The organism is Arsenicicoccus dermatophilus, from assembly GCF_046267915.1.
GTDB classification, from domain to species: Bacteria; Actinomycetota; Actinomycetes; order Actinomycetales; family Dermatophilaceae; genus Arsenicicoccus; species Arsenicicoccus dermatophilus_A.
In genome coordinates this window covers 1465871-1580312 of the sequence record NZ_CP176520.1, presented here as the reverse complement: position 1 = coordinate 1580312, position 114442 = coordinate 1465871, and the positions used below count along the sequence as shown (strand labels likewise).

100 protein-coding genes, 3 tRNA genes, 1 other RNA gene and 1 riboswitch (2 of these 105 cut by a window edge) are annotated in these 114442 nt (G+C 73.5%); of the genes, 43 read left to right on the top strand and 61 right to left on the bottom strand.

Translation table 11 applies throughout. The features are described 5' to 3' along the window. Window positions 1-1288: the 3' portion of a cytochrome b gene (locus tag ACK2IS_RS07715; protein ID WP_409485558.1), read on the top strand. It extends 440 nt beyond the left edge of the window; only the last 1288 of its 1728 coding nucleotides appear in the window; its start codon lies beyond the left edge, outside the window; the stop codon is at window positions 1286-1288. 310 nt (window positions 1289-1598) lie between these two features. Beyond that, window positions 1599-1748 (top strand): hypothetical protein, encoded by a 150-nt coding sequence (locus tag ACK2IS_RS07710; RefSeq protein ID WP_409485557.1) that lies wholly within the window; start codon window positions 1599-1601, stop codon window positions 1746-1748. Between the two features lie 22 nt (window positions 1749-1770). On the opposite strand, the gene ACK2IS_RS07705 is transcribed toward ACK2IS_RS07710, so the two are convergent. After that, window positions 1771-2571, bottom strand: coding sequence for an MFS transporter (locus tag ACK2IS_RS07705; protein ID WP_409485556.1), 801 nt, complete (start codon window positions 2569-2571; stop codon window positions 1771-1773). Window positions 2572-2624: 53 nt separating this feature from the next. On the opposite strand from ACK2IS_RS07705, the gene ACK2IS_RS07700 reads away from it, so the two are divergent. After that, entirely contained in the window at window positions 2625-2870 is a 246-nt protein-coding gene (locus ACK2IS_RS07700) for a class I SAM-dependent methyltransferase (protein ID WP_409485555.1), read from the top strand. Window positions 2871-3286: 416 nt separating this feature from the next. Here the strand turns inward: ACK2IS_RS07700 and ACK2IS_RS07695 are convergent, their stop codons facing one another. From ACK2IS_RS07695 to def, 9 genes are all read right to left on the bottom strand, one after another. Beyond that, entirely contained in the window at window positions 3287-4519 is a 1233-nt protein-coding gene (locus ACK2IS_RS07695; RefSeq protein ID WP_409485554.1) for an Ig-like domain-containing protein, read from the bottom strand. A 182-nt stretch (window positions 4520-4701) separates the two neighbouring features. Beyond that, window positions 4702-5106 (bottom strand): cytochrome c oxidase subunit 4, encoded by a 405-nt coding sequence (locus ACK2IS_RS07690; protein ID WP_409485553.1) that lies wholly within the window; start codon window positions 5104-5106, stop codon window positions 4702-4704. 2 nt (window positions 5107-5108) lie between these two features. Beyond that, window positions 5109-6848: a cytochrome c oxidase subunit I gene (gene ctaD, locus ACK2IS_RS07685; protein WP_409485552.1), complete on the bottom strand. Its 1740-nt coding sequence runs from the start codon at window positions 6846-6848 to the stop codon at window positions 5109-5111. Further along, on the bottom strand, window positions 6848-7735 hold the full coding sequence (coxB, locus tag ACK2IS_RS07680; protein WP_409485551.1) for a cytochrome c oxidase subunit II: 888 nt from the start codon (window positions 7733-7735) through the stop codon (window positions 6848-6850). Before coxB ends, ctaD begins: the two co-directional genes overlap by 1 nt. Window positions 7736-7883: 148 nt before the next feature. Further along, window positions 7884-8579, bottom strand: coding sequence for a leucyl/phenylalanyl-tRNA--protein transferase (gene aat, locus ACK2IS_RS07675; RefSeq protein ID WP_409485550.1), 696 nt, complete (start codon window positions 8577-8579; stop codon window positions 7884-7886). Beyond that, on the bottom strand, window positions 8576-9559 hold the full coding sequence (locus tag ACK2IS_RS07670; RefSeq protein WP_409485549.1) for a carbohydrate kinase family protein: 984 nt from the start codon (window positions 9557-9559) through the stop codon (window positions 8576-8578). The genes aat and ACK2IS_RS07670 overlap by 4 nt, the downstream gene beginning before the upstream one ends. Window positions 9560-9665: 106 nt before the next feature. After that, complete coding sequence (locus tag ACK2IS_RS07665) at window positions 9666-10046, bottom strand: HesB/IscA family protein (RefSeq protein ID WP_409485548.1); 381 nt, start codon at window positions 10044-10046, stop codon at window positions 9666-9668. 159 nt (window positions 10047-10205) lie between these two features. Continuing rightward, window positions 10206-11348, bottom strand: coding sequence for a glycerate kinase (locus ACK2IS_RS07660; protein ID WP_409485547.1), 1143 nt, complete (start codon window positions 11346-11348; stop codon window positions 10206-10208). Window positions 11349-11352: 4 nt separating this feature from the next. After that, the gene (def, locus tag ACK2IS_RS07655) at window positions 11353-11994 is read right to left on the bottom strand and encodes a peptide deformylase (RefSeq protein ID WP_409485546.1); all 642 of its coding nucleotides are present in this window, start codon (window positions 11992-11994) and stop codon (window positions 11353-11355) included. Between the two features lie 105 nt (window positions 11995-12099). Between def and ACK2IS_RS07650 the strand changes: the two genes are divergently transcribed. After that, window positions 12100-12717 carry a DUF3043 domain-containing protein gene (locus ACK2IS_RS07650; RefSeq protein ID WP_409485545.1) on the top strand — a complete coding sequence of 206 codons (618 nt, stop codon included), beginning with the start codon at window positions 12100-12102 and terminating at the stop codon, window positions 12715-12717. A gap of 14 nt (window positions 12718-12731) precedes the next feature. Next, a complete protein-coding gene (locus tag ACK2IS_RS07645) occupies window positions 12732-13583 on the top strand; it encodes a class I SAM-dependent methyltransferase (RefSeq protein ID WP_409485544.1) in 852 nt (283 codons plus the stop codon). A gap of 44 nt (window positions 13584-13627) precedes the next feature. On the opposite strand, the gene ACK2IS_RS07640 is transcribed toward ACK2IS_RS07645, so the two are convergent. The 9 genes from ACK2IS_RS07640 to cobN are packed head-to-tail and all read right to left on the bottom strand — an operon-like array spanning window position 13628 to window position 27225. Continuing rightward, a complete protein-coding gene (locus ACK2IS_RS07640) occupies window positions 13628-14971 on the bottom strand; it encodes a serine hydrolase domain-containing protein (RefSeq protein ID WP_409485543.1) in 1344 nt (447 codons plus the stop codon). Window positions 14972-14974: 3 nt separating this feature from the next. After that, window positions 14975-15190 carry a hypothetical protein gene (locus ACK2IS_RS07635; RefSeq protein ID WP_409485542.1) on the bottom strand — a complete coding sequence of 72 codons (216 nt, stop codon included), beginning with the start codon at window positions 15188-15190 and terminating at the stop codon, window positions 14975-14977. A gap of 43 nt (window positions 15191-15233) precedes the next feature. Continuing rightward, window positions 15234-16298, bottom strand: a complete 1065-nt coding sequence (cobA, locus tag ACK2IS_RS07630; RefSeq protein WP_409485541.1) for a uroporphyrinogen-III C-methyltransferase — start codon at window positions 16296-16298, stop codon at window positions 15234-15236. Then, on the bottom strand, window positions 16295-18202 hold the full coding sequence (gene cobT / locus ACK2IS_RS07625) for a nicotinate-nucleotide--dimethylbenzimidazole phosphoribosyltransferase (RefSeq protein WP_409485540.1): 1908 nt from the start codon (window positions 18200-18202) through the stop codon (window positions 16295-16297). The genes cobA and cobT overlap by 4 nt, the downstream gene beginning before the upstream one ends. Then, a complete protein-coding gene (locus tag ACK2IS_RS07620) occupies window positions 18199-19293 on the bottom strand; it encodes an aminotransferase class I/II-fold pyridoxal phosphate-dependent enzyme (protein ID WP_409485539.1) in 1095 nt (364 codons plus the stop codon). The genes cobT and ACK2IS_RS07620 overlap by 4 nt, the downstream gene beginning before the upstream one ends. Further along, window positions 19290-20675, bottom strand: coding sequence for a cobyrinate a,c-diamide synthase (locus tag ACK2IS_RS07615; protein ID WP_409485538.1), 1386 nt, complete (start codon window positions 20673-20675; stop codon window positions 19290-19292). The genes ACK2IS_RS07620 and ACK2IS_RS07615 overlap by 4 nt, the downstream gene beginning before the upstream one ends. A 7-nt stretch (window positions 20676-20682) precedes the next feature. After that, a complete protein-coding gene (cobO, locus tag ACK2IS_RS07610) occupies window positions 20683-21297 on the bottom strand; it encodes a cob(I)yrinic acid a,c-diamide adenosyltransferase (protein WP_409485537.1) in 615 nt (204 codons plus the stop codon). Next, a complete protein-coding gene (locus ACK2IS_RS07605; protein ID WP_409485536.1) occupies window positions 21297-23507 on the bottom strand; it encodes a VWA domain-containing protein in 2211 nt (736 codons plus the stop codon). Before ACK2IS_RS07605 ends, cobO begins: the two co-directional genes overlap by 1 nt. Continuing rightward, window positions 23500-27225 carry a cobaltochelatase subunit CobN gene (gene cobN / locus ACK2IS_RS07600; protein WP_409485535.1) on the bottom strand — a complete coding sequence of 1242 codons (3726 nt, stop codon included), beginning with the start codon at window positions 27223-27225 and terminating at the stop codon, window positions 23500-23502. Before cobN ends, ACK2IS_RS07605 begins: the two co-directional genes overlap by 8 nt. Before the next feature lie 50 nt (window positions 27226-27275). Continuing rightward, a riboswitch (cobalamin riboswitch) is annotated at window positions 27276-27346 on the bottom strand. A gap of 148 nt (window positions 27347-27494) precedes the next feature. Between cobN and ACK2IS_RS07595 the strand changes: the two genes are divergently transcribed. The 5 genes from ACK2IS_RS07595 to ACK2IS_RS07575 all read left to right on the top strand — a co-directional run bounded on the left by ACK2IS_RS07595 (window position 27495) and on the right by ACK2IS_RS07575 (window position 33637). Further along, on the top strand, window positions 27495-28814 hold the full coding sequence (locus ACK2IS_RS07595; protein WP_409485534.1) for a hypothetical protein: 1320 nt from the start codon (window positions 27495-27497) through the stop codon (window positions 28812-28814). Next, window positions 28811-29440 (top strand): precorrin-8X methylmutase, encoded by a 630-nt coding sequence (locus ACK2IS_RS07590; RefSeq protein WP_409485533.1) that lies wholly within the window; start codon window positions 28811-28813, stop codon window positions 29438-29440. Before ACK2IS_RS07595 ends, ACK2IS_RS07590 begins: the two co-directional genes overlap by 4 nt. Continuing rightward, window positions 29440-30945: a precorrin-3B C(17)-methyltransferase gene (gene cobJ, locus ACK2IS_RS07585; protein ID WP_409485532.1), complete on the top strand. Its 1506-nt coding sequence runs from the start codon at window positions 29440-29442 to the stop codon at window positions 30943-30945. The genes ACK2IS_RS07590 and cobJ overlap by 1 nt, the downstream gene beginning before the upstream one ends. A gap of 233 nt (window positions 30946-31178) precedes the next feature. Continuing rightward, window positions 31179-33407, top strand: coding sequence for a catalase (locus ACK2IS_RS07580; protein WP_409485531.1), 2229 nt, complete (start codon window positions 31179-31181; stop codon window positions 33405-33407). A gap of 50 nt (window positions 33408-33457) precedes the next feature. Continuing rightward, on the top strand, window positions 33458-33637 hold the full coding sequence (locus tag ACK2IS_RS07575; protein ID WP_409485530.1) for a DUF664 domain-containing protein: 180 nt from the start codon (window positions 33458-33460) through the stop codon (window positions 33635-33637). A 209-nt stretch (window positions 33638-33846) separates the two neighbouring features. Here the strand turns inward: ACK2IS_RS07575 and ACK2IS_RS07570 are convergent, their stop codons facing one another. The 10 genes from ACK2IS_RS07570 to ACK2IS_RS07525 form a co-directional block, all read right to left on the bottom strand. Further along, window positions 33847-34338, bottom strand: a complete 492-nt coding sequence (locus ACK2IS_RS07570; RefSeq protein WP_409485529.1) for a hypothetical protein — start codon at window positions 34336-34338, stop codon at window positions 33847-33849. 2 nt (window positions 34339-34340) lie between these two features. After that, window positions 34341-37712 (bottom strand): bifunctional lysylphosphatidylglycerol synthetase/lysine--tRNA ligase LysX, encoded by a 3372-nt coding sequence (lysX, locus tag ACK2IS_RS07565; RefSeq protein ID WP_409485528.1) that lies wholly within the window; start codon window positions 37710-37712, stop codon window positions 34341-34343. A gap of 74 nt (window positions 37713-37786) precedes the next feature. Continuing rightward, window positions 37787-39154: a hypothetical protein gene (locus ACK2IS_RS07560; RefSeq protein ID WP_409485527.1), complete on the bottom strand. Its 1368-nt coding sequence runs from the start codon at window positions 39152-39154 to the stop codon at window positions 37787-37789. A gap of 167 nt (window positions 39155-39321) precedes the next feature. Continuing rightward, entirely contained in the window at window positions 39322-40470 is a 1149-nt protein-coding gene (locus ACK2IS_RS07555) for a hypothetical protein (protein WP_409485526.1), read from the bottom strand. After that, window positions 40467-41024, bottom strand: a complete 558-nt coding sequence (locus ACK2IS_RS07550) for a SigE family RNA polymerase sigma factor (protein WP_409485525.1) — start codon at window positions 41022-41024, stop codon at window positions 40467-40469. The genes ACK2IS_RS07555 and ACK2IS_RS07550 overlap by 4 nt, the downstream gene beginning before the upstream one ends. A 39-nt stretch (window positions 41025-41063) precedes the next feature. Further along, window positions 41064-41630: a GNAT family N-acetyltransferase gene (locus ACK2IS_RS07545; protein ID WP_409485524.1), complete on the bottom strand. Its 567-nt coding sequence runs from the start codon at window positions 41628-41630 to the stop codon at window positions 41064-41066. Between the two features lie 4 nt (window positions 41631-41634). After that, window positions 41635-42573 carry an alpha/beta fold hydrolase gene (locus ACK2IS_RS07540; protein ID WP_409485523.1) on the bottom strand — a complete coding sequence of 313 codons (939 nt, stop codon included), beginning with the start codon at window positions 42571-42573 and terminating at the stop codon, window positions 41635-41637. A gap of 30 nt (window positions 42574-42603) precedes the next feature. Next, window positions 42604-42957 (bottom strand): hypothetical protein, encoded by a 354-nt coding sequence (locus ACK2IS_RS07535; RefSeq protein WP_409485522.1) that lies wholly within the window; start codon window positions 42955-42957, stop codon window positions 42604-42606. Window positions 42958-43139: 182 nt separating this feature from the next. Beyond that, window positions 43140-44111, bottom strand: coding sequence for a hypothetical protein (locus tag ACK2IS_RS07530; protein ID WP_409485521.1), 972 nt, complete (start codon window positions 44109-44111; stop codon window positions 43140-43142). Beyond that, window positions 44108-44845: a cobalt-precorrin-6A reductase gene (locus ACK2IS_RS07525; protein WP_409485520.1), complete on the bottom strand. Its 738-nt coding sequence runs from the start codon at window positions 44843-44845 to the stop codon at window positions 44108-44110. Before ACK2IS_RS07525 ends, ACK2IS_RS07530 begins: the two co-directional genes overlap by 4 nt. A gap of 34 nt (window positions 44846-44879) precedes the next feature. Here ACK2IS_RS07525 and ACK2IS_RS07520 point away from each other — a divergent pair, with 34 nt between their 5' ends. Both ACK2IS_RS07520 and ACK2IS_RS07515 read left to right on the top strand, forming a co-directional pair. Beyond that, window positions 44880-45998 carry a cobalt-precorrin-5B (C(1))-methyltransferase gene (locus tag ACK2IS_RS07520; protein ID WP_409485519.1) on the top strand — a complete coding sequence of 373 codons (1119 nt, stop codon included), beginning with the start codon at window positions 44880-44882 and terminating at the stop codon, window positions 45996-45998. 106 nt (window positions 45999-46104) lie between these two features. Beyond that, window positions 46105-46848, top strand: coding sequence for an SGNH/GDSL hydrolase family protein (locus tag ACK2IS_RS07515; RefSeq protein WP_409485518.1), 744 nt, complete (start codon window positions 46105-46107; stop codon window positions 46846-46848). A gap of 77 nt (window positions 46849-46925) precedes the next feature. Here ACK2IS_RS07515 and cobM read toward each other — a convergent pair whose 3' ends face one another. From cobM to ACK2IS_RS07485, 6 genes are all read right to left on the bottom strand, one after another. Continuing rightward, a complete protein-coding gene (gene cobM / locus ACK2IS_RS07510) occupies window positions 46926-47696 on the bottom strand; it encodes a precorrin-4 C(11)-methyltransferase (RefSeq protein ID WP_409485517.1) in 771 nt (256 codons plus the stop codon). Then, a complete protein-coding gene (cbiE, locus tag ACK2IS_RS07505) occupies window positions 47693-48907 on the bottom strand; it encodes a precorrin-6y C5,15-methyltransferase (decarboxylating) subunit CbiE (protein WP_409485516.1) in 1215 nt (404 codons plus the stop codon). Before cbiE ends, cobM begins: the two co-directional genes overlap by 4 nt. Window positions 48908-48915: 8 nt before the next feature. After that, window positions 48916-50433 (bottom strand): cobyric acid synthase, encoded by a 1518-nt coding sequence (locus ACK2IS_RS07500; protein WP_409485515.1) that lies wholly within the window; start codon window positions 50431-50433, stop codon window positions 48916-48918. Then, window positions 50430-51506 (bottom strand): cobalamin biosynthesis protein, encoded by a 1077-nt coding sequence (locus ACK2IS_RS07495; RefSeq protein ID WP_409485514.1) that lies wholly within the window; start codon window positions 51504-51506, stop codon window positions 50430-50432. The genes ACK2IS_RS07500 and ACK2IS_RS07495 overlap by 4 nt, the downstream gene beginning before the upstream one ends. Window positions 51507-51510: 4 nt before the next feature. Beyond that, complete coding sequence (locus ACK2IS_RS07490) at window positions 51511-51873, bottom strand: cobalamin biosynthesis protein (protein WP_409485513.1); 363 nt, start codon at window positions 51871-51873, stop codon at window positions 51511-51513. Window positions 51874-51968: 95 nt separating this feature from the next. Beyond that, window positions 51969-53117: a hypothetical protein gene (locus tag ACK2IS_RS07485; protein ID WP_409485512.1), complete on the bottom strand. Its 1149-nt coding sequence runs from the start codon at window positions 53115-53117 to the stop codon at window positions 51969-51971. 304 nt (window positions 53118-53421) lie between these two features. Between ACK2IS_RS07485 and cobU the strand changes: the two genes are divergently transcribed. Next, window positions 53422-53967, top strand: coding sequence for a bifunctional adenosylcobinamide kinase/adenosylcobinamide-phosphate guanylyltransferase (cobU, locus tag ACK2IS_RS07480; RefSeq protein WP_409485511.1), 546 nt, complete (start codon window positions 53422-53424; stop codon window positions 53965-53967). Further along, the gene (locus ACK2IS_RS07475; protein ID WP_409485510.1) at window positions 53964-54746 is read left to right on the top strand and encodes an adenosylcobinamide-GDP ribazoletransferase; all 783 of its coding nucleotides are present in this window, start codon (window positions 53964-53966) and stop codon (window positions 54744-54746) included. Before cobU ends, ACK2IS_RS07475 begins: the two co-directional genes overlap by 4 nt. Window positions 54747-54943: 197 nt before the next feature. Here the strand turns inward: ACK2IS_RS07475 and gcvT are convergent, their stop codons facing one another. Next, on the bottom strand, window positions 54944-56053 hold the full coding sequence (gene gcvT / locus ACK2IS_RS07470) for a glycine cleavage system aminomethyltransferase GcvT (protein WP_409485509.1): 1110 nt from the start codon (window positions 56051-56053) through the stop codon (window positions 54944-54946). Window positions 56054-56169: 116 nt separating this feature from the next. Between gcvT and ACK2IS_RS07465 the strand changes: the two genes are divergently transcribed. The 4 genes from ACK2IS_RS07465 to sucB all read left to right on the top strand — a co-directional run bounded on the left by ACK2IS_RS07465 (window position 56170) and on the right by sucB (window position 62518). Beyond that, a complete protein-coding gene (locus tag ACK2IS_RS07465; RefSeq protein WP_409485508.1) occupies window positions 56170-57678 on the top strand; it encodes a leucyl aminopeptidase in 1509 nt (502 codons plus the stop codon). 153 nt (window positions 57679-57831) lie between these two features. Then, window positions 57832-59004, top strand: a complete 1173-nt coding sequence (locus tag ACK2IS_RS07460) for a hypothetical protein (protein ID WP_409485507.1) — start codon at window positions 57832-57834, stop codon at window positions 59002-59004. Between the two features lie 131 nt (window positions 59005-59135). Continuing rightward, window positions 59136-60518 (top strand): dihydrolipoyl dehydrogenase, encoded by a 1383-nt coding sequence (lpdA, locus tag ACK2IS_RS07455; RefSeq protein WP_409485506.1) that lies wholly within the window; start codon window positions 59136-59138, stop codon window positions 60516-60518. A 143-nt stretch (window positions 60519-60661) separates the two neighbouring features. Continuing rightward, complete coding sequence (sucB, locus tag ACK2IS_RS07450) at window positions 60662-62518, top strand: 2-oxoglutarate dehydrogenase, E2 component, dihydrolipoamide succinyltransferase (RefSeq protein WP_409485505.1); 1857 nt, start codon at window positions 60662-60664, stop codon at window positions 62516-62518. A gap of 189 nt (window positions 62519-62707) precedes the next feature. Here sucB and ACK2IS_RS07445 read toward each other — a convergent pair whose 3' ends face one another. Next, a complete protein-coding gene (locus ACK2IS_RS07445; protein WP_409485504.1) occupies window positions 62708-64786 on the bottom strand; it encodes a protein kinase domain-containing protein in 2079 nt (692 codons plus the stop codon). 153 nt (window positions 64787-64939) lie between these two features. On the opposite strand from ACK2IS_RS07445, the gene lipB reads away from it, so the two are divergent. The 3 genes from lipB (at window position 64940) to ACK2IS_RS07430 (ending at window position 67765) form a co-directional block, all read left to right on the top strand. Continuing rightward, on the top strand, window positions 64940-65650 hold the full coding sequence (gene lipB, locus ACK2IS_RS07440; RefSeq protein ID WP_409485503.1) for a lipoyl(octanoyl) transferase LipB: 711 nt from the start codon (window positions 64940-64942) through the stop codon (window positions 65648-65650). A gap of 214 nt (window positions 65651-65864) precedes the next feature. Continuing rightward, window positions 65865-66875, top strand: coding sequence for a lipoyl synthase (gene lipA, locus ACK2IS_RS07435; protein WP_409485502.1), 1011 nt, complete (start codon window positions 65865-65867; stop codon window positions 66873-66875). A gap of 53 nt (window positions 66876-66928) precedes the next feature. Further along, window positions 66929-67765, top strand: a complete 837-nt coding sequence (locus tag ACK2IS_RS07430; protein ID WP_409485501.1) for a DUF4191 domain-containing protein — start codon at window positions 66929-66931, stop codon at window positions 67763-67765. Window positions 67766-67900: 135 nt separating this feature from the next. Here ACK2IS_RS07430 and ACK2IS_RS07425 read toward each other — a convergent pair whose 3' ends face one another. Then, complete coding sequence (locus ACK2IS_RS07425) at window positions 67901-68365, bottom strand: RDD family protein (RefSeq protein ID WP_409485500.1); 465 nt, start codon at window positions 68363-68365, stop codon at window positions 67901-67903. A gap of 120 nt (window positions 68366-68485) precedes the next feature. Here ACK2IS_RS07425 and glnA (ACK2IS_RS07420) point away from each other — a divergent pair, with 120 nt between their 5' ends. Further along, entirely contained in the window at window positions 68486-69910 is a 1425-nt protein-coding gene (gene glnA, locus ACK2IS_RS07420; RefSeq protein WP_409485499.1) for a type I glutamate--ammonia ligase, read from the top strand. A gap of 14 nt (window positions 69911-69924) precedes the next feature. Here the strand turns inward: glnA (ACK2IS_RS07420) and ACK2IS_RS07415 are convergent, their stop codons facing one another. Continuing rightward, window positions 69925-71004: a tyrosine-type recombinase/integrase gene (locus ACK2IS_RS07415; RefSeq protein WP_409485498.1), complete on the bottom strand. Its 1080-nt coding sequence runs from the start codon at window positions 71002-71004 to the stop codon at window positions 69925-69927. 324 nt (window positions 71005-71328) lie between these two features. On the opposite strand from ACK2IS_RS07415, the gene ACK2IS_RS07410 reads away from it, so the two are divergent. The 8 genes from ACK2IS_RS07410 to citG are packed head-to-tail and all read left to right on the top strand — an operon-like array spanning window position 71329 to window position 78082. Beyond that, window positions 71329-72054 carry a vancomycin high temperature exclusion protein gene (locus ACK2IS_RS07410; protein WP_409485497.1) on the top strand — a complete coding sequence of 242 codons (726 nt, stop codon included), beginning with the start codon at window positions 71329-71331 and terminating at the stop codon, window positions 72052-72054. Further along, window positions 72051-72719, top strand: coding sequence for a vancomycin high temperature exclusion protein (locus ACK2IS_RS07405; protein WP_409485496.1), 669 nt, complete (start codon window positions 72051-72053; stop codon window positions 72717-72719). Before ACK2IS_RS07410 ends, ACK2IS_RS07405 begins: the two co-directional genes overlap by 4 nt. A gap of 49 nt (window positions 72720-72768) precedes the next feature. Beyond that, window positions 72769-73836 carry a [citrate (pro-3S)-lyase] ligase gene (citC, locus tag ACK2IS_RS07400; RefSeq protein ID WP_409485495.1) on the top strand — a complete coding sequence of 356 codons (1068 nt, stop codon included), beginning with the start codon at window positions 72769-72771 and terminating at the stop codon, window positions 73834-73836. A gap of 46 nt (window positions 73837-73882) precedes the next feature. Then, window positions 73883-74194, top strand: a complete 312-nt coding sequence (gene citD / locus ACK2IS_RS07395) for a citrate lyase acyl carrier protein (RefSeq protein ID WP_409485494.1) — start codon at window positions 73883-73885, stop codon at window positions 74192-74194. Further along, window positions 74191-75099, top strand: a complete 909-nt coding sequence (gene citE, locus ACK2IS_RS07390; RefSeq protein ID WP_409485493.1) for a citrate (pro-3S)-lyase subunit beta — start codon at window positions 74191-74193, stop codon at window positions 75097-75099. The genes citD and citE overlap by 4 nt, the downstream gene beginning before the upstream one ends. Window positions 75100-75109: 10 nt before the next feature. Beyond that, window positions 75110-76648 carry a citrate lyase subunit alpha gene (gene citF, locus ACK2IS_RS07385; protein ID WP_409485492.1) on the top strand — a complete coding sequence of 513 codons (1539 nt, stop codon included), beginning with the start codon at window positions 75110-75112 and terminating at the stop codon, window positions 76646-76648. After that, entirely contained in the window at window positions 76645-77178 is a 534-nt protein-coding gene (gene citX / locus ACK2IS_RS07380) for a citrate lyase holo-[acyl-carrier protein] synthase (RefSeq protein ID WP_409485491.1), read from the top strand. The genes citF and citX overlap by 4 nt, the downstream gene beginning before the upstream one ends. Next, window positions 77159-78082: a triphosphoribosyl-dephospho-CoA synthase CitG gene (gene citG / locus ACK2IS_RS07375; RefSeq protein WP_409485490.1), complete on the top strand. Its 924-nt coding sequence runs from the start codon at window positions 77159-77161 to the stop codon at window positions 78080-78082. The genes citX and citG overlap by 20 nt, the downstream gene beginning before the upstream one ends. A 134-nt stretch (window positions 78083-78216) precedes the next feature. On the opposite strand, the gene ACK2IS_RS07370 is transcribed toward citG, so the two are convergent. The 3 genes from ACK2IS_RS07370 to glnA (ACK2IS_RS07360) all read right to left on the bottom strand — a co-directional run bounded on the left by ACK2IS_RS07370 (window position 78217) and on the right by glnA (ACK2IS_RS07360) (window position 84860). Next, window positions 78217-80271 carry a PhoX family protein gene (locus tag ACK2IS_RS07370; protein WP_409485489.1) on the bottom strand — a complete coding sequence of 685 codons (2055 nt, stop codon included), beginning with the start codon at window positions 80269-80271 and terminating at the stop codon, window positions 78217-78219. 157 nt (window positions 80272-80428) lie between these two features. Next, window positions 80429-83485 carry a bifunctional [glutamine synthetase] adenylyltransferase/[glutamine synthetase]-adenylyl-L-tyrosine phosphorylase gene (locus ACK2IS_RS07365; RefSeq protein ID WP_409485488.1) on the bottom strand — a complete coding sequence of 1019 codons (3057 nt, stop codon included), beginning with the start codon at window positions 83483-83485 and terminating at the stop codon, window positions 80429-80431. Window positions 83486-83510: 25 nt separating this feature from the next. Beyond that, on the bottom strand, window positions 83511-84860 hold the full coding sequence (gene glnA, locus ACK2IS_RS07360) for a type I glutamate--ammonia ligase (protein WP_409485487.1): 1350 nt from the start codon (window positions 84858-84860) through the stop codon (window positions 83511-83513). Between the two features lie 158 nt (window positions 84861-85018). Between glnA (ACK2IS_RS07360) and ACK2IS_RS07355 the strand changes: the two genes are divergently transcribed. Further along, the gene (locus ACK2IS_RS07355) at window positions 85019-85429 is read left to right on the top strand and encodes an SRPBCC family protein (RefSeq protein ID WP_409485486.1); all 411 of its coding nucleotides are present in this window, start codon (window positions 85019-85021) and stop codon (window positions 85427-85429) included. Between the two features lie 157 nt (window positions 85430-85586). On the opposite strand, the gene ACK2IS_RS07350 is transcribed toward ACK2IS_RS07355, so the two are convergent. Further along, the gene (locus tag ACK2IS_RS07350; RefSeq protein ID WP_409485485.1) at window positions 85587-85793 is read right to left on the bottom strand and encodes a methionine aminopeptidase; all 207 of its coding nucleotides are present in this window, start codon (window positions 85791-85793) and stop codon (window positions 85587-85589) included. Between the two features lie 85 nt (window positions 85794-85878). On the opposite strand from ACK2IS_RS07350, the gene map reads away from it, so the two are divergent. Both map and ppgK read left to right on the top strand, forming a co-directional pair. Continuing rightward, the gene (gene map, locus ACK2IS_RS07345; RefSeq protein WP_409485484.1) at window positions 85879-86757 is read left to right on the top strand and encodes a type I methionyl aminopeptidase; all 879 of its coding nucleotides are present in this window, start codon (window positions 85879-85881) and stop codon (window positions 86755-86757) included. Window positions 86758-86825: 68 nt separating this feature from the next. After that, window positions 86826-87593: a polyphosphate--glucose phosphotransferase gene (ppgK, locus tag ACK2IS_RS07340; RefSeq protein ID WP_409485483.1), complete on the top strand. Its 768-nt coding sequence runs from the start codon at window positions 86826-86828 to the stop codon at window positions 87591-87593. Window positions 87594-87615: 22 nt separating this feature from the next. Here ppgK and ACK2IS_RS07335 read toward each other — a convergent pair whose 3' ends face one another. From ACK2IS_RS07335 to ACK2IS_RS07315, 5 genes are all read right to left on the bottom strand, one after another. Further along, entirely contained in the window at window positions 87616-88263 is a 648-nt protein-coding gene (locus ACK2IS_RS07335; RefSeq protein ID WP_409485482.1) for an MBL fold metallo-hydrolase, read from the bottom strand. Window positions 88264-88272: 9 nt separating this feature from the next. Next, window positions 88273-89721 carry a GGDEF domain-containing protein gene (locus tag ACK2IS_RS07330; RefSeq protein WP_409485481.1) on the bottom strand — a complete coding sequence of 483 codons (1449 nt, stop codon included), beginning with the start codon at window positions 89719-89721 and terminating at the stop codon, window positions 88273-88275. Next, entirely contained in the window at window positions 89718-91232 is a 1515-nt protein-coding gene (locus ACK2IS_RS07325; RefSeq protein WP_409485480.1) for a diguanylate cyclase domain-containing protein, read from the bottom strand. The genes ACK2IS_RS07330 and ACK2IS_RS07325 overlap by 4 nt, the downstream gene beginning before the upstream one ends. Window positions 91233-91295: 63 nt before the next feature. After that, window positions 91296-91664, bottom strand: an RNA gene (gene rnpB, locus ACK2IS_RS07320) — RNase P RNA component class A. Between the two features lie 44 nt (window positions 91665-91708). After that, window positions 91709-93163, bottom strand: a complete 1455-nt coding sequence (locus ACK2IS_RS07315; protein ID WP_409485479.1) for an RNB domain-containing ribonuclease — start codon at window positions 93161-93163, stop codon at window positions 91709-91711. Between the two features lie 31 nt (window positions 93164-93194). Between ACK2IS_RS07315 and ACK2IS_RS07310 the strand changes: the two genes are divergently transcribed. Further along, a complete protein-coding gene (locus ACK2IS_RS07310) occupies window positions 93195-93959 on the top strand; it encodes a YaaA family protein (RefSeq protein ID WP_409485478.1) in 765 nt (254 codons plus the stop codon). A gap of 60 nt (window positions 93960-94019) precedes the next feature. On the opposite strand, the gene ACK2IS_RS07305 is transcribed toward ACK2IS_RS07310, so the two are convergent. The 6 genes from ACK2IS_RS07305 to ACK2IS_RS07280 form a co-directional block, all read right to left on the bottom strand. Next, window positions 94020-95189, bottom strand: coding sequence for a bifunctional RNase H/acid phosphatase (locus tag ACK2IS_RS07305; RefSeq protein ID WP_409485477.1), 1170 nt, complete (start codon window positions 95187-95189; stop codon window positions 94020-94022). Between the two features lie 5 nt (window positions 95190-95194). Further along, on the bottom strand, window positions 95195-95935 hold the full coding sequence (locus ACK2IS_RS07300; RefSeq protein WP_409485476.1) for a zinc ribbon domain-containing protein: 741 nt from the start codon (window positions 95933-95935) through the stop codon (window positions 95195-95197). Further along, complete coding sequence (locus tag ACK2IS_RS07295) at window positions 95932-96771, bottom strand: Nif3-like dinuclear metal center hexameric protein (protein WP_409485475.1); 840 nt, start codon at window positions 96769-96771, stop codon at window positions 95932-95934. Before ACK2IS_RS07295 ends, ACK2IS_RS07300 begins: the two co-directional genes overlap by 4 nt. Window position 96772: 1 nt before the next feature. Continuing rightward, a tRNA-Val gene (locus tag ACK2IS_RS07290) sits at window positions 96773-96845 on the bottom strand. Window positions 96846-96909: 64 nt separating this feature from the next. Beyond that, entirely contained in the window at window positions 96910-97386 is a 477-nt protein-coding gene (locus ACK2IS_RS07285; protein WP_409485474.1) for a peroxiredoxin, read from the bottom strand. 27 nt (window positions 97387-97413) lie between these two features. Then, a complete protein-coding gene (locus ACK2IS_RS07280; RefSeq protein WP_409485473.1) occupies window positions 97414-97842 on the bottom strand; it encodes a DUF3052 domain-containing protein in 429 nt (142 codons plus the stop codon). A 171-nt stretch (window positions 97843-98013) separates the two neighbouring features. Here ACK2IS_RS07280 and fdhD point away from each other — a divergent pair, with 171 nt between their 5' ends. From fdhD to ACK2IS_RS07245, 7 genes are all read left to right on the top strand, one after another. Continuing rightward, window positions 98014-98883, top strand: a complete 870-nt coding sequence (gene fdhD / locus ACK2IS_RS07275) for a formate dehydrogenase accessory sulfurtransferase FdhD (RefSeq protein ID WP_409485472.1) — start codon at window positions 98014-98016, stop codon at window positions 98881-98883. Window positions 98884-99025: 142 nt separating this feature from the next. Further along, the gene (gene aceE, locus ACK2IS_RS07270) at window positions 99026-101779 is read left to right on the top strand and encodes a pyruvate dehydrogenase (acetyl-transferring), homodimeric type (protein WP_409485471.1); all 2754 of its coding nucleotides are present in this window, start codon (window positions 99026-99028) and stop codon (window positions 101777-101779) included. A 110-nt stretch (window positions 101780-101889) separates the two neighbouring features. Beyond that, on the top strand, window positions 101890-103068 hold the full coding sequence (locus tag ACK2IS_RS07265) for a PucR family transcriptional regulator (RefSeq protein WP_409485470.1): 1179 nt from the start codon (window positions 101890-101892) through the stop codon (window positions 103066-103068). A gap of 121 nt (window positions 103069-103189) precedes the next feature. After that, window positions 103190-104137, top strand: a complete 948-nt coding sequence (locus ACK2IS_RS07260; protein ID WP_409485469.1) for an ACP S-malonyltransferase — start codon at window positions 103190-103192, stop codon at window positions 104135-104137. Continuing rightward, on the top strand, window positions 104134-105177 hold the full coding sequence (locus ACK2IS_RS07255; protein ID WP_409485468.1) for a beta-ketoacyl-ACP synthase III: 1044 nt from the start codon (window positions 104134-104136) through the stop codon (window positions 105175-105177). Before ACK2IS_RS07260 ends, ACK2IS_RS07255 begins: the two co-directional genes overlap by 4 nt. Window positions 105178-105312: 135 nt before the next feature. Continuing rightward, on the top strand, window positions 105313-105558 hold the full coding sequence (locus ACK2IS_RS07250; protein WP_241451753.1) for an acyl carrier protein: 246 nt from the start codon (window positions 105313-105315) through the stop codon (window positions 105556-105558). Between the two features lie 85 nt (window positions 105559-105643). After that, window positions 105644-106894 carry a beta-ketoacyl-[acyl-carrier-protein] synthase family protein gene (locus ACK2IS_RS07245; protein ID WP_409485467.1) on the top strand — a complete coding sequence of 417 codons (1251 nt, stop codon included), beginning with the start codon at window positions 105644-105646 and terminating at the stop codon, window positions 106892-106894. 102 nt (window positions 106895-106996) lie between these two features. Here ACK2IS_RS07245 and ACK2IS_RS07240 read toward each other — a convergent pair whose 3' ends face one another. The 3 genes from ACK2IS_RS07240 to ACK2IS_RS07230 all read right to left on the bottom strand — a co-directional run bounded on the left by ACK2IS_RS07240 (window position 106997) and on the right by ACK2IS_RS07230 (window position 110841). After that, a complete protein-coding gene (locus ACK2IS_RS07240) occupies window positions 106997-107533 on the bottom strand; it encodes a DUF3145 domain-containing protein (RefSeq protein WP_409485466.1) in 537 nt (178 codons plus the stop codon). A 162-nt stretch (window positions 107534-107695) separates the two neighbouring features. Continuing rightward, window positions 107696-109135, bottom strand: coding sequence for a DUF1501 domain-containing protein (locus ACK2IS_RS07235; protein WP_409485465.1), 1440 nt, complete (start codon window positions 109133-109135; stop codon window positions 107696-107698). Between the two features lie 53 nt (window positions 109136-109188). Continuing rightward, window positions 109189-110841: a DUF1800 family protein gene (locus tag ACK2IS_RS07230; RefSeq protein ID WP_409485464.1), complete on the bottom strand. Its 1653-nt coding sequence runs from the start codon at window positions 110839-110841 to the stop codon at window positions 109189-109191. Between the two features lie 231 nt (window positions 110842-111072). Between ACK2IS_RS07230 and ACK2IS_RS07225 the strand changes: the two genes are divergently transcribed. Next, a tRNA-Ile gene (locus ACK2IS_RS07225) sits at window positions 111073-111146 on the top strand. 35 nt (window positions 111147-111181) lie between these two features. On the opposite strand, the gene ACK2IS_RS07220 is transcribed toward ACK2IS_RS07225, so the two are convergent. Then, entirely contained in the window at window positions 111182-112015 is an 834-nt protein-coding gene (locus tag ACK2IS_RS07220; protein WP_409485463.1) for a DUF1206 domain-containing protein, read from the bottom strand. 120 nt (window positions 112016-112135) lie between these two features. On the opposite strand from ACK2IS_RS07220, the gene ACK2IS_RS07215 reads away from it, so the two are divergent. Then, the gene (locus tag ACK2IS_RS07215) at window positions 112136-112957 is read left to right on the top strand and encodes a transporter substrate-binding domain-containing protein (RefSeq protein WP_409485462.1); all 822 of its coding nucleotides are present in this window, start codon (window positions 112136-112138) and stop codon (window positions 112955-112957) included. A 131-nt stretch (window positions 112958-113088) separates the two neighbouring features. On the opposite strand, the gene ACK2IS_RS07210 is transcribed toward ACK2IS_RS07215, so the two are convergent. The 3 genes from ACK2IS_RS07210 to dnaG form a co-directional block, all read right to left on the bottom strand. Next, window positions 113089-113161: transfer RNA gene (locus ACK2IS_RS07210), tRNA-Asn, on the bottom strand. Window positions 113162-113246: 85 nt separating this feature from the next. Further along, the gene (locus ACK2IS_RS07205) at window positions 113247-113792 is read right to left on the bottom strand and encodes a hypothetical protein (RefSeq protein WP_409485461.1); all 546 of its coding nucleotides are present in this window, start codon (window positions 113790-113792) and stop codon (window positions 113247-113249) included. After that, a protein-coding gene (gene dnaG / locus ACK2IS_RS07200) for a DNA primase (protein ID WP_409485460.1) crosses the window boundary here: on the bottom strand, window positions 113792-114442 show its end. Its footprint extends 1251 nt past the window's final position; 651 of the gene's 1902 nt are visible here — the last part of the coding sequence; its start codon lies off the right edge, out of view; it ends in the stop codon at window positions 113792-113794. Before dnaG ends, ACK2IS_RS07205 begins: the two co-directional genes overlap by 1 nt.

Genomic DNA, 114442 nt, shown 5'->3' with positions numbered 1-114442 from the left:
CCGCGTGTTCTTCACCGGGGCCTTCCGCAAGCCGCGTGAGATCAACTGGGTCATCGGTGCCGTCCTCGCCATGCTCGCGCTCGTGGAGGGCTTCGCCGGCTACTCGCTGCCCGACGACCTGCTGTCCGGCACCGGTCTGCGGGCGGCGCAGGGCTTCATGCTCACCATCCCCGTCATCGGGTCGTACTTCGTGTACTTCCTGTTCGGCGGAACCTTCCCCGGCGAAGCCATCATCCCCCGCCTCTTCGCGGCCCACGTGCTGCTCCTGCCCGCCATCATGGTCGGACTCCTGGCTGCGCACCTGGTGCTGCTGGTGGTCCACAAGCACACCCAGTACCCCGGGCCGGGTCGCACGAACGAGAACGTCGTCGGCTACCCGCTGATGCCGGTCTACATGGCCAAGGCCGGAGGCTTCTTCTTCATCGTCTTCGGCATCATCGCGCTGATCTCCAGCCTGTTCACCATCAACGCGATCTGGAACTACGGCCCCTACGAGCCCACCCAGGTCACCGCGGGGTCGCAGCCGGACTGGTACATGGGCTTCGCAGACGGCGCCCTGCGCCTGATGCCCGGCTGGACCGAGTTCAGCATCGGCGGCTTCACCTTCACCTACGGCATCCTGATCGGCTCGCTGGTCTTGCTCCCCCTCGTCTACGTCATCCTGGGCGCTTACCCCTTCTTCGAGCGCTGGATCACCGGGGACGACCGGGAGCACCACCTGCTGCAACGTCCGCGCAACGCCCCGACCCGCACCGCGCTGGGCATGGCGGCCATCACGGCCTACACGATCCTGTGGGCCGCCGCAGGCAACGACCTCATGGCCACCCACCTGCACCTGTCGATCAACGACATCACCTGGACCTTCCGTCTGGCCTTCCTCTTCCTGCCGTTCGTCGTCTTCGCCATCACCAAACGGATCTGCCTGGCGCTGCAGCGACGTGACCGGGACATGGTGCTCCACGGCCGCGAGACCGGTCGGATCATCCGGACCGCCGAGGGTCGTTTCTACGAGAAGCACGAGCCCCTGGACGAGTACACCCGCTGGAACCTCGTCCAGCACGAGCAGGACCGTCCGCTGGAGCTCGGCGCCGCCACGGACGCCAACGGCATCCCGCGCCCGGGGACCGCGTCGGAGAAGCGTCGCGCGCGGCTCTCGCGCTGGTTCTTCAAGGACGACATTCCGGCTGTCACCCCGGCCGAGCTGGCCGCCGCCCATCACGACGGCCACGGCACCGAGGCGATCGAGGCCACTCGTGAGCCGGGTGGTGTCGTCGAGCGCCAGCACTGACCGTCGTGTCGGTCCGTCGCGGAGGCCCTTCCCCGTCGGGGAAGGGCCTCCGCCCGTCCGCCAGGGGAAGGAGCGCGGCCGACGGGCAGCCCCTATCGGTCGCGACTGGTGTCTCGGGCATGACGACGGCCATGCCGGGCAGCGACCCGCAGTCGATGGACCGCCAGCACGGCACCACGGAGAGGCTGCAGATCCGGTCGGGCTTCTGGTCGCCGAGCGCACCCGGAGAATCTCCCGCCGACCTGGCGATCGCAGCCCTGAGGACGGCTGCGGCGCACCGCATCCTGGAGATCGGGTGCAGGGGGTCCAGGTGACCCCTACCAGCGGTGTCGCCGTGGCAGATCACGAGACGGCCCGGACCTACCTCGCCACCCTCTCCCCCGGCGCTGCGGTCCGTCTGGAGCCCTACCCCGGCCGCAGGGAGTTCCGGGGCTGCAACGCGGTCTTCGTCGCCCACTGAGGCCCGGCATCCTGGCCCGGCGTCAGCAGGTGTCCCCCGCCGCGGAGCCGCCCGTGGCGCGTGGCAGGAGGAGCGGGATCAGCGCGACGGCCACGCAGATGCCGGCGAGGACGGGCCGGGGACCGAAGGCCTGCAGGGCCGGCGTCGTCGCGGCGATGAGGACGGGCCCGGCCGCCATACCGGTGAAGGACCACAGCGCCGCCACGCGGGCCTGGTGCGTGCCCGGGGTGGCTCGGACGCGGATCGCACCCATGGACGAGTTCGCCAGGCTGGTGGTGAACAGGGTCGCCGCGAACAGCACTGCGGTCAGGACCACGCCGAGCGTGCCGCCGACCAGGAGCGGGTATAGCAGGTAGAGGGCCGAGCGGCCCCACGACGCGAGCCGCAGCGTCCGGTCGAGGCCGAGCCGCTCCGCCCCGTGCCGGGTGACCCACGAGCCGGCGAGGCCGCCGATCGACGGCAGGCCGAGGATCAGCGCGTACTCGCTGGGCGTGAAGCCGAGCTCGCGCAGGTAGAACACCTGGCTGACCGGGGAGAAGGCGCCGGCCAGCCCGGCGAACGCGGTCCAGGACACCACCAGGGCGTGCAGGCGCGCGTCGCGCCATACCAGAGCCACCCCGTCGATGATCAGGTGCCACCGCTCCCCCAAACCCCTCGCCGTGACCTGCGGGCGGGACTCAGGCCGGCGCAGCAGCGCCACACAGGCGATCCCGACGAGGAAGGACGCCGCGTCGACGGCGCACAGCCACACCGGGGTCGCAAAGGTGAGCCGCAGGCCGGCGACGGAGGGGCCGACGATCAGACCCAACCAAGTCGTCGCCATCAGCCTGCCCGTGGCGTCGGTGAACGCCTCGTCGGCGACCAGGTCACGCAGGTGTGCCTGCGGAGGTCGTCGACGCCACCGCTCTGCCGTATGCCGACGGGCAGTTCGACGCCGTCGTCGCGATGTGGATGCTCTATCACGTCCCCGACCTGGACCAGACCCTCGCCGAGGTGTGCCGGGTCCTGCGGGCGGGCCGGATCATCGTCGCGGTGACGAACGGCCAGCAGCACCTCGCCGATCTCCTCGGCGCCGCCGGCCCGGACACCGAACCCCTCGTCTTCATGACCCGAGAGCGGTGAGAAGGTCCTCCGGCGACACCTCCACGACGTCCAGGTGACCCCCACCACGGGTGTCGCCGTCGCGGATCATGAGACCCCCGGTCCTACTTCGACACCCTCTCACCCGACGCCGCCGCCCGTCTGCAGCCCTATCCCGGTCTCCGGGAGTTCCAGGGCTGCAACGCTTTCTTTGTCGCCTGCTGAGCGTCGCCGCCACCGGATGTTCGCGCGAGCGTCAGGAGAAGGAAAGGTATCCGTCCCCACCGGCATCGGGTCGGTGACGCAGGCAGTACCTCACCCGGCACAGGGTCAGCACGTCGGCGAGCACCCACCAGCGCCGGTGATCGAGGAGGTGACGGGCGTCGCCCCTCCTTCCCGCGCCGCTTCCCCGGCAGCCGCGGTCTGCTCGCCTCGGCGAGTGTCCCCCGGCCGGCGGCTCAGCGCGGGAGGGCGCTCTTCTTCTGCCAATCGGTCCAGGTGTACTGCCACACGGTGATGCCCTCCTCGTCCAGGAAGGGCTTGTCGGTCCCCGTGAACTCCACGGGGTCCCCGACCATTGCGGTGTCGAACATCCACTTGGCGTCGGCCATGCTCATGTTCGTGCACCCGTGGGAGACGTTCTGCCTGCCCTGGGCCCACTGCGACCAGGGGGCCGCGTGCAGGAACTCGCCGGTGGTCGTCAGGCGCATGTTCCACTCGGTGTCGAGCTTGTAGTAGTTCGGGTCGCCCTTGGGGATGCCGACGGTCTCGGAGTCCATGGTCATGTGGCCGACCTTCTCCATGATCACCTTGGTGCCCGAGCGAGTCGTGAAACCGGGCTTCCCGGTGGTGACCGGGATCGTCTTGACGAGCTTGCCGTCCCGGAAGACCGACATCTGGTGGGTCTTCATGTCCACCTTGGCGACCTGGGACCGGGCGATGGTGAACTGCTCCTTGTCGTCCCGGGTCACCCACTTGTCCTTGCCGGTCTGGACCCCGTCCAGGAGAGCCTCGACGGTGACCTTGGTGCCCGGTCTCCAGTAGCTCGCCGGTCGCCACATGACACGACGGTCGTCGACCCAGCCCCAGGAGCCGGCCACGGCGGGCGTGGTGGTGACCTTGAGGTGCTTCTCAACCTCGGCCTTGAACCTCGGGTCCTTGACCGACGAGGAGAATGACACCATCGCCGGCATCCCCACACCCACGCTGTCCTCCATGGGGGTGAGCGCGTACTTGGCGACGGTGCCCGGGCGTAGGGTGGCGAAGGAGCTCTTGACCGGTTGCGTGGTCCCGTCGGCGCGGGTGATCGTGGCGGTCACGTCGTACGTCGTGTCGAGCTTGAGGTTGCGCCTGGGCGTCCAGGTGCCGTCGGCAAAGGTGCCCTCGATCGGCTCTCCCTCCCGGGCGACGACCTTGACGTCGGAGACCTCTCCACCGGTCACCGCTACCTTGACCGGCGAGCTCGGCGGAACACCCTCGGAGCGGTCGGCGGGGGTCATGACGACCTTGGCAGGAGGAGCAGGCGCCGTCGACGAGGGCGCTGGGCGTGCCGTGGACCCGCCGGCGCTGGCGCCCGCCGGTTGCACCGTCCGGGCGCCCTGTGCGGGCTGCTCGTCGTTGCTGCACGCGCTCAGGCCCCCAGCCAGCACCAGCGCCATCGCCACGGCCGTGGCGGTCGTCCTGGACGTCATCGTATTCGTCTCCCCTCGGTGTTCCGGTTCAGGCTACCGGCGTCGCTCGCGTGCGGTGCAGGTGGATTGACGCACTGCACCAGGTCGACCACGAATCGTTATCGCCCCCGCCCCGGGCCCTGCCGACATGCCGAGGCCCCGCTGACAAGACGTCAGCGGGGCCCGGATGGTTGCACGAGCGGTCACACGTGGTGGGGTCCCTGAAAGAACTCGAACACCCAGCCCAACAGGCCGATCACACCCAGGATCAACGCCAGCAGGAAGAACCACCAGCCAACGGCCAGCCCCATGAAGAGCATGGCGGCCGCACCAGCCGCCACGATGGGCCACCAGGACTGCGGTGCGAAGAAGCCGTAGTCGCCCTCGGCGTCGGCGATCTCGCCACGCGGGTTGTCCTCGGGGCCGAGACCGGGCAGGCGTTTGACGGTCGCCCGAAGGTAGAACGCCACCATCCACATCATGGGGACGAGGAGAAGCAGCGCGACCACGCCGACCGGCTCGTGGAAGCCGGTGACGAATCCGTACACCAGGCCCACCGGGATGAAGAAGGTGCCCAGGACGCTGAACAGCTTGATGGCAGCGTTCATGCTCAGCGCACGTCCTCTCGCGCGGCGGAGGTGCTGGCGTCGCGGTCGGCCGACTGCGCGCCGAGGCGCTCCATCGTGGCCGGGTCGGCGACCGGGTGCGCACCCTCGGCGTCCGGGTGGTGCAGATCCCAGGCGGGACGCTCGGAGCGGATCCGCGGGATGCTGTCGAAGTTGTGACGAGGGGGCGGGCACGAGGTCGCCCACTCCAGAGACCCGCCGTAGCCCCACGGGTCGTCGACCAGGACCTTGGGCGCCTTGCGGTGCGTGATCCAGACGTTCCACATGAACGGCAGCATCGACAGCGAGAGCAGGATCGAGAAGAACGTGGAGATCTGGTTGAAGAACATGAAGCCGTCCTCGGGCAGGTAGTCCGCGTACCGACGCGGCATGCCGTCCACACCCAGCCAGTGCTGGATCAGGAAAGTGCCGTGGAAGCCCACGAAGAGCAGCCAGAAGTGGATCTTGCCCCACCGCTCGTCCAGCATCTTGCCGGTGAACTTCGGCCACCAGAAGTAGAAGCCGGAGAACATCGCGAAGACCACCGTCCCGAAGATCGTGTAGTGGAAGTGCGCCACCACGAAGTACGAGTCGGACAGGTGGAAGTCCATGGCCGGGCTGGCCAGGATGACGCCGGTCAGCCCGCCGAAGCAGAAGGTGACGATGAAGCCGATCGCCCAGATCATCGGCGTCTCGAAGGTGAGCGAGCCACCCCACATCGTGCCGATCCAGTTGAAGAACTTCACACCGGTCGGGACCGCGATCAGCATGGTCATCACCGAGAAGAAGGGCAGCAGGACCTGCCCGGTGACGTACATGTGGTGGGCCCAGACCGACATCGACAGGGCGGCGATCGCGACGGTGGCGAAGATCAGGGTCTTGTACCCGAAGATCGGCTTGCGGGAGAAGACCGGGATGACCTCGCTGATGATGCCGAAGAACGGCAGCGCGATGATGTAGACCTCGGGGTGACCGAAGAACCAGAAGAGGTGCTGCCACAGCACGGGGCCGCCGTTGGCCGGGTCGTAGACGTGGGCGCCGAACTTACGGTCCGCGCCGAGCGCGAACAGGGCAGCTGCCAGCACCGGGAAGACCATGATCACCAGGATGGAGGTGACCAGGATCGTCCAGGTGAAGACCGACATGCGAAACATCGTCATTCCGGGCGCACGCATGCACAGGATCGTGGTGATGAAGTTGACCGAGCCCAGGATGGTGCCGAAACCGCCGAGGGTCAGGCCGAAGACCCACAGGTCGCCACCGAGACCGGGGCTGTAGGTCGCATCGGACAGCGGTGCGTAGGCGAACCAGCCGAAGGACGCCGCGCCGGCCGGGGTGAGGAAGCCGAACGCCGCCACCAGTCCGCCGAAGAGGTACATCCAGTAGGCCAGCGCGTTCAGCCGTGGGAACGCGACGTCGGGAGCCCCGATCTGGATCGGGACGAGGGCGTTGGCGAAGCCGGCGAACAGCGGCGTCGCGAACAGCAGCAGCATGATCGTGCCGTGCATCGTGAACAGCTGGTTGAACTGCTCGGGGTTGTCCACGATCTGCAGCCCCGGCTGGAACAGCTCGAGGCGGATGAGGACCGCGAGCAGACCACCGATGAGGAAGAACATGAACGACGTGACGAAGTAGAGGTTGCCGATGACCTTGTGGTCGGTCGTCGTCAGGACCTTGGCGATCTGGGTCCCGAGCGAGTGCTTGCGCTCAGTCCCAGGCAGCGCTTGCGCCGTTGCTGTGGCCATCAGTTGCTCCCCTGGCTGGTCGGGATGAGGGTCTGCTGGGCAGGCTCGATCTTCTCACGGTTGAGGCCGTTATCGAGCTGACCGACCTTGCCGGCCGCCTTCTGGTCGGCGAGGAACTTGTCGTACTCCGCCTGGGACACGACCTTGACGTTGAAGAGCATCTGGGAGTGGTAGGCGCCGCAGAGCTCGGCGCACTTGCCCTTGTAGGTGCCTTCGCGGTCGGTCACGACCTGGAACTTGTTGACCCGGCCCGGGATCATGTCGAGCTTCTGCTGGAAGGCCGGCACCCAGAAGGAGTGGATGACGTCACGCGTGGTCAGGACGAACTCGACGCGCTTGTGCACCGGCAGGACGAGGGTCGGCAGCCCTGCCTCCGCCCCGGGCTGGCCGGTGAGGTCGGCCTGGACGCCGTCCACGTAGGTGTTGGCGTCGACGTAGTTGAAGTCCCAGCTCCACTGCTTGCCGACGACGTTGACCCGCACGTCGGGCTTGGTGGAGGTGTCGAGCAGCGCGGCCTCGTCGCGGGCGGTGTAGTAGAACAGCACGCCCACCATGAGGATCGGCACGACGGTGTAGAAGATCTCGATCGGCACGTTGTAGCGCAGTTGCGCCGGGTAGCCCGTGTCGGACTTCTTGCGGCGGAAGGCCACCATGCAGTAGATGGTCAGGCCCCACACGATGCAGCCGACCACGAGAGCCGCGATCCAGGACCAGACCCAGAGGTTCTCGATGCGGTCGGTCGACGTGGTGGCTCCGCGCGGGAGGAAGCCGCGGGTGACGGCCTCGCTGCATCCGCCGAGCAAGGGGGTGAGCACCAGCAAGGTCCCGGCGCCGACGACGGCGCGGACCCGGGAGGCCGCTCGGGATGAGTCATCGTGCCTGCGCAACAGACGCACCTTCCGACATGAGGCTAACTACAGGGCTGACAAGTACATGGGACAGACATGGGCACCCTACCCTGAACCGAACCCGGATGACTCCCCCACACGCGCCCGAAGAGGCCGGACGGGGTGTGACGAGGACGACGCGACGGGGTCAGCACCAGGCCGCAGGCAGGCGCGTGGCCAGCAGCCGAGGCAGGCGCGCGAGGTAGTCCGTCCGGCGCAGGGTGCTCACTCCCAGGCTGGTGAGATGGTCGGTCGCCCACTGCACGTCCACGAGCCGGTCCCCGCCCCCGCCCCGGACCTCCACCAGGTCCCGGCCGAGCAGGTCCACCAGGGCGACGAGCGCGGCCTTGGACGCGTCGGTCACGCGATGGAACATCGACTCACCGGCGAACAGCCCACCCACCGCGATGCCGTACAGACCTCCGACGAGCTCGCCGTCGCGCCAGGTCTCGATGCTGTGCGCCCAGCCGAGCCGGTGCAGCTCGGCATACGCCTGCCTGATGGCCGGGGTGATCCAGGCGCCCTCACGAGAGGGGTCGCCGCAGGCCGCCACGACCTCCTCGAAGGCCGTGTCCACCCGCACCTCGAAGGTCCGGCAGGACCGACGCAGCGACCGGGAGACGCGCAGGGCGTCGAGCTCCAGGACCCCGCGCGGGTCCGGCGACCACCAGCCGAGCGGAGGTCCCCCGCCCTCGCCGAGCCCCATGGGGAACAGCCCGACGCGATAGGCCGCCAGCACCGTGCCGGGGCTGAGGTCGGCGCCGTAGCCCACGAGGTCCTCCCCCGCCGCAGCCTCCCCGACCCCCAGCTCCCAGGACGTGGGGACGGGCTCGACCGGGGTCACGCCACGTCGACGGCGGCGGCGATCTCCGTGGCCGCCTCGGCGCCGTACGCCTCCGCCAGCCGCCGGGAGAACCGCTCGCGGTCCAGGTGGTACTCCTGGGTGCCCGTGGTCTCCAGCACGTGGGTGGCGAGCATCGACCCCAGCTGGGCCGCCCGCTCGTGGCCGAGCCCGCCGCAGATCCCGGCCAGGAAACCTGCCCGGAAGGCGTCGCCCACCCCGGTGGGGTCGACGACGGTGTCGGTGAGCGCCGCGGGGACCCGGACCGGCCCCGACCCACGGGCCACGACCTCGGCGCCGTCCTTGCCGCGGGTGGTCACCCGCACCTGCACCCGGTCGGTGATCTCGTCGACGGTCCAGCCGGTCTTCTGCGCGGCCATGTGCAGCTCGTACTCGTTGGTGAACAGATAGGCCGCACCGTCCACCAGAGAACGGATCGCCGGACCCTCCATGAACGCGAGCTGCTGGGAGGGGTCGCTCACGAACGGCACGCCGTGCTCCCGGCACCAGGCGGTGTGGGCGACCATGCGCTCGGGGTCGCTCGGCGCGATGACGACCAGGTCGACGCCCCCGAGGCGCTCGATCACGGCGCCCAGGTCGATGTGACGACCCTCGGTCATCGCTCCGGCGTAGAACGTCGCCATCTGGGCCAGGTCCGTGTCGGTCGTACAGATGAACCGGGCCGTGTGCTTGTCGCCGGACACGTGCACCTGGTCGCAGTCCACCCCGTGCTCGGTCAGCCAGCCGCGGTAGTCCTGGTCGAAGTCGCGCCCGACGGCGTCGCACAGCACCGGCCGCTGCCCGAGGCAGGCCAGGCCGAAGCAGATGTTGGCCGCCACCCCGCCGCGACGGATGTCCAGGGTGTCGGCGAGGAAGCTCACCGAGATCTTGTCCAGCTGGTCGACGAGCAGGGAGTCGGCGAACCGCCCCTGGAAGGTCAGCAGGTGGTCGGTGGCCACGGAACCGGTCACGAGGATGCGCACCGCGACAGCCTAGAGGACGCCTGCACGTGCGCAGGGCCCGCCATACCCGATCCCGGCGGAGGTATGACGGGCCCTGCGGACCGGGACGACCCGGCGCGCCGACGTCTCAGCTGAAGGAGTCGCCGCAGGCGCAGCTGCTGCCGGCGTTGGGGTTGTCGATCGTGAAGCCCTGCTTCTCGATGGTGTCGGCGAAGTCGATGGTCGCGCCGTCGAGGTAGGGCGCGCTCATGCGGTCCACCACGACCTCGACGCCGTCGAAGTCGCGCACCAGGTCGCCGTCGAGGCTGCGCTCGTCGAAGTAGAGCTGGTAGATGAGGCCGGAGCAGCCGCCGGGCTGGACACCGACGCGCAGGCGCAGGTCGTCCCGACCCTCCTGGGCGAGGAGGCTCTTGACCTTGGCGGCCGCCACGTCCGTGAGCTGCACGCCGTGCGCGCCCTCGGCGATGGGGGTGGTAGCGGTGTCGGTGGTGGGGTCCTGCAGGCTCATGGCGATGTCCTTCGTGGTTCGGGAGCGTGCCGCGCGGGCAGTCGGCTAGGAAGGTCAACCTTCGCACACCGCTGCGTGTTCCCGGGGTCGTCGGGGTGCTGCTCGTGGGCGGTCGCCAGCTCCGGCGCCGCGGCGTCCACCAGCACCGACGTCGATCGGCTACGGGCGCGACCAGGTGCGGGCGACCCGCTCGGACCGGTCGGCCAGGGTGCCCGCGGGGTCGGCCAGGGATCGCGGCACCTGCCGCAGCCCCTCGGCGACCGGGTAGATCCCGCTGATCCCGGCGGCGGCCGTCTCACGGCGTCCGACGAGGCTCTGACCGGGCACGACGACCGCGGGCCGGGCCGCGGCGACCGCCGCCGCCCCCACCGTCGCGACGACCCGCCCCCGCAGGCTGGCCCAGTCCAGCCGGCCCTCACCGGTCACCAGGAGGTCGTGGCCCGCCGCGGCCGCCGGCAGCCCGAGCAGGTCCCCCACGAGCGCGCCGGCCGGCACCAGGCGCGCGCCGAGCAGGGTCAGGGCCCAGCCGACGCCTCCCCCGGCACCGGCGCCGGGGGCCTTGTCCACGCGGACCGGGCGTCCGGTGAGCAGGTCGGTGCGCGGCGGCAGCACCCGGCCGGCCTGCGCCACCAGCGCACCGGTCCACGACTCCAAGGCCTGCGCCTGCTCGGGCGTCGCCCCGTGCTCCTGCGCCTGCTGCGCCGCCGCCCCCTGCAGCCCGAGCAGGGGCAGTTCCTCGGGCGTCGCGACCTCGACCTCGACGTCCACCAGACGTCGAGCCGCCTCCCGGAGCAGGTCCAGGGACCCGGTCCCGATCATCGGGTGAGCCGGCCCGTCCGGATCCCCGGCCAGCGCCCGCCACAGCCCGAGACCGGCGTCGTGGCAGAGGAGCTCACGGACCCCGACGACCACGCGGCGCGCCCCGGCGCCGACCGCGGCGGCCACCAGGGCACCCACGGCGTACGACGTCGTGACCTCGATGTCCCGGCGACCCGGATCGACCAGGTGCAGACCGCAGACCTGGGCCGCCTCGACGTACGCCGTGATCCCTCGCTCCCCCGGCACCAGCGCGATCTCGGCGCGCACCTGATCACCGAGAGGACCGGGCAGGCCGGCGACCAGGGTGCGGGCACCCGGCAGGCCGGACAGCACCGCGACGAAGCCCTCGCCGCCGTCGCTCAGCGGCAGCGTCGTCACCTGGTCGTCCGGGGCGGCGCGCAGCCAGCCCTCGGCCAGGGCGTCGGCCGCCTCCCGGGCGGTGAGGGTGCCGCGGTAGGCACCCGGGGCGACGAGGACGCGCACGGGCTCAGTCGTGGTCGCCGTGCTCGCCGCGCTCGTGCTCGGGCGCCGAGCCGTCCACCTCGTCCTCGACCTCGTCGTGGCCGAAGGGATCGCGGTCGACGCCCGGCATCCAGGTCAGGCCCGGGACGTTCCACCCCCGGGCGCGCAGCATCTTCTTGGCCTTGCGGGCCCAGCGCCCCTCGAGCCGGTCGACGTAGAGCGAACCGTTGAGGTGGTCGTACTCGTGCTGCATGCACCGGGCGAACCAGCCGGTGGCGTCGAACTCCAGGCGGCTGCCGTCGACGTCCTGGCCGATGACGTGGGCGCGCAACGGGCGCAGCAGCGGAAAGGCCTCGCCGGGGACGGACAGGCAGCCCTCGCTGTCGTCGTGGGCGTCCGGCTCTCCGGACGGGCGGCCCGAGGTGGTCACGACCGGGTTGATGACGACGCCGCGCGGCGGGACCCCGTCGTCGTTCGGCATGACGTAGGTGAAGACGCGCAGCCCCACCCCGATCTGGGGAGCGGCCAGGCCGACGCCGTTGGCGGCGTCCATCGTGTCGTACATGTCCTGCACCAGCTCGCGCAGCTCGGCCCCGAAGTCGGTTACCGGCTCGGCCCGCCGGTGCAGCACGGGCTCGCCGTGGATGACGACGGGACGGACGGTCATGGTGGCTCCTTCAGGCGGTATGGCGGCCAGGAGAGCCTACCCGCCGCCGGGCCCCCGGCCGCGCGCTGCCGTCCGGGCCTGCACCTGGGCGGATAGGCTGTGCCGGTGCTAGGACGTAACAAGACCGGCGGTGCCACGAAGCACGAGCCCTCCCTCAACGAGGAGCTCGAGGCCGAGACCCACGCCGCGCGACCGGGGGCCAAGAACCGCCCCACCCCCAAGCGTCGCGAGGCCGAGGCCGCGAAGCGCCGCCCGCTTATCGAGACCGACCGCAAGGCCGCCGCCCAGCGCGACCGGGAGCACGCCCGCGCGGAGCGTGCCCGGCAGCACCAGGCGATGATGGCCGGCGAGGAGTGGGCGCTGCTCCCCCGCGACCGGGGCGCCGCCCGGGCGTTCATCCGCGACCACGTCGACGCCCGCTGGAACATCGCCGAGTTCACGATGCCGGCGCTGATCGTGGCGATGCTGATGTCGCTGCTGATCTCCTGGGTCAAGAGCCCCTACCTGGTGCAGGCCGTCATGTTCCTCACCTACGGGGTCATGATCCTCGGCCTGGTCGAGCAGACCATCGTCTACCGGCGCATCAAGCGCCAGTTCCGCGCCAGCCACCCCGACGAGGAGTGGCCCGCGCGAGCCGGCTTCTACTCCGGGATGCGGGCCTTCCAGCTGCGACCGACCCGGGTGCCGCGTCCGCGCGTGCGCCGCGGGCAGTACCCCCGCTGAACGGGGGGGCACACATGACCGGGGCCGACCGGCCGATCGACGAGGGCTGGGCCGGGCGTGAGGCCTGGTTGGACCGCGCCGGCAGCCTCCGTCAGGTGGTGCGCCAGGAGCTGGTGCGCCGCCAGCTCGAGGTGCACCTGCCCGTGGCGCCCGCCGCGGTCCTCGACGTGGGTGCCGGGCAGGGCACGCAGACCCTCCACCTGGCCCGCGCCGGCTACCAGGTCGTCGCGGTGGAGCCTGAGGAGCAGATGCGGATGGCGTGCGCCGCGGCCCTCGCCGCCGAGGACGAGCAGGTCCGCTCGCGGGTCACCCTGGTCGCGGGCTCGATCGGGGAGCTCGACCGGCTGCCGGAGCTCGCGGACCGCACCTTCGAGGTCGTCCTGTGCCACGGCCTGCTCAGGTATCTCGACGACCCCAACCAGCCGATGCGCGCCCTCGGCCGCCGGGTCGCCGTGGACGGGATCGTGTCGGTGGTGACCGCCAACGCCGCGGCCCTGGCGTGGCGGCACGCGCTGCGCGGCGACCACGACCGGGCGACGGCCCTGCTGGACGAGACCGCCCGGGCCGGCTGGGAGGGCCGGGACCCGCGCTACGTCAACGAGCTCGGCGTCGCCTGCCGGGCCGACTCGGTGGAGCGGCTGGGCGCCTACCTCGGCGGCATCCGATGCTCGTTGGAGTACTGGTACGGCATCCGCACCTTGGTCGACGGCCGCCCGTCCGACGAGCCGGTGCCGGCAGACCCCGCCGAGCTGGAGCAGGTCATCGCGCTCGAGGAGCGGCTCGGCCGCACCGAGCCCTATCGCCGCCTCGGCTCGCTGCTGCACCTGGTGGGCCGCCGCGGCGCGGGCCGCGGCCCCCAGCTCTGACCGGCGCCTCGCCGAGGACGCCGCCCCGGCGAGGCGCAGCCTGCTCAGAGGTCGGCGAAGGCCAGCGGCTCTCGGGTGACGGCATAGGTCGCGAAGTACATCTTCACGACGCGGTCGTCCTCGTCGCGGACGAGCTCCAGGCGCTCCCCCTGCTCACGGCCCTCGACGGCCCGCCACAGGTCGCGGTCGATCTGCTCGTACCTCGTGTCGTCGAGCAGCCCGCGGGTGCCGGGCATGGTCGACCACAGCTGGTCGCCGCGCACCTCGAAGTCGAGCGGGGAGCCCTCGGACCACCAGCGGCCGAGCAGGGACTCGAGCTCGGGGTCACGGGTGGCGGGTGTCCACATGGCCGGGGTGGTCGGGGCGTGGTCGAGCACCGTGGACAGCAGGTCGGTGGCCAGGGCCAGCGGCGCCGGACCGGAGGTGGCGTTGGCGAACACCACGGCCCCGAGCCGGTCCCGCCCGCGGAACCGCAGCCCGGTGAGGAAGCCCGGCATCGCGCCCCCGTGCCCGGCATACACCCGCTCGCCCCGGCGGAACAGGCCGAAGCCGAGGCCCTGCCCCTGGGTCCAGTCGTCGGGGTCGGCCATGATGACCGGCATGGTCATCTCGTGCACGGTCTGCGGGGCCAGGACGTCGAAGCGGCCGGGGTCGGAGCAGAAGGCGGCGTAGCGCCCCAGGTCGGCGACGGTGGACCACAGGCCGCCGAGCGGTGCGGTCGCCCGCAGCTCGATGACCGGCTCGGCCGTGGCGGTGCGGGCGTAGGGGTGGATCTGGTAGCCGTGGGCGCGGGTGGCCTCGTCCGGGGTGAGCCCGGTGCACGTCATCCCGAGCGGCTCGAGAACAAGCTGGCGGACCGCGGACTCCCAGGGCTGCTCGGCGACCTCGGCGAGCACCTGCCCGAGGAGGGCGTAGGCGAGGTTGGAGTAGTGGAACGCCCGGTGCGGCGGAAGCACCCGCTCGACCTGGTCCAGCCCGGCGAGCAGACCGTCCAGGTCTGGCGCGTCGAAGGTCTCCCACAGGTGCCCCGCGGGCTCCCGCTGCAGGCCGGAGGAGTGGGACAGCAGCTGGCGCAGGGTCAGGTCGCCCAGCGGCGTCCCGGTGATGACGTCGCCGAGCGCGTCGTCGAGCGACAGCTCGCCCCGGTCACGCAGCACCATCAGGGAGACCGCGGTGAAGGTCTTGGTCACCGAGCCGATCAGGAACTGCGTGTCGTCGTCGGCGGGTCGCGCCGGGCCGAGCCGGGCCGCGCCGACGTGCGCCGACCAGAGCAGCTCGCCGTCACGCACCACCCCGGCGCTGACCGCGGGCGACCGCCACTCGTGCTGGGCCTCGGCGACGGCGTGGTCGAGCCTCAGCCGCAGCTCCTCGGGCAGCTGTGCGGCCACGGCTCAGCCCTCCATCGACTGCAGGGACATCGGGCCGTAGACGACCTCGGTGCCGCGCATCAGGGTGACCGAGTCGGCGCCGCCGTCCTTGACGACCTGCCACTGCTCGGCGAACCACGCCTCCGCCTCGCCCTGCGTCGGGAAGCTCGGGCTGCGCTCCCCGGCGAGGGGCGCACCGGCCGCGTCGAGATGGGTCCAGGTGTAGGCGTCGTCGCTCATGGACGCCACCCTAGCCGCGCCCGCCGACATACGGCCGGGGAGGTCACCCCAGCGCCGCGACGTCCCCGATCACCGTGACGGCCGGGGGCACGAGCCCCTCGGGCAGCCCCTCGGACACCAGGGCGCCGAGGGTGGTGCGCACCGTGCGCATCGAGGGCAGCCCGCCGTCCATGACGCAGGCGACCGGGGTCTGCTCGGCGCGCCCGGCGTCGAGCAGCGTCCGGGCGATCGACGGCAGGGTCTGCACGCCCATGAGCACGACGATCGTGGTCCCGGCCCGGGCCAGCGCCCCCCAGTCGACCGTGGACCGGGGGTCCTCGGGGGCGGCGTGGCCGCTGACGACGGTGAAGCCCTGGACGGTCCCGCGGTTGGTCACCGGGATGCCGGCCAGCTCGGGCACGGACACCCCCGAGGTCACGCCCGGCACGACCGTGACGGGCACGCCCGCGGCCCGGCAGGCCTCGACCTCCTCGTAGCCACGGCCGAACACGAACGAGTCGCCGCCCTTGAAGCGCACCACCCGCCGGCCCGCCCGCGCCTCGCGCACCAGGATCGCGTTGATCTCCTCCTGCGGGGTGAACCGCCCGCGCGGGATCTTGGCGACGTCGATGACCTCGACGTGACCGGGCAGCTCGGCCAGCAGGCCCACGGGGGCGAGCCGGTCGGTGACCACCACGTCGGCGGCCAGCAGCTCGGCATAGCCCTGCCGGGTGAGCAGGCCGGGATCACCCGGGCCGCCGCCCACGAGCACGACCGAGCCGTCCCCGGAGCCCGTCGCCTCTCCCCCGGTCGAGCCGGTGTCCACGGTGTATGCCGGGACCCCGGCCTCCCGGGCCAGGTGCAGCAGGTCCGGCCCGGCGGCGCGCAGCTGCGGGGGGCGCGCGTCGACGACCAGCCGGGCGGCCGCGACGAGCTCGGGCTCGGTCACGTCGGCGCCGCGGGCCACCAGACCCCGGTCGACGAGGTCCTCCAGGGCGGGCACCAGCTCGGTGGCCAGGACGGTGACGACGGCCCCGCGCTCGCGGAGGGCGACGACCTCGGCGAGGGCCTCGGCGCCGCCGCCGGCGACCAGGGTCGGGACGCCGTCCAGGCGCCAGGCGCCGGTCATGCCCGGGCCTGCGCGTCCTGCCGGGCCTGCGCCACCGTGCCGGACCCAGCCGCGTCGTGCTCGCCCGCGGCGTCCTCGTCGAGCCTGCCGCTGACCGCCGCCGACTCGAAGGTCGCGACCTCACGCAGCATCCGCACCGACATCTGCACGAGCGGGACCGCCAGGACCGCGCCGGAGCCCTCCCCGAGCCGCAGGTCGAGGTCGACCAGGGCCTCGAGCCCCAGCGTGGACAGGGCGGCCAGGATGCCGGGCTCGACCCCGGCGTGGCCGGCGACGAGGTAGTCCACCACGGCCGGGCACAGGGCCTGGGCGACGAGCGCGGCGGAGCAGGCGATGACGCCGTCGAGGACGACGGGTGTCTGCTGGGCTGCGGCCGCCAGCAGGAAGCCGACCATGGCGGCGTGCTCCAGGCCACCCACCTCGGCCAGGGTGTGCAGCGGGTCCTCGGCGGTGGCGCCGGAGCGGGCGAGGGCCCGGTCGACCACGGCGGCCTTGGCCGAGCGGCCGGCCTCGTCCAGGCCCGCGCCGGTGCCGGTCACCTCCTGCGGGGTGCGTCCGGTGAAGACCGAGATCAGGGCGGCGGCCGGGGTGGTGTTGGCGATCCCGACCTCCCCGGCCACGAGCAGCCGATTGCCCTGGGCGACCAGGTCGCGGGCGACGTCGATGCCGACCTCCAGCGCCGCCAGGCACTGCTCGGTGGTCATCGCGGGACCCTCGGTCAGGTCGGCGGTGCCGCGGGCGACCTTGCGCACGAGCAGACCCTTGGTGGGCGGCAGGTCCGCGGCGAGACCCACGTCGACCACGTCGACCTCGGCGCCCACCTGGCGGGCGGCGGCGTTGACCACGGCGCCGCCCCCGGCGATCCCGGCCGCCATCTGCACGGACACCTCCTGCGGCCACGGCGACACGCCCTGGGCGTGGACCCCGTGGTCACCGGCGAAGACCGCGACCGCGACGGGGGACGGCATCGGCGGGGGCCACTCGGCATACGCCGCTGCCAGGCGCTCGCCCGTGGACTCGAGCAGGCCCATCGCCCCGGCCGGCTTGACCAGCCGGGCCTGGTGGGCCTGGGCCCGGGCCAGCACCTCGGCGGAGGCGGGGCGGACGGCGGCGACGGTCTCGTCGAGCAGGGACACGGTGACTCCTCCTGGGAGCGTGCGGTTGGACCAGGTCTCGTCGTGCACGGCCCACGACAGCGGGCGGCGACGGGCCCACCCCGAGGTCTGCAGCTCGGGTGCGGGCGGGAACTCGCTGACATGGCCGACGCACAGGTAGGCCACGACCTCGAGGTGCTCGGGCAGGCCCAGCTCACGCGCCAGCTCGGCGGGGTCGAAGAAGCTCACCCAGCCGACACCGAGACCCTCGGCGCGGGCGGCGAGCCAGAGGTTCTGCACCGCGGTGGCCGTGGAGAAGCTCGTCATCCGGGGGTCGGCGTGCCGGCCGATGGTGTGCGGGCCACCCCGCGTGGGATCGCAGGTGACGACCACGTTGAGCGGGGTCTGCAGGATCGCCTCGATCTTCAGCCCGTCGAACATCCGCTGCCGCGGGCTCGGCAGGCTCGCCGCGAACTCGTCGCGCTGACGGGCGGCCAGCCGCTGCACGCGCCGCCGGGTCTGCTCGTCCCGCACCAGCACGAAGTCCCACGGCTGGCTGAAGCCCACGCTCGGCGCCTGGTGCGCCGCGGCGAGGACCCGGGTCAGCGCCTCGTCGTCGATCGGGTCCATGGTGAAGGTCGAGCGGACGTCTCGGCGCTCGCGGATGACGTCGTAGACCGCGGCGCGGCGGTCCTCGTCGAAGGCGTGCGGGCCCGCGGCCTGGTGCGGGGCTCCCGGTCCGGCAGGGGTAGGCCGGTCGGGGCGGTCCGCGGCGTCGGACGGTGCGGTGGTCGGGTGGTCGAGGCTCATGGCCGTGGCTCCTGCAGGATCGTGCGGATGCCGTCCGCCAGCTCCGCGACCTGCTCCGGGTCGCGGGCGGCGATCCGGATCCAGGTCGGGTCGAGGCCCCGGAAGGTGTCGGCCCGGCGGACGGCGATGCCGTGCTCGTCGCGCAGGCGCTCCCGCAGCTGCTCGGCGTGGGGGTGGTGGGCGAGGACGAAGGGCCCGCCGGGGTCGACGGGGACGCGCAGCCCGAGCTCGCGCACCATGGCGGCGAGGTGGCCGGCGTTGCGGACCAACCGCTCCCGCTGGGCGTCGCGAAAGGCGCGCCCCTGCGGCGTGCAGACGGCGAGGACGGCGGCCAGCGCCAGGGAGTTGACCGACCAGTGCACCTGCCGCTGCGCGAGGCGGGCGACCAGGGGCGCCGGCCCCACGAGAAAGCCCGCCCGCACCCCGGCGAGGCCGTAGGTCTTGGTCAGGCTGCCGGTGACCAGCACGGCCCGCTCCCCCGGCCGGTCCGTGACGGCGTCGGCCACCAGGGTCTGGGTCGGGTCGGTGGACACGTCGAGGAAGGCCTCGTCGACGAGCAGCACCCGGTCGTCGGGCGTGGTGGCCGGGTCGACGAGGCGCAGCAGCTCGGCGCGCGGGTGCAGCCGCGAGGTGGGGTTGGTGGGGTTGCCGACGACGACCAGGTCGGCGTCGGGGTGCCGGTCGCGCAGCAGGTCGGCGTCCAGGGCCCACCCGGTGCCCTCGTCCAGCGCGTGCCAGGCGGGCGCCGTGCCCGCGGCCACCAGCTCGAGCCCGGGCTCGGTGAACTGCGGCTCCACGACGACTGGCCCGCGCCAGGGACGCAGCCGCGCCACGAGCTGGAAGGCCTCGGCCGAGCCGTTGGTCAGCAGCAGGCACCCCGCGGGGACCCCGAGGTCCTCGGCCAGCGCCGCGGTGGCCGCGCGCGGGTCCGGGTATGCCGCCAGGCGAGCCACCTCACGGCCGATCGCCGCCGTGACGAAGGCCGGCGGCTCGGGCACCGCGACGTTGACGGCCAGGTCGAGCCGGGCGCCTCGCGCGTCCACGTCACCGTGGTGGGCGAGCGCCGCCTGCTCGGTCCGGCCCGTGGTCATCGTCCGGTCACCGCCGACACGAAGGCCCGGGCCAGCGCGGGCTGACCGGCCCAGTGCAGGTGCAGATAGCTCGCATGCACCTGGCCTTGCACCACGCCCTCGGCGACGGACCCGCCGTCCCGGGAGGTCCACGCCCAGGCGGGCTGATGCTCGCCGTCGACGCGGGTGATACGGGTGCGGTGGAACTCGTGGCCGGTCACGCGGGTGCCGGCGGGGGCCAGCACCGAGTCGCCGAGTGCCACCGCCGAGCGGTAGCCCAGCGTGAGCCGGGACCCGAACTCCGCGTGGGTGGGCAGGACCCCGGCCATGCGGTGGCCGTCGAGGGTCTGCCCGAGGTAGAGCAGCCCGGCGCACTCGCCGCTGATCGGCGCGCCTGCCTCAGCCAGCTCCCGGATGGCCGTGAGCAGGGAGGTGTTGGCGGCCAGCTCGGTGGCGTGCACCTCGGGGAAGCCGCCGCCCACGACGAGGCCGCCCACGTCCTCGGGCAGCTCGGGGTCGAGCAGGGGGTCCACCACGACGGGCTCCAGGCCCGCGGCGGCCAGCAGCTCGGTCGTCTCGGCATACGCGAAGGTGAAGGCCCGGCCGCCCGCGACGGCGACGCGACCGCGGGACCCTGGTTGCGCGCAGGCCAGGTCGCCGAGCTCGGCCTCGGGCGACCACGGCTCGCCGACCAGGTCGGGCGCCCGCCGGGCGATGGCGAGCAGCTCGTCCAGGTCGACGTGGGCCTCGACCATGTCGGCGAGGGCCTCGACGGCGGCCTGGGCCTCGGGCGAGCGCTCGGCGGCGGGGACGAGCCCGAGGTGGCGGGAGGGCACGACGACCGAGGGCACCCGGGGCACGCAGCCGACCACGGGGATGCCGGTCTCCTCGATCCCCTGGCGGGCCTCGGCCTCGTGCCGGGGGGAGGCGATGTTGTTGAGGATGACCCCGGCGATCCGCACCTGGGGGTCGAAGCGGCTGAAGCCCAGCACGGTCGCGCCGACCGAGCGCGAGGTGTGCGCGCCGTCCACGACCAGCACCACGGGTGAGGCGGTAAGGGTGGCGATGTGCGCGGTGGACGCGAAGCCGCGCCCGCCCAGCTGCCCGTCGAAAAGACCCATGACGCCCTCGATCACCGCGACGTCGGCGGGGCTCGGCGTGAGGGCGCCGTGCAGCAGCAGCGGGACGACCCGGTCGACGCCCTGCAGGTGGGGGTCGAGGTTGCGTCCGACCCGGCCGCAGGCGGCGGCGTGGTAGCCGGGGTCGATGTAGTCGGGCCCCACCTTGTGCGGCGACACCTGCACGCCCCGTCGTGCGAGGGCGGCGAGGATGCCGGTGGTCAGCATGGTCTTGCCGCTCCCCGATCCGGGGGCGGCGATCACCACGCGGGGCAAGGTGGTCATCGGCCGGTCACCACTCGATCCCCCGCTGGCCCTTCTGGCCGGCGTCCATGGGGTGCTTGATCTTGGTCATCTCGGTGACCAGGTCGGCCACCTCGACCAGGCGCGGGTCGGCGTCGCGGCCGGTGATGATCACGTGCTGGCGCCCGGGACGGGTCCGCAAGGTCTCGACGACCTCGTCGACGTCGACCCAGCCCCATTTCATGGGATAGGTGAACTCGTCGAGGACGTAGAGGTCATGCTCCTGCGCGGCGAGACGGCGCTGGATCTCGCGCCACCCGTCGAGGGCGTCGCGGGCGTGGTCCTCCTCGGAGCCGCCCTTGCGGGCCCAGGACCAGCCCTCGCCCATCTTGTGCCACTCGACCGGGCCGCCCTCGCCGGTCTGCTCGTGCAGCCGGCCGAGGGTCTTGAAGGCGTTCTCCTCGCCGACCCTCCACTTGGCGCTCTTGACGAACTGGAAGACCCCGATGCGCCAGCCCTGGTTCCAGCCGCGCAGGGCCAGGCCGAAGGCGGCGGTGGACTTGCCCTTGTTGACCCCGGTGTGGACGATCACGAGCGGCCGGTTGCGGCGCTGCCGGGTGGTGAGACCGTCGTCGGGGACGGACGCGGGAACTCCCTGAGGCATCAGGCCACGCTCCTTGTCGGGGATGAGGACGAGGTATGGCGGCGGGCGCGGCCGGCCTCGGTGCGGGTGCGGACGGCACCGGACAGCTGCTCGGCGGCCAGGTCGCCCAGGTCGAGCAGCTCGGCCCCGAGGTGACCCGCGAGGTCGCGGGCCAGCCCGAGCCGGAAGCCCGCCCGGGACTGCTCGCAGTCGATGACCACGCTCGCGACCCCGGTGCGCGCGATGCCCTCGGCGACCCGGTGGGCCCGCGGGAGGGCCTGGCGGCCCCCGGTGCTGGCGCGCCCGTCGGTGAGCACGACGAGCAGGGCGCGGCGGTGGGGGTCCTTCGCGCGCTCGCGCAGGACCACGTCGTAGGCGCTCTGCAGGCCCTCGGCCAGCGGCGTGCGACCACCGGTGGGCACCTGGGCGAGCAGTCGCTCGGCGAGCTCGACGCTGGTGGTGGGCGGCAGGACGAGGCTCGCCCGTCGGCCGGCGAAGGTCACGACGGCGACCTTGTCCCGGCGCTGGTAGGCGTCCAGGAGCAGCGAGACGCAGGCGGTCTTGACCTCGCGGACCCGCTCGCGGGCGCCCATCGAGCCGGAGGTGTCCACGACGAAGACGACGAGGTTGCCCTCCTTGCCGCGCCGGACGCTGCGGCGCAGGTCCTGGGCGGTGACCCGCAGGTCGCGGCCGGGAGCGGCGGCCCGCTGCCCGGTCCCGTCGCCGGCGGCGCGCCGGGCCGCGGCGAGCACGGTGGCGGTCGCGGACAGGCCCTGACCCCGGGGGTCGTCGGGCAGCACCGCACGGACGTGCCGTCCGGTGCTGGTGTCGGCGGTGGAGCGGCGCCCGGCCACGCCGGTGCCGGCGGTGGGCAGGGACAGCAGCCGGGTGCGATAGGCGCCGCCTGCCCGCTCCCCCGTCGTGCCGCGGGCGGGGGCCTGGGCGGGCGGCTGCTCGGGCTGCGGCGGCTCGGGGAGCTCGGTCTCCTGGCCGGTCGGGTCCTGCCCGCCCGGGTCGGGGGTCTGCTGCGGCGCCGGGTCGTCGCCGCCCCCGCCCTGCGGGCCGTCCGGGCCCTGCGGCGGGGTGGGCTCGTCGTCGGGGTCGTCCGGGTCGTTCGGGCCGCACTCGTCGGGCCCCTGATCCTGCGGCAGGGTCTCCTCGATGATGTCGTCGAGGTCGTGGTCGGCCGCGTCGTCGAAGGGATTGCGCCGCTTGCGGTGCGGCAGCGCGAGCCGGGCGGCCACGCGCACGTCCTCGGCGGTGACCTGCTCGCGCCCCGACCAGGCGGCGTGGGCCACGGCGGTCCGGGCGGTGACCAGGTCCCCGCGCATCCCGTCCACGTCGAAGGCCGCGCAGATCGTGGCGATCTGCTCGACGGCCGCGTCGGCGAGCACGACCCGCGGCAGCCGCTCCTGGGCGGCGGCGATGCGGGCGGCCAGGGCGTCCTCCCGCTCGGCATACCGCTGCCGGAAGGCCACCGGCGAGTCCTCGTAGGCCATCCGGCGCCGCACGACCTCGACCCGCACCTGCGGGTCGCGCGAGGCGGTCACGTCCACGGCCAGGCCGAAGCGGTCCAGAAGCTGCGGACGCAGCTCGCCCTCCTCGGGATTCATGGTGCCGACCAGCACGAAGCGGGCGGCGTGCTGCACCGAGACGCCCTCGCGCTCGATCCGGGCCCGGCCCATCGCCGCGGAGTCCAGCAGGGTGTCGACCAGGTGGTCGGGCAGCAGGTTGACCTCGTCGACGTAGAGCACGCCGCGGTGCGCCTGCGCGAGCAGGCCCGGGTCGAAGGCCACCTGGCCGCTCGACAGCAGCCGGTCCAGGTGCAGCGACCCGACGACGCGGTCCTCGGAGGCCCCGACGGGCAGCTCGACCAGGCGGACCGGCCGGGTGACGGTCTCGGCGGTATGCCGAGCGGCGTCGGGGCAGGTCGGGTCCGGGGACGCCGGGTCGCAGGCGAAGCGGTCGCCCGCGACGACGGCCACCGGCGGCAGCACGGTGGCCAGGGCCCGGACCATCGTGGACTTGGCGGTGCCCTTCTCGCCGCGGACGAGCACCCCGCCGATGGCCGGGGAGACCGCGGACAGGCACAGCGCCAGGCCCATGTCGTCCATGCCGACGACGGCGGTGAAGGGGAACTCCACGGGCGCTCCCGGCCGCTCCACGGCGGCCGTCCCTGCGCCGTCGCCCGCGGCGCTCGCGGCCGAGCTCGAGGTGGTCGGCTCAGTCATCGTCACCCTCCAGGTCGCCCTCGGCGTCGAGGTAGGCCGCGCGCAGCTCGGCGAGCACCTGCGGGTCGGGCTCGGCCCACATCCCGCGCTCGACGGCCTCCAGGAGCCGCTCGGCCATGCCGTGCAGCGCCCAGGGGTTGGCCTGCGCCAGGAACTCCCGGTTGGTCTCGTCGAGGACGTACTCCTTGGTGAGCCGGTCGTACATCCAGTCGGCGACGACCCCGGTGGTGGCGTCGTACCCGAAGAGGTAGTCCACGGTCGCCGCCATCTCGAAGGCGCCCTTGTAGCCGTGCTGGCGCATCGCCGACATCCACTTGGGGTTGACGACGCGGGCGCGGAAGACCCGGGAGGTCTCCTCGACGAGCGTGCGGGTCGCGACGTGGTCCGGCCGGGTCGAGTCGCCGACGTAGGCCTCCGGCGCCTCCCCCGTGAGGGAGCGCACCGCGGCCACCATCCCGCCGTGGTACTGGAAGTAGTCGTCGCTGTCGGCGATGTCGTGCTCGCGGGTGTCGATGTTCTTGGCCGCCACCCGGATCCGGCGATAGGCCGTGCGCATCTCGTCGCGGGCGGGCACTCCCGCCAGGTCCCGGCCATAGGCATAGCCGCCCCACACCTCGTAGACCTCGGCCAGGTCGGCGTCGGTGCGCCAGTCACGGGAGTCGATGAGCTGCAGCAGGCCCGCGCCGTAGGTCCCGGGGCGGGAGCCGAAGATGCGCGTGGTCGCCTTGCGCTCCTCGGCGCCCTCGGCCAGGTCGGCCTGCACGTGGGCGCGGACGAAGTTCTGGTCGGCGGGCTCGTCGAGGGAGGCGGCCAGCCGGACCGCGTCGTCGAGCAGGGCGGTGGCGTGCGGGAAGGCGTCGCGGAAGAAGCCGGAGATGCGCAGGGTCACGTCCACGCGCGGCCGCCCGAGCTCGGTGAGCGGCACGGGCTCCAGGGAGGTGATCCGCCGGGACGCGTCGTCCCAGACCGGGCGGATCCCCAGGAGCGCCAGGGCCTCCCCGATGTCGTCGCCGGAGGTGCGCATCGCCGAGGTCCCCCACAGCGACAGCCCGACGCTGGCCGGGAACTCACCCTTGTCCTCCTGGTAGCGGCGGACCAGGGACTCGGCCAGCCCCACGCCGGTCTCGTAGGCCAGCCGGCTCGGGATGGCCCGCGGGTCGACGGAGTAGAAGTTGCGTCCCGTCGGCAGCACGTTGACCAGGCCCCGCAGCGGCGACCCGGAGGGGCCGGAGGGGATGAACCGCCCGTCCAGGGCCCGGAGCACGGCGTCGACCTCGTGGGCGGTGCCGGCCAGGCGCGGGACGACCTCCGTGCAGGCGAAGGTGAGCACGGACCGCAGGGCCTCGGGGTCCGTGCCGTCCGGCAGCTCGGCCCCGGCGACGACCTCCTCGACCTGGTCCCGGTCCCAGCCGCGCTCCTCGAGCGTCTCGACCAGGGCCCGGGCGTGGGCCTCCACGACATCGGTCTCGCCGCGCTTGCGGGCGCCCTCGTCGAGCCCGAGGGCGGTGCGCAGGCCCGGCAGGGCCCGGTCGCCGCCCCAGATCTGGGTGGCCTGCAGCATGGCGAGCAGCAGGGAGACCCGCGCCTCGCCGGTGGGCTCCAGGCCCAGCACGTGCAGGCCGCCGCGGATCTGCACGTCCTTGATCTCGCACAGCCAGCCGTCGATGTGCAGCACCAGGTCGTCGAAGGCGCTGTCGTCGTCCAGGTCCACCCGGTCGGTCAGGCCCAGGTCGTGGTCCAGCCGCGCGGCCTGCAGGAGGGTCCAGATCTGCTGGCGCACCGCGGGGGCCTTGGCCGGGTCCATGGCGCTGACCATGGCGTACTCGTCGAGCAGCTGCTCCAGGCGGGCGATGTCGCCGTAGGAGTCCGCCCGGGTCATCGGCGGCACCAGGTGGTCGACGAGGGTGGCGTGGGCCCGGCGCTTGGCCTGGGTGCCCTCGCCCGGGTCGTTGACCAGGAAGGGATAGACCAGCGGCAGGTTGCCCAGGATCGCGTCGGGCGCGCAGTCTGCGGCCAGCGCGGCGCCCTTGCCGGGCAGCCACTCCAGGTTGCCGTGCTTGCCGACGTGCACGATCGCGTGCGCCCCGAAGCCGCCGTCCTCCCGGTCCGCCTCGAGCCAGCGGTAGGCCCCGACGTAGTGGTGGGACGGCGCGAGGTCGGGGTCGTGGTAGATCGCGATCGGGTTCTCCCCGAAGCCACGGGGCGGCTGGACGAGGATCACGACGTTGCCGGCCTGCAGCCCGGCATACACCAGGTCGCCAGTCTCGCCGCGGCCCGCCCGCGAGCCGTCGAGGTACATCTCGCCGGGGGCCGGTCCCCACTTCTGCTCGATCTCGGCGCGCAGCGTCGGGTCGACCTGCTCGAACCACCGGACGTAGTCCGCGCCCCTGACCCGCAAGGGATTCGCCGCGAGCTCGTCCTCGGTGAGCCAGGCCTGGTCGTAGCCGCCGCGAGCGATGATCGCGTGGATCAGCTCGTCGCCGTCGCCGGACTCCAGTCCGGGCAGCGCCCCCTCCCCGGACGTCGGGCCCACGTCGTAGCCCGCCTCGTGCAGCGCCCGCAGCATCGCCAGGGTCGACGCGGGCGTGTCCAGGCCGACGGCGTTGCCGATCCGGGCGTGCTTGGTCGGGTAGGCCGACAGGACCAGCGCGATCCGTCGCTCGCCCACCGGGACGTGACGCAGCCGGGCGTGCGCGTGGGCGATCCCGGCGACCCGGCGGCAGCGCTCGGCGTCCGCGACGTAGACAGGCAACCCGTCCTCGTCGATCTCCTTGAAGGAGAAGGGCACCGAGATCAGGCGGCCGTCGAACTCGGGCACCGCCACCTGGGTCGCCGAGTCCAGCGGCGTGGTGCCGTCGTCGTTGGCGAGCCAGTCCTCCCGGGAGGAGGTCAGGCACAGGCCCTGGATGATCGGGACGTCGAGGTCCGCGAGGGCCCCGGCGTCCCAGGCCCCCTCGTCACCGCCGGCCTGCGCGGCCGCGGGGGTCGAGCCGCCCGCGGCCAGCACGGTGGTGATCACGGCGTCGGCCTGGCGCAGGGTGGCCATCAGCTCGGGCTCGGGGGTGCGCAGGGACGCGACGTAGAGCGGCAGCGGCCGGGCCCCGGCGGCGTCCAGCGCGTCGCACAGGTCGGTGACGAACTGCGTGTTCCCACTCATGTGGTGGGCGCGGTAGTACAGCACCGCCACGCAGGGACGGTCGTCGGTCGCGGCATACGCCCAGGCCCGGCAGGCCGAGACCCCGCACCGGGAGCGGTCGGCGGCCGGGATCGCCGCGCAGGCACCGGTGCAGCCCAGGGAGCCCCAGGCGGGGGCCGCGGCGGGCTGGGCGAACCCGTGACCGGTGAGGAGCACGGTGTCGGACAGGAACGTCGCGAGCTCGGCGAGGTTGGTGGCGCCGCCGTGCGCGAGGTAGGCGTGCGCCTGGGCCGCGACCCCGGCCGGGACCGTGGAGATGGACATGAGCTCGGCGTCCGGGGCCTGCTCGCCGGTGAGCACGACGACCGGGCGGGGACCGGCGAGGAGCCGGTCCAGGCCGTCCTCCCAGGCGCGCCGCCCACCGAGCAGGCGCACCACGACCAGGTCGGTGCCCTCGACGAAGGCGTCGAGCTCGTCCAGGGGCAGGCGGGCCGGGTTGGCGTGCCGCCAGTCGACGGGGCCTTCGGCGGCGCGCGCGCTGCGCAGGTCGGTATCCGACGTCGACAGCAGAGCCAGGGTCACGTCATGGTCCTCTCCCGGGTGTCCTCGCCCGTGGGTGGCGTCGACGGCGGGAGTTCCTGGCTCGCGAGCGGGATGCTCGCACACAGTGGCGGGACCGCGCCGGACTTGCACCGGCTTCCTCCGCTGAGGCCGTCAGCGGTGGTCGAGGCGGGCGCCCCGACCGAGCGGACTCTAGCAGCCACCTGCGCCCTCGCCGGGTGGCGGCCGGACCGGCGCCGGACCCACCCCCGGCCGCAGGGTTGTCACGCCGCGTCACTAGGCTCGAGGCCATGACCACGCCTGCCACCTTCGTCCCCCCGGTCCTCGAGCGTCACTCCGTCCCCGACAAGTGCCCGGGCGCCCTGCGGATGTTCCAGGCGTCGGACGGCAAGATCGCCCGGGTGCGCCTGGCGGGCAGCCCGCTGACGGCGGAGCAGGCCGAGGCGATCGGCGAGCTGGCAGACACGCTCGGTGACGGTCAGGTGCTCTTCACCACCCGCGCCAACGTGCAGCTGCGGGGCCTGGACGACGAGGGGTCGCAGACCTTCGCGACGCGGGTGGCTGAGCTCGGGCTCCTCCCCTCCACGACCCACGAGCGGACGCGCAACGTCGTCGTCAGCCCGCTGACCGGGCTCGGGGACGGGCACCCGGACGTCGTCCCGGTGGCCCGGGCGCTGGACGCCGCGATCCAGGCCTCCCCGGCGCTCGCCGGGCTGGCCGGCCGCTTCCTGGTCGGTCTGGACGACGGCGACGGCTTCCTCGCCGCCCTGCCCCTGGACCTCACCGCGCAGGTGCGCGGCGACGAGCTCGTCTGCGCCCTCGGCACCCACGAGGACGACCAGGTGTATGCCGTGGGAGCGCTCGCCGAGCCCGCGGCCGTCGCCGGGCTCCTGGCCCGGATCTGCGAGACCTGGCTGGAGGTCAAGGCCGCCCGCGGCGAGGAGGTCTGGAACATCGACGACCTGTCCGCGGCCGGGCGGGCCGAGCTGCACGAGCGGGTGGGCCGGCTGACCGACCGCGCCGAGGGCCGCGTCGAGCGCGCCACCCGTCAGCCCCGGCTCGCCGCCGTCGTCGCCGAGCAGGCCGACGGCACCGTGACCGTCGCGGCCAAGGCGCCGCTGGCGGCGATCGGCTCGCCGGGCTGGCGACTCGCCGCCGCCGTGGCCCGCGGCGCCGCCGACCAGATCCGGGTCACCCCCTGGCACGCGATCGTCGTCCCCGGCGTCGCGGCCGACCGGGCCCCCGAGGTGCTGACCGCCCTCGCCGAGGCGGGCTGGGCGGTCGACCCCGCGTCGCCGTGGCTGGACGTGCACGCCTGCACCGGCCTGCCGCAGTGCGCCCGTTCCCACGCCGACGTGCAGGAGCACGCCCGCGCCCTCGTCGACGCCCAGCACGGGGCCCTGGCCGGGCTGCCCGTGATGCTGTCCGGCTGCGGGCGGCAGTGCGGCCACCCCGCGACCCCGCACCACGCGTTCGTCGCGCAGGGGACCGAGGACTACTCCACCTTCCTGCACGACGGGTCGCACGAGCCCCAGGAGTCGCCCGTGCGTGAGATGGTCTCCCCCGGGCAGATCCACGCCCTGATCACCACCACCGGGAGCAACGCGTGACGCAGGACTACATCAAGGACGGCGCCGAGATCTATCGGCAGTCCTTCGCGACCATCCGCCGCGAGGCCGACCTGTCCGGGCTCCCCGACGACATCGCCTACGTCGCGGTCCGGATGATCCACGCGTGCGGGCAGATCGACCTGGTGCACGACCTGGCCTACTCCCCCGACGTGGTCCGCAAGGCCCGCTCCGCGCTGCAGGCCGGCGCACCGATCCTGTGCGACGCGCACATGGTCGCCTCCGGGGTCACCCGCACCCGCCTGCCCGCCGACAACGAGGTGATCTGCCTGCTGCGCGACGAGCGGGTCCCCGCCCTGGCCCGCAAGATCGGCAACACCCGCTCGGCCGCCGCTCTCGAGCTGTGGGGCGACCGGCTGGACGGTGCCGTCGTCGCCATCGGCAACGCCCCGACCGCCCTGTTCCACCTGCTGGACCTGCTGGAGCGGACCTCGGCGCGACCCGCCGCGGTCGTCGGCATACCGGTCGGCTTCATCGGCGCCGCCGAGTCCAAGGTCGCCCTGGCCGGCAACGCCCTGGGTCTGGACTACCTCGTGGTCCACGGGCGCCGCGGCGGCTCGGCCATCACCTGCGGCGCGCTCAACGCGATCGCCAGCGAGGTCGAGTGATGGCCGGCCGGCTGATCGGCGTCGGCCTGGGTCCCGGTGACCCGGAGCTGCTGACGCTCAAGGCGATCCGTGCGATAGAGGCGGCCGACGTGGTCGTCTACCACGCGGCCCGGCACGGGCGCTCCACCGCCCGCCGGATCGCGGACCCCTACCTGCGCGAGGGCGTGGTCGAGGAGCTGCTCGTCTATCCGGCGACCACCGAGGACGTCAGCGACTACGACGCGCAGCTGGAGGCCTTCTACGAGCAGTGCCGCGCCCGGCTCGCGGCCCACCTGGACGCCGGCCGCACGGTCGCCGTGATCTCCCTCGGCGACCCGCTGACCTACTCCTCCTACCAGCACCTGCACCAGCGGCTGGCCGGGTCGTACGACACGACGGTCGTCCCGGGCGTCACCTCGATCACGGCCGCCGCCGCGGTGGCCGGGGTTCCCCTGGTGGAGGACACCGAGCTGCTCACCGTCATCCCCGGCACCCTGTCGGCGGACGAGCTGGACGCCGCCATCGCGGGCACCGACACGGCGGTGATCATGAAGCTCGGCCGCACCTTCGCCGGGGTTCGCGCCGCCCTGGAGCGGTGCGGCCGCCTGGACGACGCGGTCTACGTCGAGCGGGCCACCATGGAGCGGGAGCGCCACCTGCCCGCGCGGGACGTGGACCCCGAGGAGGTGCCGTACTTCTCGGTCGTGCTGCTCCCCTCCCGGATGGGGCGGCGGCCCGCTCCCCTGCCCCCCGTCGGGGCGGACGTCCCGCTCGGCTCGGTGACCGTGGTCGGCACCGGCCCGGCCGGGGCCCCCTGGCAGACCCCCGAGGTGCGCGGGGTGCTGGCCGCCGCGACGGACCTGGTCGGCTACGTCACCTACGTCGACCGGGTGCCGGTGCGGCCCTGGCAGGTGCGCCACACCTCGGACAACAAGGTCGAGTCCGAACGGGCGGCCTTCGCCCTGGACCTGGCCCGGCGCGGTCGCCGCGTCGTCGTGGTCTCCTCCGGCGACCCCGGCGTCTTCGCGATGGCCACCGCCGTCCTAGAGGTCGCCAGCGAGGAGGGCTACCAGGACGTCCCGGTCCGCGTCTGCCCCGGTATGACGGCCGCTCACGCGGCGGCGGCCCGTGCCGGCGCCCCGCTCGGGCACGACTACGCCACCATCTCGTTGTCCGACCGGCTGAAGCCCTGGTCCGTCATCTCCGAGCGCGTGCGAGCCGCCCTGGCGGCCGACCTGGTCGTGGCGATCTACAATCCCGCGTCCCGATCGCGCCGCGACCAGGTGGTCCAGCTCAAGGAGCTCGCCCTGTCCCTGCGCCCGCCGTCCACGCCCGTCGTGGTGGCCCGGGACGTGGGCGGCCCCACCGAGCGGGTGCGCGTGATGCGGCTCGAGGACCTCCCGACGGACGAGGTCGACATGCGCACGCTGCTGCTCATCGGGTCTTCGCAGTCGCAGCTGGTGGTGCGCCATCCCGGCGGGGAGCCCCAGGTCGTGGCCTGGACCCCGCGCCGCTACCCCGACTGAGCGCCGGCGTCCCCGCCTCGGACCTGGCCGGGCGGAGACGTCGGCGGACCCGGGTGTCTGGTCGGGCCGCCCGAGTGGCGGGCCCGCTGAGAAGACACTGAAGGTCCGTGTCTCGTCGATCACCGGGGGTGTGCGCTCCCCCTCTTCCGGGGTAAAGATAGAGGGGCATGGCCAGCAGCGACCACGCACCCCGGCGGCCCGGTGTGTGGTCGCCCTGTCCGAGAGGCCCATCCATGCACGAGCAGTCCCCCGCCCCCCACCTGCACACCGACAGCACCGAGCAGGCCCACGACGCCTCGCCCTCGGGCCTCAGCCGCCGCACGGTGCTCCAGGCCTCGACCGTGGCCGGAGCCGCGGCCGCCGCCGTCGGTGTCGTGGCGGCCCAGCCCGCCGCCGCCCACGCCCCCGAGGCGGGTCAGGCCGCCACGACAGTCCCGTCCGCCGGGCTGCTGACCGGGGACAAGGTCAACGAGGGCGACCGTCTCACCACCGCCCAGGGAACCAGGCTCTCCAGCGACTCCGACACCTTGCGGGCCGGCGCCCGTGGTCCGGCGCTGCTGGAGGACTTCCACTTCCGCGAGAAGATCATGCACTTCGACCACGAGCGCACCCCCGAGCGCGTGGTCCACGCCCGCGGCGCAGGGGCCCACGGCACCTTCGTGCTCTCGAAGTCCCTCGCCCGCTTCACCACCGCCAAGGTGCTCACCGAAGTGGGCGCCAAGGTGCCCGTCTTCGTGCGCTTCTCCACCGTCAACGGCTCGCGCGGCTCGGCCGACGTCGTCCGCGACGCCCGTGGTTTCGCCACGAAGTTCTACACGTCCGAGGGCATCTGGGACCTCGTCGGAAACAACATCCCGGTGTTCTTCATTCAGGACGCGATCAAGTTCCCCGACCTGGTGCACTCCTTCAAGCCGCAGCCGGCCAAGGAGATGCCGCAGGGCGCGACCGCTCACGACAGCTTCTGGGACTTCGTGGGACTCAGCCCGGAGACCCTGCACATGGTCATGTGGGCGATGTCCGACCGGGCCATCCCGCGCAGCTACCGGATGATGGACGGTTTCGGTGTCCACACCTTCCGTCTCGTGGACGCCAAGGGCGTGGGCACCTTCGTGAAGTTCCACTGGAAGGCCAAGCTCGGCGTCCACTCGGTGGTCTGGGACGAGGCCGTGAAGATCAACGGCGCCGACCCCGACTTCCACCGCCGTGACCTGGCGGAGGCCATCGCGTCCGGCACGGGCCCGCAGTACGACCTGGCCGTCCAGCTGGTCGCGGAGAAGGACGTGGCCCGGCTCGGCGTGGACGTGCTGGACCCGACCAAGCTGTGGCCGGAGGAGGTCGCCCCCCTGCAGGTCGTGGGGACGATGACGCTCGACAAGAACCCGGACAACTTCTTCGCCGAGACCGACCAGGTCGCCTTCCACCCCGGCCACCTGGTGGCCGGCATCGACGTGACCGACGACCCGCTGCTGCAGGGCCGGATGTTCTCCTACCTGGACACCCAGCTCAACCGGTTCAACAGCGCCAACTTCTCCCAGCTGCCGATCAACCGGCCCCGGTCCTCGGTCAACACCTTCGAGCAGGACGGCTACATGCGGTTCGCCGCCCGCCCGGGCGACGTCAACTACAACCCCAACTCGCGCGGTGACGCGCCCAAGGTCTCCTCGGCGGCCGAGGGCGGCTTCGTGAGCTACCGCGAGCCGGTCTCCGGGGCCAAGGTGCGGGAGCGTCCTGCCTCCTTCAACGACTACTACACGCAGGCGCGGATGTTCTACATCAGCCTGACGGCGCCGGAGCAGCTGCACGTCGCCCAGGCCTTCGCCTTCGAGCTGTCCAAGGTCGAGGCCCAGCCGATCCGGGAGCGCATCCTGGGTCACCTGGCCCGCATCGACACCGGTCTGACCAAGGCCGTGGCGACCGCTCTGGGCCTGCCCGCGCCCGCTGGGCAGGTCGTCTCGGCCCGCCCGTCCCCGTCCCTGAGCCAGGAGCGCACCCCCAAGGCCGCGGCGACCCGCAAGGTCGCGATCCTCGTGGCCGACGGGGTGGACGGTGGCGACGTCGCGGCCATGGCCACGGCCCTCAAGGGTGCCGGCGCCACCGCCGTCGTCGTCGGCCCGCGTCTCGGCACGATCCGCGCTACCGGCGGCTCCGTGACGGCCACGCAGACCTTCACCTCGACCGCACCGGTGCTCTACGACGCGGTCTACGTGGCCTCCGGCAAGGAGAGCGTCACCACGATCACGGCGCTGGGTGCGGCGAAGGCCTACGTGCTGCAGGCCTTCAAGCACTTCAAGACCGTCGGCGGCAGCGGGGACGCCAAGGCCTTCGTGACGTCCCTGGTGGGCGCGCAGACAGCCCCGGGACTGGTCCTCGGTGACGGGGCCGGCGCCATCGCCTCGGCCTTCGTCGCCGGGCTGACCCAGGACCGTCACTGGGACCGCAAGGGCACCGAGGCGATCGCCTGAGGACCGTCTCCGCGACCCCGTGACCGCGGGGGTCACGAGCACCTCGGCTCGTGGCCCCCGCCGTCCGTGCCCGGCGGAGCGACCGGAGGGACCGGCCCGTCGTCCGCCGGCGGCACGGTCAGCAGCTCGACCTACGGTGGGTCCTGATCCACCTGATCGAGGAGTGCGCCCGCCACCTGGGGCACCTGGACCTGCTCCGTGAGGCGGTCGACAGCCGGACCGGCTGCTGAGGACAGGGCGGGCGTATGACGAACCACGACGCGCCCCGTCCCTCGACGTGGCCCGGACGGGCGAGGCCGCGGCGCGGGAGGGGCACCAGATCACCGGCGTCGTGGCGCCCTTCGTCGAGGCGGACCTGGCGCCAGGCCCGTCGACCTGGTGGGCGCGATGTCTTCCGGGGCCGGCGCGGGACCCACCAGGGCCCAGGCCGCAGAGCTGCTCAGCGGGGCGGCAGGTCGTCCCGGCGGCGGACGTCGTGGACCACGGCGGCGCGCGTGCCGTCGGGCAGCACCACCGCGAAGGGTCGACCGTCCTCCAGCGGGGTGACCCACAGCTGGTCGCCGAAGGACACCCCCCGTGGCAGCTGGCCGGGCAGCCAGACCCGCCCGTCCTCGTCCCGCAGGATCCTCTTGCCCGAGGGCACGAGCTGCTGGTACGTCACGAGGACGAGCTGATCGAGGGGCACACCGCGCAGCCTGCGCCGTCGCGGCAGCACCTCGAACCACGCGGCCAGGCCCAGACCCACCAGACCGAGCCCGACGAGCAGCGCGACGACGAGGTAGGTCTCACGCTGGCCCCGGGTCAGGTCGGCCACGGCACGGGAGATGACGAAACCGCCCCAGGCAGCCCACAGCAGGTCGGCTCCCCGGCGGGCGCGCGGCGGCCGGCGCCGCAGCACCTCCAACGCCTGCTCCCGGGTCGGTGTGGCCATGGTCAGCGCTGCTCCAGCGGCTTGGTGAACGGGAAGGCCAGCGTGGAGCGGATGTTGGTGCCGGTCAGCATCATCACCAGGCGGTCCACGCCGATCCCCAGACCGCCGGTGGGCGGCATGGCGTGCTCCAGCGCGGTGAGGAAGCCCTCGTCGATCTCCATCGCCTCCGGGTCTCCCGCCGCCGCCTTGAAGGACTGGTCGGTGAGGCGCCGGCGCTGGTCGACCGGGTCCACCAGCTCGCTGTAGGCCGTCCCGATCTCCGCCCCGAAGGCCACCAGGTCCCATCGCTCGGACAGGGTCGGGTCGCTGCGGTGGGTGCGGGTCAGCGGGGAGGTCTCCAGCGGGAAGTCGGTGTAGAAGGTCGGGAAGGTCGTCTGCCGCTCGACCAGCTCGTCGTACAGCTCCACGACCAGCTCTCCCGTCGTCATGGCCGAGGTGACGTGGATGCCGTGCTGCCGGGCCACCTCGACGACCTCGTCCCGGGACGACCCCGAGGTGAGGGTGACGCCGGCGGCGCGGGACACGGCCTCGTGCACGGTGATCACCGGCCAGGGACCGTCGAGCCGGACCTGCTCGCTGCCGCCGTCCGCGGTGGGCCGCACGGCGACCGGCTCCCCGTGGACGGCCACCGCGACCTCGATGATCAGCTCGCGGGTCAGCTCCCGCATGGTGCTGTAGTCCCCGTGCGCGGCGTAGGCCTCGACGGAGGTGAACTCGGGGTTGTGCGTCGCGTCGGCGCCTTCGTTGCGGAAGTTGCGGTTGAGCTCGAAGATCCGGTCCAGCCCGCCGACGCACAGGTGCTTGAGGAAGAGCTCCGGCGCGATGCGCAGGTAGAGGTCGGCGTCGTAGGCGTTGATGTGGGTCCGGAAGGGCCGGGCGCTCGCCCCGCCGTGCACCGCCTGCAGCATGGGGGTCTCGACCTCCATGTAGCCGCGCTGGGTGAACGCGTGCCGGATGGCGGCGACCGCCCGGGAGCGGGCGTGCATCATCCACGACGCCTCGGGGTTGACGATCAGGTCCAGGTAGCGCTGGCGCATCCGCGCCTCGGGGTTGGTGAAGCTGCCCGGCCGGGTCGGGATCGGCCGCAGGCACTTGGCGGCCATCATCCACCGGGTGACGAGCAGGGAGGGCTCCCCGCGCAGGCTGCGACCGGGTATGCCGGTGAGGGACACGTGGTCGCCCACGTCGACGGCCCGGCGCCACAGCGCCAGCTGCCCGGTGTCGACGCGGGAGCGCTCCAGCACGCCCTGCAACCTCGTGCCGCGCTCCTCGATCTCGCAGAACACCACGCCACCGTGGTCGCGCAGCGCCCGCACCCGCCCGGTCACGGAGAGCTCTCGGGGTGCGGCCGGGTCGGCCTGCCGTGAGGCGTCCTGCTCGACCGGCCCGGTGCCCTCGGCGGCGGCCCTCGCGTCGGCGAGCTCGCAGGTCCGCGGCACCCGGACGGGGTATCCCTCCATGCCGGCGTCGGCGAGCCGGGCCAGCTTGGCGAGTCGCACCTGCTGCTGCTCGCCGATCCGCCGGTCGGGGCGCTTGGGGGCGAGCAGGGCGGCGTCCTGCTCGCTCACCAGGTCGGCGAAGGGGCGGGGCTCGGCGCCGTCCAGGCTGACCAGGTCCTCCCCCGTGCGGGTCACGGCCACCGCCCGGCCGGGCAGGAAGCCCTCGGCCACGCCGGCGGCCAGACCGATCTGCGGCAGGACCGCCGCGGTCTGGAAGCAGACGAACCGTGGCTCCCAGCGCGGGAGGTACTTCGCGTTGGCCAGGTAGAGCGACTCCAGCTGCCAGTAGCGGCTGGCGACCGTGAGGAGGCGGTCGGCGAGCCGCACCCCGACACCGGCGCCGACCTTGTCCGCGCCGGTGAAGACGCTGCGGAACATCGCGAAGTTCAGCGAGACGTGCCGGATGCCGAGCTCGGGGGCGGCCTCCACGAGCGCGCTCACCATGGCCTCGTTGACGCCGTTGACGGCGCGCGGGGCACGGCGCATCACGTCGAGGGAGAGCCCCCGGGTCCCCCACGGCACGAAGGACTGCAGGGCGACCAGGTGCCCGTCGGCGTCGCGCACGAGCACGGCGACGTTGCGTCCGTCGCTGCGGTCCCCGAGCCGGTTGAGCGCCATCGAGAAGCCCCGGTCGGGCTCGTCGCCGCGCCACTCGTCCGCGAGCCGGACCACCTCGGCGAGGACCTCGGGCGCGAGGTCCCGGTGCCGTTCGACGGTGATCGTGCAGCCGGCGTCGCGGACCCGGGCGACGGCTCGCTTCACCGGGCGCATCAGGCGCCCCTCGAGCGTGTAGGACTCCACGTCGATGACGGCCTCGTCGCCGAGCGGGCGCGCGCGCAGACCGGCGGCGACGTACGCCGTCGCCCCCGCCTCCGACGCGGACAGGACACCGGGGTGCCAGGCGTGGTCCCGGGCCACGTCCAGCCAGGCCTCGACGGCCCGCGGCCAGGCCTCGACCGGCCCCACGGGGTCGCCGGACGCCAGGCACACCGGGCCGATCACGCGGTAGGTCACGGCCGCCGAGCCGTCCTGCGCGAACACCACGGACTTGTCCCGCCGGGTGCTGAAGTAGCCCAGGGAGTCCGCGTCGCCGCCGCGCGCCAGCAGGGCGCGCACCCGCAGCTCGTCGTCGGCCGTCATCAGGGAGGCCTGACGCGCGCCGTTGAGGAATCGCCAGATCGCGAGCAGCAGGACGGCTGCCGCGAAGATCCCGGCGAGGGTGGCCAGGGTGTGGCTGCCGTGGTGGTTCGTGGGTTCCAGCCCGATCGGCAGGGAGAAGCCCAGCGTCCGGCGCAGCGACCACCACAGTCGCTCGGCGCCGGTGGCCAGGTTGCCGGGGGTCACCCAGGTGAGGCAGAACACCGTGAGCACCACCACGGACAGCCCGCCCACCAGGGTGACCAGGCCGGTCTGCAGCGCGCCCGGCCGCGTGTGCGCGGGGAAGGCCCGCCGGGCCCGCCAGAACAGCGTGATCAGGACCACGCTGATGACGGCCCCGGCCACGGTGTCGGCCATGGCGATCGAGGTGGGGACGTCACCCCACAGGCCGTGACCCGGGATCCGGTCCTCCAGGTGCTGGCTGAGGACGACCACGCTCGTGGCGTAGGCCGCGATGCCGACCGTCTCGACCGCCAGCACCAGTCCCCAGGCGATCCGCAGGCCCCGCCGCAGCGCCTCGCCGACGATGGCCAGCAGCGCGGCGATGAACAGGTTGGGCGCGACCGGCACCCCGACCAGACCGAAGACCTCGTCCACGACCCGCGGCCAGGTGGTTCGGGGCAGGACCAGGGAGATGGCCGACCAGACCGCACCGCAGGTGACGACGTCCCCGGCGATGCGGGGCAGCCGGCTGGTGCGGGCGAGGTCGGAAGGCATGGTTCGGGTGCTCATGCAGCTCTCTGGTCAGCAGGTCCGTGGTCGAGCTCGGAGGTGAGGGCGGCCGGCTCCCCTCACGCCCGAACCTCCCCAGCCAAGCACTCCCGGCTTGGCGCGGGCTGAAGGACGGCCAGAGCGGCACCCGACGCGACGAGCACGAGGATAGCGAGTGAGCGGTTGAGGGCGAGCTCGCCCGGACCGTTCATCACCTCCGTCAGGCCCAGCCACACCGCCACCGTGCCTCCGGCGACCAGGCCCGCGGCCGCGACCCACCCCACCCGGCGCCCGTCCAGGGCAGCCACCACGACCGCCAGGACGGCCGCCGGGAAGACGTACCGCTCGTGGCAGCGCGTGGCCAGCAGGTGCCAGCCGGCCAGACAGCTCGCGCCGACCGCCAGCGGCAGCGTGATGCCCGGCAGTCGGCCTCGGGCCCGCAGGCCCAGCCCCCAGCTCACCAGGCACCACAGTCCGACACCCACCAGGCTCCAGGCGCGCGCCGGGACGCCGAGCACCAGCTGGGCGTCGCTGCCGCTGGGGCTGGGGAGCCACATCCAGACGTTGATCGCCCCAAGGGTCCCGGCGTCGAACTCCCCTGCCGCCGAGGACAACCGGTCCACCACCGACCACCGGGTGCCCACCCGGACCAGGCCGACCCCGAAGAAGACCCCCAGCAACGACACCGTCGAGGCACCCACCAGGGCGCACCCCACCAGCCCGGCCAGCGAGCGCAGCGGCCCGCCACGGACGCAGCGCCACAGGACCAGGGGCAGGACGACCAGGGCCAGCGGAGGCTTGATCAGCGTCGCCCAGGCCAGCAGGGCGACACCACCGGCCTGGGGCGCGCGTCGGGACCTGTCGAGCAGCAGCGCACCGGCCAGGACCAGGGCGAGGGAGACGGAGTCCCACTGGCCCCACCAGGAGCTTACGAGGAGCGGCAGCGGTATGCCGAGGAGCACGACGGACGTCCACCAGCCTGCCCGGGGTCCGTGCCGGCGGGCGACGAGCGCGCCGCCCGCCGCCGCCACGCCGAGGTCACCGAGGATGGCGACCATCTTGATCGCGACGCCGTAGCCCCACGACGGGATCACCCCGCCCGCCCCCGCCCAGGCGCTCGCGAGGAGGCCATGGAGGACGAGGTCGCCCGGCAGGTGGTCGCCGGACCTGGCCCGGTCGTAGAACTGCAGCCAGTCCCCGCGCGCCAGCAGCCGCCCCCGGTCCTGGAAGCACCACATGTCGAAACCGTGACCGGGCAGCCGGGCCGCGAGGAGCACCCGCAGCCCCATCAGGGCGAGCGCCGCCGCGGCGGCCGGCATCACCACCGGCACACCCCGCCCCCCGCCCTCGGGGGTGTCCCGCCCCCGGTCGCAGGGCGGCCTCTCGCCCTGCGACCGGGCCGCGGCCGGTGAGGTGGTGCGCGTCGGGTGCAGGTCGAGCGTGGTCATGGGTCCCCCGTCCCTCGGGCGCCGGCTCCCCCGAGCCGCGCCCACCTCAACATACTGAGTATTGATCCGCTGTCCAACAGATTTCACGGTGTTTTGTCGATCTCTCCGGATGATCTGCAGACGCATTCACCACCGCGCGCAGTTCCGCCGGTCGTGGTCCGACCACGTCAGTGCCGCGCCAGGACGCGCTCCAGCGCCGCCCGCCACCGTGGGAGCAGGTCCACCGTGTCGGGCGGCGCAGACCTCAGGGCGAGCTCCATCTGGAAGCGCTCCGCCGCAGCAGCCTCGCGCCGCACCTCGGGCAGCCTGCTGCAGACGACGTCCCGCACCGCGACGGCCCGCTCCCGCGCCGCGGCCTGGGTCAGCTGGGCGGTTGATCGCGGGACGAGCTCGTTGTCCGAGGAGGTTCCGGCATCCCTGCGCAGGCTCCCGGCAAGCCACTGGGGCAGCGACGTCCGCGGATCCGGGTGCGTTCCCGCGGGTGCCACGGCCGGGTCGGCCAGCATGCACCTGCGCCAGGAGAGGGCGCCGACCTGAGCGTGGGGGCCGTGATCCTTGCCGCGGAGCACGCGATAGCCCATGGCCTCGCTCAGGCGGGTGTACAGCTGATCCTCCAGCTCCCGGCCGACGGCTGCGTCCTCGCCCCAGACCTCGTCCCTTGCCTGCTGGGCACAGCCCGGTCGCTGGGGAACACGATCCGCGAGCAAGCTCATCCCTGCTCGGCGCAGCCGAGTGCTCCACGACGTCTCGCCCGGACTCCTGGCCGCCGAGTAGCCCACGAGGTAGTCGGACGGGACCTTGACGAATCTCTCCTGTCGTCGGCGCTCCGTCACGAGCCCGTAGCCGAGCCGTCTCGCCTGGGCAGGGTCACGCGCGCCGGAGAGCGCGCTCTCCGGCGACAGCTCGGCCAGTGCGGACCACTGGACGTAGATCGGAAATCCCCGGGCCGCCATACATCTCGCCTCCTCCTCCTGCTGCAGCTGCTCCAGCCGGGGTCGCATGTGCTCGATCGCGCGCAGGTCGGTGATCGCCTGCTGGACCCGCGCCGGGGTGACCGCCGGGGGTGCCCCGGTGAGCCGGGGGCCCGCGACCACGACGCCGGCGGTCAGCCCGGCTGCCGCTGCCACGGAGGCCGCGACGGCGAGCGGTCGCCGCAGCCGCGCGCGCCGCGGCAGCTCCTCGACGCCCCACTCCTGGTCGAGGTCGGCCTCGGGGCCGAGGAGGGCGGGGTGGACGAGGCGCGTGGCCTCCGGGGGCAGGCTGTCGGCGGCGTCGCGCAGGTCGGTGCGCAGCTGCTGCTCGAGGAGATCAGTCATCGCGACTCTCCTTGCTGGACGAGGCGGTTCAGGGTGGCCAGGCCGCGGGAGGCGGAGGCCTTGACGGTGCCGGGGTGCACGCCGAGAGTCTCGGCGATCTCGCGCTCGGGCAGGTCGAGCCAGTAGCGCAGGACGAGCACCTCGCGCTGCCGGTCGGGCAGTCGGAGCAGCAGCGGCCACAGCGAGCTGCGTTCGGCGACCTGGCCGCTCGGATCACCTCCCACCGCGCGCAGCGCGTCGGTCTGCAGCGTGGGTGCGTGCCGGCGCTCGGTCTGTCGGCGCCGCAGCTGGTCGCGGGAGCGATTGACGACGCTGGCCCGGGTGTAGGCCAGGGCCTGCCCGTAGCCGTCGAAGCGCCGCCAGCGGCCGTAGACCCCGGTCAGGGCGTCCTGCGCGCAGTCCCGGGCGGCCTCCGCGTCGCCGAGGAGGAGATAGGCGAGGCGCACCAGCCCGTCGGACTGCTCGGCGAAGAAGTCCGCGAAGTCCGGAGGTCCGGTGGCACGACCGGTGGCTCCGGCGTCGGCGGCCTCGTGGGTCGCCAGGTCGGTGATCACATCCCTACGGACGGGGTGGGCGCCGAGTCGGTTGACAGGTCACCGGGACCGATCCGGACGGATCGCGGCGAGCAGCACCATGTCCGCCCTCCTGCCGTCGATCTCCTGGTGGCTGCGCAGCAGCCCCTCCCGCGCGAAGCCCGCGGCCGTGGCCGTGCGCAGGGACGCGGCGTTGTCGGGCTCGACGTAGAGCTCCACCCGGTGGACCGGCGCGATCGTCCACGCGAAGGCGGTGAGTGCGCGCAGCGCCTTCCCGGCATACCCCTGCCTGCGCGCCGACGGGGCGATCGCATAGCCCGCGGTGCACCGACCCTGCCCGAGCCCCGCGGTCCACAACCCGATCTGACCGACCGCCTCGTCGTCCGCGGCCCGGGCCACGCAGAAGGACCACCCGCGCCCGGTGGCGGGTCGGGTCAGCTGCCGCTGCACGAAGCGCAGCGCGTCCAGCTGGGTGGCGTCGCGCGGGAGCGTGGTCGTCGCGGCCACATAGGGATCGGTCGCGAGGTCGCGCAGCATCGGCACGTCGCGCGGGGCGAACCGGCGCAGCACCACGTCCTGCGCCCGCGGCGGGTCCTGCGGCCACGGCAGGGGCAGCTCGAGGTCCACGGCCTCACCCCTGCGGCGCGGGGAATCTCGTGTCGAGCCAGCCGATCAGGTCGGCGACGACCTCGTCGCGGTTGGTCTCGTTGAAGATCTCGTGCCGGGCCTGGGGATAGAGGATCACCCTCACGTCGCGCACACCGGCCTCGGTGTAGCGCTCGGCGACCTCGCGCACGCCCTTGCCGTTGCCCCCGACCGGGTCCGCGTCCCCGGCGAGCAGCAGCACGGGCAGGTCGGGTCGGACGTGGGCGATCCGGCGCGGGTCGTTGAGGGCGGGCATGGCGCCGAGCAGGTCGGTGAAGAAGCTCGTGGTGAAGACCGCCCCGCACGCAGGGTCCGCGACGTAGGCGTCCACGGCGGCGGCATCGCGGCTGAGCCAGTCCGACGTGGTCCGCGTGGGCGCGAAGGCCCTGTTGTGGCCCGCGAAGGTCAGCCGGTCCATCAGCCTGCTGCGGTGGCGCGGGCCACGGATCGCCTTCTCCGCCCGCGCGATCCGCAGCCCCACCCGCCCCAGCAGGCCCGGGTCCCCGGCGGTGCCGGACAGGACCAGCCCGTCGACCTCGGCGGAGGCGTCGAGCACCAGCGTGCGGGCCAGCAGGGATCCCATCGAGTGCCCGAGGAGTATGACGGGAAGCCCCTCGTGGGTCGCCCGGGCCCGGGCGACGACGGCTCGCAGGTCCTGCACGACGCTCCCCCACCCGTCGTGGTCACCGAGGTAGCCGTGCTCCTCGACGGCTGTGGTCAGCCCGTGCCCACGGTGGTCGGGCGCGAGGACGGCCCAGCCCGCCTCGACCAACTCGGACGCCAGCCGGTCGTAGCGCGCCGCGTGCTCGGCCATCCCGTGGGCGACGACGACCGTGCCTCGGGGACGCCGCCCCTGCGGCGCCCACTCGTGCAGGGTCACCGGGAGGCCGTCGTGGGTGGTCAGGGTGCTGCGGGTCGCGGGCATGGCGCTCTCCTCGGTGGGGTCCGGCCCACCCTAGGACTCGGGGTCGGCAGGCGCAGGCCAGGCTCCCACGGCTGCGCCGCTCGCGACGGTCAGGTGGCGCACCACGGGACGCTCGCCGGGGAGGACGGCGTAGCACCGTCGCCCGGGCTTGCCGGGAGTCACCCACACGGTGTCACCGGCCTGCGCCCACCGGCCGGGCCAGGCTCGCCAGCCCTGCCAGCAGAGCACGCCGTCGCGGTCGACGAGTCGGGGCGGCCGGAGCCACCCCGGCGCCGACCGGTCGGTCCGCCCGGCGGCCGCCACGCCCGCCACCAGTCGGGTCGTCCGGCCGCGGAGCCGGTGGCGGGCCAGCACCTCGTGGGCCGCCCACAGGAGGAAGAACACGCTGGTCGCGACGAAGACGATCCGTTCCGTCCGCCGGTCCGGCGCACCGCTCCAACCGGCCGCGAGGTGTCAGGCATGGGCCGGGCACACGACCGCCCAGAAGATCAGCTGACCGAGCGCGCCCCAGTCCCGGTGGCGCCGCAGCAGCGTGAGCGCCTCGTCGTGGCTGAGCCGGTGACCGCTCATGCCTCCACCTCCCCGGGGACGAGACCGTGCTTGGCATAGGCCACCTCGTCGACCACGCCCGGCACGAGCACGAAGGCTCCGCGTCCCTGCGTCGGCCGCCCGAGCCAGACCCGGGCGCCCGGGACGGCGTACGGCCGGCGCCAGCGCGCCCGGCAGGTCGTCCCGTCCGGGAGGGCCAGGGTGCGGGTGCCGTCGTCGGCGACCGCGGCGACCGTGGCCGGCACCGCCTCGGGGACCGACCGGGCGGCCCGGGCCCGGTCGGCGTGCCACCGCCAGCCCCCGCAGAGCGTGGCCACCGTCACGACGATCCACGCCGCCGGCAGCGGGACGTCGCCCGGCGCGCCGTGCGTGCGCAGCAGGCTTCCCAGCGCCAGGGGGACGGTGCCGCCGCAGAGCCCGTTGAGCACCCGGAGCAGGACCGTGCCGTTGGGCTCGGCGCCGAGGACCCGCACCAGCGCCGTGGCCGAGATGGGGTCCAGGGGCGGGTCGTCGTCCCGGCCCCGGACCGGAGTGGCGGGCCGGAGCGCGTAGCGCAGGCGACCGGTTCCGTCGGCCGGGAGCGTCAGGTAGGACTCCCCGGGGGCGAGCGGGGTCGCCCACACCCGGCTGCCCGCCGCCCCGAGCCGGCCGCTGGTCGACAGCCAGCGGCGCCCCTGCTCGTCCCGCAGCGAGGCCCTGCCGTCCCGCGGCTCGCGGACGACGGTGAGCAGGGACAGGTCGGCGGCGCCGGCGATCGCGCGGGCCCGCTTGCGGCGGGTCCCGGGGGCGACGCACGCGAGGCCGAGGGCAAGGTAGGCCGTGATCCACGGCCACGCCGGCGCAGGCCCGGGGTTCCGGGCATCGAGGCCGCGCATGGTCAGGGCTGCGCCGATCGTCAGAGCGACCGAGGCGGCTGCCCCGAGCCACCAGCCGCGCATGCCCTGCCGCCGGACGATCTCCTGGGCCTGCTCCCGGGTGACGGCGCTCACCGCGCGTCCAGCCAGGCGAGCGCGGCCTCGGGGGTCCCCACCTCGGGGACGTCGGGCACCGCGGGGCGGTCGACCATCACGACGGGCAGCCGCAGCCGGCGGGCGGCCTCGAGCTTGGCGACGGTGGCGTCCCCGCCGCTGTCCTTGGTGACGACCACGTCGAGGGCGTGCTCGCGGATCAGCGCCAGCTCGTCGGCGACCGTGAACGGCCCCTTGGCGAGCACCAGCTCGGCATACGGCGGGAGCACGTCGGGCGGGTCCACGGCCCGCACCAGGCAGAAGGTGTCTCGCAGCCCGCAGAACTCGCCCACCTCCTGTCGCCCGGTCGTCAGGAAGATCCGCCGCCCCAGCGCCGCAGCCACGTGGGCGGCCTCGGCCAGGGTGGGGACGCGGTGCCAGTCGTCGCCGGGCTGCTCGGTCCATCCGGGACGGCGCAGCGCGACCACGGGGACCCCGGTGGCGGCGCCGGCTGCGGCGGCGTGATGGCTCATCCGGGCGGCGAAGGGGTGCGTCGCGTCGACCACCACGTCGACGTCGTTCTCACGCAGGTGGCGGGCCAGCCCGTCGACCCCACCGAAGCCGCCGACCCGCACCGCCACGGCGGGCAGGCGTGGTGCGGAGGTCACCCCTGCGAGGGAGTAGGTCACGGCATGCGCCTCAGGTCGCTGCGCCAGCAACCCGGCCAGCCGACGGGCCTCGACGGTCCCGCCGAGGAGCAACACTCGGGTGGTCACCGAGCCATCCCATCACAGTGGGATGATGCTCCTCATGGCGGAGGTCACCGGAGGTCGCGAGGGCCAGCTCGAGCACACCGGGCTGCGGCCCGGATGGACCACGGGGGCCTGCGCGACCGCGGCGACGGCGGCGGCGTATGCCGCTCTGCGCCATGGCGAGTTCCCGGACCCGGTCGTCATCACCTTGCCCAAGGGCCGCACTCCGGCGTTCGCGCTGACCGCCCACGACCGGGGCGACGGCTGGGCGCAGGCGGCGGTGACCAAGGACGCGGGCGACGACCCGGACGTGACCCACGGCGCGGTGGTGCGGTCCCGTGTCAGCGCGGGCGAGCCCGGCTCGGGGGTGACCTTCGTCGGGGGCCACGGCGTCGGGCGGGTGACGCTGCCCGGTCTGCCGCTCGCGGTGGGCGAGCCCGCCATCAACCCCGTCCCCCGCCGGATGATGCGCGACGCGCTGCGCCGGGTCGGCGACGTGCCCGAGGGCGCCCCCGACCCCGACGTGGTGGTGGAGATCAGCGTCGACCAGGGCACGGAGATGGCCCGGCACACGTGGAATCCCCGCATCGGGATCCTCGACGGACTGTCGATCCTCGGCACCACCGGAGTGGTGGTGCCCTACTCCTGCTCGGCGTGGATCGACTCGATCCGCCGCGGCATCGACGTCTCCGAGGCGCTCGGCCTGGAGCACGTCGCCGGCTGCACCGGGTCCACGAGCGAGCGGGTGGTGTCCGAGCTGTACGACCTGCCGACCCCGGCCCTGCTCGACATGGGTGACTTCGTCGGGGCCGTGCTGAAGTACCTGAAGCAGCATCCCCGGCCCCGGCTCACCATCTGCGGCGGCTTCGCCAAGATCTCCAAGCTCGCCAACGGACACCTGGACCTGCACTCAGGTCGTTCTCAGGTGGACAAGGCGCATCTCGCCTCGCTGGCCGCCTCCGTCGGGGCCGAGGACCACCCGGGCCTGGTCGACCGGTTGTTGCAGGTCAACACCGGCCTGGAGGCGCTCACGCTGTGCCAGGAGGCGGGAGTTCCCCTGGGCGACGCCGTGGCTCAGGCCGCCCGGGACGTCGCGCTCGGTGTCGTCGATACGGCTCCGGTGGCGATCGAGGTCCTGTGCATCGACCGATCTGGCACCATCGTGGGCAAGGCCTGAGGAGGCCCGCCCTACGCCATCAGCATGAGCCCTCGTCCCAGGTGGGTGGTGTCCGACGGTGACTCTTCGCGCTCACCCAGGTTTCCCCCTGCCCCAGGAGTCCCTCGTGTTCCGTGCTCGTGCGACCGCGACCGTCCTCGCGGCCTTCGCCGCCCTCGGCGCCGCCACCGCCCCCGCCGGGGCGGCCCCCGGCCCCGCCGACCGTCTCGGCGTCACCCCGCAGCCGACCACCTCACCTGCGGTGAGCCTGACTGCACCCACCCGCGTCATGCCCGTCGGCGACTCGCTGACCGACCAGGGCTACCGCATCGGCTACCGCGGCTGGATGCTGCACCTGTTCTCGGTCAACCGGCGCCCCGTGGACCTCGTGGGGTCGGTCGCCCAGCCGGGCTGGTACTACCGCGACAACCAGCACGAGGGACACCCGGGCTGGCGGCTGGATCAGCTCACCCCCCGCGCCTACACCTCGGTGCGGTACTACCGCCCCGACGTCGTTGTCCTGCTCGCCGGCAGCAACGACCTGGAGCAGGGCCACGGCGCCGCCACCGCCACCACCCGGATGAACACCCTGCTAGACACCATCGCCGGGGCCAAGCCCGGCACCCGCGTCGTCGTCAACACCCTGCCCCCGGACACCTGGGCCCCCGCCGACCAGATCACGGCCTTCAACCGCGCCCTGCCCGGGGTCGTCGCCCGCCAGCAGCGGCTGCGCCGACCGGTGGTGCTCTCCGACGTCGCGGGCGTCATCACCACCGCCGAGACCCTCGACGGGTGTCACCCCGACGACGTGGGAGGCCGCAAGCTCGGCGAGGCGATCGGCAAGAACGTCCTGCCCTACCTGCACCGCTGACCGCCGCCGTGCCCCCTCGGGCCGGTCCCCGCGAGGGACCGGCCCGATCGAGCATCAGGGCGTGGCCCGTGCGCGGCTCAGGCGATGGGCGGCGGCAGCACGCAGTCGTGGCGGTCGCGCTCGCCGGAGTACAGGTGCGAGTCACGGAACTCCGATGCCGCGAGCACCTGGCCCACCAGGATCAGCGCGGTGCGCCGCAGCCCGTGGGTTCGCACCGCGTCACCGAGCTCGCCGAGGGGGCCGCGCCAGACGACCTGCTCCGGGCGGGAGGCCATCGCCACCACCGCGGCGGGGCAGTCCCGCCCGTAGTGCGGCGCCAGCTCCTCGACCACCTCGTCGGCGAGGTGGGTCGCCAGGTGCAGGCACAGCAGCGCCCGGGAGCGGCCTAGGTTGGCGATCGTCTCGTGCTCCGGCATCGCGGACGCGTTGCGGGACAGCCGGGTCAGGATGATCGTCTGCCCCACGGTGGGCACGGTGAGCTCGCGGCCGAGGGCGGCGGCCGCCGCCGCGAAGGCCGGCACCCCCGGCACCATGGCGTAGTCGATCCCCGCGGCCTCGAGCCGCCGCACCTGCTCGGCCACCGCGGAGAACACCGACAGGTCGCCCGACTGGAGCCGGGCCACGTCCTGCGCCGCGTCGTGGGCGGTCTGGATCTCGGCCATGATCTGGTCCAGGTCCAGGTGGGCCGTATCCACCAGCCGCGCCTCGGGGTCGCACTCGGCGAGCAGCTCGTCAGGGACCAGGGCCCCGGCGTACAGCACGACCTGGCACCGCTGCAGCAGCCGCAGCCCGCGCACGGTGATCAGGTCGGGGGCGCCGGGCCCGGCGCCGATGAAGTGGACGGTCACGAGGGCAGCTCCTCCGGTCGGACGACGCACCACTGGGTGACGGGGCGGGCGGGCTTCCACGAGGTGAAGCCGCCGACCGCGTCCGCGTGGCTGGTCTCGAGGCGGGTGAGCGACCCGCCGTACGTGCGAAACATGCTGAACAGCAAGGACTCCGAGTCGAGCGTCACGGTGTTGGCGACCAGCCGCCCGCCCGGGCGCAGCGCCTGCAGCACGGTCGGCACCAGGTCGTTGGCGGTCAGCCCACCACCGACGAACACCGCGTCCGGACGCGGCAGCCCGGCCAGGTCCTCCGGGGCCCGGCCGTGGACGACCCGCAGCCCGGGCACCCCGAGCCGGGCGGCGTTGCGCTCGATCCGGGCCACGCGGTCGCCGCGGGGCTCGATCGCGATCGCCCGGCAGGTGCGGTGGGCGCGCATCCACTCGATGCCGATGCTGCCCGATCCCCCGCCGACGTCCCACAGCAGCTCGCCCGGCAGCGGCCGCAGCGCCGCCAGCGTGGCGGCCCGCACGTGCTGCTTGGTGATCTGCCCGTCGGTGTCGTAGGCCGTCTCCGGCAGACCGGGCACCAGCCCGACCGGCGTGGGCTCCTCGGCGAGGCACTCGACGGCGACGACGTTGAGCGCCGGGGCGGGCTCCTCCTGCCAGCTCCCCGCAACGCCCTCGACCACCTGCTCCTGCGGCCCACCGAGGTCCGAGAGCACCCACATCAGGCTGCGGCCCAGGCCGTGCTCGTCCAGCAGCCGGGCCACACCGGCCGGGGTGAGACCGTCGCGCGACAGCACCAGCAGCCGCCGCCCGGGGTGGGCCACCAGGGCGAGGGTCTCCAGGGGGCGACCGACGGCGGACACCACGTCGACGTCCTCCAGGCCCCAGCCCATCCGGGCGCAGGCCAGGGACAGCGAGGACGGCGCACCGATGACCTCGACCCGGTCCCGGCCGAGCTCCTCGGCGAGGGTCCGGCCGATGCCGAAGTGCATGGGGTCGCCGCTGGCGAGCACCACCACCGGCCGATCGGGGTCGCAGTCCCCGACCAGCGGGCGCAGACCCTCGCGCAGCGGCACCGGCAGCGGCCGCACGTCGGCCTGGTGCCGCCCCGCCACCAGCGAGGTCTGGCGCTCGCTGCCGACGATCGTGCCGGCGCCGGCGACGGCCTCCCGGGCCCGGTCGCCGAGCCCCGCCCAACCGTCCGCGCCGATTCCGACGACGGTCACCTGCCGGGTCACAGTCCGATCAGCTCTCGCAGCGCACGCGTGTCCAGGTGCTCCTCGACCGCGTCGGCGAGCCGGTCGAGCATGGTCGCCCGCTGCTCGGCGAAGGACACCGCCTGCCCGTCGACGGCCCAGCCCGGACGGGTGCGCCCGGCCACCACCTGCAGGAAGGCCCGACGGAAGGCGTCGCTCTCGAAGGCGCCGTGCCAGGTGGTGCCCCAGACGGCGCCGCGGTGCCAGCCGTCCAGGAAGGGGGTCGTCTCGGCGTACCGATGATCCGTCGGGTCGTCGACCCGCTCGCTCACGCCGTGATGGATGAGGTATGCCGTGACGGGGTGGCCGTGCCACTCGCCGGTGGGGGTGCCCAGGTGCTTGTCGCGCTCGAAGGTCACCCGCGTCGGCAGCAACCCCAGCCCCGCCACGCGGCCGTCGCCGACGCCCGCCCCCCCGACACCCAGCCCCTCGACGCCCTCGGGGTCGAGGATCTGCTCGGCGAGCATCTGGTAGCCGCCGCAGATGCCCAGCACCGGTCGTCCGGCCTCGGCCCGCCGCACCACCGCGTCGGCGAGCCCGCGCTCGCGCAGCCAGGCCAGGTCGCTGCGGGTGGCCCGCGAGCCGGGCAGCACGGCCAGGTCGGCGGACTCGACCGCGACCGGGTCGGTGGTGATCTCGACGTGCACGCCGGGCTCCAGCGCCAGCGCGTCCACGTCGGTGGCGTTGCTCACCCGCGGGAGACGGACGACCGCCACCCGCAAGGGGTCTTGCGTGCTCCGGACGCCCCGGGCACCGCGCGCCGACCACCCGGAGATGGCCAGGGCATCCTCGGAGTCCAGCCACACGTCCTGCAGGTAGGGCAGCACGCCCAGCACGGGCCGGCCCCCGGTGCGCTCCTCCAGCATCCGCAGGCCCGGCTCGAGCAGGCCCAGGTCGCCGCGGAACTTGTTGACGATCCAGGCCTTGACGCAGTCCTGGTCCTCGGGGTCGAGGATCCCGAGCGTGCCGTAGAACGCTGCGAGCACCCCGCCCCGGTCGATGTCGCCGACCACGACGACGGGCAGGTCGACGGCCCGCGCGAGCCCCAGGTTGACGTAGTCGCCGGGCCGCAGGTTGATCTCGGCCGGGGAGCCGGCGCCCTCGGCGATGACGACGTCGTGGCGGGACCGCAGGTCACCGAAGGCCTCGAAGGCCGCCTCGGCCAGCGCCCGACGGCCGGTCGCCCACTCCCCCGCCTGCAGCTCGCCCCACGGCTGCCCCATCAGGACGACGTGGCTGCGGCGGTCCGAGCCGGGCTTGAGCAGCACGGGGTTCATCGCCGCCTCGGGGGTGACGCCGCAGGCCAGGGCCTGGACCCACTGGGCCCGCCCGATCTCGGCGCCGTCGGGGCAGACCATCGAGTTGTTGGACATGTTCTGCGCCTTGAACGGCGCGACCCGCACGCCCTGGCGCGCGAGCCAGCGACAGATACCGGCGGTGACGAGCGACTTGCCGGCGTCCGAGGTGGTGCCGGCGACGAGCAGGCCCTGGGTCATGCGCCTCTCCTCGAGGTCGTGGCGGGGCGGTGCGGGGCGGGTAGGCCGCCGCTACGCGGTGACGACGGGGCGCGACGTGGTGACGACAGGCCGCGCCGTCGCAGCGGCGGAGTGCCGGGCCGGGAGCGCTCGGCGACGGCGGCCGCGAGGGACGCCACCATCAGCGTGACCGCACCGATCGCGCGGGACAGCCGCACGGCGCGGGCGAGGTCGGCCGACACGACCGGGCGGCCGCGTCCGAGCACGCCGCGGTCCTCCACCTCCCCGTCGTAGCTGTTGGCTCCGCCCAGCCGCACCCCGAGCGCTCCGGCGAAGGTCGCCTCGACGGGTCCGGCGTTGGGGCTCGGGTGATGCGGTGCGTCCTCGCGCCAGGCGCGCAGGCACTCGCGGGGGTCACCCCCGTGCCGGGACGCCAGCGCCGTGGCGGCGGCCGCGCACGCCCGCGCCGGGGCGAGGTTGGCCAGGTCGTCGAGCCGCGCCGCCGCCCAGCCGAACTCGCGGTAGCGGTCGTTGCGGTAGCCCACCATCGCGTCGAGCGTGTTGCCGGCGCGGTACCCCAGGAGACCGGGCAGCCCGGCGACCGCGCCCCACAGCAGCGGAGCGACGACGGCATCGGCGGTGTTCTCGCCCAGCGACTCGGTGGCCGCGCGCGCCAGCTCGTCCGGCCCGAGGCCGTCCGCCGAGCGGGAGCACAGGTGGGACAGCCGAGCCCGGGCCCGAGGCAGGTCACCGGCTTCGAGCAGCCGGGCCATCTGCTCGCCCTCGCGGGCCAGGCTGGTGCCGCCCAGGACGGTCCAGGTGGCGACCGCCGTCGCGGCGCACCGGGCGGCGGGGCGATGGCGCAGGCTCCGCTCGGCGAGGGCGGACAGGACCACGACCGGCCCCACCAGGGCGGTCACGTGCCCGACGCCGGCGAGGCGGGTGGGTCGGTAGGTCACCCGCTCGAGCCGGGAGGCCGCCTGCCCGAAGGCCGCCACCGGATGACCGCGGCGGGGATCCCCGAGCGCCGCGTCGAGCAGCCAGCCGAGCACCAGCCCGGTCGCGCGCGGTCCCGCGTCCCTCAGCAACGTCACCGGGTCACCCTAACGAAGAGCGCCGGCGCCCCAGGACCGCGGTCGCCACCGGGCACCGCCGCCGACCGAGCACCTGTCCGCCGGCGGCCAGCACCGCGGCCTCCGCCACGCTCGGCACCCCCACGAGCCGCGTCACCCGCTCGCTGGGTTCGGCCACGGGCTGCCCCGCCAGCTCCTCGTCGGCATACACCTGCAGGCGCGCGCCCAGGTATGCCGCCAGCGCGAGCACCGCCGGCTCCGTCGCCTTGCGCCCGGCCGTCACCACCGCCGCGACCTCACGTCCGGCACGCAGGTCGTCGACCAGGGCCCGCACCACCTCGGGGTCCGCCCCGGCCCGCGTCCCCACGCCCACGACCAGCTCGTCCATCGGGCCATCATGCCTGGTCCGCGCCCCGGACGCGCAGACACCGGCGGCGCCCATCCCCCAAGGGACGGGCGCCACCGGTGTCGTGGTGCTCGGGGTCAGCTGGCGGCCGGCGTCGTGGGCATCCCGCGGCGCAGGCCACCCACCATCTGGTCGATGTCGGCCTGGGTGATCATCCGCGCACCGGCGGGGGCCTCGACGTCGCCGTCGAGATCGGAGTACTCCACGACCATCGGCAGGGAGAGGTTCTTGGCCTTCAGCTGGCTGAACCTCGCCCGGTCCTTGGCCGGGACGGTCGACTCGTCGACCAGGCCGATGATCTGCCCCAGGTCGAACTTGGTCGACGTGATCTTGCCGTCGGCCAGCGTCGCGGTCATCGCCAGGGTGCTGTCCGCCTTGATCTTGGCAGCCATGCCCTGCATCTCGGTCATGCTCCTGGCCGGGAACTGCTGCGGCAGGATCCGCTGCATGTCGGCGAGGAAGGTGTTGACGAAGGGCTTGGCCTTGAGCGTGATCGCGATGTCGTCGCCCTCGCCGCCGAAGGTCGCGTTGGTGTCGATGTTCTTGTTCATCGCGTCGGTGAGCTGCTGACGCTGCTGGGCCGACATCTCCGTGGGGCGACCGGGCGCGGCAGCACCCGGGGCGGACCTGGCGAGCTTGTCCATCGTGGCCTTGTCCACGCCGACCCACTTGCCGGCGATGACGTCCTGCATCCAGCCGGGCATGCCGCTCGCGGAGGCGGTCACCTGCTTCATGGTGAACGCGCCGGTCTGGTCGGCGATCTTGGCCAGGTCGACCTTGAAGAACATGCTCTGGGCCGCCATGGCCAGGTTGACCAGGTCGGAGTCGGTCTTCCAGCTCATCCGGGTGCGCAGCTTGGCCGGGTCCTTCTCGTCCTTGAGGCTGGCGCCGGTGGACTGGGTGTCCACGACGACGCGGCTCGACGTGATGAGCTTGGCGATCTTGGGGTCGAGCGGCTTGTCGTTCTTGCTGGTGGCCAGGTCGGCGACCATCGTGGCGAGGTTCTCCGGCGAGGTGTCGAAGCGCATCGTCACGCGCTGCTTGGTCGTGTCGGCGGTCTTGTCGACCGCGGCCTGGTAGCGGGCGTGCGCGTCCTGGCCGTTGCTGCCGGCCAGCTTGGCGGCGGAGCCCGTGGTGCCTGCCTTCTGCTCGCCGCAGGCGGTGACCGAGCCGAGGATCAGCGGCGCCGCGACGAGGCCCGCGACGATCGTGGTGTGCTTGCGCATGAGTGGATCCCCCTGTCGAGCGGTGTGTGCCCGGACGGGCACTCCCTTTCAGGACGAAACTACTCCCCTTCCGCGTTCCACGGCAGGGGCGAGAGGCTTTCCGGGGTCCGTTCAGGGGTATGCCGGAGGGCGGTCACCGTGGTTGGTAACCTGCGGGACCGGCATCTCGCCGACCGGCCCGCGCCCTCGGTCGTCGCCCGGCGACCTCCCGACGTCGGGCCCGCCGACGAGGCCCCGGTGCCCAGGACCAGGATGTCCGACGAGAGTGCCCCACGAGAGCGTCCGACCAGGCAGGAGACGGCCCATGATCACGCTCGTCACGGGCGGCGTCCGCTCGGGCAAGAGCACCCACGCCGAGGGGCTCGTCCCCCACGACGCCCCTGTCGGCTACGTCGCGCCCGGCCTGGTGCCCCTGGTCGGGGACCAGGAGTGGGCCCGCCGGGTGCGTGCCCACCAGGCCCGCCGTCCTGCGTGCTGGACCACCGTGGAGAGCGCCGACCTCGCCGGGGTCGTCCGGTCGGCCACCACTCCGCTGCTCGTCGACTGCCTCGGCACCTGGGTCACCCGCCTGATCGACGACGCCGGGGCGTGGGACGCGCCGCTCGAGGCGGCGGCGGCCGTCGCCCGGGCGCGCACCGACCTGCTCGCGGCGCTGCGGTCGGCGCCCGTGGACGTCGTCCTCGTCACCAACGAGGTCGGGTGGGGCGTGGTCCCCGAGCACCGGTCGGGGCGAACTTTCCGGGACGAGCTCGGTCGCGTCAACGCCGGCGTGTCCGCCGTGGCCGACCGGGTCCACCTCGTCGTCTGCGGGCGGGTCCTCGACCTCAGCGGCGCCCCGGTGGTCCCGTGACCAGCACCTGGGGCGACGGCGCCCGCCTGGCCTGGGGCACCCTGTCCGCCATACCCGTCCTGCCCCCGCGCCGGGTCGACCGGGAGGTGGCGGGGGCCGCGATGACCCTCGCCCCCGTGGCCGCCGTGCCCCTGGCGGTCGCCTGGGCCGCCTGCTCCTGGGTCGGCTCCGCGCTGGCGCTGCCCGACCTCGTCGTCGGCGGCGTCGCCGTCGCGCTGCTCACCCTGATGACCCGGGCGATGCATCTGGACGGGCTGGCGGACTACGCCGACGGCCTGTCGGCGTCCTACGACCGGGAGCGGGCCCTCGCCGTGATGAAGACCGGCGACGTCGGTCCCTCCGGCGCTGCGGCGATCGCGCTGTGCCTGCTCGTCCAGGCCGCCTGCCTCGGCTCCCTGGCCGGCTCCGCGCGGGGCGTCGTGCTCGGCACCGTCGCGCTCCTCCTCAGCCGACACCTGCTGGCCTGGGCGTGTGTCCGGGGCGTCCCGAGCGCGCGGCCGGGCGGGCTGGGCGACATGGTCGCCGGGACGGTGCCGGTATGGCGCGCTGCCGCGGTCCTCGTGCTCGTCACGGCGCTGGGCGTCGCCGGGTGCCTCGGGGTCGGTGCGACGCGCTCCTGGTGGGCCGTGCTGCCGTGTGCGGCAGCGGCCCTCGTCGGCGGGTGGCTGGTGGTGGAGCGCGCCGTGCGCCGGCTCGGCGGGATCACCGGGGACGTGCTGGGCGCGACGATCGAGGTCGCCCTGACCCTGGCCTTGGTGGTGGCCACCGCCTGTCGGTGAACCGCGGGTCCGTCAGCGTGGTGTCGACGTCGCGTCGCCGGTGCCACCCCATCACGTCACCGTCGACGATGCGGGTGGCCTGCACCCCGGCGGGTGGACGGAGGTCTGCGCTCACGGCGCCCACGCCAGCCGGGGATGCGCCGAGGGGCCTCCCGGCATACGACCGGAAGACCCCTCGGGTCCGGTGTGACAGGCGATCAGCTTGCCGCGCCGCCCTGGACGAACGGCGGCTTCTTGACGACCGCGGTGACCTCGCGACCACGGACGTCGACGACGACCTCGTCGCCCTCCTTGGCGCCCCGGTCGAGCAGGCAGAGCGCGATGCCCTGCTTCAGCGAGGGGGACATGGTGCCGGAGGTGACGACGCCGATCTCCTTGCCCTCGGAGTCCTTGACGACGCAGTCCTTGCGCGGGATGCCCTTGCCGGTGACCAGCAGGCCCCAGGACAGACGGCACTCCTTGGCGGCCTTCTGCTCGGCGAGGACGTCCTTGCCCCAGAAGGTCTCCTTGCCCCAGCCCACGGCCCAGCCGGCGCGAGCCATGTTGGGGGTGATGTCCATGCTCAGCTCGTGTCCGTGCAGGGCGTAGCCCATCTCGGTGCGCAGCGTGTCGCGGGCGCCGAGGCCGCAGGGCAGACCCTCGAGGGGCTCCATGGCCTTGATCAGGGCGTCCCACAGCGCGGGGGTGTCCTCCCAGGCGCAGACCAGCTCGTAGCCGCGCTCGCCGGTGTAGCCGGTGCGGCACACGGTGAGGGGCTTGCCGTCGAGCTCGGTGGAGACGTAGGACATGTACTCATGCCCGTAGGGGAGGCCGAGAGCCTGCATGACCTCGTCGACCTTGGGTCCCTGGACGGCGATGATGCCGTGCTGCTCGTGCAGGTTGGTGATCTCGATGCCCTCGGGGCACTTCTCCTGCATGCGACGCACGACCTCGGTCGTGTTGGCGCAGTTGGGGATCAGGAAGACCTCGTCCTCGCTGCGGAAGTACTGGATGAGGTCGTCCACGACGCCGCCGGTCGCCTCGTCGCAGCACATCGTGTACTGCGCCTTGGGGGGCTCGACCTTGCGCAGGTCGTTGGTGAAGCAGGAGTTGACGAAGTCCGCCGCACCCGGGCCCTTGACCAGGGCCTTGCCCAGGTGGGAGACGTCGAAGATGCCGACCCGCTCGCGGACCGCGGTGTGCTCGCGCAGGACGCCGCCGCCCGGGTACTCGATGGGCATCTCCCAGCCGCCGAAGTCGGCCATCTTGGCGCCGAGCGCGACGTGGCGGTCGTGGAGGGGGGACTTCTTCAGGGAAGTTTCCGTCATGGTCCCGACCCTACAAGCCAAGGACGGGGCTCTGTCGTGGGGGGCGAGTAGGTTGTCCTGGTGCGGCGCCACCGACGTCGTCGCACGCCATCACCGACCACCTAGCAGGAGCCCCCGTGACCACGCTCACCGTCACTGCCCGCTCCGCCGCCGACCTCGCCGCGGACGTCCTCGTCCTCGGCGCCTTCAGCGGCGACGAGCGCCCCACCTTCGCTGCCGAGCTGCCCGCCGAGACGACCAGCCACCTGGAGGCGGCCCTGGAGGCGCTGCGCTTCACGGCCGCCGCTGACTCCACGGTCGTGCTGCCCGCCGTCCCGGGCGTGCAGGCTGCGCGCGTGGTCGTCGTCGGCCTGGGCGCCGCCCCCACCGGTGAGCGGGCCCTCGACCTCGCCGCGCTGCGGCGCTCGGTCGGCTCGGCCCTGATGGGTCTCAAGGACGCGGGTCACGTCGCCGTCGTCGCCCCCGAGGCCACCGCCGCGGTCGTCGGCGCGGTCGGTGAGGGCGCCCTGCTCGGCGCCTATCGCTTCACCGCCCAGCGCGGCACCAGCGAGGCCCCCACCCCCACCGAGACCGTCACCGTGCTCGCCGGCCAGGAGAGCGACGAGCTCACGGCGGCCGCCGACCGCGCCCGCGCCGTCTGCGAGGGCGTCGCCTACGCCCGTGACCTGGTGAACACCGCGCCCAACCTGCTCTACCCGCAGACCTTCGCCGAGTCCGTCGCCGCGCGCTCCGAGGGCCGTCGCATCGAGATCACGGTGTATGACGAGAAGGCCCTGGCCGAGGGCGGTTTCGGCGGTATCCTGGGCGTCGGGCAGGGCTCGGCCCAGGCGCCGCGGATCGTGTCGATGGCCTACTCCCCCGAGGGCGCCGGCACGGACGTCCCGCACCTCGCCCTGGTGGGCAAGGGCATGACCTTCGACTCGGGCGGCCTGGACATCAAGCCCGCCAACGGCATGGCCAACATGAAGTCCGACATGGCCGGCGCCGCCGCGGTCGCGGGCGCCGTGCTCGCCATCGCCGAGCTCGGTCTGCCCGTCAAGGTCACCGGCTGGCTCGGCCTGGCCGAGAACATGCCGTCCGGCACCGCGCAGCGCGCCTCGGACGTCGTCACCATGCACAACGGCATGACCGTCGAGATCCTCAACACCGACGCCGAGGGCCGGATGGTCCTGGCGGACGTGATGACCCTGGCCGGGGAGCAGGGCGCGACCGCCATGGTCGACATCGCCACGCTGACCGGCGCGCAGGTCGTCGCCCTGGGCGGGGAGATCGCCGGGGTCATGGGCAACGACGAGACCTTCCGCTCCGACGTCGTGGCCGCGGGCGCCGACATGGGCGAGGAGCTGTGGGCGATGCCACTGCCCAAGGCCTACCGCAAGGCCCTGGACACCGAGGTCGCCGACATCGCCCACAAGGGCGGCCCCGCGGGCGGCATGCTCACGGCCGGCCTCTTCCTGCAGGAGTTCGTCCCCGTGACGGACGAGCAGCCCATCCCCTGGGCGCACGTCGACATCGCCGGTCCGTCGTTCAACGAGCAGGGCCCCCGAGGTTTCACCCCCAAGGGCGGCACCGGCTTCGGCGTGGCCACCCTCGTCCGTCTGGCCGAGCGGATGAGCCACGCGTGATGCTGAGGTGACCATCTCACGGTCACCTGGATGGACGACGCCCGCTCACGCTGGTGACGGGCGTCGTCCCTCTGCGAAGTAGTCCTCACCAGCGCGTATGGCCCTGGCCCGGTACACCGTCGACGGCGTGCCGATGCGGGGTGGGATCGATCGGTGCCCACCTCCCTCCGGACCCGCCGTCGCCCTGCCGGGCGGCGTCCCGGCGCCCCCGGACGTGGCGCTGCGGCGACCGTGTGCACGCTGGCGCTGCTGCTCGCCGTCACCGCTCTCGGTCTCCTGGCCGGGCGGGGACCGGACACCGGCCGCTCCGCCGCGCGCGGCGGCTGGGCCCTCGTCGGCGGCGGCGGCGCGCACCGCACCCGCACCGACGTCCCGCAGGAGGTCCCCTCCCGGCCCCCCGTCCAGATCCCCGCGATCCGCCCCGCGACGGCCGTGCGGTCGGCCGACCTCGCCGCTGCGGCCGCCCTCACCTGGCCCCTGCCGCCCGCCTGCGCCGCCGACGAGATCATCGGCCACCACGAGCTGCCGTCGGGCACGGGCTACTCCGCGGACCCGGCCAGCCTCGGGGCAGGAGCGCGCCTGCGGCGGGTGCTCGCCGAGCGCGACGGCCGGCTGGTCGCCCTCGACGGCTCCGGCACCCCCGACCGGTGCGACCGGGCACGGTGGGCGCTCGTCCAGGCCGCCATACCGGCGGAGCGGCGCGCAGCGCTGGACCAGGTCGTGCTCTACGACTACCCCCGGTCCTACCTCGACGATCCTGCCCGCCGTGGCGGGGTGCGGACCGGGTTCTTCGAGCCCAACCCCCAGGACCCCACGCGCTACCGTCTGGCCTTGTCCACCGACCTGCCCGCGCGGGAGGAGCTGCTGACCGTCGCCCACGAGGTGGGCCACGTCGTGAGCCTCTACCCCGACCGGCCTCGCCCCCGTCAGGACGACAGCTGCCCCTGGATCATCGACGACCGCGGCACCTGCGCCGCGGCCGGATCCCCGATGGGCGAGTTCTACGCGAGCACCTATCCCCCCGCCCTGCGGGACCGGGTGCGCGACCTCTACGCCGACCACCGGCGCCCCAGCCCGTCCGAGCTGGGCCGGGTCCACGACGACCACCCCGCCGACTTCGTCACCCGCTACGCCGCGAGCCACCCGACCGAGGACTTCGCGGAGAGCTATGCGTACTGGTGCCTGTGGGGCACCTCGACCCAGGCGCCGACGGAGGGCAGTCGCACCGCGGGTCTGGCCAAGCGGGCGTTCTTCGACCGCGAGGTGGCCGCGGGCCGGATGCCCGCCTCCTGCTCCGCGCTGCGCGGGCTCACCGCCCGCCGCTGACCCCCGCGGGCCACCCCTGCCTTGCGGCCGCGGGCACCCCCGGTGAGAGGATGACCGCCGCCGGGCCTCGCCACGAGCGGTGCCCGTCCAGGACTCACCGATCACCCGGCCGAGACGCAAGGGAGCGCACCATGGCTGACCAGAGCCCGCAGCAGGACACCTTCGACATCGTCATCCTCGGAGGCGGCAGCGGCGGCTACGCGTGCGCCCTGCGCGCCTCCCAGCTCGGCCTGAGCGTCGCGCTCGTCGAGAAGGGCAAGCTCGGCGGCACCTGCCTGCACATGGGCTGCGTGCCCACCAAGGCCCTGCTCCACGCCGCCGAGGTGGCCGACAGCGCCCGCGAGTCCGAGAGCTTCGGCGTCAAGGCCTCCCTCGAGGGCATCGACATGGCCGGGGTCAACGCCTACAAGGAGGGCGTGATCTCCAAGCTGCACAAGGGTCTGCAGGGTCTGGTCAAGGCCGCCAAGGTCACGTATGTCGAGGGCGAGGGCAAGGTCGTCGCCAAGGACACCGTGCAGGTCGGCGACCGCAAGCTCGTGGGCCGCAACCTCGTCCTCGCCACCGGGTCCTACGCCAAGACGCTGCCGGGCCTGGAGATCGGCGGCCGCATCATGACCAGCGAGCAGGCGCTGCGCCTGGACACCGTCCCCGAGCGCGTCGTCGTGCTCGGCGGTGGGGTCATCGGCTGCGAGTTCGCCTCGGTCTTCAAGAGCTTCGGCGCCGAGGTCACCATCGTCGAGGCGCTCCCCCGGCTCGTGGCGCTGGAGGACGAGGCGGTCTCCAAGACCCTCGAGCGGGCCTTCCGCAAGCGCAAGATCGCCTTCAAGACCGGCGTGCGCTTCGAGTCCGCCACCCAGTCCGACGACGGCGTCACCGTCACCCTCGAGGGCGGCACCACGCTGGAGGCCGACCTGCTGCTCGTCGCCGTCGGCCGCGGTCCGGTGACCCAGGGCCTCGGCTACGAGCAGATCGGCGTCGAGATCGATCGTGGGTATGTCGTGGCGACCGACTGCCGCACGTCCGTCGACGGCGTCTGGGCCGTGGGCGACATCGTCCCGGGCCTGCAGCTCGCGCACCGCGGCTTCGCCCAGGGCATCTACGTCGCCGAGGCCATCGCCGGCCTCGAGCCCGCCTCGATCGACGAGAAGGGCATCCCGCGCGTGACCTACTGCGACCCGGAGATCGCCTCCGTCGGCTACACCGAGGCCCAGGCCAAGGGGGCCTTCGGCGAGGTCGAGACCTATGAGTACAACCTGGGCGGGAACGGCAAGTCCCAGATCCTCGCCACCGCCGGCTTCGTCAAGCTGGTCCGCCGCAAGGACGGCCCGGTCGTGGGCATCCACATGGTCGGCGCCCGGATGGGCGAGCAGGTCGGCGAGGCCCAGCTCATCTACGGCTGGGAGGCGCTGCCCGAGGACGTCGCCCCGCTGATCCACGCCCACCCCACCCAGAACGAGGCGCTCGGCGAGGCCCACCTCGCGCTCGCCGGGAAGCCCCTGCACGCCCACGCGTGACCTGCGGATCCGGCATACCGACGGGTAGCCCGGGGGTGGACGGACCTGCTCCGTCCACCCCCGCTGCCGTCGAGCCACCCGCTCCCCGATCGCAGTAGGGTGAGGGACGAACGTCAACGGCTCATCGAAGGAGTACCTCCCACATGTCTGAACGCGTGACGATGCCCGCTCTCGGCGAGTCGGTGACCGAGGGGACCGTGACCCGATGGCTCAAGTCCGTCGGCGACGCCATCGAGGTCGACGAGCCGTTGCTGGAGGTCTCGACCGACAAGGTCGACACCGAGATCCCGTCGCCCGTGGCCGGCACGCTGCAGGAGATCCTCGTCGAGGAGGACGAGACGGTCCCCGTGGGCGCCGACCTCGCCGTCATCGGTGACGGCGACGCCCCGGCGCAGGAGGACTCCGGCGGCTCCGCGGCCGAGGCGGCCAAGGAGACCGAGGGCGCGGTCCAGGAGACCGAGGAGACGGTCGAGGAGACCACCTCCGCCACTCCCTCCGACGAGCGCGACGAGCCCGTGCAGGCCGACGCTCCTGCCGAGGGCTCCGGCTCCCAGGCCGGCTCCGGGTCAGTGTCCGGCGGTGAGACCGTCACCATGCCCGCGCTGGGTGAGTCGGTGACCGAGGGCACCGTGACGCGGTGGCTCAAGGCCGAGGGCGACGAGGTCGCCGTCGACGAGCCGCTCCTCGAGGTCTCCACCGACAAGGTCGACACCGAGATCCCCTCGCCGTTCGCGGGTACCCTCACCAAGATCCTGGTCCAGGAGGACGAGACGGCCGCCGTCGGCGCCGACCTGGCCGTCATCGGTGGCGACGCCGCCGGCGGCGCGGACACGTCCTCCGAGCAGGGCGCCCCGGCGGCGGACACCAAGGCCGCGGAGGCCGCTCCTGACGAGCCCAAGGACGAGGCCCCGGCCGAGGCCACGAAGGCCGAGCAGCCCCAGGCTGCGACCGAGGCTCCGCAGGCTGAGGCGCCGAAGGCCCAGGAGACCGAGGCCGAGACCCCCGCCGCCCCCCAGGCGCCCGCGGGCGACGACGCCTCGGCCTACGTCACCCCGCTGGTGCGCAAGCTCGCCGCCGACAACGGCGTCGACCTGGCCACGGTGACCGGCACCGGCGTCGGCGGACGCATCCGCAAGCAGGACGTCCTGGACGCGGCCAAGAAGGCTGCCGAGCCGGCACCCGCGCCGGGCTCCGCCTCCCCCGCGGCGGCTGCCCCCGCAAGCTCTCCTGCCCCGTCGGAGGCGCCGAGCACGGTCCCGACCCCGGACGCCGCGGCCGCCGCCAAGCGCGGGACGACGGAGAAGATGCCCCGCCTGCGCAAGGTCATCGCCCAGCGCATGGTCGAGTCCCTCGCCACCTCCGCCCAGCTCACCGCCGTCGTCGAGGTCGACATGACCCGCGTGGTGGCGCTGCGCGCCCGCGCCAAGGACGAGTTCCTGCAGCGCGAGGGCACCAAGCTCACCTACCTGCCGTTCATCACGCTGGCGACGATCGAGGCGCTCAAGGCCTTCCCGCAGCTGAACTCCAGCATCGACGGAGACTCCATCGTCTACCACGGCGCCGAGCACATCGGCATCGCGGTCGACACCGATCGTGGGCTGCTCGTGCCGGTCGTCAAGGACGCCGGGGACCTCAACATCGCCGGCCTGTCCCGCAGGATCGCCGACCTGGCCGACCGCACCCGCACCAACAAGGTCGGTCCGGACGAGCTCGGTGGCGCAACCTTCACGATCACCAACATCGGGTCCAACGGCTCGCTGATGGACACCCCGATCATCAACCAGCCCAACGTCGGCATCCTCGGCACCGGCGCGATCGTCAAGCGCCCCGCCGTGATCACCGACGCCGAGGGCAACGACGCGATCGCGGTCCGCTCGATGTGCTACCTGGTCCTGACCTACGACCACCGTGCCGTGGACGGTGCGCTGGCCGGCAAGTTCCTCTCGGCGATCAAGGCTCGCCTGGAGGAGGGGCGTTTCCAGGCCTCGCTCGGTCTCTGAGCGTGCGCTCTCCTGATCGGCCGCGGCCCCCGGCGGGGGTCGCGGCCGGTCCGCGTCCGGCACACGTGAAGACACGCCACCCGCGGGCGGGGCCGGCGGCGCCGGCCCGGTCACGGGGTCGGGTCCGGACGCCGTGACCGGCCCCGGAGAGGCCCGGGTCCCGTCACCGGGTGGGCGGCTGCAGCCCGGTCATCGGATAGGTTGCTCGACCCCGGCCAGCCGCCAGCCGGCCGGGGTGCGCCGGAGCACGTAGTCCGCCTCCGTGGCGGGGTGACCGGGCTCCTGGGTGCGCCGCCCGTCGGCCAGCCAGCTCCACGGGCCGAGGGCCACGTCGGCCCGCACCACGACCTCCTGCTCGCCGACGCGGACGGCCCGCGCCGCGGTCACCTCGAACCGCAGCCCGGCCTGGGTCTGCCCGCGGCGCCTCAGCTCGGCGATCCGGGCGGTGTCCGAGCGCCAGGCCCACGAGCCCACGGCGTCGGCACGGGCCAGCACGGACCGGTCCTGCGTGACCAGCGCAGCCGCACGGGCGTCCAGCAGCTCCTGCACGGCTCCCGTGGGGTCGACCGCGAGGGTCGTGGCCCCCGCGGAGAGTGCCGCGCCCGGGGTGGTGCCGGTCCCGGTGCCGGGCGTGGGGCGACCGGTGACGGCGGCCCCCGGGGGTCCCGGGCGCGGACTGGTCGGGCCGGGCCCGGGGGTGTCCGGGCGGGACGCCGCGGACCGTCGGGCGGACGCCGGTGGAACGGAGGTGGACCGGACCGATGCGGCGTCCACGACCACGGCGGACGAGGTGCGGTCCTCGTCGAGCCACCAGGCCGCACCGACCACGCCCACGGCCAGGCCGGCGGCCACCGAGGCCGCGAGGGTGCGGCCGGTCAGGAAGGGTCGACGGGCGGGCGGCTCCGGCGTCGCGGCCGCCCGAGCCTCGTCCAGGGCCCGCAGCTGCTCGGCCGCCTGCTCGCGGATCCTGCGGGTCACGTCCTCGGGCCGCGGCTGCAGCCCGACGTCGACGGTACCGGGGACCTGCCGGGGTCCGGCCCCCGTCTCGGAGCCCGGCGTCGGGCCGGACGGGACGTCGGCGGTGCTCGGCGCCGTGGATCCGCCACCGGCCCCCGACGGGCGGGGAGGGCGGGCCGGGGCGGCGGCTCCGGGCTGCGTCGGCGGCTGCACCGGCCCGTGGCTCCTGGGGCTCTCCTGCGGTGACGACCCGCGGCCCTGCAGGGTCCGCCCGCTCCGGGGCGTCTCGGCGCCTGCGGGGAGCCGGCCGCCGGTCGCCGCCCGTTCCCCTCCCCGTGCCTGGATGATCCCGGGCGGACCGCCGCCGATCCGGAGCGTGGCGCGGGGCACACGTGGGCTCGGGACGTCCTGGGGCCGGGCCCGGCCGGTGGCGGTCGGCCCTGCGGCGGTCGCTCGGGCGATCGTCTGCCCGGTGCCCGCATCGGCGCTCGGACGTGGCTCGTGCGGCGCGTCCTGCGGGTCGCCCGGTGGCGTCAGCTCCTCGCAGACGTCACGCATCAGCGGCCGGTCCCCGGGGCGCGGGGCGAGGCACCGGGTGATCAGGTCGATCAGGGCTGTCGGCGCGTCCGGGACGCGGGCGGCCAGCTCGGCGAGGTCGGTGGCCGTCCGCCTCGGCTCCCCCGTGAGCATGTGCCACCCGAGCGCTCCCAGGGACCACACGTCCGCCGCGGCGGTGACCTCCTCCTGCAGGTCGAGCTCCGGTGCCACGAATCCTGCGGTCCCCCAAGGGTCCTCCAGCAGGTCGCCGATCACGGCGGCCGTGCCCAGGTCGGCGACCAGCGCGTGGCCCTGCGCGTCCAGCAGCACGTTGCCGGGCGACAGGTCCCCGTGCGCGATGCCCTGGCGGTGCAGGCCCAGCATGGTCCGCGCCACGGCGGCCAGGATCGTGGTGGCCTCCTGCGCGACGAGGTGGCCGCGGGTCCGGACGAGGTCGGCGAGCGAGCCGCCCTCGGCGAGCCCGAGCACGAGCACGAGCCGATCGTCGGCCAGCACCAGGGCGTCGTGGAGGGGAACCACGCCGTCGAGCCGGGCCGTGCGCAGCCAGGCCAGCTCGGCCAGCACCGACTCGGCGTCCCGGGGCGTGACCGCCCAGCCGGACAGCCAGGGGTCGGTGGCCCGCAGCGGCTGCCGGCTCACCTTGAGGGCGACGGGCGCGCCGTCCTGGAGGCGCACGGCGCGCCATACGACCGCGGAGGCACCCTCGCCCAGCAGGCCCTGCACCTCGTAGCCCGCCACCTGCGGCCTGCTCATCGCGCTCTCCTCCGGTCGTACGGCGCCCCCGCGGCGTACGACCCACGGTGGCACCCCTCGGGCAGACGCCCCGGGCGTCATCCACAGGGCCGGCGTTGAACGATCGACAGACCTGTGGACAGCCGCCTGCCCGCACGGTCGTAGGGTGTCCCCATGCGTTTCGAGCACCTCGGCTTCGCCCCGGACCTCGTCGACTACCAGCAGGCCTGGGACCACCAGCGCGAGGTCCACGCGCAGGTCGTCGCCGGAGACCTGCCCGACACGACGATGCTGCTGGAGCACGAGCGGGTCTACACCGCCGGCAAGCGCACCGAGCCGCACGAGCGCCCCTGGGACGGCACCCCCGTCATCGACGTCGACCGCGGCGGCAAGATCACCTGGCACGGCCCTGGGCAGCTGGTGGGATACCCGATCGTGCACCTGCCCAGCAACCGCGACGTGGTCGCCCACGTGCGGCGCATCGAGGACATGATGATGGGCGTCTGCGCCGACCTCGGGGTCGCGACGGCTCGGGTGGCCGGGCGCAGCGGGGTCTGGGTGACGGCCGACGAGCGCGGCGGGGACCGCAAGATCGGCGCCATCGGGATCCGGGTCAGCCGGGACGTGACCATGCACGGCTTCTCGCTCAACTGCGACTGCGACCTGTCCTGGGCCCAGGTGATCGTCCCCTGCGGGATCGCCGACGCGGGCGTGACGAGCCTGTCGCGCGAGCTGGACCGCGACGTCACGGTGCAGGAGGTGCTGCCGCTGGCCGAGCGCCACCTGGAGCGGGTCTTCGACATGAGCACGGACGAGGCCGTCGAGGCGGCCCGGCGCAGGGGCACCGTGCGCGGCAGCACCGCCCTGCCCGAGACGCTGCGCTGAGCTCCACCGGCCCGAGCCCGAGCCGGCGTCGGCCGAGGCGCGGGTCTGGGCCTGCAGGTCCGCGGGCGCGACCGGGAAGCCCCGGCGGCCCGTGGGCGTTGGTGGTGGTGTCGTCACCGCGGCGTACCCTGTGGTGATGCCCGCCCCCGCACCCGGGGTCGGAGGCTGCCAGGGGTCGGCACACGGCCTGACGCACACACCCGCGAGGAGCACCATGACCGTCGCACCGGAGGGACGGCGCCTGCTGCGCGTCGAGGCCCGCAACGCCGAGACGCCCATCGAGCGCAAGCCCGGCTGGATCCGCACGACGGCCAAGATGGGCCCGGCCTACACGGAGATGAACTCCCGGGTCAAGGGTCAGGGCCTGCACACCGTGTGCCAGGAAGCCTCCTGCCCCAACATCTTCGAGTGCTGGGAGGACCGCGAGGCGACCTTCCTCATCGGTGGTGACGTGTGCACCCGCCGCTGCGACTTCTGCGACATCGCGACCGGGCGCCCCACCGAGCTGGACCGCTCCGAGCCGACCAAGGTCGCCGAGTCCATCGCCACGATGCAGCTGCGCTACGCGACCGTGACGGGCGTGGCGCGCGACGACCAGCCCGACGGCGCCGCCTGGCTGTATGCCGAGACCATCCGCGAGATCCACCGGCTCAACCCCACCACCGGCGTCGAGATCCTGCCGCCGGACTTCGGCGCCCGCCCCGAGCTGGTCGCCCAGGTCTTCGATGCCCGGCCCGAGGTCTTCGCGCACAACCTGGAGACGGTGCCGCGCATCTTCAAGCGGATCCGGCCGGCGTTCACCTACGACACATCGCTCAGGGTCCTGACCATGGCCGACGAGGCCGGGCTGATCACCAAGTCCAACCTCATCCTCGGGATGGGCGAGGAAGAGGCCGAGATCGACCAGGCGATCACCGACCTGATCGACGCCGGCTGCCACGTCCTGACCATCACGCAGTACCTCCGGCCGTCGCCGCTGCACCACCCCATCGACCGGTGGGTCAAGCCCGAGGAGTTCGTGCACTGGCGCGACCTGGCGCTCGAGCGCGGCATGAAGGCCGTCATGGCCGGGCCCCTGGTGCGCTCGTCCTACCGCAGCGGCAAGCTCTACGCCCAGGCGATGCAGGCGTTCGGTCGCCCGCTCCCGGAGCACCTCGCCCACCTGGAGGGGGCCGCCGAGATGACGACTCGCCAGGAGGCGTCGTCGCTGCTCGCGCGCCACTGACCCGCCGCGGCGACCACGGAAAGTCACCCCTACAGAACGGTAAGATGCGCCCCATGGCACGTCAGTCCTCCGGCAGCACCAAGGCCACCAGCAGCAAGGCCCCCCGCTCCGGCGTCGAGCAGCGCTCGTCCGCCGGTGGCGCCACCAAGGCCTCCCGCTTCGCCCGTCGCGGGAAGGCCTCGGCCGACCCGAGCAAGCCGGGACGCGTCGCCCAGGTCAAGCAGGCCTACGGCTTCGCCAAGCAGGTCGACCCCACGATCACCTGGTGGATGCTCGGGACCTTCCTGGTGACCCTGCTGGTGATGGTGGGCATCGGTCTGCTCGTGGGTCACCCGTGGTACTTCCTGATCCTCGGCGTGCCCCTGGCCGCGCTCGCCACGATGATCGTCATGAGCCGCCGCACCGACAAGGGTGCCTACTCGATGATCGCCGGCAAGCCCGGCGCGACGCTGGCTGCGCTGCAGTCGGTCCGCCGGGGTGGGTGGTACATCGAGCAGGAGCCGATCGCCGCCGATGGTCGCCCCAAGGGCCAGGACTACTCCCAGGTCGCCACGGTCTACCGCGCGGTGGGCCGACCCGGCGTCGTCCTCGTCGCCGAGGGCCCCACCTCTCGGGCCAAGAAGCTGCTCGTCGAGGAGCGCCGCAAGGTCGAGCGCTTCGCCTCCGGCTCGCCGGTGCACACCTGGCGCGTCGACGAGACCGAGACCGATGACCCGCAGGTGGTGTCGGTGCGCAAGCTCGCGATGAAGCTCCAGCGGATGAAGCCCGTCCTCACCAAGGAGGAGGTCGGCGTCGTCAACAAGCGCCTCAAGGCGATGACCGGCATCCGCCACACCGGCCTCCCGGCCGGCATGGACCCGAGCCGGATCCGCGGGCAGCGGCCGCGCTGACCCCACCTCACCCGCAGCGCGACGAACGGCGAGCCTCGACCGAGAGGCTCGCCGTTCGTCGCGCATGGGGTCCGCGCCCGGTGGACACCGCGGCGTGCCGACCGGTCCGCGGCGGGGGTGTGCCGGGCGGGCGGTTCAGCGGGTGCGCACGATGACGCTGCCGACGGCCTTGTCGTGCAGGCCGCGCCCGTCGCCGTCCCACACGACGGGCGGGATCACGAGGAGCAGGAGCAGGGCGCGCAGCGCGGCGCCGACCACGCCGATCGGACCGCCGTGAGCCATCCGCACCTGCATCCCGAGCAGCCGGTGGCCGACGGTGGCGCCTCCGGTGCCGACGAGCAGGACGTACTCCACGAAGAGCACCGCGAGCGGGAGGAAGGACTGGGCTCCCGTGGCGCCGATCGGCATACGGAACAGACCGATCGCGATGGCCAGGCACAGCAGCCAGTCGACGAGCAGCGCGAGCACCCGCTTGCCCAGGGGCGCCATCGCGCCCGGTCCGGCCGGGGGAAGGCCGAGGCGTTCGCCCGCGTAGGCGCCCTGCGCCATCTGCCCCCCGGGCCCGTCCAGCCAGCTGCCGACCTGCTCGCGATCCACCACGGCGCAAGATTACCCGCCGTAACACGCGGGAAACATTCGAGTCATGGCCGGGTAACGGCGACCCCCTAGCCTGGTGGCAACGGGTCGGCCACCAGGGCCGGCGACACCCAGGAGGACGATGTGTTCAGCACCCCTGAAGAGGTCCTGACCTTCATCAAGGACGAGGACGTCAGGTTCGTCGACATCCGGTTCTGCGACCTGCCCGGCGTCATGCAGCACTTCAACGTGCCCGCCGCGACGCTGGACGAGGACTTCTTCACGCAGGGGCAGGCCTTCGACGGCTCGTCGATCCGTGGTTTCCAGGCGATCCACGAGTCCGACATGAAGCTGCTGCCGGACGTCACGACGGCCTACCTCGACCCCTTCCGGGTCGAGAAGACGCTGATCATGAACTTCTCGATCGTGGACCCCTTCACCGACGAGCCCTACTCCCGCGACCCGCGCAACATCGCGGCGAAGGCCGAGGCCTACCTGCAGAGCACGGGCATCGCCGACACGGCCTACTTCGGCGCCGAGGCGGAGTTCTACGTCTTCGACGACGTGCGGTTCGCCAACCAGCCGCAGGGTGCCTTCTACTCGCTCGACTCCGTGGAGGCGGCCTGGAACACCGGGCGCGAGGAGGAGGGCGGCAACCGCGGCTACAAGACGGCTTTCAAGGGCGGCTACTTCCCGGTCCCGCCGGTCGACCACTTCGCCGACACCCGCGACAAGATCTGCCTCAACATGGCCCGGGTCGGCCTGGAGGTCGAGCGCAGCCACCACGAGGTCGGCACGGCGGGTCAGCAGGAGATCAACTACCGGTTCAACACCCTGCTGCACAGCGGCGACGACATGATGAAGTTCAAGTACGTCGTCAAGAACACGGTGTGGGAGGAGGGCAAGACCGCGACCTTCATGCCCAAGCCGATCTTCGGGGACAACGGGTCCGGCATGCACACCCACCAGTCCCTGTGGAAGGACGGCAAGCCGCTGTTCTACGACGAGCAGGGGTATGGCGGTCTGTCCGACCTGGCCCGGTGGTACATCGGTGGCCTGCTGCGGCACGCGCCCTCGCTGCTCGCGTTCACCAATCCGTCGGCGAACTCCTACCACCGTCTGGTGCCGGGCTTCGAGGCGCCGGTCAACCTGGTCTACTCCGCCCGCAACCGCTCGGCGTGCATCCGGATCCCGATCGCCGGCACTTCCCCCAAGGCCAAGCGCATCGAGTTCCGGATCCCGGACCCCTCGGCCAACCCCTACCTGGCCTTCGCCGCGCAGCTGATGGCGGGCCTGGACGGCATCCGCAACCGGATCGAGCCGCCGGAGCCGATCGACAAGGACCTCTACGAGCTGCCCCCGGAGGAGCACGACCAGATCGAGCAGGTCCCGTGCACCCTGGAGCAGGTGCTGGACGCGCTGGAGGAGGACCACGAGTACCTCCTGGAGGGTGACGTCTTCACCGAGGACCTGATCCGCACCTGGATCGACTGGAAGCGGGAGAACGAGGTCGCTCCGCTGCGGCTGCGTCCGCACCCTTACGAGTTCGAGATGTACTTCTCGATCTGAGAGTCATCCCCAGGTCAGGACGGTGGGCCCACCCCCACGGTCCGCACCTGGTCCGCACGGGCCGCCATCCGCTCTCGGGTGGCGGCCCGGGTCGCGTCACCGGCCACGTCGAGCAGGTGGCCGTAGACGTCGAGCGTCGTGGTGGCGCTCTGGTGCCCCAGGGTCAGCTGCACCAGCTTGAGGTCCAGGCCGGCTCCGATGAGGTATGACGCGAAGTGGTGACGCAGGTCGTGGAAGCGTACGCCGGCGGGCAGGCCGGGGACCGTGGCCCGGGCCGCCCGGAAGGCGTGCTCGACGACGGCCGGGGAGGCCTGGCGCCCGTAGGCGTTCGTGACGACCGTGGGGCCGGGGTAGGCGGCCAGGGCGGCCTGGACCCGGTCGGCGAGCTCGGTCGGGATCGGCACGTCGCGGCGGGCCCGGCGGGTCTTGAGCGGCTCGCAGGGGTGCTGCACCCGGACGTGGACGACACCCGCGTCGAGGTCGACGTCCCGGGCCCGCAGGCCGGTCACCTCGGCGATCCGCAGCCCGGCGAAGGCGCCGAGCAGGAGCGCGACCTGGAGCCGAGGTGGCATGGCGTCGTGCAGGGCCCACACCTGCTCCCCGGTGAGGACGTAGGCCCGTTGCCCGGCCTGCGGCGGCGCGTCGGCCTTGCGGCACGGCGAGCGGGTGATGATCCCCTCGTCGATCGCGGCGAGCATCAGCTGCTGGAAGCGCCGGTAGATCGCGTAGGTCGTGCTCGGGGCGTAGCGCTCGGACAGCCGGGCCGTCCACACCCGGACCTCCGACGGCTTGATCGAGCGCAGGGTGCGTCCGTCCCAGTCGGCCCGGATGACCCGCAGGTGCACCTCCGCCTGCCGCACCGTGCCCGAACGCTTGCCCCGGTAGCCCGCCAGCCAGCGGTCGGCCCATTGTCCGACCGTGATCCGCGCGAGGTCGGGATCGACATAGGTGCCCATGATCCGCGACGCGGTGATCTCGTCCAGCCAGCGGCGCCCCTCGGCGCGGGTGCGGAAGTGGCGGGCGTGCTCGCGCCCGTCGTCGTCGCGGTAGCGGGCGCGCCAGCGTCCGTCGGGCCTCCTGGCCAGGCTAGCCACCGCACCCCTCCCCCGCGCTCGCACGACGATCCGCGCCGACACGCCGCTCACGACAGAGGATCTCGGGTCTCACCCAGCCCCACGAGCGGCGCCCGGAGCCTACCCGGCGACGTGGCGCGCCCGACACCGCCGGGTGCTGCGGCGGGGCCGTGACCCGCCCGCACGTCCCCGACCGGGGACCTGCCGCACCCTCGTCGGGTCACGCCCATCTGGCACGATGGCCCGTATGGCGCCGGTTCTTCGCACGCTGTGTCGCGCTCCGGTCCCGGCCCGGGGGGACGGGTCATCGGGCTGCGCCCAGCGACTCCTGGCAGGATCTCCCGCATGACGGCCCCCCCGACCGGTCCCGACGACGTGCCCGCGGCCACCGGCAGCCCTCGCAGGCGCGGCCGGCGGGCCTGGGCCATCGGCGTCCCCGTGGCCGCGCTGCTGTCGGTGGCGGCCGTGCTCGGCGGGACGACGCTGTGGGTCGCCGACCAGTCCGAGGGGCGTGTCCTGACCGTCGAGCAGGCCCCGATCCGGGACGTCTCGCTGGTGCTCGGCGCCGGCGTCTACCCCGACGGCCGGCCCACGCCCTTCCTGCAGGCCCGGCTGGACGTGGCCCTGGAGCTCTACCGCACCGGCCGCACGCGGGTGATCATCGTCTCCGGCGACAACCGCAGCCACGCGTACGACGAGCCCACGGTCATGCGCAGCTACCTGGTCCAGCACGGCGTGCCCATCGACCGGGTGGTGCGCGACTTCGCCGGCCGCGACTCCTACGACTCCTGCACCCGTGCCCGGCGGATCTTCGGCGTCGACGCGCTGACCCTGGTCAGCCAGGGCTATCACCTGCCGCGGGCGGTCACCCTGTGCCGCGCCGAGGGCGTGGACGCCGTCGGCGTGGGCGACTGGACCATGTCCCAGGGCGCCTACCGCTCGACCTGGGAGTGGGGCGAGCGGCGGGAGATCGGCGCCAAGGTGAAGGCCGCGTGGGACGTGGTCTCCGGCCGGGACCCGGTGCTCGGTCCGCCCGAGAGCGCGGTCCGCGACGCGCTGAGGCACCAGTGACCGGCCAGGAACGCCGGTCGGCCCGGCATACGACCCGGATCGTCGTGGGCACCCTGGGCCTGGGCGCGCTCACCGCCGTCGTCGGGACCCGGGCCTGGGCGCTGCTCGCGTCCCGCGGACGGATCCTGGATCCCGCGGACGCCCCCGTGACCGAGGCCGCGGTGGTCCTCGGGGCCGGCCTGCGCCCGGACGGGCGCCCGAGCGACTACCTGGCCGCCCGCCTGGACCGGGCCCTGGAGCTGCACCGCCTCGGGCGCGCTCCCCTGCTCGTCGTGTCCGGCGCGGCCCTCCCGGACGCCGACGAGCCCGCGGCGATGCGGCGCTACCTGCAGGAGCGGGGCGTCGACCCGGCCGTCGTCGTCGAGGACCGGGCGGGCATCGACACCTACGCCACCTGCCTGCGGGCGCGGCGCACCTTCGGGCTGCACCGGATCGCCCTGGTCAGCCAGGCCTATCACCTCCCCCGGGCGCTGGCGCTCGCCGACGCCGCCGGGCTGGACGCGGTGGGGGTCGCCGACCGCAGCGTCCGCCGCCACGAGGACACCGAGCTCAGCACCTGGGTGCATGGCGAGCTGCGCGAGTGGGCCGCCGGCGTCAAGGTGCTCGCCGACCTGGTCCGGTCGCGCCCCGAGGACGACGGGCCGTACGCCGAGGAGGGCGACTAGGGCCACCCCCGGCACCGCCGCCCGGGCCGCTCTCGCTAGGGTCGACGTCGTGGAGGACGACCTCGACATCATCACCGTCGACCCGGCGCTGGAGCCGGCCGCCAGGGAGCGCATCGCCGCCCTCCTCGCGAGCCAGGGGCTCGACCTGGACGACGGCGTCGAGGTCTTCGTGACCTTCCAGCACTACGGGCGGGTCCTGGCGTGCGCCGGGCTGCAGGGGCGCGTCGTCAAGTGCGTGGCCGTCGACCCGAGCCTGCAGGGCCGGGACGTGCTGCTGCCACTGATGACCGAGATGACGTACGTCGCGCTGGAGCACGGCGCCGGGCACCTGTTCATCTACACCAAGCCGGAGTACCGCCGGCACTTCGAGGCGTGCGGCTTCCACCACCTGGCGACCGTGCCCGACGTGGTGACCCTGCTGGAGAACACCCCGCGCGGGCTGCACGCCTACGTCGAGGACCTGGCCCACCTGCGGCGCTACCGCGACCGGGTGGGCTCGATCGTCCTCAACGCCAATCCCTTCACCAACGGCCACCGGTACCTGGTGCAGCAGGCCGCCCAGGACTGCGACTACCTGCACGTCTTCGTGGTGAGCGAGGAGTCGGCGACGTTCACCTTCGACGAGCGCTACCGGCTGGTGGCCGCCGGGGTGGCCGAGCTGCCCGAGCGCGACCGGGTGGCCGTGCACCGGGGGTCGCCCTACATGGTCAGCAAGGCGACCTTCCCCAGCTACTTCCTCAAGGAGTCCGGGGTCGTGGACCGGGCCGGCACCGGCCTGGACCTGACGATCTTCCGCGAGCACATCGCTCCGGCCCTCGCGATCACGCACCGCTACGTCGGGACCGAGCCCTTCTGCGCCGTCACCCGTGCCTACAACGCCGACATGCACCGGTGGCTGGAGGAGGCGCCCATGGCGGCGCCCCCGGTCCAGGTGCACGAGATCGAACGGCTCACCCGCGGGGACGTCGCCATCTCCGCGACCGAGGTCCGTCGCCGCTTCGCCAACAAGGACCTGGTGGCCCTCGCCGAGCTGGTCCCCAGCCCCACGCTGATGCTGCTCGCGGCCAAGCTGCTCGCTCTTCCCGGCATACCTGATCACCGGTCCGAGGCCTGCTGACCCCGGGCCCCGCACCACCCACCGCACCAACGACGAGGAGGTCGCCATGCGCATCGTCCACGAGGCCGTCGCAGGCACGCTGGAGAGCAGCGACGTGATGGTCAGGGTCGCCCCACCACCAGGTGACGACGGGGGGCTCGACGTGGTCGTCACCAGCGCGGTGATGGCGCAGTTCGGGCACCAGATCCGCGCCGTCGTCGAGGAGGTGCTGCGCTCGATGGACGTGACCGCGGGCCAGATCACCGTGCAGGACAAGGGCGCCCTCGACTGGGCGATCCGGGCCCGGCTGCAGGCGGCGCTCGTGCGCGGCTGCGACGCCGACCCGGACTGGGCGATGCTGCAGGAGGCGGGAGCATGATCACCGAGGCCACCATGCGCGACCCGGGGGCCCTCCCCCACCGGTCGATGCTGTTCGTCCCGGGGTCCAACGCCTCGATGATGGCGAACTCCTACGTCTACGGCGCCGACGCCATCATGTTCGACCTCGAGGACGCGGTCGCCCTGCGCGAGAAGGACTCGGCGCGGCTGATGGTCTTCCACGCCCTGCGCTCCCCCGTGTATGCCGACGTCGAGACGGTCGTGCGGATCAATCCCCTCGACACGCCCTTCGGCCGGGACGACCTGCGCGCCGTCGTGCGGGCCGGCGTGCAGACGGTGCGGCTGCCCAAGACCGACAGCGCCGACGACATCCACGAGCTGGAGGCGCAGGTCGAGGCGGTCGAGCGCGAGTGCGGCCGGGAGGTCGGGTCCACCCGGCTCATGGCCGCCATCGAGTCCGCGAGCGGGGTCGTCAACGCCGTGGAGATCGCCCAGGCGAGCCCGCGCATGGTGTCCATCGCACTCGCCGGCTTCGACTACGTCATCGACATGCAGACCACCCGCTCGGCCGAGGGCACGGAGCTGTTCTACGCCCGCTGCGCGGTGCTGCACGCCGCCCGGGTCGCCGGGATCGCGGCCTACGACGTGGTCTGGTCCGACGTCAACGACGAGGAGGGCTTCCTGGCGGAGGTGGAGCTGATCAAGCGGCTCGGCTTCAACGGCAAGTCGCTGGTCAACCCCCGCCAGATCCACCTGCTGCACAACGCCTACGCCCCCACCGAGGACGAGCTCGCCCACGCCCGGATGGTCGTCGCGGCGGCCGACCGGGCCGCCCGCGAGGGCCTGGGGGTCGTCTCCCTGGGCGGCAAGATGATCGACGCCCCGATCATCGTCGCCGCCCGCCGCACCATCGCCTTCGCGGACGCCTCGGGCGTCCGCCGTTGAGGAGCCCGAGATGAGTGACCTGAGCACCACCCGCACCTGCGAGGCCGCCGAGCGCGTCGCCTCGGCCGGGCTCGACGGGCTGCGGCCCTACGCCGGCTGGTCGGCGGCCACCCCGCACCTGGCCGGGGAGGGCAAGCTGGAGCGCAAGATCCGCCCGACCCTGGAGGAGGCGATCACCGCGAGCGGCCTGCGCGACGGGATGACGATCTCCTTCCACCACCACTTCCGGGAGGGCGACAAGTCCATCAACCGGGTCGTGGACACCCTGGCGCGGATGGGCTTCACGGACCTGACCCTCGCCAGCTCCTCGCTCAACAAGTGCCACGCGCCGCTCGTGGAGCACATCCGTAACGGCGTGATCACCCGGATCTACACCTCCGGCATGCGCGGCGAGCTGGCCCGCGAGATCAGCCAGGGCCTGCTCGAGCACCCGATCACGATCCACAGCCACGGCGGCCGGGTGGCGCTGATGGACTCCGGCGAGCTGCACCTGGACGTGGCCTTCCTCGGCGTCTCGGCGTGCGACGCCATGGGCAACGCCAACGGCATCACCGGGCGCTCGCACTGCGGGTCCCTCGGCTACGCCATGGTCGACGCCGAGCGGGCCGACCAGGTGATCATGCTGACCGAGGAGATCGTCCCCTATCCCAACACCCCGGTGTCGATCAGCCAGGCGCAGGTCGACCACGTCGTGGTGGTGGACGAGGTCGGCGACCCCTCCAAGATCTCGGTCGGGGCCGCCCGCCTCACCAAGGATCCCAAGGAGCTGCTCATCGCCCGCTACGCCGCGGACGTCATCGAGCACTCGGGCTACTTCGAGGACGGCTTCTCGATGCAGACCGGCTCAGGGGCCTCGGCGACCGCGGTCACGCAGTTCCTCGGGCCGCGCATGGAGCGCAAGGGCATCACCGCCGGCTGGGCCCTCGGCGGCATCACCGGCGGCATCGTCGACCTGCACCGGCGCGGCCTGATCCGGCGCGTCGTCGACGTACAGGACTTCGACACCGTGGCGGTGGAGTCACTGGCGAGCGACCCCGGGCACGTGGAGATCTCCGCGGACGAGTACGCCAACCCGCTCTCCAAGGGCGCGTGCTCGGACGGGCTCGACGTGGTCATCCTGTCCGCGCTGGAGATCGACCTCGACTTCAACGTCAACGTGATCACCGGCTCGGACGGGCTGATGATGGGCGCCTCCGGCGGCCACTGCGACGTCGCGGCGGGCGCCAACCTCGCCATCGTCGTGGCACCGCTCATCCGGTCCCGGATCCCGGTCGTCGTGGAGCGGGTGACCACCCTGGTCACGCCCGGCGACACCATCGGCGTCCTCGTCACCGACCACGGCATCGCCGTCAACCCCGGCCGCCCGGACCTCGCCGAGCGGCTGCGGGCCGCGGGCCTGCCCGTCACCACGATCGAGGAGCTCTACCGCCGGGCCACCTCGATCACCGGGGTGCCGCAGCCGATCGAGTTCGGCGACAAGGTCGTCGGGGTGATCCGCTATCGCGACGGCAGCGTCATCGACGTGGTGCGGCAGGTGCTCGCGCCATGACCGCCACGACCGTGCCCGCCGGCGTCGACCGGCTCCAGGCCATCCTCGACGCGCGGGACGCGCGCGCGACGCGGCGCCGCGAGCTGCAGCGGCGACACCCGGCGGGCACGGTCGTCGTCCTCACCCTGGTCATCCCCGGCCCGGACAAGGGCGGGCCCGGATGGCGCGACCTGCGCGAGGAGGCGCTGCGCTGCGTCGAGCGGCTGTGCGCGCGGCGTGGCTGGGCCGTCGACGCCCAGGAGCCGGCCGACACCGCCACGGGTCCCGAGACGGCCCTGGTCGTGCGCGCCGAGGCGGGCGAGCTCAAGTCCGTCCTGGTCGAGCTGGAGGACAGCCACCCCTGGGGTCGGTTGTGGGACCTCGACGTGCACGTCGGCGAGCTGCCGCTGTCCCGCGTGGCGGTCGGGGCGGATCCTCGGCCGTGCCTGGTCTGCCCCGGGCCCGCCCACGCCTGCGCTCGCTCGCGGGCCCATCCGCTGACCGAGGTGCTGGCCGCGGTGGAGGTGATCCGTGGCCGTCCCCGAGCCTGAGCCCCGGGCCCTGCCGACCGCCCACCCACGGCCCGAGACCGTCCTCGCCCTGCACGACCACGCCCACACCGCCCACCTGTCCCGACTCGCCCGGCGGGCACTGCTCGCCGAGGTGGAGCTCACCCCCAAGCCCGGGCTGGTCGACGCGCGCACCACCGGCGCGCACCAGGACATGGACATCACCACCTTCCGGGCCAGCGTGGCGGCCATCGCCCCGTGGTTCCCGGTGCTGCACGAGACGGGCAGGGCCGGCCACCGGGACGGCCCCGACAGCTTCCTGACCCGGCTGCGCGGCCCCGGGATCGCCTGCGAGGAGGCGATGTTCACCGCCACCGGCGGGGTCAACACGCACAAGGGCGCGGTCTTCGCGTTCGGGCTGCTGCTGGGCTGCGCCGGCCGCCTGTCCGCCGGTGGACACCCGGTCACGGTGCCCACCCTGTGCCACCTGGTCGCCCGCATGACGACCGGGCTGGTGACCCGCGAGCTCGCCCCCGTGGAGCGCCCCGGTACCTACGGCGAACGGGCGTACGTCGACCACGGGCTCACCGGTGCCCGGGGTCAGGCCGCCGGCGGCTACCGCACGGTCACCGACCTCGCCCTGCCGGCCTACCGACTGGTCGAGCAGCGCACCGGGGACCGCGATCTCGCCCTCACCCAGGCGCTGCTCGTCCTCATGGCCACCACCGACGACACCACCCTGGTCAAGGACGGACACCTGGGCGGCCTGCGGCACGTGCAGGCCGGGGCCCGGGCGATCCTGGAGACGGGCGGCGCGCTGGACCCCGGGGTGCGCGACCGGATGTCGGTGCTGGACGCCGAACTCAGCGAGCGAGGACTGAGCCCGGGCGGGTGCGCCGACCTGCTCGCCGTGACCGCCTTCCTCGCCGAGCTGCCCTCCGCCTGACCCTGACCGGCCGCACCCCACCGGGACGAGCCCCGCGCCCGGCATACGGCCGCTCGCGGTGGACGGCAGGCGCGAGCCGCGGACGGCCCCGCCCCGGCCGGAGCCGGGACGGGGCCGCCCGCGGTGCGCCGAGGTCAGCCGATGCGACGGACCTGCACGATCGTCGGGCGCGGACCGGCGAAACGGCCACCCAGGGACTGCTTGACGTAGTCCGGGAAGTACGAGTGCTGGTCGGCCCAGGTGCCGTCCTCACCCGGGTGCTGCACCGCCACGAACACCGAGCCGTCCCGGTCGTGGACGACCGGCCCGCAGGTCTCTGCCTCGGTCGGGACCGCGAGGAACTGGGTGACGCGACCACGGTCGGGGCCGCTCAGCTCGACGTGGAACAGGCCGTCGTTGTACTTCAACGAGCTGGGCATGCCGTCGGTCGCGAGCCACATGTCACCGCGGCTGTCGAAGGCCACGTTGTCGGGGCAGGAGATCGGGGCGACCGGGCCCTTGTAGCCACCGAAGTAGGTGCCGGCGGTCTTGGGGTCGCCGCAGATGAGGACCAGGTTCCAGGAGAACTTCGTGCCGGCGTGGTGCCCGCCGACCTCGGTGATCTCCACGACGTGGCCGTCCTTGTTGAGGGCGCGCGGGTTGGCCTCGTCCGGACCCGCCTTGCCCTCCTTGCCGCGGTCGGCGTTGTTGGTGCACACCACGTAGATGCGACCGGTGACGGGGTTGGGCTGGACGTCCTCGGGACGGTCCATCTTGGTCGGGCCCTTGCCGTTGGAGCCGACGGCGGCGTCGGCGGCCAGGCGGGTGTAGACCAGGACCTGCTCCAGGGTGAAGCCCTTGACCATCGAGCGGCCGTTCTTGGTCAGCGGGATCCACTCGCCGCTGCCGTCGCTGACGCCGTCCTCGAGGCCGTCACCGGTGAACTGCGCGACGTAGAGGTCGCCCTCGGACAGCAGGTGGAGGTTGTGCTTGCGGGCGGCCTCGCCAGGACGTGCGTCGTAGCACCGCTTGGAGACGAACTTGTAGACGTAGTCGAACTTCTCGTCATCACCCATGTAAGCGACCGCGTGGCCGTCGTCGGAGATGACGATGTTGGCGCCCTCGTGCTTGAAGCGCCCCATCGCGGTGTGCTTGACCGGCGTGGACCGCGGGTCCATCGGGTCGACCTCGACGATCCAGCCGAAGCGGTTGGGCTCGTTCTTGAAGTCCGGGGTGCGGGCGTCCCACCGGGGGTCCACCTCGGACCAGCCGCGGGTGTCCTGCGTGGGGGCCAGGCCGTAACGCTTCTCCTCCTTGGAGGTGCCCTCGGCCTTGAAGTACTGGTTGAAGTTCTCCTCCCCGGAGACCACGGTGCCCCACGGGGTGGTGCCGCCCGAGCAGTTGTTCATGGTGCCGCGGACCAGGCGACCCGTCGGGTCCTCCTTGGTGCGCAGCAGCGCCGAGCCGGCGGCCGGGCCGTCGACCACGAAGGGCGTGTCGAGGGTGATGCGGCGGTTCCGGCGACCGGCGCGACGGTAGGACCAGCGCTCACCGGCACGCGGACGGGTGAGCTCGACGACCGACAGGCCGTGGGCGGCCCAGGTGACCTTGATGGCCTCGGCCTTGTCCATGGTCGGCGGGAACATGATGTTCTCGTTGGTGTACTCGTGGTTGCAGACGAGCAGGGCCGCGGTGCCCTTCTTGTCGGTCACGATGATGTCGGTGTAGTCGTTGTTGTAGCCGAACTGCATGGCCTGGGCGGCGGGGGTCTGGTGCTCGGGGTCGAAGACCGGCGCGCCCTTGAGGATCGGGTCGCCCCACCGGATGATCGGGTGGTACTCGAAACCACCGGGGACCGTCAGGCGGTCCACCGTGGCGGCGACCGGCGCGATGCCCATGAAGTCCAGGCCGGAGACCCGGCCGGGGCGGTTCTTGCCGCGTCCCTTGCCGCCGTCGGGCTTCGCCTCGAGGGCGGCGGCGTCGTCGGCGCCGGCCGTGGTCGCGCCGAAGGCCAGCGCGAGGGCGCCGGCCGCACCGAGCACCGAACGGCGCGACAGCGCCGCGGTGGCGATCGAGGCGAAGGTCTCGTTGTCGGAGGTGTTGGGGATGGGCTGGGAGCAGGCGTCACCGCAGCGCAGGTGACAGGTGACGGCGCTGCGGTTGGCGTGCGTGATGCCCGCCATCGGCAGCATGGGGCGCTCGGGGTTCATCGTGCTCTCCCTGGGTCGACGGGTGGTCAGCGGGCCGGGGCAGCCCACGCTGCGCAGGAACCTAACGGCCGGTCGCCGCCGGTGCGGGTGGCGCAGGTGGATCCTGGGTGAACCCTCCGTTAAACCCCGCGCCCGTCCACCCCGCGCCTCGCCGCGGTCAGGCCTGATCGCCCGGAGCCGGCTCCCCACCCCGGCCGTAGAGTCGGCGGTCCACCACGGCCCGCACCCGCCGAGCCACCCGCAGGTAGTCGTCGACGAGCTGCTGGCCCTCCCCCGGGCCGCGCCCGACCAGCCGAGCCACGCCCTCCGCGTCCCGGTGCCCGGCCGGGACCGACTCCATCGGTCGGCCCCGCCAGAGCATCCCCGCGTTGCGCAACCGCGTCGCCGACGTCCACGCCTCGACCAGCAACCCCGCCTCGACGGTGGCGAGCAGACCGGCGTCACGGGCGGCGGCCACTGCCTCCGGGGTCCCGGTGACCCGCAGCGCCGGCTCGGCATAAGCCCGCTGCAGCTGGATGACCTGCACCGTCCACTCCACGTCGCTGAGCCCACCCGTGCCCAGCTTGAGATGGGTCCGCCGGTCCGCGCCCCGGGGGAGCCGCTCGCTCTCCATCCGGGCCTTCAGCCGTCGTATGTCGCGCAGCTGCGCCGCGTCCAGCCCGCCCTCGGGGTAGCGGTAGGGCGCGACCAGCCGCTCGAACCGCTCCCCGAGCGCCGCGTCGCCGGCCACCGGACGGGCCCGCAGCAGGGCCTGACGCTCCCAGGTCTCGGCCCACCGCTCGTAGTAGCGGCGGTAGGAGTCGAGGGTGCGCACCAGCGGCCCGTTGCGGCCCTCGGGACGCAGGTCGGCGTCGATGCCGACGGCGGGTTCGGGGCCGCCCCAGGCGGTGAGCCGGAGCAGCTCCTGGACGACGGCGACCGCACGGCGCTGCAGCTCGGCCTCGTCAGCGACGGAGCTCGCGTCCCCGCCTCCGTCCTCGGTGGCGGAGGCGAGGACCGGATCGTGGACGAACATCACGTCGGCGTCGCTGCTGTAGCCCAGCTCGGCGCCCCCGAGTCGGCCCATCCCGACCACGAGCAGCCGGGTGCCCAGCGGCTCGCGCAGCTCCATCTCGACCTTGGCGATCGCGGTCTCCATTGCGACCTCGACGGTGGCCTCGGCGATCGCCGTGAGCGCCCGGCCGACGTCGGTCGGCGTGAGCAGGCCCGCGATGTCGGCCACCGCGACGCGGAAGAGCTCGTGCCGGCGCACACCGCGGACCGCGAGCATGGCGTCCTCGGGGGTGTCCTTGCGACCGGCCGCCGAGCGCAGCACGGTGAGCAGGGACTCCCGGCTGCGCGGCCGCAGCCCGACGTCGTCCCCGAGGACGGCGACGGCAGCCGGGGTGCGCTCCAGCAGCTCCGCGGCGAACCGGCTGGTGGCGAGCACCTGGGCGAGCCGCTCGGCGGCGGAGCCCTCGTCACGCAGCATCTTGAGGTACCAGTGCGTCGTGCCCAGCTCGTCGCTCACCTTGCGGAAGGCCAGCAGGCCCGCGTCCGGGTCGGCCCCGTCGGCGAACCAGCCGAGCATCGCCGGCAGCAGGGTCCGCTGGATCGCGGCGCGCCTGGAGACGCCCTGGGTGAGCGCCTCCAGGTGGCGCAGGGCGCCCTGGGGGTCGCGGAAGCCCAGCGCCGCGAGCCGTTCCCCGGCAGCCGCCGGCGACAGGTGGGCCTCGGCCGTGGAGAGCCGGGCGACGGCGGCGAGCAACGGTCGGTAGAACAGTCGCTCGTGCAGCCGTCGGACCTCGAGCGCCCGGCGCCGCCACTGACGCACCACCTCCGCCCCCGGGTCGCCCTCCAGCCCGAGCGCCCGGCCCAGCCGCCGCAGCTCGGCGTCGCTCGTCGGCACCAGGTGGGTGCGCCGCAGGCGCACGAGCTGGATCCGGTGCTCCATCGCCCGCAGGAAGCGGTAGGCCTCGTCGAGCACCGCGGCGTCGTCGCGGGCCACGTAGCCGCCGTGGGCCAGTGCCTCCAGCGCCTCCAGCGTCGTCCCCGAGCGCAGCGACTCGTCCATGCGCCCGTGCACGAGCTGCAGCAGCTGCACCGAGAACTCGACGTCCCGCAGCCCGCCCGGTCCGAGCTTGAGCTGGCGGTCCGCCTCGCGGGCCGGCACGTGCTGCTCCACCCGCCGCCGCATGGCCTGCACGTCCTCGACGACGTTCTCGCGCGTCGAGGCCTGCCAGACCAGGGGCCGCACGGCGTCGAGGTAGCGCTGGGCGAGCTTCGGGTCCCCGGCCACGTGCCGCGCCTTGAGCAGTGCCTGGAACTCCCAGGTCTTGGCCCAGCGCCGGTAGTAGCCGAGGTGCCCCGCCACGGTGCGCACGAGCGGGCCGTTCTTGCCCTCGGGGCGCAGCGCCGCGTCCACCGGCCACAGCGTGCCCTCGCCGGTCGAGGTGGCGCACGCCCGCATCAGGGCGCTCGCCACCTGCGCCCCGACCTGCAGCGCCTCCTGCTCCTGGGCGCTGCCCGGTTCGATCCCCTCGTCCGCGGGCTCGCACACGAAGATCACGTCCACGTCGCTGACGTAGTTGAGCTCCCGCCCGCCGCACTTGCCCATCCCGATGACCGCCAGCCGCACCTGGTCGCCCCCCGCCACCTCGGCGACGGCGATCCGGTGGGCGGCCTCGAGGGCGGCAGCCGCGAGATCGGCGAGCGCGCGGGCCGTCCCGGGCAGGACCTCGCGCGCGTCGCGGCCGGTCAGGTCCAGCGCGGCGATCGACAGCAGCTCACCGCGGTAGGCCACTCTCAGGGCGTCGTGCGCCTGGGCCGTGGGCAGCCCGTCGACGGCCGCCACCAGCGCGCGGACCAGGTCCGGTGCGCAGCGGTGGCGGGCCTGGGCGGCGCGGCGCCAGTCCGCGGGGTGGGCGACCAGGTGGTCGGCGAGCGCGGAGGACGCGCCGACCACGGCGAGCAGCCGGCTGGTCGCCGTACGGTCCTCGCGCAGCGTCCGCACCAGCTCGGCCGCCTCGTCGCGCGCCACCTCGAGCAGCCGCACGAGCGACAGCAGGGCCAGGTCCGGGTCGGCGGTCGCGGCGAGCTCGGCCACCAGGTCCTCCCGGCGACCGGCTACCAGGGCCGCCAGGGAGGGGTCTGCCAGCAGCCGCTCGGCCCGGGCCGGGTCGCAGAAGCCCTGGCGGGCCAGGCTGTGGCCGGGGGCGGGGCGGGTGGTGCTCACGGCGTCGACCTCGTTCGCGGGTGCGTCACAGGCGCGGCAGCAGCCGCTCCAGCTCGTACGGCGTGACCTGCGCGCGGTAGGCCTCCCACTCCTCGCGCTTGTTGCGCAGGAAGTAGTCGAAGACGTGCTCGCCGAGGGCCTCGGCCACCAGGTCGGAGCGCTCCATGACCTCCAGCGCCCGGCCGAGGGACCGTGGCAGCGGGGCGATCCCGAGGGCCGCGCGCTCGGCGTCGGTGAGCGCCCACACGTCGTCCTCGGCCTCCTCGGGCAGCTCGTAGCCCTCCTCGATCCCCTTGAGGCCGGCGGCCAGCAGCACGGAGTAGGTGAGGTAGGGATTGCAGGCGGTGTCGATGGTGCGGATCTCGACGCGGGTGGCCTGCCCCTTGGTGGGCTTGTACATCGGGACGCGCACCATGGCCGAGCGGTTGGCGTGCCCCCAGCAGACGTAGGCCGGTGCCTCTCCCCCGCCCCACAGGCGCTTGTAGGAGTTGACCCACTGGTTGGTGACCGCGGTGATCTCGGGGGCGTGCCGCATCAGCCCGGCGACGAACTGCCGCCCCAGCCGGGAGAGCTGGTAGCGCGCACCGGCCTCGTAGAAGGCGTTGTTGTCGCCCTCGAAGAGCGAGACGTGGGTGTGCATCCCCGACCCCGGGTGGTCGGCCAGGGGCTTGGGCATGAACGACGCGTAGACGCCGTGCTCCAGGGCGACCTCCTTGACCACCGTGCGGAAGGTCATGATGTTGTCGGCCATGCTCATCGCGTCGGCGTACCGCAGGTCGATCTCGTTCTGCCCCGGGGCGCCTTCGTGGTGGCTGAACTCCACCGAGATCCCCATCGCCTCGAGCATGGTGATCGCGGCACGGCGGAAGTCGTGTGCCGTGCCCTGGGGCAGGTGGTCGAAGTAGCCTCCCTCGTCGACCGGGCGGGGCGGGTTGCTCACCCGCCGGGAGTCCGGCGCGGACTGCTCGAAGAGGAAGAACTCGATCTCCGGGTGGACGTAGAAGGTGAACCCGAGGTCGGCGGCCTTGGTCAGCTGACGGTGCAGGACGTGTCGCGGGTCGGCCAGCGAGGGCACCCCGTCGGTGGACATCAGGTCGCAGAACATCCTTGCGGTGCCGGGAGACTCGCCGCGCCAGGGCAGCACCTGGAAGGTCGTGGGGTCGGGCCTGGCGAGCATGTCCGCCTCGTTGACCCGGGCCATGCCCTCGATCACCGAGCCGTCGAAGCCGATGCCCTCCGAGAAGGCCGCCTCCAGCTCGGCCGGCGAGATCGCCACGGACTTCAACGTGCCCAGCACGTCGGTGAACCACAGCCGCACGAAACGGATGTCGCGCTCCTCGATCGAGCGCAGGACGAACTCCTCCTGGCGATTCATGCCACCAGCGTCCCCCACCCATGTTTCGCCCGCGTTACGCCGCGCCGATCCCGGCGATTCACCCTCGCGTCGCGCGTCCGACACCTGCGGAGTACGGTGTTTTCACGCCGGTTCCTACCGGGCCGGTCAACGAGGATCGGACAGGATCGAGGTCTGTCATGACTGAGCAGAGCAGCGAGACCACCACCGCTGATCAGGTGAGCGTCTCCCGCGTGGTCCCCCATTCCATCGAGAGCGTCTGGGGCGTCCTCATGAAGCCCCACGGTGCTGAGGCCCTCCTGGGCGAGGGCGGCGAGCTGGGCACCAAGGGTGAGCCCTGGCGCGCGGCGGACGGCACGCACGGCGTGGCCCGCAGCTTCCACCCGATGGAGCAGATCCGGTTCTCCTGGCATCCTGACGACTCCGCCGACTCCCCCGCCAGCGTGGTTGAGCTCGACCTCGCCAAGGAGGGCGAGGACGGCACCCGGCTCGACCTCACGCACAGCCACCTGCCGGCGGGCGCCGACCACGGCGCGCTCACCGCTCGGTGGGAGTCTGCCCTCGAGCGGATCGACCAGGACGCCCTCTAGACCGACAGCCCCGACGGGTGGCCCGTCACCGTAGCCGCCGAGGCCCGGTGCTCCTGCTGGAGCGCCGGGCCTCGTGATGTCGACAAGGCCGTGACGACGGGCCGGTGACGACGTGGGGCTGCAGTGGTCGGGACGGCTCACCCGCCGAGCCGGTGGCTCACAGACCGAGCGCGTTGGGACGGTGGCCGTCCTCGTCCTCGCGACGCTCGTCCTCCTCGTCCCAGGCCTGGGTGCGGGCCTGCGCCGTGGTCAGCGCGGCCCGGGCCTCGGACTCGGTGGCGTAGGGGCCCATGACGTCCTCGTCGCGGGAGCGGTTCTCGTCGGTCTCGACCTGGCGGGTCTTCACGTTGAACCAGTAGGCCATGGCTCCTCCTCGGGCTGCGGTGGGGTGGTGCTGCTGCTGTCGCGAGATGCAGGACCCCGGCTGTGGGATCCCTACACTGCACCCTATGCCGACCTCGCCCCGCCCTGCCGCACCTCTGACCGCCGGCACCGTCTCCCCCCGGCTCGCCGTCCCGGACACGATCGTCCGGCCGCACTACGTCGACCGCGGCGACGACATCCGTGAGGACGGTGACGCCCTGATCAAGGACGCCGGGACCATCGAGCGGATGCGTGCCGCGGGCCGGCTGGCCGCCGAGGCGATGGCGGTGGGCGCCGCGCTGGTCGCCCCGGGCGTGACGACCGACGAGATCGACCGCGCCGTCCACGAGTTCGTGGTCGGGGCGGGGGCCTACCCGAGCCCGCTGGGCTACAAGGGCTTCCCCAAGTCGCTGTGCACCTCGGTCAACGAGGTGATCTGTCACGGGATCCCCGACGACCGGCCGCTGCAAGACGGCGACATCGTCAACCTGGACGTCACCGTCTACCTCGACGGCGTCCACGGCGACACCGACGCGACCTACCTCGTCGGCGACGTCGACGAGGAGTCGCGCCTGCTGGTCGAGCGCACCCACGAGGCGATGATGCGCGGCATCAAGGCCGCCCGCCCGGGCCGCGCGGTCAACGTCATCGGCCGCGTGATCGAGTCCTACGCCAAGCGGTTCGGGTACGGCGTGGTCCGCGACTACACCGGCCACGGGATCGGCACGGAGTTCCACTCCGGCCTGATCGTCCCCCACTACGACGCCGCACCCCGCTACGACACCGTCATCGAGCCGGGCATGACCTTCACCGTCGAGCCGATGCTCACTCTCGGCGGCGACGACGACTGGCAGCTGTGGGACGACGGCTGGACCGTGGTCACCGCAGACGGCAGCCGGTCCGCGCAGTTCGAGCACACCATCCTGATCACCGAGACGGGCGCGCAGATCCTCACCCAGGTGTGACCGGGTGCGACGGCGGTGGCGACGCGTGGGCGCACCTGACCGCTCGTCACCGGCATACCCTGTCCTGCATGACTGCGAACAGGAGCCACCCGCTGGGCATCGACGTCGGCGGCAGCGGCATCAAGGGCGCCCCCGTCGACCTGGCCACCGGTGAGCTCGCCGCCGAGCGGGTGCGGATCCCCACCCCGCAGAGGTCCACCCCCGAGGCCGTCGCCGACGTGATCGCCTCGATCATCGGGTCCTTCGACGAGGTCGGCCCGGACACCCCGGTGGGCATCACGATCCCGGGCGTGGTGACCCACGGCGTGGTCCGGTCCGCCGCCAACATCGACAAGGCGTGGCTGGACCGCGACGCCGAGACGTTGCTCGCCGAGCGGCTCGGGCACCCGGTGCACGTGGTCAACGACGCGGACGCCGCCGGACTGGCCGAGGTGCGGTACGGCGCGGCCAGGGGCAAGGACGGCTTCGTCATCCTCACCACCCTGGGCACCGGCATCGGCGTGGCGCTGGTCCACGACGGGCGCCTGATCCCCAACGCCGAGCTCGGCCACCTGGAGATCGACGGCCACGACGCCGAGACCCGGGCCTCCCGCGGCGTCGCCGAGGCCGAGGACCTGTCCTGGCAGGAGTGGGCCGAGCGGCTGCAGCGGTACTACCGCCACCTGGAGGACCTGCTGTGGCCGGACCTGTTCGTCGTCGGTGGCGGGGTGTCCAAGAAGGCCGACAAGTTCCTGCCGCTGCTCGACCTCCGCACTCCCGTCGTCCCCGCCGCGCTGCGCAACAGCGCCGGGATCGTCGGCGCCGCCGTGCTCGCCTCTGAGGCACCCCGCCGCTGACCGCGCCGGATCGGCTCGCGGGTCAGGACAGCTCGCGCGGCCCCTGGCCGCAGAGGTCGACGACCTCGGTCTGCTCCAGCGCGAAGTCCCGGGCGTGGCCGAGATAGATCTCCCGCCCGGACCGCGCCAGCAGCCCGTCGTGGATCGGCACCGCCACCCTCGGCGCGATCCGGCGCAGGAAGCCGATCGTCTCCTTGCTCGCGCACCAGGGCGCGTTGAGCGGCAGGGCCAGGACGTCCACCTCTCCCGGGTCGGCGTCGTACGCGTCCCCGGGATGGAAGAGCGTGGGCTCCCCCTCGGCGCGCAGGACCGCACCGGTGTTGCGGATGCGCGGGAGGAACTCGTTGATGACCGCGTGCTGCTCGCCCACCCCGCGCAGGGTGACCTCGCCGATGCGCACCTCGGTGCCGGCGACGAAGGGCTCGGCCTCGCCGATCGGCACCAGGTCACGAGCCTGGGCCTCCACCCAGAAGGCCGCGTCCGGGTTGGCCGCCCGCAGGGCCGGCACCCGGTCGGGGTCGACGTGGTCCGGGTGCTGGTGGGTGATCACCACGGCGTCCAGGTCGCGCAGCTCCTCCCACCCCGCGGCGAGGGTGCCGGGGTCGAGGAGGATCCGGCTGTCGGCCATCTCCACGAGCAGGCAGGCGTGGCCCAGGTGAGTCAGTCGCATGTGCCCAGCCTAGGACGCGCGGGCACCCCACCGGTCGGTCGTCAGCATCACCGGCTCGGTGCGCGCGAACCGCACCTGGTCGCGACCGCCGTCCTTGGCGGCATACAGAGCCGTGTCCGCCCGCTGCAGAAGGCTCACGAGGGTCTCCACCCCGTCCCACACCGCCGCACCGGCGGAGAAGGTCTGACCCGTCGTCGAGGCGCCCCGCAGGCCTTCGAGCAGCAGCCGGACGTTCTCCGGGTGCCGACCCTTGGCGAGCAGCAGGAACTCCTCGCCCCCGTGGCGGCTGAGGAAGACATCCGGCGGCAGGCTCCGCCGCCACGCCGAGGCCATCGCCTCCAGGAGCCGGTCGCCAGCCGGGTGACCGTGCCGATCGTTGTAGTCCTTGAAGTGGTCCAGGTCGAGCAGGGCCGCGACCAGGGGGGATCCCTGCACGACGGCCTCGTCCAGCATCCGTCCCATCTCCGCCTCGCCGGTGCGCCGGTTGGGCAAGGAGGTGAGGTGGTCGGTGCGGGCCAGCGACTGCAGCTGGACGCGCTGCAGCTCCACGACCGACTTCATCCGCTCGATGCGGACGATCACGAGCACGAAGGCCGCGACGGAGGCCACCAGCAACGGTCCGGCTGCCTCGGTGGTGGCGTGCGAGTGCTCTCGCACCAGCATCGCCGGGGGCAGCACCGCCGCGATGCTGAGGGACAGCAGGTGCACCCGCTCCAGGTCGGTGGCGTTCGTCGTCGAGCTGTTGTTGATGCGGGTCATGCTCGGGTGCAGGGCGGCGGCCCCGACCAGGAGGTAGGCCGCGAGGAACAGCACGCCCCCCACGCTCACGGGGGCGCTCCCCGGGTCGTGCACCTTGACCAGCAGGCCGCCGACGTCCCCGGCACCCATCACCCCCAGCCCGGCGACCAGCAGGGTCGACGCGGCCGAGCCACCGGCCACCGCCAGCAGGCGGGTCGCGGCCATCAGCGCGAGCAGGTCGAACAACGGCGAGGACAACGAGGCGACGGGCACGCCCGCCGGCGCACCGGTGCCGACCGCGAAGGACCAGACCACCGAGAAGGCGCCGATCGCGAAGATCATCAGGTCGACCGCCAGCTGGGGCGTGCGGTCGTTGGTGAGCCGCCGGCTCGACCCGATCAGGCCCCCGATGAGGACGGTGTAGCCCAGGGCCACGACCAGGTCGTGGATCGTCGCCGGCCCCGCGACGGGCCTCTCGAGGCTGGACAGCTGCGGCACGGTCGTGCCCCAGACGACACCGCACACCACCAGGCAGATCCAGACGGCCGACTTGGCCGGACGGTGCAGCCGCATGCCGACCAGCACCGAGCCCGGCATCAGCAGGCCGCCCAGCCCGAGCAGGATCGTGCGCACCTCGGGGGGCGACCACAGGTAGGCGACCAGCAGCACCGCGCCCGCCCGCATCGCCCACCGGAAGACGACGTCGCGCTCCCCCGTCATGACGGCTCCTGTCCCGCGACGGCCGTGGAGGCCACCCGGTCCCCCTCGTCGGACTCCCACAGGTAGGTGCGCGCCCGCCCGTTCGCCTTCGCCGCGTACAGCGCCTCGTCCGCCCGACTGACGACATCGCCCGGGGACTCCCCCTTGCGCCAGGTCGCGATGCCCGCCGAGAAGCTCTGACCCCGAGGTGTCACGGCGCGCAGCCGGTCGACCAGGTCGATGGTCGCCGAGGTGGGCATCGTGGGGGCGATGAGGATGAACTCCTCCCCGCCATACCGGGCCAGGGTCTCCCCGGTGCCCAGCAGCTCGGTCCAGCGGTGGGCGCAGCCCAGCAGCAGCTCGTCCCCCGCGTGGTGACCGTAGGTGTCGTTGAAGGCCTTGAACCGGTCGAGGTCCAGGATCGCCACGCACAGCGGCTCGCCCGTCCGGGTGGCGCGCTGCACCGCCCGGGCCAGCTCGGCGTCGCCGGTGCGCCGGTTGGGCAGACCGGTCAGGTGGTCGCTGCGGGCCATGACCTCCAGGTCGTCGGACTGCTCGTCGGCGCGCCGCATGGTGGCCGCCGCGCGGGCCACCAGCAGGGCGAACATCGCCAGCATGGCGAGAGACAGCGCCAGGGCCTGCTCGGCCTCCACGACGCCGGCGGAGAGGACCAGGTCGCCGGCGTAGCACCCGGCCGGCACCAGCCCGAGCAGATAGATCCCCGTGGACCGCGCCGGTCGGGTCACCGGTCGGTCGAAGGACACGCGCGACAGCGGGCGGCCCCGGGGCAGCAGCAGGGTGACCGCCGCGCACCCGTGGGCGAGCAGCCAGGCGACGTGGGCGAGCAGCGGCTCCTGGCGCCGGTTCACGAGGTTGGCGAAGGTCAGGGCGTCGCCCAGCAGGAGCAGCAGCGGCACCGTGACCAACCCGACGCCCACCCAGGTCCGGGGCCGTTGGTTGACCGCGTGCACCACGGCGAGGGCGACCAGCACCAGGTCGGCCGCGGGGAACACGGCACTCACCACGGCCGAACCAGGGGCCAGGGCGAACACCGGTGACGTGCGGGCGGGGACGAGCATGGTGACCCACACCAGCGTCCCGATCGCGACGGTCACCACGCCGGCATCGATGAGGTGGTCCACGGACAGACGGGAGCGAGATCGCCAGCCGAGCCGGGTCAGGCCGACCAGACCGAGGGCGTAGGCGCCGAGCATCAGAGCGTCGCCGGGGTCGGCGAGCTGTGGCTGGGAGGCGTGGTAGCGGTCGACGGACAGGATGCTGATCACCCGGCCGATCGTGTAGACCACCCAGCACACCAGGGTCAGCCCCAGCAGGGCGCCCCGGCGGGTCCGCTCGCGACGCCAGGCGAGCACGCACGTGGTGATCAGCCCCGCGTAGGCCGCGGCGTGCAGCACGAGGCGCAGCGTGTGCCCACGGTCGACGAGCCAGCCGGTGCCCTCGGTGGCGAGCAGCACCACGACGAGCAGCAGGTAGCCGCCGCCCACCGCCGCGCAGGCCACCCACCGTCGCATGTGCTGTTCCTCTTCACGGCCGGCGCCCCGCCCCGGGCACAGGCTCGGGACGGGACGAGATGGTGGATGAGCCGGTCTGTACGCCGGGTTCTGTCCCCCTCCTCGCGGAGGATGGGCGATCATCCATCTCGGGTGGCCGTTGCCGGACACCTCTAGCGCTCTACCCGTGCACTCGGGCGGGCAACCCTCGGGCGTGCACTGTCTGAGCTTGCTTCGGGTGGGGTTTACCGAGCCGGCGCAGTCACCTGCACCGCTGGTGGTCTCTTGCACCACCGTTTCACCCTTACCTCCACGGCCGGGGCCGAGAAGGCGGTCTGTTCTCTGTGGCACTGTCCCGCGGGTCACCCCGGGTGGCCGTTAGCCACCACCCTGCCCTGTGAAGCCCGGACGTTCCTCGGCACCTGACGGTGACGCGATCGCCCGACCGACTCATCCGCCGGTCAGTCTAGCGACCGGCGGGACCGGCTCGGGACCGATCAGGACGTAGGCCGCCCCACCGCGCCGGACGAGACCACCTCGAAGGTCACCCGACGGCGCGCCACCGAGGCCTCCACCAGCCGGACCTGCACGGTCTCGCCGAGCGGCGCCTCCCCGCGGCAGGGGGCGAGGACGGGCTGGTCGACCAGCTGGACCAGAGCCGGGCCCTTGGGCCCCGCCTCCACGACCGAGGCGGTGAAGGTCTGCTCGACGTGAGGAGCGAGGACCGCGGCCTCGACGGCGTCGGTGCACGCCCGCTCCACGGCCTTGGCGCGCCGGTCCGAGGACCTCATGAGCTCCGGCAGCTCGGCGAGCGCGGCGCGGGCCCAGCGGGGGACCTCTCGCCCCTGGACCAGCGCCTCGCACACCACGAGCCCGAAGCGGTCGACCAGGCGCCGCAGCGGCGCGGTGACGTGGGCGTAGTCGGCCGCCAGCGCCGAGTGCTGCGTCTGCTCCGGGCGCACGCCGTCGAAGGGCGTGTAGGACGCCCCCCGGAACAGGGCGGTCGCGGCGTGGATCACGGCCAGGTGGTGGGGGTCGTTCCGGTCAAGGCGCTGCAGCATCTCGCCATACGGCTCGTCCTCGGCCCACGGCACCCCCAGGGCCGCGCACTGGCGGCGCAGGCGGGCGACGTCCCGGGGGTCGGCCGGGGGCATCGTGCGCAAGATCCCGACGCCGCCCTCGAGCATCACCGCGGCGGCCGCCATGCCGGTCATCAGGGAGATCTGGGCGTTCCAGTCCTCCACCGGCGCCAGGGGCCGCAGCTCGAGGGTGTAGCCGTGCTCGGGGTCGCCGTGGACCTCCTGCTCGGGCATGGGCAGGCTCGCCCCGCCGCGGGCGCGCTCCTGGGCCTGACGGGCGAGCCCGACCTCCCGGAGCAGCAGGATCGGCTCGGCGGCCGTGCCGGCGTCCAGGTCCCGCTGCACGCCCGCGTAGTCGAGCCGGGCGGTAGACCGGACCATCGCCCGGTCCAGGGACTCCAGGCGCACCTGCCCGTCCGTGCTCATCCGCAGGTCCCACACGAAGGCGGGCCGCACGACCCCGGGCAGCAGGCTCGCCGCGTCCTCGCTCAGGCGGGCGGGGTGCAACGGGGTCCGGTGGTCGGGCGCATAGATCGTCTGGCCGCGGCGGCGGGCCTCGGCGTCGATCGCGCCGCCCGGGTCGACCCACAGCGGCACGTCGGCGATGGCGTAGCGCACCCGGACGCCCGCGCCGTCGCGCTCCAGGTGCATCGCCTGGTCCAGGTCCATCGAGCCCACCGGGTCGATGGTGAAGAAGGGCACGTCGGTCAGGTCGGCGGGCACCGACCGGCCCTCCCCCGCGACCTGCTCGGCCTCGGCCTGCGCCTGCGGGGAGAAGTCCTCCGGCACCTCCAGCTCGGCTCGGATCGCGTCGAACGCGCGGACCAGCTCCTCGGATGGCGAGGTGCTCAGGGTGATGCGGGTCGCAGCCATGCTCGCCACTCTAGGGTCCTAGGCTGCCCCGGTGCTGATCCTGCTGCCGCCCTCGGAGACCAAGGCCACCCGTCGTCGCGGCCGACCCGCCCGGCCCGAGGCGCTGAGCTGGCCCGAGCTCGCGGACGCCCGACGCGAGGTGGCCGCCGAGCTCGCCCGGGTCAGCGCCTCCCCCGACGCGCCCGCCCGTCTCGACGTGTCCCCCGGTCTGCTCGACGAGATCGCTCGCAACCTGGTGCTGGACACCGCGCCGGCGCTGCCCGTGGCCGAGCTGTACACGGGCGTGCTCTACGACGCGCTCGACCTCGCCTCGCTGCCGCCGGCAGGTCTGCGTCGGGCACGCCGGTGGGTCGTCGTCCAGTCGGCGCTGCACGGGGCGCTGCGCCTCGCGGACCGGGTCGCGCCGTACCGGCTGTCGATGGGCGTGTCCCTCGGGGACCTCGGCCCCCTCGCGGCATGGTGGCGGCCGCGCCTGGCTGCGGTGCTGGGGGCGGCCGCGGGCACCGGCCTCGTCGTGGACTGCCGCTCCGCGGTGTATGCCGCCGCCTGGTCCCCGGCCGGGGAGCAGGCCCGCGGGTGGGTGCAGGTGCGGGTGCCGGGAGCCTCCCACCAGGCCAAGCACACCCGGGGTCTGGTGGCCCGCGCGCTCTGCCAGCTGGGCACGACGCCGCGGACGGTGCCGGCCCTGGCGCGGGCGCTGGCGGGCGACGGCACGGCCGGGGCCTTGCGGACCGCGGTCACCGGTCCGACGCGCCCGGGGCGCCCGTGGGTCCTGGACGTGGCCGCCCGGGACTGAGGCCGGTCGGTCGACCCCGGCACGTCGCCAGAGGCATCCCCGTCGGAGGCGGCGCGACCGTCAGAGGTGGTCCGTGCGGTTGACGAAGCCGACCTGGGCGTTGCCGTCGCGCCAGACCTCGATCCCGGTCAGCGAGCCCGGCGCCAGCGCGAGCCTGCGCAGCCGGTCGTGCGGGATGCCCAGGACCTCGGCCAGGATCACCAGGAAGGGTGTGCGGTGGGCGACCAGCACGGTCGTCCCCCCGGCCGCGACCAGGTCGGCCCACCCGGCAAGCACCCGCTCGCGCAGCTGGTCGTGGCTCTCTCCCCCGGGCCGGGCGTAGGCCGGGTCGGTGCGCAGGGCCGTCAGCTCGTCCGGCCAGCGGGCGGCCAGCTGGCCCAGGGACTTGCCGTCCCAGTCGCCGAAGCCCTGCTCGTCGAAGCGGTCGTCCTGGCTCACCTGGACGCCCAGCCGCTCGGCGACGACCGCCCCGGTCTGCCGGGCGCGGTAGAGCCCGCTCGTCACCACCCGCGCCTCGCTCCCGACCAGGGCACGCACGGCGCGGGCGCAGTCCGCGGCCTGGCCCTCGCCCTGCGGGCTCAGCCCCGGGTCCTCCCCGCCGCGTCCGTCGAGCTTGGCCCGCTCGGTCCACGGGGTGACCCCGTGGCGCACCAGCAGCACCCGGGTGGGCGAGGTCAGGTCGGGCTCGTCCTGGGTGGCCTGGGCCCCGACGGTGTCAGCGGTGGGAGCCCCGGTGCCTGCCGCGAGAGCCCCGGTGACGGTGGCCGGAGGATCGTCCTGCGCCGGCTCGTCATACCGTCGGTCGATCGTGTGCCCGTCCATGCCGTCGTTGGACAGCGTGTCCGCCGCCGTGTTGTCGGCCCGCGGGATCCAGGTGAAGGTCACCGAGCCGCCCGCCGCGGACCGGGCCGTGCACAGCTCGCGCGCCTGCAGGGCGAGCCGGCGCATGTCCTCGTGCTTGATCTTCCAGCGGCCGGACATCTGCTCGACGACGAGCTTGGAGTCCATGCGCACCTCGACGTCGGCGCCGGGGTCGACGAGCGCGGCGGCCTGGAGCCCGGCGATCAGCCCGGAGTACTCCGCGACGTTGTTGCTCTCCTTGCCCAGCGGCGCGGCGCGCTCCGCGAGGAGCCGACCGGTGACGGCGTCGCGCACCAGGGCGCCGTAGCCCGCCACCCCCGGGTTGCCCCGCGAGCCCCCGTCGGCCTCGACGACCAGTCGCCCGCCCACGGTCCTCAGAGCCCGGACTCGGCGGTGCGCACCAGGATGCGACGGCAGTCCTCGCAGCGGACGACCTCGTCCCCGGCCGCGGACCGGATCCGGCTGAGCTCCACCTGGCCGAGCTCCATGTGACAGCCCTCGCAGCGGCGCTGGCGCAGCGCGGCGGCGCCGGCCCCGCCGACGGTCTCGCGAACCTTGGCGTAGAGCGCCAGCAACTCCTCGCCGACGCCTCCGGCCACGTCGTCGCGGCGGCGGGAGACCTGCTCGCGCTCGTTCTCCAGCGACGCCACCAGCGCGTCGTGGGCCTCGGTGGCCGCGGTCACGGCCGCGTCCAGCTCGGCGGCCCGTCCCTCGAGCCCGTCCAGGGTGACCTGGAGCTGCTCGGCGCGCTCCATCACCTCCAGCTCGACGTCCTCGAGGGTGGCCTGGCGCCGTTGCAAGGACTCCAGCTCGTGCTGCAGCGCCTGCAGGTCCTTGGGCGTGCCCTGCCCCGATTCGAGCCGGGACTGGTTGCGGGCCATCCGGTCCCGCACCATCTGGACCTCGTCCTCGGCGCGCGTGATCTCGCGCTGGACGTCGCTGACCGCGGTGCGGGCCAGCACCAGGTCGGTCTGGATCTCCGCGCGGCGGGCGGTCGCGGCGTCCAGCTCACGCTGCTCGTCGCTGGACCGCAGCCGGTGCGCGATCTGGTCCAGGCGGGTGTCGATCTCGGCGAGGTCGAGCAGGCGCCACTGGCGAGAGGGGTCGGCCTTCACGGGCGGTCTCCTAGGGTCGGGACCAGGAAGGTCCAGGGATCGGTGACGAGGGTGGACAGCTCCACCTCCAGGGCGGGGTGGGCGGCCATCAGGCGGTCCCGCAGCACGGGCAGCCACAGCTGCTCGGTGGCGAAGTGGCCGGCGTCCACGAGGTAGGGCGTCACGTCGCGGGCCTCCTCGCGGGCCTCCAGGGCCGGGTGGTGGCGCAGGTCGGCGGTGACGTAGACGTCGGCGCGGCTGGTGCGCACCGCGTCGAAGGCGCTGTCGCCGGCCCCACCGAGCACGGCGACCCGCTGCACCCGGGCGTCGCGTGGACCGCTCACCCGGATCCCGACCGGTGTCGGGGGCAGCACGTCCGCGAGGCGTCGCGCGAGCTCCTCCAGCGTGACCTCCTGCGGCAGCCCGCCGACCCGGCCGAGAGGTCGTCCCTCCTCGTGGACGAGCGGCTCCACCTGCCCCAGGGCGAGCGCGTCCGCGAGGGCCTGGGAGACCCCCGCGTCGGCGACGTCGGCGGGCGTGTGGGAGCAGTACAGCGCCACGTCGCCCACGACCAGGCGGGTGATCGCGGCGCCCTTGGCCGTGGTCGTCGCGACCGAGTGCACGCCGCGCAGCAGCAGCGGGTGGTGGGTGACCAGCAGGTCGTGACCCCCCTCGACGGCCTCGTCGATCACGGCCAGGGTGGGGTCGACCGCGAGCAGCACCCGGCGCACCGGCTGGTCGGGGTCACCGGTCACCAGGCCGACGCGGTCCCACGACTGCGCGGAGTCCTCGGGATAGAGGTCGCGCAGCGTGGCGAGCACGTCGGCGAGACGCAGCTCGGCGGGTGTGGTCTCCATGTGGGCCCGGCCGGGATCGAACCGACGACCGCTGCGGTGTAAACGCAGTGCTCTACCAGCTGAGCTACAGGCCCGACGCGCCGCGCACCCGGATCGGGCCGCGCGGCGCGGTGGTTCATTGTGCCAGGACCGGCGGGGTCAGCCGCGCAGCGCCGCGAGGGCCTCGTGGTAGCCCGTGAACTCCCGGCGCTCCCCGGGCTCGTTGACCAGGGCCCAGGCGATGGTGCCGTCCTTGTCCACGAGGAAGGTCCCGCGCCTGGCCAGCCCGCCGCCCTCGAGGAAGACGCCGTAGTCCCGGGCCACCTTGCCGTGCGGCCAGAAGTCCGACAGCAGCGGGAACTCGTAGCCCTCGGCCTGCGCCCAGGCGCGCAGGGTGAACATGGGGTCGCAGGAGATCGCGAGCACCTGGACGTCCTCGTCCTGGAAACGTCCGAGGTCGTCGCGGATCTCGCACAGCTCCCCGGTGCAGATCCCGGAGAAGGCGAAGGGGTAGAAGACCAGCAGGACGTTCTTGGTCCCGTGGAAGGACGACAGGGCGACGTCCTCGCCGAACTGGTTCTTGAGGGTGAGGTCAGGGGCCTGGGTGCCCACGGCGGGGCTCTGGGTCTGGCTCATGCGGCCCAGTGTCCCAGGCGCGGCGGGTCAGCGCTTCTTGGCACCCTGAGGAACCAGGCGGGTGCCGGCCCAGTCCTTGGAGGCGGTCAGCTGCCCGGACACGTGCAGCCCGGCGGTCGTGGCCGCCTCGGCGATCTCGGCGGCGTCGACCGTCCCCGGTCGTCCGGCCCGCGGGGTCATCAGCATGACGAAACCCGCGTCGTCGAGGTCGGTGAGCGCGTCCACCACCGCGTCGGTGAGGTCGTCGTCGCCGTCCCGGAACCACAGCAGCGCGACGTCGACGACGTCACCGTGGTCGCCGTCGACCAGATCCCCCCCGACCTGGTCCATGAGCCGGCTGCGCAGGTCGAGGTCGACGTCGTCGTCGTAGCCGAGCTCTTGCACCACCGTGCCCTGGGCGAGGCCGAGCTTGGTGAAGTGGGCTGCCTGGGCGGCCGCTTCCGCGGTCGAGGTCACTGTCGTCCTGTTCCTTCCGTCCGTCCCGTCACCGACGGGGGTCCACCTGGTGGTGGTGGGCCTAGTCCATCCAACAAGAGGCCATCTGGCAAGCGCACGACCACGGAGCGTGCCGCGAGTCCGTCCCGAACAGCCCGCCGCGACCCCGCGCCGACCCCTAGGCTGACCGGCATGGGCAGGGTGACGACGCGGGTGCCGTCGACCAGGTATGTCGTGGACGACGGCGCGGCGAGCGCCCGCCCACGACCCGACACGCTCGCCGTGGAGGAGCCGCTGGAGGTGCGGGTCGCGGGCGACGTGGTGGCGGTGACCATGCGCACGCCGGGCGACGACTTCGACCTGGCGATCGGCTTCCTGCTGACCGAGGGGGTCGTGGCCTGCGCGGACGACGTCCTCGCGATGATGCACTGCCTGGACGAGGGCGAGGACGGCGCGCCGACGTACAACGTGGTCGACGTGACGCTGCGCCCCGGAGCGGGCTCGGCGCAGGCCCTGGCGAGCGCGACCCGGTCGACGTACACCACGTCCTCGTGCGGGGTCTGCGGCAAGGCGGGCATCGACGCCATCCGCACCCGGCTGCCCCACGACGTGGCGGCGGACCCGGTGCGGCTCGACCCCGCGGTGCTGGTGACGCTGCCGGACCGGCTGCGCGAGCACCAGGCGGCGTTCGAGCGGACGGGCGGGGTGCACGCGGCCGGGATCTTCACGCCGGACGGGCGCCCGCTGCTGGTGCGCGAGGACGTGGGGCGGCACAACGCCGTGGACAAGGTGATCGGCGCCGCGGCGCGCGCGGGGCTGCTCCCCCTGTCCGGGCACGTGCTGCAGGTGAGCGGGCGGGCGAGCTTCGAGCTGACCCAGAAGGCCGCAATGGCGGGGCTGCCGGTCCTGTCCGCCGTGTCCGCCCCCTCCTCCCTCGCCGTGGACCTGGCCCGGGACGTGGGGCTGACGCTCGTCGCCTTCGTCCGGGAGCCGCGGCTGACGGCGTACAGCCGGGAGGACCGGCTCGCCACGCCGGGCCCCGGACCGGCTTTTGCCGGATAAAGACAGCCGGACCTAGGCTCGGCGGCGGGGCACGGTCGTGTCCTGGGTGTGACCTGCGCCCCCTTTGGGTGGAGACTGGTCACCAGCCGTCCCGGCCGTGCTCGCGCCGGCCGGGAGGTCCACCAACGAAAGGACGTGTGGCGTGGTTGCACGCGACGGAGTCGGTCCGATCATCAACGGACTGCCCAACCAGCTCCCCGACATCGACCCCGACGAGACCCAGGAGTGGCTCGAGTCCCTCGACGGGATGATCGACGAGGGCGGCCGCCAGCGGGCCCGCTACGTCATGCACAAGCTCCTGGAGCGTGCCCGCGAGCGTCAGGTCGGGGTGCCCTCGCTGACCTCGACCGACTACGTCAACACGATCCCGCCCGAGCGTGAGCCGTGGTACCCCGGTGACGAGCGGATCGAGCGCGGCTACCGGCGCCTGCTGCGCTGGAACGCCGCGATGATGGTGCACCGCGCCCAGCGCCCCGGCATCGGCGTCGGCGGCCACATCTCCACCTACGCTTCCGCGGCCACGCTCTACGAGGTCGGGCTCAACCACTTCTGGCGCGGCAAGGACCACCCCGGCGGCGGCGACCACATCTTCTTCCAGGGGCACGCCTCCCCCGGCATGTACGCCCGCGCCTACCTCGAGGGGCGTCTCGACGAGCACGACCTGGACGGCTTCCGCCAGGAGAAGTCGCACCTGGTCGACGGCACGGTGCGCGCGCTGCCGTCCTACCCCCACCCGCGGCAGATGCCGGACTTCTGGGAGTTCCCGACCGTCTCCATGGGTCTCGGTCCGATCAACGCGATCTACCAGGCGCAGTTCGACAAGTACCTCCACCACCGCGGGATCAAGGACACCTCGCAGCAGCACGTGTGGGCCTTCCTCGGCGACGGCGAGATGGACGAGGTGGAGTCCCGCGGCGCGCTGCAGTGGGCGGCCAACGAGGAGCTCGACAACCTCACCTTCGTCGTCAACTGCAACCTGCAGCGCCTCGACGGCCCGGTCCGCGGCAACGGCAAGATCATGCAGGAGCTGGAGAGCTTCTTCCGTGGCGCCGGGTGGAACGTCATCAAGGTCGTGTGGGGTCGCGGCTGGGACCCGCTGCTCGCGGCCGACCGCGACGGCGCGCTGGTCAACCTGATGAACACCACCAGCGACGGCGACTTCCAGACCTTCAAGGCCAACGACGGCGCCTACGTGCGCAAGCACTTCTTCGGCCGCGACCCGCGCACCGCCAAGATGGTCGAGGGCTGGTCCGACGAGGACGTCTGGCGCCTCACCCGTGGCGGGCACGACTACCAGAAGGTCTACGCGGCCTACAAGAGCGCGCTCGAGACGCACGGCGTGCCGACCGTGATCCTGGCGCACACCATCAAGGGCTACTTCCTGGGCCAGCACTTCGCCGGGCGCAACGCGACCCACCAGATGAAGAAGTTCGCCCTGGACGACCTCAAGGACCTGCGCGACCGCCTGGAGATCCCGGTCAGCGACGAGACCCTCGAGGCCGACCCCTACCGGCCGCCGTACTTCCACCCCGGTCCGGACGACGAGCGCATCCGGTACCTGGTCGAGCGGCGCAAGGAGCTCGGCGGCGGCATCCCCTCCCGCCGGACGACGGGCAAGGCGCTCACGCTGCCCGACGACAAGGCCTACGCCACGGTCAAGAAGGGCTCCGGCAAGCAGCAGATCGCCACGACCATGGCGTGGGTGCGACTGCTCAAGGACCTGATGCGGGACAAGGAGTTCGGCCCCCGCGTGGTGCCGATCATCCCGGACGAGGCGCGCACCTTCGGCATGGACTCGTTCTTCCCGACGATCAAGATCTACAACCCGCACGGGCAGAACTACACCCCGGTCGACCACGAGCTGATGCTGGCCTACCGCGAGGCCAAGAACGGCCAGATCCTGCACCTGGGCATCAACGAGGCCGGGTCCGTGGCCGCGTTCACCGCAGCCGGCACGTCGTACGCCACGCACGACGAGCCCATGGTGCCGATGTACATCTTCTACTCGATGTTCGGCCTGCAGCGGACCGGCGACGGGATCTGGGCGGCCGCGGACCAGCTGACCCGGGGCTTCCTGCTCGGGGCCACGGCCGGACGCACCACCCTGACCGGTGAGGGCACCCAGCACATGGACGGCCACAGCCACCTGCTGGCGTCCACCAACACCGCGCTGGTGGCCTACGACCCGGCCTTCGCCTACGAGATCGCCCACATCATGAAGTCCGGGCTCGAGCGGATGTACGGCGAGAACGCCGAGGACGTCATCTTCTACATCACGCTCTACAACGAGCCCATCGTCATGCCGGCCGAGCCGGAGGACGTGGACGCCGAGGGCATCGTCAAGGGCATGTACCTCTACCGCCCCGCCGAGGACCAGTCCGCCGACAAGCGGGCGCAGCTGCTCGCCTCCGGCGTCGGCGTGCCGTGGGCCCTGGAGGCCCAGGAGCTGCTCGCCACGGACTGGGGCGTGGCCGCGGACGTCTGGTCGGTCACCTCCTGGGGCGAGCTGCGCCGGGACGGGCTGGCCTGCGACGAGCGGGCCTTCCTGCACCCCGACGAGGAGGCCCCCGAGGCCTACGTCACCACCTGCCTGAAGGACCGCCCCGGCCCCGTCATCGCCACCTCCGACTACATGCGGGCCGTGCAGGACCAGATCCGCGAGTGGGTGCCGGGCGACTACTGGACGCTGGGCGCGGACGGGTTCGGCTTCTCCGACACCCGGCAGGCGGCGCGCCGCTTCTACCACATCGACGGCCCCTCGATGGTGGTGCGCACCCTGGAGGCGCTCGCCAAGCAGGGCGTCGTGGGCCGGTCGGTGGTCGGCGAGGCCAGCGCGAGGTACCGCCTGCACGACGTGACGGCGGGCGCCAGCGGCAACGCGGGCGGCGAGAGCTGACCTGAGCCCCGGTGCGACCGGGCCCCGACACCCCCTAGGTGTCGGGGCCCGGTCGTGCGTGCGCGTCGGTCGAGCCCGCCTTGTGCCCCGCCCACAACTACGATGGGCCGATGACCGAGCTCCGGCACACTCCCTCGGCCCGGACCCGGCACCGGGTGGAGGCGGCGGCCGGGGCGTTGGCCGGAGCCGCGATCGCCCGCATCGAGTCCCAGCACGGGTGGTATCGCGCCCTGTCCGCCGACGAGCGCAGCTGGGTCGGCCTGGTGGCCCAGGCGGGGATCGGCAGCTTCCTGGCCTGGCTGCGCGACCCGGCGTCGGCGCCGGTGGTGACGGTGGACGTCTTCGGCAACGCCCCGCGCGAGCTCACCCGGTCCGTGTCCCTCGGCCAGACCCTGGACCTGGTCCGCAGCGTCGTCGACGTGGTCGAGGAGCAGGTCGACGAGCTGGCCGCCCCGGGGGACGACAGCGCGCTGCGGGAGGTGGCGCTGCGCTTCAGCCGGGAGGTGGCCTTCGCCGCGGCCCAGGTGTATGCCGCTGCCGCCGAGGAGCGTGGCGCCTGGGACGCCCGGCTGGAGTCGCTGGTCGTGGATGCCGTGGTGCGTGGCGAGGCCGACAACTCGCTGCGGTCGCGGGCGACGGCGCTCGGCTGGGGCTCGCTGGAGCACGTCACCGTGGTCGTCGGCCGGACGCCGCACCAGGACACCACGCGGGCGGTGGATGCCCTGCGCCGTGCGGCCGCGCGGATCGGGGTGCCGGCTCTCAGCGCGATCCAGGGCCGTCGGCTGGTCGTCGTGCTGGGCGGCACGCAGGACGCGGTCGGCTGCACCCGTCAGCTGCTGGACCACTTCGGTGAGGGTGCCGTGGTCATCGGGCCCACCGTGCCGCACCTGTTCGCCGCGGGCCGCTCTGCCCGGGCGGCGCTGTCCGGGCTGGTGGCGGCGCCGGCCCGGCCCGACGCCCCGCGCCCGGTGGAGGCTCACGACCTGCTCCCGGAGCGGTCCCTCGCCGGGGACCCGCAGGCCCGGCGGACCCTCGTCGAGCAGGTGCACCGTCCCCTGGCGAGCGCCGGTGGGGACCTGCTCCTCACGGCCGAGACCTATCTCGCGCTGGTCAACCTGGAGGGGACGGCGCGAGCGTTGTTCGTCCACCCCAACACCGTGCGCTACCGCCTGGGCCGGGTCGCCCAGGTCACCGGGCTGGACCTGACCGTCCCGCGCGAGGCGCACACGGCGCGGCTGGGCCTGGCCCTCGGTCGGCTCGCGGACCTTCCGTCCCAGACCTGGCGCTGACCCTCGCGCTCGGGGCGGCTCGGCCCGCCGTACGGTGTTGGAGGAATCCTCCAAGGAACTGCCGGGTACTTCGGCGGTGCTGGCAACCGCGGACGGGGCCGACGCCGGGCACAGTGGACGGGTGCTTGCGATCGTCTGCCCCGGACAGGGCGCCCAGACCCCCGGTTTCCTCGCCCCCTGGCTCGAGCTGCCCGCCTGCGCCGAGCGCCTCGGTGCGCTCGGCGAGGTCGCGGGCCTGGACCTGGTGGCCCACGGGACCACGTCGCCGATGGACACCATCAAGGACACCGCCGTCGCCCAGCCGCTGCTGGTGGCCGCCGGCCTGGTGACCTACGCCGCGCTCCTCGACGACGTGGGCACCGCTGCCGGCCCGGACCTGCTCGGCGGCCACTCGGTCGGCGAGGTGACGGCGGCCGCGGCCGCCGGGGTGCTCACCGACGAGGCCGCCATGGGGCTGGTCCGCGAGCGGGGTCTCGGGATGGCCCTGGCCGCGACCGCGACCCCGACCGGCATGAGCGCCGTGCTGGGCGGTGACCCGGCGCAGGTGCTCGAGGCGATCGAGCGGCACGGCCTGACGCCGGCGAACGTCAACGGCGCCGGGCAGACCGTCGCCGCGGGCACCCTCGACCAGCTGCGCGCCCTGCAGGAGCAGCCGCCCGCCAGGGCGCGGGTGGTCCCGCTGCCGGTCGCCGGAGCCTTCCACACCGAGCACATGGCCCCCGCCCTCGCGCGACTCGACGACGTCGCGGCGACGCTCACGCCGCGCGACGCCGCCGTCCCCCTCGTCTCCAACCGGGACGGTGAGGTCCTCGTCGACGGCGGCGAGGTGGTGCGCCGGATCGTCACCCAGGTCGTCAGCCCGGTCCGCTGGGACCTATGCATGCGGTCCCTGCTCGACCGCGGGGTCACCGCCCTGATCGAGGTCTGCCCGGGTGGCACCCTCACGGGGCTGGCCAAGCGCGCCATGCGCGGCGTCGAGCTGTGCGCCCTGCGCACCCCCGAGGACCTCCAGGCCGCCCGCCGTCTGCTCACCGAGCACGCCGGCGCCCCAGCGCAGGTCGTGGCATGAGCCGCCCCACCCTGCGGGAGCGCACCGGTGCCCCGCACGCCCGGCTGTGGGGCCTCGGGAGCTACCGCCCCGAGCGGGTCGTCAGCAATGCCGAGGTCTGCGGGTGGATCGAGTCGAGCGACGAGTGGATCCGCTCGCGGTCGGGGGTCGTCGAGCGACGGTTCGCCCGGCCCGACGAGACCGTGATCGACATGTCCTGCGCCGCGGCCGAGGACGCCCTCGCCAAGGCCGGGGTGCGGCCCGACCAGCTGGGTGCCGTCCTGGTCGCCACGGTGACCCACCCCTTCCAGACGCCGAGCGCGGCCGCCGCCGTCGCCCACCGCATCGGGGCCGAGCCGGCCGCCGCCATGGACCTGTCCGCGGCGTGCGCCGGCTACTGCCACGGGATCTCGCTGGCCGCCGACATGATCCGGTCCGGGTCCGCCGAGTTCGTGCTCGTGATCGGCGTCGAGAAGCTCTCGGACTTCCTGGACCTCCACGACCGCGGGACGGCCTTCATCTTCGGCGACGGCGCGGGCGCCGCGGTCGTCGGGCCCTCGGACCTGCCCGGCATCGGACCGGTGGCCTGGGGCTCCCAGGGCGGGTCCTGGGACGTCATCCGCAACAGGTACTCCTGGACCGAGTTGCGCGAGCACGCCCGGCTCGGGGCCATCGACGAGCAGCACCCCGCCGATGCCATGCCCTGGTCCTATCTGACGATGGCCGGGCAGAGCGTGTTCCGGTGGGCGGTCTACGCCATGGCCCCCGTATGCCGAGAAGCCTTGGCGGCCGCCGGGATCCAGGCCGGTGACCTGGACGCCTTCGTCCCGCACCAGGCGAACCTGCGCATCGTCGACGCCCTGGTCAAGCAGCTGAGGCTGCCGGAGCACGTCCCCGTGGCCGACGACATCCGCCACCAGGGCAACACCAGCTCGGCATCGGTGCCCCTGGCCATGGACCGGATGCTCACCGACGGCACGGCGCCTCACGGCGGGCTGGCCCTGCAGATCGGCTTCGGCGCCGGTCTGGTCTACGCCGCCCAGGTGGTCGTCCTGCCCTGACCCTGCAGACCGGCACGGGCCCAGCCCGCTGGACCGGCGCCGGCGCCGACATACCCCCGCTGCCCGACGGGATCCCTCGGGCTGACCCGCACCACCCACCCCGCTCCCCGGAGCGCGCACCTGAAGGAGCCAGACATGGCGAACGAGAACGAGATCCGCGAGGGCCTGGCCGAGATCGTCAACGAGGAGACGGGCATCGACGCCGGCGAGGTCCAGATGGACAAGTCCTTCACCGAGGACCTGGACATCGACTCCCTGTCGATGATGACGATCGTCGTGCAGGCCGAGGAGCGCTTCGGCGTCCGCATCCCCGACGACGAGGTCAAGAACCTCAAGACCGTCCGCGACGCCGTCACCTTCATCGCCGGCGCTCAGGGCTGAGCACCGCACCCGGCGGGGTGGAGGGGTCGTCGTGGCCTCTCCACCCCGCGCTCGCCCACCCAGCCACTGTCACGAGGAGTCACAGATGACCACCCCCAACCCCCGCCGCGTCGTCATCACCGGCCTCGGCGCCACGACCCCCCTGGGCGGCACCGTCGCCGACACCTGGGAGGCGGTCCTCGCGGGACGCTCGGGCGCCCGCACCATGCCCTTCGACTGGGTGGAGAAGTACGACCTGCCGGTGCGCTTCGCCGCGACGCTGGCCGTGCCGACCGCCGACGTGCTCACCAAGGTCGAGGTCAAGCGCCTGGACCCCTCCGCGCAGGCGGCCCTCGTCGCGGCCCGCGAGGCCTGGGCCGACGCCGGATCCCCCGAGGTCGAGCCGGAGCGCTTCGCGAGCGTCGTCGGCTCCGGCATCGGCGGGGTGTGGACCCTGCTCGACCAGTGGGACACCCTGCGCGAGAAGGGCCCCCGCCGGGTCTACCCGCTGTCGGTGCCGATGCTCATGCCCAACTCCCCCGCCGCGACGGTCTCCTTGGAGCTGGGGGCCCGGCTGGGGGCGCACACCCCGGTCAGCGCCTGCGCCTCGGGAGCCGAGGCCATGGCCGTGGGGCTGGAGATGATCCGCTGGGGTCGGGCCGACGTCGTCGTCTGCGGCGGCACCGAGGCCGCCGTGCACCCGCTGCCCATCGCCGGCTTCGCCGCGATGCAGGCGCTGTCCACGCGCAACGACGACCCGGCCCGGGCGTCCCGGCCCTACGACAAGGGCCGCGACGGCTTCCTGCTCGCCGAGGGTGCGGGGCTGGTCGTGCTCGAGGCCGAGGAGCACGCCCGGGCGCGCGGCGCGCGGGTGCATGCCGAGCTGGCGGGCGCGGGCTGCTCCGCGGACGCCCACCACATCGCCGCACCGGAGCCGGAGGGCGCCGGCGCCTCGCGGGCGATGGTCGAGGCGGTCGCCTCCGCCGGGCTGACGGGCAGCGACCTGTGCCACGTCAACGCCCACGCCACCTCCACCCCGGTCGGTGACCTGGCGGAGTCGCGCGCCATCCGCCGTGCCTTCGCCGACGCCACGGACGGCATGTGCGTCTCGGCGACCAAGTCGATGACGGGTCACCTGCTCGGGGCCGCCGGTGCGCTCGAGGCCATCCTGACGGTCCTGTCGATCCGCGACCGCGTGGCCCCGGCCACCATCAACGTCGAGGACTTCGACGAGGCGGTCCGGCTGGACGTGGTCCGGGGCGAGCACCGCACCCTGCCGGCCGGGGACGTCGCGGCGCTCAACAACTCCTTCGGCTTCGGCGGCCACAACGTCGCGCTGGTGGTGCGGTCCGCCTGACCGCACGCGCAGGCCTGGTCCTTCCCCACCCGAGGAAGGACCAGGCCTGCGGCATACCTGGGGGGTCGGCGCCGGTGCACACCGCCGGCGCCGAGACCGCGATCAGCCCACCTTGTGCAGCCAGCGCACCGGAGCCCCCTCGCCACCCTCGCGATACTCCTCCAGCTCCCGGTCCCAAGGCTCGCCGAGCAGCTGGTCCATGATCTCGGCGAACACCCGAGGGTCGCCCTGGGCCTGGGCGACGGCATGCCGGAGCCGGTCCTCGTTGACCACCGTGTCGCCGCTCGCGGAGATCCACGTGTGGTGGAGGCCGAGCTCGGGGGTGTGCGACCACCGGGAGCCGTCGCAGCCGGGGCTGGGCTCCTCGGTGATCTCGTAGCGCAAGGACTCCCAGCCACGGAGCGCGCTCGCCAGAGCGGCGCCCGTGCCGGCGGGTCCGACCCAGTTGACCTCCGCGCGCATCAGGCGGCGCTCGGCGGGTTGGATCGTCCAGTCCAGCGAGACCGGGGTGCCGAGGACACCCTGGAGAGCCCACTCGACATGCGGGCATGACGCGGTCGAGGCGCTGTGGACGAACACAACACCTCTGGTGTGGGCGGCGACGTCGCCACCACGCTGCAGTGCGGCTGCACGAGACATCCGGGACCTCCTGTGTGCGAGGGACGTCTTCCCCAACGACCTCGACCAGGACCGGTCATGCAATCACTCTGCGTCGCCAACTATGCCGCATGGGGGGTGGTGTTGACCACCCCCGCGAGCGCGACACGCGGCGTCGTCACGAGCATTCCGCGCCGATCCGACTCAGGCGATGCCGAGCGGTGAACCCGGGGTGAATCCCGGGAAGATCGTCGCCAGCCCGTCCCGGTTGAGCAGTCGCGAGGAGATCAGCTCGGACAATACCTGGCGGTAGTCCGTGGTGATCGGCACGTCCCCCTGCACCAGGTTGGTGTCGGTCAGGGGCGGTATCGAGCCGTACACCTTCCCGCCGTTGATCCCCCCGCCGGCGACGAACATCACGTTGCCGTGGCCGTGGTCGACCCCTTGGTCCCCGTTCTCCCGGACGCGGCGACCGAACTCACTCATCGTCACCACGGTGGTGCGCTGCCACAGGTCCCCCAGCTCGGTGCGCAGCACGTCCAGCCCGCGGTCGAGGTCGTTGGCACGCCTCCAGATCCAGGCCTGCGCATCGGTGGCGACGCCGAGACCGCGGTGCATGTCCCAGTCGTCGTTGTCGATGCAGGCCACCTCGAGCCCGCGCCCGGACCGGGCCACCGACGCGATATCCCGCATCCCGTCGAAGAACGCCGAGGAGTACCCGTCCGCCGCCTTGGGACGGTTGGCGGCAGCGCTGCGCAGGTCCGACAGACGGGCCACCGAGCCGAGCGTGGCTGCTGCGGTCGCCGCGGCCTCCCCCCCGGCCCGGCGGTAGAACCCGTCGATGATCGAGGTGATGCGCGGCGCCGTGACCCCGTCGGTGCTGTAGGTCGGGTGCAGACCGAAGGACGCCAGCTGGGCGATGGCCGTGGTCTCGAAGTCGGGGCTCGACAAGGACATCGCCACCTGGCTGCCGCGGGTGATCGCCCTGACCGTCCCCTGCAGGCCCCCGGTCGTCGCCAGGTGGCGCCCGAGCCAGCCCGAGCGCATGTTGGCGGGGGCCGCCCACTCCATGGAGTGCATGTCCTCGAAGTGGGAGCGGGTGACGGCCGGGTTGCCCGCCCCGACCACGACGGCGAGCTGGCCGGCGTCGTACATCGCCTTGGCCCGGGGCATCGCCGGGTTGAGGCCGTATCGCCCGTCGAGCGCCAGGGCCGCCTCCGGCCTGATGCCGATGCCCGGGCGGTTGGCGAGGTACTGCGCGTCGGCCAGCGGCGGGACCAGGGACAGTCCGTCGGCGCCGCCGCGCAGGAAGACGACGACGAGCAGGTCGCGGGAGGTCGCCGTGGCGCCGAAGGCATAGCGAGGAGCCGTGGACTCGGCCAGCAGCGCACCGACACCGAGGGCGGCGCCCTGCAGCACCGAGCGGCGCCGCACCGAGCCGCGCCACCCGCACCGCTCGGCGATCTCGTCGGCGTCGGGCTCGGGGCGGACCCGGGCGACGTGGGCCGCGGCGGCCTGCGGACTCATCACCCGAGGCCCGTCCGGCGTCCGGACGACCAGGTGGTTGCGGGCCTCGTCATGGTGGTGCATCGGGGTGACGAGGTCCTCGTGCAGCAGCGGCGAGAAGGGGTCTGGGAGGGTCATGTCTGCTCCGGTAGGGCGAAGGGCGGGGCGCCGGGTCGGGGGGTGGGTGCGGCTCAGCGCAGGAAGGCGTACGGGCTGGCGAAGACGAGCCGGACCGCCTCGGGCAGCCACCAGCGGACGGCGTCGTCGCTGAGCGTGTCGGTGGGGGTGGCCGCTCGCGCCCCGTAGCTGCACAGCCACGAGGCGATGGGGGCGACGTCCTCCTCGCGCCAGGTGTAGCCCGTCAGGGCGGTGGCGATCCGACGGGCCGTGTCCAGGGCGCTGTCGCCGGCCTTGACCCCGAGGACCAGGTCCCAGCGGGGACGGGTGTCACCGCTGGTCTGGTCCACCTGGTTCGGGTACGTCGGCCCGTCGCCCCAGCCCCAGGCCAGGGCGTGGCTGAGGTTCCACGAGGCCAGGCTCGCGCCGGTGGTGCGCCAGGCAGCCGCGGTGTCCGGATAGCCGTCGACGCGGGGCCAGTCGCGGGGCGCGTGGCCCGCCTCGTACATCACCCAGAAGTAGCCGCTCATCGCCCAGGGGTTGGCGGTGATGGGCTCGGCGGGGGTGTAGCCGGTCGGCCTGCCGGCCCGGGCGAGGGTGGCGGCCAGCTCGCCGGGGCGGGTCCACTTGGCCCCGACGGAGGCCCAGAACTCCGCGTGGTTGAACAGTCGTCGCAGCACCGGGACGATCGCGGTGTCCGAGGCCAGGTAGGTCGAGGCCAGCGCCTGGACCAGCGCGTCCGAGGGGGTGTCCGAGACGAACCGCGTGGCGATCCGCCGAGCGATCCGGGTCGCGGTCGCCGGGTGCCGAGCCAGGTAGTCGGTGTAGGCGCGGACCAGCGCCGGGCCTCCCTCCGGCGTGGCGTTGGCGTGGCTGAACCCCATCACCCGCACCGGACCCACGTGGTGCGCCCAGGCGGCGTACGTGAGCGCGAAGGTGTTCCAGTCGATCGTCTGCCCGGTCAGGATCAAGGCCGACTGCCGCACGTCCGTCTCGGTGAAGCTCCCCACCCCGACGGAGTACAGCTCGAGGATCTCCCGGCCGAGGTTCTCGTTGGGGTTGTCCTTGGAGCTCACGTCGTTGTCCAGCAGGCGGAGCAGGGCCGGATGGGTCGCCGCGGCGTGCAGCAGGTCGGCGTAGCGGCCGAAGGCGTGCTGACGCAGCACCACCCGGTCGAACTCCAGCAGGAAGGCGTCCCCCTTGCTGCGATAGGGGACGTAGATCAGGTCCCCGAACATCTGGACGACGTTCTCCCACAGCACCTTCGTGCTCAACAGCTGCCTGACGGCGGTCGCGTGCGCCATCACCGGGGCGCCTCGGAAGATCTGGTTACCGGTCTGGCCCGCCAGCTGGAGGGTCGTGAGCGGCAGCCAGGGGAAGTGCTGCGAGGCGAGCTGGTCCCAGACGGGGTCGGCGAGCGTGGTCGGGGCGAGCTGCTGATCCAGCCAGGTGCGGGTGCCGAGCCGCTGGATGTCCGCCGCGATCGCGGCGGTGGGGGCGAGCGCGCACCGCCGAGCCAGGTGCCAGGCCGCCGTGGTGCGCAGCGGCAGCGACGCCGCGTGGACGGATGTGGCGACCGCGGGCACGGTGTGGGTCAGGCGGGCGCTGGGGGTGGCGGTGCGGGTCGTGCCCGCGGTGCGCGGAGCCGCCGTCACCGCGCCCGGGCGGGGCGGGGTGGGCACGGCAGGGTGCTGGGCGGTGACGGGCGCGAAGCGGGGTGCAGTCATGGGGCCAGACCTTCACTGTCGATTCAGTATCTCGACAGTGTGTGGTCAACCTTCGCCCGCTTCGAGGGGTCCCAGGACTGTTCAGGGGAACCTGGACCCGGATTCCATCGCCCAGCGTAACGACCTCTTGTGGGATCCCGTCCCAGGCCCGTTCCCCGGCGCGTGCGGACGTCCGACGAGGCTGCCCGGGGCCGTGGGCGGTAGGCTGACCCACCGGCGCCCCGGCGCCGCGGGACGGTAGCTCAGTCGGTCAGAGCAGCGGACTCATAATCCGTCGGTCCTGGGTTCAAGCCCCAGCCGTCCTACCGCTTCTCCGCTCAGGCGGCGCCCCGCCCCGCCGTCAGACGCGGGCGTGCCGCGCACGGAAGAACAGGTACACCCCGAAGGCGGCGAACCCGAGGGCCATCAGCACCGTCAGGAGCCGGCCGAAGAGCTGCTCCAGCACGAACCTGAAGGCGGCGTCCAGCCCGTTGGACTTGGCCACCGAGTTGTCGAGTGCCCCGAGCGCGAAGAGCAGGCCCACCACCATCAGCGCCGCCCCGCGGGTCGGGTAGCCGATCTGCCCGGCGCGCACCGCCACCGGGCCCGGGTCCTCGGCCAGGTCGCGCAGGAACGTCTTCCTGACCCCCTTGACGACGTGATACCCCCCGATCCCGACGATCGTCAAGCCGACCAGGGACACCAGGAACCGCCCGCCGAAGCCCGCCATCAGAGTCCGGGTCAGGTCCTGGGTCGTGCGGCCGCCCGAGGAGCCGTGCCCCCGCGCGAAGCCGAAGCAGGAGAACGCCAGGACGGCGAAGACCACGGCCTTGGCGGCGTCCTTGGCCCGGTCCTTCCACTCGGCATACACACCGGGGACCAGCACCTCGGTGAGCTGCCACAGCGCCAGGCCGGCAAAACCGACGACCCCGAGCCACAGGGCGATCAGGCCCGGGGCGGACGACGCGAGCGTGGCGAACGCGCCGGACTGGTCGGCCTGACCGGTGGGCCTGAGCATGGCGAGCTGCAGGCAGATCCAGGCGATCACCAGGTGGAGCAACCCGTTGACGGCATACCCGACCCGCGCCGCGAGCTCCAACGCCGGGTGGTCCCCCGCCTGCTGGGCGATCCCCTCGACCCGGTCCCCCAGATCACCGTCACCGGCCTCGACCCCGCGCGAACGTCCGTTGTCCATGCGGACATGATGCACGCTGTGGACGGCGCGCGGGGCAGGTCCCCTCGGACAGGCGGCCGCCGCTGCCCGGCGTGATCGCGGACGGCGGATACGGTAGGCACGGGAGCGAGGAGAACAGGCATGAGCAGCAGCGGGACGCACCGGCGGGCGACCATGCTCGCGGCACTGGGTGCGGTCGCGGCCCTGCTCGGCGGGTGCGCCCGGCCGGAGCCGTCGGTGGGCGTGTCCTACGACCGTCCCGGCCTGGGCGTCCGGGCGACCTACGACCTGTCCGGTTTCGACTACGTCCTGGCCCGCGACCTCGCGGCCCGCCTCGGGCACCCCGGCCCCAAGGACCTGGCCTACGTCGCGGTGCCGGAGCGACGGGTGACCCCGCAGTCACCGGACCTGCCGTACGACGTCCTCGTCGCGGCCTATCCCGTCACCCCCGCCCTGCGCGCCCGCACCGACCTGGTAGGTCCCTACCTGCGCGGGCGCCAGGAGGTCGCGGTGCGCGCGTCCGACCAGGACACCACCACCGCGGCCTCGCTCTCGGGGCGTACGGTCTGCGCCGTCCTCGGCAGCGAGCTGGGCCGCACCTCCCCGCGGACCTTCCCCGGGGCGCACATCACCTACCGCGAGACGGTCTCCACGTGCCTCACCGAGCTGCGCCACGGCCAGGTCGACGCGGTCACCGACGAGGGCCTGGCCCTGCGCGGCTACGTCGCCAACGCCCCGTTCCGGGGCTCCGTCAAGGTCGTCGACCTGCGGCTGCCCTCGATCGACTACTACATCGCCGTGTCCCGGCGGATCCCCGGCCTGTGCGGCTCGATCCGGGACGCGCTGCAGTCCGCGGTGCGGGACGGGAGCTGGTCCCGGGTGTATGCCGAGCAGCTGGTGCGCACCGGCGTCGTCGGGAGCGTCCCCGCACCACCCGCGACGATCACCGGCTGCGACGGCTGATCCGGCCGACGCCGCACCAGGCCGAGCACGGGGACGCGCCGAGGTGTGCTGCCGAGGCGGGCCAGGTGCTGGTGCCGGGCTCCTTCCCATCACGCGAAAAGGTCCTGACCTTGCTGGTCAGGACCTTGCTGCTCCCCCGATTGGACTCGAACCAATAACCTGCCGGTTAACAGCCGGCTGCTCTGCCAATTGAGCTACAGGGGAATGCGCCGCGTCCGGCGCGAATGAGACTGTAGCAGCATCGGCGCCGCGACACCGAATCCACCGTCACCCCGGCGTCGCCCGCCGTTCACGCCTCGGGCAGACCGCCCGGCTGCGGCGGGAGGCCCACGGCGTCGCACAGCTGCCCGGTCATCCGCTCCCGCGCCGCCCGGACGGCCGGGTCGTCGGGCCGGGCTCCCCCGGCATACAGGGTCTGGACCAGCAGCTCGCGGGTGGCCAGGTCCTGGCGGATCACCACGCGCACCCGTCCCCCGCCCACGGTCGTGTCGTCGTGCGCCACCACGCTCGCCTGCACCCGCTCGCGCAAGGCCTGCAGCGCCCGCGCGTCCGGCTCGGCGACGGGCAGGCGCCAGGGATCGTCCCCGTCGACCCAGGACACCCGCAGGGCCGAGTCGTCGCGGGACCACCCGGCGCCGTCGACCAGGTGCCAGGGGCGCAGCACCGCGGTCCCGGCATCGGGCAGCAGCGCCAGGTGCCAGGTGGTGACCAGCAGCCGGGACTGCAGCGCCGGCAGGGCCAGCTCGCTCAGCAGGTCGTCACCCCGGCGCAGGTCGAGGCGCTCGCGGTCGTCGGACGTCAGGGTGGGACGGGTGCGGCGCAGCAGCGGGCGCATCAGCTCAGCTCCGATCGGAGGGCCGCGAGCTCGCGCTGCAGGCCCTGCAGACGTATGCCGAGGGCGCGTGCCTCCTCGGCCTGGGTGGGGTCCATCCGCTGCAGCGCGCTGATGGCGTCGGCGATCCGGCGGCGCAGGCTGACCTCGCGGACCCGCAGGATCAGCTCGTCGGCATACCTCCTGGAGGGGGCACCGGTCTGCGGGTCCAGGCGGCTCGGGATGGGCGCGACGGCGAGCTCGGTCACCAGCGGGCGCACCTGCTCGTCGACGTGCTCGGCGACGGCGGAGGTCCAGGCCTGGCCGGAGCCGGCGGCAGCGGTCGCCAGACCGCCGGCGGCCTTGAGGCCGGCGACGACCAGCTGGTAGGCGGGCGCCACCATCGCCTCCGGCTCGAGCGCGTCGACGGCGGCGGCGTCGAACAGGCCGGGGTGCTGCAGCAGGCACTGCAGCAGCTGCTGCTCGGCCGCGACGACCGGGTCGCGCAGGTCCGGCGGCGGCACGGCGGTGTCGCTCGGCCCGGTGGGGTCCTGAGGTTCGCGGCGGGTGGGCTCGGCGGGCACCTGGGCGGCGGCCGTCCCTGCGATCGACACCTCGTGGGCGACCTGCTCGACGGGCAGCCCGATCCAGCCGGCGACGGTGCGGATGTACTC

Coding starts and splice junctions, on each gene's coding strand:
- ACK2IS_RS07705 (WP_409485556.1), bottom strand. CDS start 2,571: ATGGCGACGACTTGGTTGGGTCTGATCGTCGGCCCCTCCGTCGCCGGC.
- ACK2IS_RS07695 (WP_409485554.1), bottom strand. CDS start 4,519: ATGACGTCCAGGACGACCGCCACGGCCGTGGCGATGGCGCTGGTGCTG.
- ACK2IS_RS07690 (WP_409485553.1), bottom strand. CDS start 5,106: ATGAACGCTGCCATCAAGCTGTTCAGCGTCCTGGGCACCTTCTTCATC.
- ctaD (WP_409485552.1), bottom strand. CDS start 6,848: ATGGCCACAGCAACGGCGCAAGCGCTGCCTGGGACTGAGCGCAAGCAC.
- ACK2IS_RS07665 (WP_409485548.1), bottom strand. CDS start 10,046: ATGAGCCTGCAGGACCCCACCACCGACACCGCTACCACCCCCATCGCC.
- def (WP_409485546.1), bottom strand. CDS start 11,994: ATGACCGTCCGTCCCGTCGTCATCCACGGCGAGCCCGTGCTGCACCGG.
- ACK2IS_RS07645 (WP_409485544.1), top strand. CDS start 12,732: ATGACCGGGGCCGACCGGCCGATCGACGAGGGCTGGGCCGGGCGTGAG.
- ACK2IS_RS07635 (WP_409485542.1), bottom strand. CDS start 15,190: ATGAGCGACGACGCCTACACCTGGACCCATCTCGACGCGGCCGGTGCG.
- cobA (WP_409485541.1), bottom strand. CDS start 16,298: ATGACCGGCGCCTGGCGCCTGGACGGCGTCCCGACCCTGGTCGCCGGC.
- cobT (WP_409485540.1), bottom strand. CDS start 18,202: ATGAGCCTCGACCACCCGACCACCGCACCGTCCGACGCCGCGGACCGC.
- ACK2IS_RS07620 (WP_409485539.1), bottom strand. CDS start 19,293: ATGACCACGGGCCGGACCGAGCAGGCGGCGCTCGCCCACCACGGTGAC.
- ACK2IS_RS07615 (WP_409485538.1), bottom strand. CDS start 20,675: ATGACCACCTTGCCCCGCGTGGTGATCGCCGCCCCCGGATCGGGGAGC.
- cobO (WP_409485537.1), bottom strand. CDS start 21,297: ATGCCTCAGGGAGTTCCCGCGTCCGTCCCCGACGACGGTCTCACCACC.
- ACK2IS_RS07605 (WP_409485536.1), bottom strand. CDS start 23,507: ATGACTGAGCCGACCACCTCGAGCTCGGCCGCGAGCGCCGCGGGCGAC.
- ACK2IS_RS07595 (WP_409485534.1), top strand. CDS start 27,495: ATGACCACGCCTGCCACCTTCGTCCCCCCGGTCCTCGAGCGTCACTCC.
- cobJ (WP_409485532.1), top strand. CDS start 29,440: ATGGCCGGCCGGCTGATCGGCGTCGGCCTGGGTCCCGGTGACCCGGAG.
- ACK2IS_RS07580 (WP_409485531.1), top strand. CDS start 31,179: ATGCACGAGCAGTCCCCCGCCCCCCACCTGCACACCGACAGCACCGAG.
- ACK2IS_RS07570 (WP_409485529.1), bottom strand. CDS start 34,338: ATGGCCACACCGACCCGGGAGCAGGCGTTGGAGGTGCTGCGGCGCCGG.
- lysX (WP_409485528.1), bottom strand. CDS start 37,712: ATGCCTTCCGACCTCGCCCGCACCAGCCGGCTGCCCCGCATCGCCGGG.
- ACK2IS_RS07560 (WP_409485527.1), bottom strand. CDS start 39,154: ATGACCACGCTCGACCTGCACCCGACGCGCACCACCTCACCGGCCGCG.
- ACK2IS_RS07555 (WP_409485526.1), bottom strand. CDS start 40,470: ATGACTGATCTCCTCGAGCAGCAGCTGCGCACCGACCTGCGCGACGCC.
- ACK2IS_RS07540 (WP_409485523.1), bottom strand. CDS start 42,573: ATGCCCGCGACCCGCAGCACCCTGACCACCCACGACGGCCTCCCGGTG.
- ACK2IS_RS07520 (WP_409485519.1), top strand. CDS start 44,880: ATGGCGGAGGTCACCGGAGGTCGCGAGGGCCAGCTCGAGCACACCGGG.
- ACK2IS_RS07500 (WP_409485515.1), bottom strand. CDS start 50,433: ATGACCCAGGGCCTGCTCGTCGCCGGCACCACCTCGGACGCCGGCAAG.
- ACK2IS_RS07490 (WP_409485513.1), bottom strand. CDS start 51,873: ATGGACGAGCTGGTCGTGGGCGTGGGGACGCGGGCCGGGGCGGACCCC.
- ACK2IS_RS07485 (WP_409485512.1), bottom strand. CDS start 53,117: ATGCGCAAGCACACCACGATCGTCGCGGGCCTCGTCGCGGCGCCGCTG.
- cobU (WP_409485511.1), top strand. CDS start 53,422: ATGATCACGCTCGTCACGGGCGGCGTCCGCTCGGGCAAGAGCACCCAC.
- gcvT (WP_409485509.1), bottom strand. CDS start 56,053: ATGACGGAAACTTCCCTGAAGAAGTCCCCCCTCCACGACCGCCACGTC.
- lpdA (WP_409485506.1), top strand. CDS start 59,136: ATGGCTGACCAGAGCCCGCAGCAGGACACCTTCGACATCGTCATCCTC.
- sucB (WP_409485505.1), top strand. CDS start 60,662: ATGTCTGAACGCGTGACGATGCCCGCTCTCGGCGAGTCGGTGACCGAG.
- ACK2IS_RS07445 (WP_409485504.1), bottom strand. CDS start 64,786: ATGAGCAGGCCGCAGGTGGCGGGCTACGAGGTGCAGGGCCTGCTGGGC.
- lipB (WP_409485503.1), top strand. CDS start 64,940: ATGCGTTTCGAGCACCTCGGCTTCGCCCCGGACCTCGTCGACTACCAG.
- lipA (WP_409485502.1), top strand. CDS start 65,865: ATGACCGTCGCACCGGAGGGACGGCGCCTGCTGCGCGTCGAGGCCCGC.
- ACK2IS_RS07430 (WP_409485501.1), top strand. CDS start 66,929: ATGGCACGTCAGTCCTCCGGCAGCACCAAGGCCACCAGCAGCAAGGCC.
- ACK2IS_RS07410 (WP_409485497.1), top strand. CDS start 71,329: ATGACGGCCCCCCCGACCGGTCCCGACGACGTGCCCGCGGCCACCGGC.
- citD (WP_409485494.1), top strand. CDS start 73,883: ATGCGCATCGTCCACGAGGCCGTCGCAGGCACGCTGGAGAGCAGCGAC.
- citE (WP_409485493.1), top strand. CDS start 74,191: ATGATCACCGAGGCCACCATGCGCGACCCGGGGGCCCTCCCCCACCGG.
- citF (WP_409485492.1), top strand. CDS start 75,110: ATGAGTGACCTGAGCACCACCCGCACCTGCGAGGCCGCCGAGCGCGTC.
- citX (WP_409485491.1), top strand. CDS start 76,645: ATGACCGCCACGACCGTGCCCGCCGGCGTCGACCGGCTCCAGGCCATC.
- ACK2IS_RS07370 (WP_409485489.1), bottom strand. CDS start 80,271: ATGAACCCCGAGCGCCCCATGCTGCCGATGGCGGGCATCACGCACGCC.
- glnA (WP_409485487.1), bottom strand. CDS start 84,860: ATGAATCGCCAGGAGGAGTTCGTCCTGCGCTCGATCGAGGAGCGCGAC.
- ACK2IS_RS07355 (WP_409485486.1), top strand. CDS start 85,019: ATGACTGAGCAGAGCAGCGAGACCACCACCGCTGATCAGGTGAGCGTC.
- ACK2IS_RS07350 (WP_409485485.1), bottom strand. CDS start 85,793: ATGGCCTACTGGTTCAACGTGAAGACCCGCCAGGTCGAGACCGACGAG.
- map (WP_409485484.1), top strand. CDS start 85,879: ATGCCGACCTCGCCCCGCCCTGCCGCACCTCTGACCGCCGGCACCGTC.
- ppgK (WP_409485483.1), top strand. CDS start 86,826: ATGACTGCGAACAGGAGCCACCCGCTGGGCATCGACGTCGGCGGCAGC.
- ACK2IS_RS07335 (WP_409485482.1), bottom strand. CDS start 88,263: ATGCGACTGACTCACCTGGGCCACGCCTGCCTGCTCGTGGAGATGGCC.
- ACK2IS_RS07330 (WP_409485481.1), bottom strand. CDS start 89,721: ATGACGGGGGAGCGCGACGTCGTCTTCCGGTGGGCGATGCGGGCGGGC.
- ACK2IS_RS07325 (WP_409485480.1), bottom strand. CDS start 91,232: ATGCGACGGTGGGTGGCCTGCGCGGCGGTGGGCGGCGGCTACCTGCTG.
- ACK2IS_RS07315 (WP_409485479.1), bottom strand. CDS start 93,163: ATGGCTGCGACCCGCATCACCCTGAGCACCTCGCCATCCGAGGAGCTG.
- ACK2IS_RS07295 (WP_409485475.1), bottom strand. CDS start 96,771: ATGGAGACCACACCCGCCGAGCTGCGTCTCGCCGACGTGCTCGCCACG.
- ACK2IS_RS07285 (WP_409485474.1), bottom strand. CDS start 97,386: ATGAGCCAGACCCAGAGCCCCGCCGTGGGCACCCAGGCCCCTGACCTC.
- fdhD (WP_409485472.1), top strand. CDS start 98,014: ATGGGCAGGGTGACGACGCGGGTGCCGTCGACCAGGTATGTCGTGGAC.
- ACK2IS_RS07265 (WP_409485470.1), top strand. CDS start 101,890: ATGACCGAGCTCCGGCACACTCCCTCGGCCCGGACCCGGCACCGGGTG.
- ACK2IS_RS07255 (WP_409485468.1), top strand. CDS start 104,134: ATGAGCCGCCCCACCCTGCGGGAGCGCACCGGTGCCCCGCACGCCCGG.
- ACK2IS_RS07250 (WP_241451753.1), top strand. CDS start 105,313: ATGGCGAACGAGAACGAGATCCGCGAGGGCCTGGCCGAGATCGTCAAC.
- ACK2IS_RS07245 (WP_409485467.1), top strand. CDS start 105,644: ATGACCACCCCCAACCCCCGCCGCGTCGTCATCACCGGCCTCGGCGCC.
- ACK2IS_RS07240 (WP_409485466.1), bottom strand. CDS start 107,533: ATGTCTCGTGCAGCCGCACTGCAGCGTGGTGGCGACGTCGCCGCCCAC.
- ACK2IS_RS07235 (WP_409485465.1), bottom strand. CDS start 109,135: ATGACCCTCCCAGACCCCTTCTCGCCGCTGCTGCACGAGGACCTCGTC.
- ACK2IS_RS07230 (WP_409485464.1), bottom strand. CDS start 110,841: ATGACTGCACCCCGCTTCGCGCCCGTCACCGCCCAGCACCCTGCCGTG.
- ACK2IS_RS07220 (WP_409485463.1), bottom strand. CDS start 112,015: ATGGACAACGGACGTTCGCGCGGGGTCGAGGCCGGTGACGGTGATCTG.
- ACK2IS_RS07215 (WP_409485462.1), top strand. CDS start 112,136: ATGAGCAGCAGCGGGACGCACCGGCGGGCGACCATGCTCGCGGCACTG.
- ACK2IS_RS07205 (WP_409485461.1), bottom strand. CDS start 113,792: ATGCGCCCGCTGCTGCGCCGCACCCGTCCCACCCTGACGTCCGACGAC.